The sequence below is a fragment of the Escherichia sp. MOD1-EC5433 genome, assembly GCF_002966005.1.
GTDB lineage: Bacteria > Pseudomonadota > Gammaproteobacteria > Enterobacterales > Enterobacteriaceae > Escherichia > Escherichia ruysiae.
The window spans coordinates 461,372-576,714 of the sequence record NZ_PTRL01000001.1 but is presented as its reverse complement, the minus strand read 5'-3'; the positions used below and the strand labels follow the sequence as shown (position 1 = coordinate 576,714).

Here is a 115,343-nt window from a genome sequence, read left to right as displayed (position 1 = left end):
CCGGGCGTGATTACCCGTGAACCTGCCGGTACTGGTGGCTTTGGTTATGATCCGATTTTCTTTGTGCCTTCCGAAGGTAAAACCGCTGCCGAACTAACCCGCGAAGAAAAGAGCGCCATTTCCCATCGTGGTCAGGCATTGAAACTGCTGCTGGACGCTTTACGTAATGGTTAAATTACCGCCGCTGAGTCTCTACATTCACATCCCGTGGTGCGTGCAGAAATGCCCGTACTGCGATTTCAACTCTCACGCGTTGAAAGGGGAAGTGCCGCACGACGATTATGTTCAGCATCTGCTTAGCGATCTGGACAACGATGTCGCTTACGCACAGAACCGTGAAGTAAAGACAATCTTTATTGGCGGTGGTACGCCGAGCCTGCTTTCCGGCCCGGCGATGCAAACGCTGCTGGACGGTGTGCGCGCACGTTTGCCGCTGGCAGCGGATGCAGAAATTACCATGGAAGCGAATCCCGGTACGGTAGAAGCCGATCGCTTTGTCGATTACCAGCGTGCTGGCGTGAACCGCATTTCCATTGGAGTGCAAAGTTTTAGCGGAGAAAAGCTGAAACGGCTGGGACGTATTCATGGCCCGCAAGAAGCGAAGCGTGCTGCAAAACTGGCAAGCGAGCTGGGGCTACGTAGCTTTAACCTTGATTTAATGCATGGGCTGCCGGATCAATCGCTGGAAGAGGCGCTTGGCGATCTGCGCCAGGCTATTGAACTGAATCCGCCGCATCTTTCCTGGTATCAACTGACCATCGAACCTAATACGCTGTTTGGTTCACGCCCGCCGGTACTGCCGGACGACGACGCGCTGTGGGATATTTTCGAACAGGGGCATCAGTTATTAACCGCAGCGGGTTATCAGCAATATGAAACCTCCGCTTATGCCAAACCGGGTTATCAGTGCCAGCACAATCTTAACTACTGGCGATTTGGCGATTACATCGGCATCGGCTGCGGCGCGCACGGCAAAGTGACCTTCCCGGATGGGCGCATTCTGCGTACCACCAAAACGCGTCATCCGCGTGGTTTTATGCAGGGAAGGTATCTGGAAAGCCAGCGCGATGTTGAAACCGCAGATAAGCCATTCGAGTTCTTTATGAATCGCTTCCGTTTGCTGGAAGCCGCACCGCGCATGGAGTTTAGCCAGTACACGGGGCTTTGCGAAGAAGTTATTCGCCCACAGTTAGACGAGGCTATCGCTCAGGGTTATCTCACTGAGTGTGCGGATTACTGGCAGATAACGAAACATGGGAAGTTATTTTTAAATTCGCTGCTGGAGCTTTTTCTGGCGGAGTAAACTTGTATTGCCGGATGCGGCGTGAATGCAGCATCCGGCTACAAGTCATGCGTCATCGCAGAAATTACTTAATCACCCCATTACGCCGTAATTCTTCGGTATCTTTTTTCCAGCGATCGCTCGCCTGATTGATATCGTCAATCTTCATTAATATCGCGACTTTTTTACTGTTTATTTCTGAAACCTTCATCGTTAACGGATATTGCCCTTTCTCGAGCGTTATCCAGTCATCCTGCAATTTACGGCTAAGTTTTTGTGATTGCAGAAAGGTCTGTCGCCGCTGTTCGTTGATATCGAAATCCCGTTTCTGCTGAATCGGCACTTCATAACACTCTTCGCTTTGTTTATGACATGCCGCAATCGCCGGTTGATAAACCTCTTTGTCATATTTAACCGCGAACGCCTCGCTATCATTCTGTTTATTAAACTCATCCCGTTGCTGGTGTATTTTTTTGAAGGCGTCTTCGCGGGTCATTTGCTTGCCGTTTGCATCTTTTCCCCAATATGCATCCGCTGCTTTCTGCGCCGCCGCCATTTGCTTATCAAGCTCTTTCACTTCCTTTTCCAGCGCAGGAATCGAGTTCTTCTGGGTATTCAACACTGACTCAAGCTGACTAAAGCGATAATTGAAATCTTCGCTATTCACGATCAGATATTTATTATTCGTTTTGATATCGTCGACCACCCGTCCACGATCGCTGGCTGCTGCCTGAAAAGAGTAAAAGTTCACCGTCCAGCCAGACGCAGGTGTTCCTTTACTGGTTAACATCGCCGAAAATTTTACCGGTTTATCTTTCGTCCAGGTCTGTTCCAGTAGTTGGTAGTCTGCCAGTTGACCAACCCAGGTATAGAGATCATCACTGGAAGAAACATCGCCTTCCGCTGACCAGGTGGCCTGATTACCTTTTGCATCAAGGTTTTTTAAGCTGATGGCATCAAGCTTGAGTATGCCGTGATACTGCTTGTTGAATTGATCTTTTAAGACATTTTCAGTTGGCGGTTCGCCATCGGCCCAGCCATTACCAGACATCAACACAAACAGCGCCGTGCCTACAATCCATTGCTTTTTCACCAGAAAACCCTCGCGAGGAATAATTTATTCCAGTGATTATCATCATGGTAATAACAATTGGCAATGGACGTGAGTCTGAAGTGAAAAAGCCCCGGCACGATACCGGGGCGAGGCGATTAGTACTGATTGAAAATCTGCTGGATCTGCTGTGGATCTTTAGTTTGCGTCAGTGCCAGTTGCAGCAGAACGCGCGCTTTTTGCGGGTTCAGCGTGCCAGAAGCGACGAAACCGTATTTTGCATCATCCACTTCGGCATCCTGAGTGGTTGCGCCCGTCGGTACGCGGGAAGAACGTACTACCGCAGTGCCGTTTTTCGCAGCGGTCGCCAGGGTGTCGAACACGGTTTTATACAGATTGCCGTTACCCACACCGGCGCTAACGATACCGTCGTAGCCTGCATCTACCAGTGCTTTTGCCGGAAGATCGGATGCGTTGGCGTAGTTATAAACGATGCCGACTTTCGGCAGTTCATTTAGCTTAGAGACATCGAACGGCGTGTCGCTGGTGTGCTTACGTGCCGGGGTACGCTGGTAGTCAATCTTACCGTTGTGAATGTAACCCAACGGACCGTAGTTAACAGACTTGAAGGTCGCTACATCGGTGGTATTAGTTTTGGTGACGTCACGACCATCAAGCACGGTGTCGTTCATCACCACCAGCACACCACGGTTGGCGGAGGCTTTATCGGCTGCGGTCACTACCGCGTTATACAGATTGAATGGACCGTCTGCGCTCATGGAAGTGGATGGGCGCATTGCGCCTACCATCACCACTGGCTTGTCACATTTCACCGTCAGGTCGAGGAAGTAAGCGGTTTCTTCCATCGTGTCAGTACCGTGGGTAATAACGAAGCCATCAGTTTTATCGCAGTCGGTGTTAATTTTTTTCGCCAGCGTCAGCCAGACATTGTCATTCATGTCCTGGGAGCCGATGTTAACTACCTGCTCGCCTTTAACGTTCGCAATGTCCTTCAGTTGCGGCACCGCATTAACCAGATTTTCTACGCCAACTTTACCCGCTGTGTAGTTAGATTTGGTTGCGGAGTCACCACCGCCGGCAATCGTCCCGCCGGTCGCTAGAATGGTGATATTCGGTAATGCTAATGCTGCACCACTAAAACCCATAACCAGTGCGGCAAGTGCCGTCTTTTTGAAAAACTCCATTTCATTCCTCCAGTTACGTGAACGCTACGTATTATCCCTTAGCTTTGTATGGGAAATTTGACGTTAAACAATTTACAACGTGAATGAATTTTGGAGATCTATAAAGTTAGAGGCAGGTAACAAAACGAAGAATTAAACGGCATAAAAAAGTATTATGCCGTCTTAGAATAGAGGATTATTTCAAATTCCCGACCAGGGCTTTGCGGCTGTCTTCCAGTGTCACGACACGGATACAGACATCTTTGCCAAACTGCTGGAAATCTTTTTCCTGCTTTTTCCACTCGGTTTGGATTGAGGATTGCAGCCCCCCCAGGCTTCCCAGCACGTTCTGTAGTGGGTTACCGCCGCTTTTCAGCACCGCTTTCGCGCCCATTTCATTAATGCTGTCCTGCAAAATACCGCCCATTGCCTGATTCACTAACTGCTGGCCTTCGGCGCGAACCTGATCGATAGCTTTATAGTGGAACGTCAGGCCATCGCTGCGCGTTTCGATAATGCGGTTCATCTGCTCTTTTAATTGCGCATCCAGTTTGGTCAGACGGCTGCGCATTTTGCTGCTTTCGCCCATCTCCTGAACGATAATTTTATCCAGCGCGATACGGGCTTTCTCGACGCGACTTTTCGCGCCTTCATCAATCCACGGTAACGTACTGCGCAATTCTGCCTGATAATCCTTCGCCTGCTCGCGTTGGGCAGCGTTCAGAGAATATTGTTTGCCGTTGTACATCACGTTGCCGTCTGGCGTGATCACCAGATTGCCGTTTTCGCCCTTCACCTGCACGGTTTGCGGGCTGACAATCACATCGTCACGCGGCGTGACGCTGCACTGGTAGTCGGCGTGAGCGGTCATTGCCGTCACTGAAAGTGCTGCCGCCAGCAGCATTTTGCGCATCATAATCTTCCCTCAAGAACAAATCAGGCCAGCATTTGCTGGCCCAGATTGATAACAAAGTGCGCGCTGTCCATGCCGGATGCGGCGTAAACGCCTTATCCGGCCTACTCGATCGTGCATCTTTTGTAGACCTGATAAGCGTAGCGCATCAGGCAGTTTTGCATTTGTCATCGCCCGTATGTTTTCTTAGTCCCACCAAACGTCGAAAAGTTCGCTGGTGCGTACCTCATCCAGTTTGCGCTCTTCCAGCCACTTACGCACAATCGCCTGATGTTCTTCGGTGCATTTGCCGATTTCCTGCATACAGATCAGACCTTCCCAGGCCAGATAGCCGCTGCCGTCAAAGGCCAGTTTATTCGGTTCGATAACCTCGTTAATAAAGTCATCAACGGTTTTATCAATTTGTTCTTCCGATGTACCTTCCGGGAATCGCCATGCCACCGAAAATCCTAATTCCTGGAATTCGTCGATGTGCATTTTTTTACGCAGACGACGGCTACGGTTCTTTGCCATTATTTCACCCTCTCGAACATTAAGTCCCATACTCCGTGACCAAGACGATGACCACGTTGTTCAAATTTCGTCACCGGACGTGATGCCGGACGCGGTACGTAATCGTTGCTCTCTGACAGGTTTTTATAACCGTCAATGGAAGACATCACTTCAAGCATATGTTCCGCATAAGGTTCCCAGTCGGTCGCCATATGGAATACGCCCCCCAGTTTCAGTTTGCTTTTTACTAGCTCAGCAAACGGCACCTGAACGATACGGCGTTTATTATGGCGCGCTTTGTGCCACGGGTCAGGGAAAAAGAGCTGAACCATGCTCAATGAATTGTCAGGAATCATTTTATGCAGCACTTCGACTGCGTCATGGCACATCACACGCAGGTTATCTAACCCTTCTTCATGCGCAGAAGCCAGACAAGCGCCAACGCCCGGCGAATGCACTTCAATGCCGAGGAAGTCCTGCTCCGGGCGCTCTTTAGCCATTGCTACCAGCGAAGCGCCCATACCGAAACCAATCTCAAGCGTCACTGGCGCTTCACGGCCAAAAAGCGCAGGGAAATCCAGCATATCTTCGCTGAACTCAACGCCCATCACCGGCCAGTAGTTTTCCAGCGCATGTTCCTGGCCTTTGGTCAGTCGCCCCTGGCGGCGCACAAAACTACGGATACGGCGCAGTGGGCGGCCGTTTTCATCAAATTCCGGTGAGATGACGTCGTTTTTCATAAAGATTTAGTCGCTTGTGAAAGTGTTCTGAAAACGGGCATTATCCAAAGTTAGTTGCCGGATGCAAGCATGATAAGGCCGTGGCTGCGGAAAGTTCCGGTTTACACCCTGCCATCGCTGTGCTGCAATCTTGCCCCCAACAACAATGAATTCGGTGACCATGCAAGCGTCGCAATTTTCAGCCCAGGTTCTGGACTGGTACGATAAATACGGGCGAAAAACTCTGCCCTGGCAAATTGACAAGACGCCCTACAAAGTATGGCTCTCAGAAGTGATGTTGCAACAAACTCAGGTTGCGACCGTTATCCCCTATTTTGAACGCTTTATGGCGCGTTTCCCGACGGTGACCGATCTCGCCAAGGCACCGTTGGACGAAGTTCTCCACTTGTGGACCGGGCTTGGCTATTACGCCCGCGCGCGCAATCTGCATAAAGCGGCACAGCAAGTTGCCACCTTACACAGCGGTAAATTCCCGGAAACCTTTGAGGAAGTCGCCGAGCTACCTGGCGTCGGACGCTCCACCGCAGGCGCAATCCTCTCGCTTTCTCTGGGTAAGCACTTTCCGATTCTCGACGGTAACGTCAAACGCGTGCTGGCTCGCTGCTATGCTGTAAGCGGCTGGCCAGGGAAAAAAGAGGTCGAAAATAAACTGTGGAGTTTAAGCGAGCAGGTTACGCCCGCTGTCGGCGTGGAGCGGTTTAATCAGGCGATGATGGATTTAGGCGCGATGATTTGTACGCGCTCGAAGCCGAAGTGTTCGCTCTGCCCGCTACAAAACGGTTGTATTGCCGCCGCCAATAACAGCTGGTCGCTTTATCCGGGCAAAAAACCAAAACAGACACTGCCGGAACGCACAGGTTACTTTCTGCTGTTACAGCACGAAGATGAAGTGTTTCTGGCGCAGCGTCCGCCAAGCGGATTGTGGGGTGGCTTATACTGTTTCCCGCAGTTTGCCGATGAAGAAAGTTTGCGGGAATGGCTGGCGCAACGGCAGATTGCTACTGATAACCTGACGCAACTCACCGCGTTTCGGCATACCTTCAGCCATTTCCATTTAGATATTGTGCCTATGTGGCTTCCCGTGTCGTCATTCACCGGTTGCATGGATGAAGGCAATGCGCTCTGGTATAACTTAGCGCAACCGCCGTCAGTTGGTCTGGCGGCTCCCGTGGAGCGTTTGTTACAGCAGTTACGCACTGGCGCGCCGGTTTAGCGCGTGAGTCGATAAAGAGGATGATTTATGAGCAGAACGATTTTTTGTACTTTCCTGCAGCGTGAAGCAGAAGGTCAGGATTTTCAGCTATACCCCGGCGAACTGGGAAAACGCATCTACAACGAGATTTCCAAAGAAGCCTGGGCGCAGTGGCAGCACAAACAAACCATGCTGATTAATGAAAAGAAACTCAACATGATGAATGCCGAGCACCGCAAGCTGCTGGAACAGGAGATGGTCAACTTCCTGTTCGAGGGTAAAGAAGTGCATATCGAGGGCTATACGCCGGAAGATAAAAAATAAAAACAGAGCCGGAGTACGCCTCCGGCAACTTGCATAAAAACAAACACAACACGCACCCGGAATGATGAAAAAATATCTCGCGCTGGCTTTGATTGCGCCGTTGCTCATCTCCTGTTCGACGACCAAAAAAGGCGATACCTATAATGAAGCCTGGGTCAAAGATACCAACGGCTTTGATATTCTGATGGGGCAGTTTGCCCACAATATTGAGAACATTTGGGGATTCAAAGAGGTGGTGATCGCCGGTCCTAAGGACTACGTGAAATACACCGATCAATATCAGACCCGCAGCCACATCAACTTCGATGACGGTACGATCACTATCGAAACCATCGCCGGGACAGAACCTGCCGCGCATCTGCGTCGGGCAATTATCAAAACGTTGCTGATGGGGGATGATCCAGGTTCGGTCGATCTCTATTCCGACGTTGATGATATTACGATTTCGAAAGAACCTTTTCTTTACGGCCAGGTGGTGGACAACACCGGGCAGCCGATTCGCTGGGAAGGTCGCGCAAGCAACTTCGCGGATTATCTGCTGAAAAACCGTCTGAAAAGCCGCAGCAACGGGCTACGTATCATCTACAGCGTGACCATTAACATGGTGCCGAACCACCTTGATAAACGTGCGCATAAATATCTCGGCATGGTCCGCCAGGCGTCACGGAAATATGGCGTCGATGAGTCGCTGATTCTGGCGATTATGCAGACCGAATCCTCCTTCAACCCATATGCGGTCAGCCGTTCCGACGCGCTGGGATTAATGCAGGTGGTACAACACACCGCCGGGAAAGATGTGTTCCGCTCGCAGGGGAAATCCGGCACGCCGAGCCGAAGTTTCTTGTTTGATCCTGCCAGCAATATTGATACCGGCACTGCGTATCTGGCAATACTGAACAATGTTTATCTTGGCGGCATTGATAACCCAACGTCGCGGCGTTATGCCGTCATCACCGCCTATAACGGCGGCGCAGGCAGCGTATTACGCGTCTTCTCAAATGATAAAATTAAGGCTGCCAACATCATTAATACTATGACGCCGGGCGATGTTTATCAGACACTGACCACACGTCATCCGTCTGCGGAATCTCGCCGCTATCTCTATAAAGTGAACATGGCACAGAAATCTTATCGCCGCCGATAATTGCACTTATCGCCCCTTGACGATGTCTTGGGGCAAAAGTGTTATCTACATCACAATTATGTTTTGCAAAACGATATTATTTGCAATTATTTGCCACGGGTAACAAAAAAACAGTCAGTGAAGTTGATAGAATCGCATCATCTTGCACAGTCAAATGTGCTTTTTGAAACACTCATCCGCATCATGATGTGAGGAAATTAACATGAATCTTAAGCTGCAGCTGAAAATTCTCTCTTTTCTGCAGTTCTGCCTGTGGGGTAGTTGGCTGACGACCCTCGGCTCATATATGTTTGTTACCCTGAAGTTCGACGGTGCTTCTATCGGCGCAGTTTATAGTTCATTGGGTATCGCCGCTGTCTTTATGCCTGCGTTGCTGGGGATTGTGGCCGACAAATGGTTAAGTGCGAAATGGGTTTACGCCATTTGTCACACTATTGGTGCGATCACTCTCTTCATGGCGGCGAAAGTCACCACGCCGGAGGCGATGTTCCTTGTGATATTGATTAACTCGTTTGCTTATATGCCAACGCTTGGGTTAATCAACACTATCTCCTACTATCGTCTGCAAAATGCCGGGCTGGATATTGTGACGGATTTCCCGCCAATCCGTATCTGGGGCACCATCGGCTTTATTATGGCGATGTGGGTGGTGAGCCTGTCTGGCTTCGAATTAAGCCACATGCAGCTGTATATTGGCGCAGCTCTCTCCGCCGTTCTGGTGCTGTTTACCTTTACGCTGCCGCATATTCCGGTTGCTAAACAGCAAGCGAATCAGAGCTGGACGACTTTGCTGGGGCTTGATGCGTTCGCGTTGTTTAAAAACAAGCGTATGGCGATTTTCTTCATCTTCTCGATGTTGCTGGGTGCGGAACTGCAGATTACCAACATGTTCGGTAATACCTTCCTGCACAGCTTCGACAAAGACCCGATGTTTGCCAGCAGCTTCATCGTGCAACATGCGTCAATCATCATGTCGATTTCGCAGATCTCTGAAACCCTGTTCATTCTGACCATCCCGTTCTTCTTAAGCCGCTACGGTATTAAGAACGTAATGATGATCAGTATTGTGGCGTGGATCCTGCGTTTTGCGCTGTTTGCTTATGGCGACCCGACTCCGTTCGGTACTGTACTGCTGGTGCTGTCAATGATTGTCTACGGTTGCGCATTCGACTTCTTCAACATCTCTGGTTCGGTGTTTGTTGAAAAAGAAGTTAGCCCGGCAATTCGTGCCAGTGCGCAGGGGATGTTCCTGATGATGACCAACGGCTTCGGCTGTATCCTCGGCGGTATTGTGAGCGGTAAAGTGGTTGAGATGTACACCCAAAACGGCATTACCGACTGGCAGACCGTATGGCTGATTTTCGCAGGTTACTCTGTGGTTCTGGCCTTCGCATTCATGGCGATGTTTAAATACAAACACGTTCGTGTCCCTGCGGGCACACAGACTGTTAGCCACTAATTACGCAAAGAGAAACGGGTCGCCAGAAGGTGACCCGTTTTTTTATTCTCACTTCAATACATAACCGTACAACCGTTTCATGCCGTCCGCATCAGTTTCGCTATAGACACCTTGTAGCTCCGGCGAAAACCCCGGCAGCAAATTCACGCCTTCTTCCAGTGCGAGGAAATAACGCTGAACCGCGCCTCCCCAGACTTCCCCCGGCACTACGCAAAGTACCCCCGGCGGATACGGCAGCGCCCCTTCAGCCGCAATTCGCCCTTCGGCATCACGTATCCGCACCAACTCTACTTCGCCGCGAATATAAGCGCTATGCGCATCCTGTGGATTCATCACCACTGACGGGAAGCTCTGCTGGCGGAACATCGCTTTTTGCAGGTCTTTGACGTCGAAGCTGACATACAAATCGTGCATCTCCTGACACAACTGGCGCAAAGTGTAGTCGCGGTAGCGCACCGGATATTTGTTATAAACACTCGGCAGCACCTCAGCCAGCGGCGAATCATCCTCAATATGCTGTTCAAACTGCGCCAGCATCGACACCAGTTGTGCCAGCTTCTCGTGACTTTCCGCCGGTGTTAATAAGAACAAAATGGAGTTGAGGTCGCACTTTTCCGGTACGATGCCGTTCTCACGCAGATAATGCGCCAGAATCGTCGCCGGTACGCCAAAATCGCTATATTCAGCGGTTTCGGCATCGATACCTGGCGTGGTCAGTAACAGCTTGCACGGATCAACAAAATACTGGTCTGCGGCATATCCCTCAAAGCCATGCCACTTTGCTCCTGGTTCAAAGCTGAAGAAACGGCGGTCACTGGCCAACGCTGACGTCGGATACTCCTGCCACAATTTGCCATCGACAACGGGTGGGATAAACGGACGGAACAGCTTACAGCGTGCAAGAATCGCCTTGCGCGCTTCAATTCCCGTCTCAACGCACTCAGCCCACAGCCGACGACCACTCTCCCCTTCATGGATTTTGGCATTGACGTCCAGCGCGGCAAATAGCGGATAGAACGGGCTGGTGGAAGCATGGAGCATAAAGGCATTATTCAACCGCTTATGCGGGCAAAAACGCGCCTGCCCGCGAATATGGTTATCTTTTTTATGGATCTGCGACGTCTGCGAGAATCCCGCCTGTTGTTTATGCACCGACTGGGTAACAAAGATCCCCGGATCGTTTTCGTTAAGTTCCAACAGCAGCGGCGAGCTATCCGCCATCATCGGGATAAACTGCTCGTACCCGACCCATGCAGAATCAAACAGAATGTAATCACACAGATGCCCAATGGTATCGATCACCTGGCGGGCGTTGTAGATAGTGCCGTCATAGGTTCCCAGCTGAATAATCGCCAGGCGAAACGGGCGGGGCAGCTCGGCTTTTTTTGGCGCAACGTCGCGAATTTGCTGGCGCAGATACTCTTCATTAAAACAGTGCGCATCAATACCGCCAATGAAACCAAACGGGTTACGTGAAGCTTCCAGATAGACCGGCGTCGCCCCCGCCTGAATCAGCGCGCCGTGATGATTCGACTTATGGTTGTTACGGTCGAAGAGCACCAGATCGCCACGCGTTAACAGCGCATTCGTCACCACTTTATTCGCTGCCGATGTGCCGTTCAGGACAAAATAGGTTTTATCGGCATGAAAGACTTTGGCTGCGAATTTCTGCGCATCCTTCGCCGATCCTTCATGAATAAGCAGATCGCCCAATTTTACGTCAGCATTACACATATCGGCGCGAAAGACGTTCTCACCAAAGAAATCGTAAAAATGGCGTCCGGCAGGATGCTTTTTAAAGAACGCACCATGTTGATGCCCAGGGCAAGCAAAAGTGCTGTTGCCCATCTCAACGTACTGCGTCAACGTGTCATAAAACGGTGGCAGCAAATTCTCTTCATACTGACAGGCTGCGGATTCCAGCTCCAGCCACTGCTGCTCGTTGCCGTTGATTACCGCCGTAACGCCCGCAGGTAATTCAACAACATGTTCGGAATACAAAAACACCGGTAGATGAAAACCGGTGCGCTTAAGCAACGCAAGAATGCCACTGCGACTATCCGCAGCGGTAATGACGACTGCCGCGACGTCCGTAAAATCAGTATCTTCCAGCGCCACCACGCGACGATGGGTAGAAAGTCGGGAAACCAGTTCATAACTGGCGGCAATACTCATTGATTTCATAAGCGCAAACCCGTTTCGGGGAGGTAAGAATATCGGACAAGATGAAAAACCTTGCCCCATGAGATGTGGGTCAAACTGGTCACCAGCTCCGACCGCCAGACATCAGTAAAAGCAGAAACGCTCTGATTTTACTGTTGTCCTGCAGTAAGCGTGCGTTAACTTCACCGCATGAGCAGTAACATGGAAAGGGAAGATTTTCGCGCAAAACGGCGAGAAGCGAGAGAATGTAAGGAGGTGGCATGCATCAGGCAAACTCCGTACAGAGAGGAGAAAATTCGCGCAATAATGGCACCTTTCGCTAAAGCGTGCAAGCCAGGACTTTGCGGCCAGACAAGCCATAAACAGGGCAAAAAGTTCATAATAAAAAAATCAAACAATACAGTTAACAGGAACTCTCGTGGTCATCGGCCCTTTTATCAACGCTAGTGCAGTATTACTGGGTGGCGTTCTCGGCGCACTGCTTAGCCAACGTTTACCGGAACGTATCCGCGTCTCAATGACATCGATTTTTGGTCTGGCATCGCTGGGGATTGGTATTTTACTGGTGGTGAAATGCGCCAACCTTCCGGCGATGGTTTTAGCTACGCTACTTGGCGCTCTAATCGGCGAAATATGTTTGCTGGAGAAAGGAGTCAATACAGCGGTTGCCAGAGCGCAGAATCTGTTTCGCCACTCGCGCAAGAAGCCAGCGCATGAATCTTTTATTCAAAATTTTGTCGCGATTATTGTCCTGTTTTGTGCCAGCGGTACAGGGATCTTCGGCGCGATGAATGAAGGAATGACTGGCGATCCGAGTATTTTAATCGCCAAGTCATTTCTTGATTTCTTTACGGCGATGATCTTCGCCTGCTCTCTGGGGATTGCGGTATCAGTAATTAGCATTCCATTGCTCATCATCCAGTTAACGCTGGCCTGGGGAGCCGCGCTGATATTACCGCTAACTACGCCGGCGATGATGGCGGACTTTAGCGCCGTGGGAGGATTATTGCTTCTGGCGACCGGTTTGCGCATCTGTGGCATTAAAATGTTCCCGGTGGTCAACATGCTTCCAGCACTGCTTCTGGCAATGCCACTTTCCGCCGCCTGGACCGCCTGGTTTTCCTGAAATGTGTGCAATAGCGGCAAAGTGATGATAGATTGTGCAGTCTGCAGTAATTTGAAGAAATTTGATTGACGAGACGAGGCGAATCAGGTTTAATGCGCCCCGTTGCCCGGATAGCTCAGTCGGTAGAGCAGGGGATTGAAAATCCCCGTGTCCTTGGTTCGATTCCGAGTCCGGGCACCACTATTCATAAGGCCTCGCTGAAAAGCGGGGCTTTTTCTTTTTCTGGCTACGATAAATTTCTGGTCGTTGTTACAGATCATTCATAACCATTCACACCTTTTAGCTTCGAAGCATTCTGTTTAATGTCGGCATACCTGGCGATAAGTTGTTTCAGGCGCATCTCTGCCTGAGCCCCTGCGGCAGGAGGGAGTGGCTGCCCTACCGGCGATTGCGCCAGTATCCGCAGTTGTTCTTCAGCCGGTATGGATTGGTTAAATAGCTGCATAGCGGAATACACCACAGATTTCAGTTCACTGACCGTCATATATTTCCCTTTATGCTCATCCAGTCCGTTCAGTCGTTCACTCAGTTTCTGTAGCGTCATCATTCCCTGATGCCAGCCATTCAGGTTTCCTGTCGGCAATGTGGCAACATTAAGTTGTTGCTGCCACCGTTGCATCAGAGGTTTTGCCCGCTCCGGCCAAATCGACTGGGCTTGTTCGACAAGCTGCCGTTCTCGGGTAATGAGCCAGTCCGGTGGTAGCTTGTCCAGAAGTGCAAGCTGCTGCTGTGTTTGCGTTATTAACGTTTGTGGCAAGGAAGATTGCTGCCGCAATATATCCAGTTGTTCAGGCGTGAGTATTGCGGGTAATGGAGTTAAAGAGGCAGTAAGCTGGGCTTGTAATGGATCCGACCGGTGAAAATATTGCCAGCCCCATACCATTGCTGCACTTATCATCAGCATGGAACACATCCCAGCAACAAAAGATTTCCACCTTTTTACTGGCGCGGGTATTGCCGGAAGTACCTCTACGTTCGGTTGTGTAACATACACCCACTTCACCGTACCGCCTGGCCTTCGGGGATCTTCAAACAGACTTTCAGCATGGGAACCTATTGATATATCGGTTCTATTTATTACTGTGGCAGGTGACACGATACCAGACTGAATTGTCGTCCCTGTGCTGGTTGTACCGTCGCTGCTTTCCAGGCTGACAGCGTTGTTGTGTATCAGGGCACGCAAAGTATCCAGTTGGCTGAGATGCCTAAGCTCCAGACGCTGTAATACTTCCCCCAGACGGGTAAGCAGTTGTTCTGCCCGATACAATTGACCAAGATCGCTGTATATCAGCGGCAGCGAGCGTATACGTTGCTGCAAACGCTGACTCAGATTACTCAGGATCTCCATTCGAACGTGAACAGGCTGCGGCCAGAGCACACCCCACTCATGACTTATCAGAGCCTCCAGTATTGCCAGACCTTCATTAAGACCGAATAATCCAGCCAGTTGCGTACGAGCCAGCGTATACCAGGCTGCCGTCTGCAGCTCTACACCATTTTGATCAAACAGTGAGAGACAAAGTTTCTCGACATAATGCCAGTTCACATCCGGACGCGCCGGATGTGTAAGCTTATTCAGTTCATCGCGCAGGGCGGCATAATCCGGTAGCGTGCGCGGGTCACCGCCGGTTTTGATTTTACGTGGGGTAATGTCATTCATGACCAGTTGTCCATCTGACGTGCTTGCGGTTATAGAAGACTATCGTTTCTGCGGCATATTCAGAGCGTTGCCGAATTAAGGAAGAAACATTACATACGAGTTGTCGTGTCGAGATACTGTTGTTGCTTCAAATGCCTCAACAGAACCCGACCTTCGGGTACAAATTCGGTGCTATAACGCACCAGGCCAATACCTTTAAGTTCAGCATCAATGGCATAGCGCAGCTCACCGGGAACCTCTTGTTCCAGCAAAACAACGGTTATTTTTTGCAGGCGTGGCTCATATTTGAGCAGTACAGCAGATAATGCCCCCATAAGTTCATGCGCCATACCCGGCATCCCCTGAAGGATTTTGGTCATATCCGGCAGACCGTAGTCAGGTAAATGCGCCAGCGTACCGGCACGACAGTTAAGAATGCGCTGCATATTGTCCAGCACTGAGAGGATCGTCTGGTTCTGCTCGCTAACCTGATGCAGATCCAGCCCTCCGGTAAAATTCCCAAACAGGATCTCATACAATGACGGATGGGGAGTGTCATTCATCTTTCAGCGCCTTCAGAGTCAGTCGGTTGCTTCCTGCTTCAATGATTCGGGCTTTATCCGGGTCAAGATCGTCACGGCTTAACACCACCCGCCAGGTGTTACTCACCTGATCCGGCGACATAAACATGCCCGCCACCGCCACATACTGCGCACTTTCCTCCATCGGCATATCAACCATCACTGCCCCACCCGGCTTCAGGCGGATATCTTTCTCCGCCACCAGGTCAGCCTTAACAGCCTGACTGTCAGACTTAAACAGCGAAGGATAATCCGTGCTATCGAAGGTTTTGCGATCCTTGAGCTGATAAATGCGCACCACTATAGACAGCGCCACTTCACTGGCATTGAGGTTCAGCGCCTCGCGTGCCCGAATATCCAGATGCAGGGTTTTCACCTGTTTATAAAAAATCGCTTTTGTCACGGCGACAGTGCCGTCCGTAATGCTCTGGGTCAGGCCACACCCAGCCAGCATCAGTGTGATGCCCGTAGTCAGCGTAACCAGGGGAAATTTACCAGCGATAATCGCCATCTTCATCGGTCTCCCTGCGGTGAATATTTTCCTGTACCCGCTCATAGCGGCCAAGATTGATGGTTATTGTTTTGCTGTATGTAGCTGTGTCCGCCACACTCAGTGGACGCATTACGGCTGTACGCCCTAATTGCACTGCACCGACTGTAGGATTGCTGTTCATTGTGGCATCCGGTAGCAGGCTACGGTCGACACACAACTGCAGGCGGACATCAAGGCGTGAGCCAAGATAGACATGCAACAGAGCCATTAAATCTGTATGAAGCTCACTACCGGGTAACCAGCCCTGCACTTCAGCCGGGTCCGTCGTGGTAAGGCGCATCAACACCCGGCTGTTAACGTCAGTGGCATAGTTGCCCATCACTGGGCGATTTATCAGAGTGGAGGGATTACTCACGCTCATGGTCAGCGTTTTTTTCAGTGGCACCCGGTGTTTGTCGTGATGCCAGATTTTCGCCTGTGTATTGGGTGCCAACAAACGCACCAGAGAGGCCATACCTTCCGCAGTACGCCCCGGCAGCAACATGACTGGCAGTAGCGCCAGAAAGCGTGAGGCGGGAGCGGCGATACTGTCGGTGCAGCCGTCAATCCCAAGCCCAGCCAACCCCAGCAGATACTGCGAGATTTTGTCCTTACCACCTTCTTCAAACGTGGCCGGGTACGAGTATTTACGCCAGATGCGGTAGTATTGGGCAATCAGCCGATGGTTGAAGATATCGAGGAAATCGCTGGTGGCTTCGTACCCTTCGCGGCGCTGGGTGATGTCATCGATATAGTGCGTCGGCAATGGAGATTCCACGCCGTAGAGCCCCATAAATGTAATGCGTACCGTTGGGGGTAAGTGCGGATACTCAGGTAATTCCACGCCTTTGATTTCAGAGGCCGGAAACCCCATCCCCGGATGCGGGCGAAAGCGCACCGGTTCATGCCGTACCTGCCAGGTACTACCGGTGACCGGTTGATCCGGTTGGCTTTGCTCCAGCAACTGGCAGAAGCGGTAAAAATTCATATACGGCAGCCGGTCACCCCACTGTGCGATTAACCGGGCAGGCGCGGGCTGTGGTTCTCTTTCCACCGGATGCATTTTCCTTCTGGCTGGATAATGAGGGTAAGCTGGTTAAATTGGTTCATATCGGCATAGAGCGCAAAGAAACGGTTAAGCATCTCACCAAACAAATGAATATCGCCCTCGCCCGTAAACCCGTTGTTGTCGAGCGTCACTTCAATATCCAGCCCTCGTAACAGGAAGCCCTGTTCGAACCGCTGCAGACGATGATGAGCCACATGCTGAATCGCCTCCAGACGCCGGATGTTCAGTTCATCGTCTTGCCAGTTGTACAGCGCAAGCGTTCCACGCAGCACTTCTGCGGTACTCATCATGTTGAGGAACCCGGCTCCCAGGTGGCTCAGTACTCGCCAGTGGAAACGGTCTTCAGCGGGCGGGTAAACCGGCAGCGTTGGCTTGCAAAGGTTGCGCACTGAAAGCTGCGTATCCACGACCTGCTCACAGCGGTCAAGCAGTGTACTCTGCAGCGCCCGGCGCGGCAGTTGACCGTTCGTGCCGGTGATTTGCAGCGACACAACTTCACGCTCGACAAGTCGATCATCTTCCCACTGATGCCCCCCAAGAATTAACCAGGTGTCATACAGTCCGCTCACGCTGCGCTTAACGCGCGTATGGTAATAGCGCGGAGGTGCATGGCGACGCATCATCCCCCCTTTGTGGCGGAAGCTGCTGAACGGAACATACTCTGCGTCATTGGTTCGGTTTGAACCGGTAACCGAATCCACAGCATAAATCTCGGTATGCCCGTCCTGCAGCCGTTTAGGACGCAGCAGATATTCACTTTCAAGTCCGGTGATGATGAGCGGATCAGCCTCCAGGGTGAACAGGTTAATCACCGGTACGCAGTGAAGGCGAATGGCATCATCGGTGACTGGCAGATCAGGCGGCCACGGTGTACTGAGCACCACTTCAATGTCGAAATACTCCGCCCCGGCAGGAGGTGTGATCCCCTCCAGGCCGTTGAGATGGACGAACATAAACTTGTCCCGGAAGGTAAAGTATTCCAGTAGCAACTGATAGCCGCTGAAAGCACTATCGCCTTTCGGCCACAGGCGGTCTTCTTCGGCAAACCCGCCCGGCGAGAAATACCCGTCAAGACGGATGCGATCAGTCTGACCGGGCAGGCGCATATACAACGCCGCCTGGCGTTTCGTTAGCATCAGATGCAACTGGCTACTGACTGAAGCATCAGCCCCAAGATACAGGCTCAGGCAACTAAGATCAGCATTCGACCAGTCCGCCTGACTGCTACAGGCAAAGCGTATCCGTAGCAGCGAGCGACCGTCAGATTCGGTGGTCATAGTGATGCCCGAAACACTGAGGGGATTGAGCATCACATCCTGCGTGGTACGGTAACGACAAACGGTGTTCCTCGGTCCTATTGGTCGGGAATACACTTCAAGCCCTGCAGGCACCACTTCCGCCATTTTCATGGCGTGTAGCGCCGGGGTAAGTGCCACTACTGAAAGTGAAGGAATAGTGCGCAGATAGTGTGGCCAGAGCATACTGACCAGCCCTTCGGTAAGCTCCGGCAGGTCGTCGTCAATTTTTTCACGCAGCCGCCCCATCGAAAAGGCAAAGCCTTCAAACAGGCGTTCGACATACGGGTCTGGTGTACCGGCTTTATCCATGTCCAACATCGCGGCACGATCTGGATGGGTTTGGGCGAACTCTTTCGCCGCCTCACGAAGGTAGCGCATTTCCGCATCGAAATAGCGTAGTGTTAGATCTTTCATAAAAGAATTACTCAAAATATAGTAAAGAATGTTCTTTTTCCTAAAAGGGAAAGCTATCTCACTACGTCGAGGGGAGTGAGATAAATGGGGTTTACCTTCTCATTTGAAATTTCAAATCCGGCAGATATTTTTCTGAACATAATTCCCCCCATTACCTTGAAGTCAGATAAAAATATATATTTCCGCCGACTACCTGGCATATTCATGGGATAAATAGCGATATCTGACAATCGATAACCTTCAGTATTGAGAGCACAAAAACAGACAATTCCATCAGATGAACTAACCTTAACCTCCTCTTCTGGCATGATTCCATCTCCAGAAACAGGACACCCCGTAAGGATGAATAAACAGATATCAATAAAAGATGTATAAGCCAGAAATTTTTATTCGCCCTGTAAATTAAAGGGAAGACAACTGCCGCAATGAACTCATATTTTGTTATATGGGGTGATTGACATAAATATTGCACTGGCCAGTGAAATTTTCACCCAAAATTAACATCCCTAATGTTTCTTATTTTTTATGAGCCATTCCTGTTCATCCTCCTGATAAATAAATTTTTATCCAGTTAATAACATTCTCTAACCACACAACACTGCGGCCCGCGCCGGATCGAGCTGAATCAGCCCGCCGAGCAATTTTTCCATGGCAGGCCCGAGCCGAACCTTGTCTGCCTCACTGCGACCGGCTTTAAGCCGCAGGAGTTTCAGATGGCGCGCCTGAACTTCAAACAACAATTCAGGCTCCCAGTCGCTAAGAACCACTTCTCTGGCACGCTCACCCAGCTCGGCAAACAGGTGCGCCGCCAGATCATTTTTACCGTACTGTTCAGCAATGCGCCCCATCAGCAGGCGCAACAGCCACTTCTGGCGAACTGTCGTTATGCCGGGCTGGGTCTGTAGCCATCCCAATGCAGCATCCGGGCCTTCATTATCAGCCAGTGCCACAGCTTCAGGCTCCAACGCAAGAATGTCATCGTTACTGGCTATTAGCGGGGCAGATGATGTGTCATTGCTCCATCCGCTCGTCGTATCCAGCACACTCTGTTGGAGCCAGTTCAGCGTTACTTCATCGGCAAACGGCGTTCCGTCACTGAACGCCAGCGTCTCCAGCCCGGATAGCCGCTTCAGCAGCCCTTTCAGGTCAGCGGCGATGATGGCAGCCAGAGTGTCTTTACCGGACTTCGTCAGTGCCTGATGGATATACCACTGCAGATCCAGCCACAAATGATTGGCACCTCGGGAAAAAGTGCTGTCTGCCGTTTCCAGCATTTCCGCCCAGTTTTGTTGCAGGTAAAGGCGCTTGAGCAGTGCTCGCTGGTCAGCCCTGGGAGGCTCGATACGTGTGCGTCCCTGCGCATCCGGAGCCGGAATGGCCCGCAGGGTGTCGTGACGCAGACTTTTCATCAGATGGTGCGCTGACAACCAACCGTCAGGCTGTTCTCGCAGGTATTCACTGAGTGTGCGTGCCTGCGCCAGCAAATCCTGACCAGAAGTGATCCGCCCGATAGCCGGAGCATCGCTGTGGCTCGCCGTGGACGGTATCTCAGTGGCGCTGGCGTTCTGTGGTACAACCGCATCCACACCACCCGCTTTCTGCAGGCGGTTTTCCAGTGCGCCGTACAGCGCATTCAGTTCAGGACGGGTTTCATCCGATTCGTTTTCGGTTAGCTGAGCTATCAGAAGCAGCGCGCCGGTGGTACGCAACGCATCTTCCCTGACCACTTCCGGATACAGTGAAAGGGAATCAGTCATACGTGAACCAGCCAGCCACTCCAGTGCTGCCTTACGGCTGCGGTCACGCTGCGGATGCAGCTGCGTGCCGAAGCGGTCTATCAGACCGGCCAGCAGCTCAAGACCTTCTGCCAGCCCCTGCTCGCCTTCACGATGCAGCCTGGCCCAGCAGTAATACGTCGCCACACGGATATCTTTGGCGGTGGTGGTGAGCAACTTCTCCGCCAGTCGGCAAATGAGTTCGGTATCTGCCCCGGAGAGTTTATTGACCTCCTCGCGCATTTGCTGGAAGTCATCGTCATACCCCGGGTCTTCCCCTACAGATGATGTCCCTGATAACGGCAGCAACCAGTTGTTCCACTGCGCCACGCGCTCACCGGTAGCGCCAAGCAGTATCGCCTGCTCTGTCTGGCAAGCTCTAAGTAAAGTATCCAGCGTACTCATCAGTAAACCGCCTCTGCATTACTGGTCGCGCTGGCAAGCTGGTTTGACGCTGCCACTCTGACCGTGTTGAAGATGGTTCCCGGCAGACGGAAGTTACGCAGTTTCAACAGTGCCAGCGGCCCCTCTCCCACCTCGGAACGCAAGGTATAATTGAGCAGGCGTCCATCCTGAGCTTTCCAGCTCAGTGTGTAGCTACTGCCGACGCCGGGATAAGCACTGATCTCAGCCTTATCAAGCAGGCGTATCCAGCCCCACGTTCCGGGAATATCCGCATACTGACGGGTGCCAGCCTGGGTACTTATCCAGCTCAGGCTCACGCCAGGCGCTTCTGTGTCCGCAGGCCAGGTGAAGCTCCTCCACGCCGGCATCTGATTCACATAGGTCAGTTTTTGGCTGTCGATAATCATGTCGGTTTGCATCACGCCATCAGAAGTGCCTGGGCGCAGTTCGAACTTCATCCCGGCATTACCTTCAGTAAAGGCGACATCCGAGATATAGCTCAATGTGTTGATAGCGTTGAGAAACGCCGGGTTAAAGGTCAGCCCTTGCGAATTGATACTGTCCGGCACCCAGTTATTCCCATTCTTGTGCAGTACGCCTTTCAGGCGTGTCTGCAAAAACTGCGAAATACGACCGGAATCGACATTGAGGTATTTGGCAAGCAGCGGCAAAGATACATCGCTGCTGGCGTTGTTGAACGGATAACGCCCGCCAAAGGCGGAGTTCCACTCGGCAACCACCGCCTGCTGCCACTGGGAATTAAGACTGTCCGCCGCAGGGGTCAGAACCAACTGCCAGGCCTGCTCCATCGGATTTACAAACACCGCGCGCCCAAAGCCACTCCACTCCTGGCCAAGCCCGGCGGCAATCAGGCTGCCGTAGTCACGAGTTTCAGTTAGATCTACAGCTTTGCCCTGGAATACCGTCTGAGCAATCGTTTGGGTCATCGCCTGCGGATCGGCGGCATTGGTCACCTGTTGCAGGCGCAGGCGCACCTGAGTCACACGAGTCAGGTACGACTGCAGACTCTGCTCCTGTGCCCCCGTGCGGCTCTTGTCCATCAACTCCAGCACCGGGCCGAAAGTTGCATCCAGCGGTCCATGTACACCTACGCTCTGGTCAATAGCATCCTTGTTGGCATCGCCCAGCAGATTTTTGGCTGATTTCACCAATGAATCTGAAATTGCTTCACCGGTCTGCCCGGTGCGCCCCTGCACGTTCAGGGTGTTCATCAACGCCACCAGAGGTGACTGACGCACGTCAGCCATCAGGGTCAACTGGTCAATGGAGTCCGACAGCGTAGCGGCCTGGTTCCAGCTCAGGCTATTAAGGAACTCCAACCAGGCTCCGCCAAAGTCTGCGAAATAGCGATCCGTCAGGCGATTTTTCAGCGCCTCAGGGGAGGTCTCGTCCGATTTATTCGCCTGACGCTTACTGTCCGTGAGTACCCAATCGAGCTCGTCCCGCCGCGACTTCACTACTTTCTCGATGGCAGGCTGCACCGCCTGCTCCCATGCCTGACGGGTGAACATCCCCGGCACAATTTCGGTAGTACTGAACAGGCGGGCAGCATCGGTATCACCGGTCATATCCTCCAGGCGCATATCGACATACAAGTGCGCCACCTGCGAAAGCATCTTCTGATAGAGGCTCGACTCACTGTTACGTACCCCCATCAACCGAACCAACAGCGAGCGAGCCTGGCTGACCATGCTTTCATCAGCATGGATCTTCCACTCAGGATGCGTGATCAACTGCGCAGCATAGAACGACAACAATGATGGAGCCATTCCTTGCCAGACACCGTCTTTCACACCGTGACGTTTCCGCCAGTTGTTCAGCAAAGCAGATCTGAACCAGGCGGCGTCCATATGCTCAGGACGCGCCAGCATCAGGTAGAGTTTGAGCTGTTCCCAGGTGCTTTTTGCCCTTTGCTCCCTCAGCGGGCTACCTGGCGGCAGCGCATTAAAGGCACTGACCTGCTTTTGTAGGTGATCTGCAGCCGCATCCCGCAGCAGCGGCAGTGCACTTTCCTGATAACGAGGCCAGAGTGTCGTCAGCAACGCATTGTTCTGACTTAATCCCGCCTTTTCATACCAGGGCACACCATGCTCAGAGCGATACTGCAGACGAGCCAACGTTTTTTGCAGCTCAAACAGTGCGTACAAGCGTTGCTCCAGTGGCTGGTTTTGTCGGGAAGCCATCGCTGCCTGGGTATTTGCAGTATTAATCTGACCACGATTAGTCCTCCAGGAGACGCCCATCCAGCCCCCCCACCCCACCATCACCAGGGCAATAACAGACGCTATAACCTTCTGCCATGGAATGCCCGGCCTGACGGGACGCAGTGCGGCAGGAAGCATCCGAACAGATTCAGGCAGAGCATCCCAGCATTTGTCCATTCCCCATTGATGCGGCACGGCACGTTCACCGCTGGCAGAGGGTTGACTGAACACCAGCCCAGCCAGAGGCAGCGGACGGTATGGATTAAGCATCGCCGACAGCGGTGCGGTCACGCTCTCCGGTTTACGGATAAGCTGGTCGGCAAGCCTCAGCAAAAAGTTATGTTTCACCTCACCGCAGGTCTGTTGTAGTCCCTGTAAAGTCAGTTCCGGCGTCAGGATAGCCAATTGTTTAGCTAACCCTTCGGTACAACACCCGGCGGGCAGTTGGCAGCCAGCAGCCTGCACAACACGTCCTTCAGGCTTACCCGCTCGCGGATGCAATGACCAGATATACAGGGGAATCTTCCAGCCCAGCGCCTCCATGCGGCTGCTTATGGCATGAGAAAGAGAGTCCATTGCGCTTTCAGAAGGCACGGGCAACGGCTGTTCCAGACCAGGAACAGACAACTGGTCGAAAGCCGAGGTGACCCACACCAGACCATCCACCGGGCGGCGGCGCAGTTTGCGTAGAGCAGTCAACCAGATATTGTCGGCTGGCGTATTGAGATCACCGCCCCACAAAAGCAGAGTGCCACGATCTTCTTGCCAGAATTGAGCGGTCAGTTTAGGGGTCAGCAGCTCAACATCTGAGGGTGTACCGGTTATCAACAGGATGCGGGTTTTACGTCCCCAGCGACGACCGTAGAGATTACGCATGGCGAGACGGATGGTGTCGACGGTGACGTTATGGGGTGGCGTCCTGGCAACTCTCTGTTCATCAAAAGGCAACACATTATTCTTCTGTTCCTGCCAGCGGTGATATTTTTCTCGCATAAATCGGAACACAAACGGCGTGTAACGAATAATCAGCAGGACAAGCCACACAGATACAAATGCCATCGCCTCTTTCAGGCGTGTATCGAGACCATACTGAGGGCCGAAATGCAGTATCAAACTCAGTATGGCAAGAGAAATTAGGGCAACGATGCCAACAAGCCCTCCTCTGCTCCATAAACTAGCCGACATCATTATTATTGCTCCCTGAAGTAACTGTACTGACAAAATGATCAGTTCCAGAAGTAAACAGACCTAAAACGGATGTCTGGCTAACAGATGTAATATCGGAGAGTAATGCGGCCAAAAACCATGCACTACCTGCCCCCGGAATACCGTTATATTTTTCCAGTACATCAATATCCTGGGGCGCCCACGATGTTTGATGTAATTGAGAAGCCATCATTAATTCAGCAAACCAGTCATTCCAGTGCCCATAGTCGCAATAAACTTTTGATGTCTGAGATGCGATCGTTTGTGTTTCCAGAAACAATCCCACATCAGCTTTGAAATGAGCCATATCCAGCGGCATCGGTCGCAAAATGCGGGCAGAATGAGGAAATTGATATTTTTCAGCTACATCATCGCTGGTAAGAAGCACACTCGCCAGTGCATCGGAATATTGTTCAGCCCCATGCTTCTGCAATATGAGGAGCAAATCGATATCCATAGCTGGGCTCTTAAGGCGTTCTTCAATCCAGGAAAAAGAAAGGGGTTCGCAAAAGGAAATAGAACCAGAGATAGCGCGCTCTGGATATATGCTTTCCCAGATTTTTCGAAATTGGGAATCGGAATCGGCAGAAATTTCATCACTTACAACAGTAATATTAAGTTGCACTGTATCTGGCAGCATCGCGATTGCGTTCTGCACACTGGCAAGCCCCAGCTCTAATAAAGAACCAGACATTACGGATTGAGCGTCAAAATGGCTGGTCAGTGAAAAAAGGGACGGCACATCTGATGCCTCTGATTTCGAGATGGCCCTGGCGGTTACACCTGAAGGTAACAGAATACTGCTACCAAGCACCGCCAGATAACGCCCCGCCCAGGATTCCCACTGATGTTGCCCATATTCAGCTTCCTTCTGCAAAAACTGGTGCTCATCAAATGTTCTGCCCCAAAGCCAGCCCCGCAAGCAAAAAAGGAAAAACCAGCAAAGCACTGGGCTTGATGCCAGCCACCAAATGTTGAATCCAGACAATGGTTTAACCATGCCTGACGCATGAAGAATAAACAGCAACACACCCACAACCACGGTAGTACCACCTGCTAAAAGCCACCCCATGAAAGAGGGTTCAGAAGGTAACTCCATCGTTGTTGCTTTCGATCTTTCCCAGCCCATTTATTGTCCTACCGTACTATTCTTAGCACTCGAAATAACCTTACAACCGCACAGGCATTTGCAACCATCGACGACAACAGCACGACCGTTAAAGGTACGGTGTGGCGATCCTTCCACGATGGGATTCGTTCCATGCCCTATAATCGGACAGCTAACAAAATCACCAACTAAAGCAACCTTTTTTCCATCAACAGTAATATTGGAGGAGGCCGAATTAACTTTGCCACCATGCGTTGTTTTATCTCCAAGTAATACCAGACCGTTAGCCACAATGAATTTATCCTGTTAAGGTTTAAAGAATTCTGTCACTAATAAAGAGTTAAAAACGAAATTGAACTATTTTGTATCTACTGATAGAAATAATGTCTTGTTAACAGTTCTACTTATGGTGCAGCCTGCCGATGAAAACAATACTAAGGAAAGCAGAATAATTTTTGATTGGTTATGTATTTTCAATCCCTTCTTCTCCGTATTAAGTCAATCGTAAAAGTATGTTACAGGCCTGCACTTACAATAATTAATCTGCCTCATGCATTTAACAAAAAACCTGTCATTTTTATTTTTTAACTTTCATTTTATCAACCTTATCAAAATCAGGAAAAAGCGATCTTTCTGGTGCATAACTTCCATCCGGATAAATTATCCGGGAGTACACTCCATCAACTTTTCTTTCCGGTTCTATATATCTAACAACTTTCACTTCATCAACTTCAGGGTGAAAATAAATACTGTTAAAATTAGATACTCTGTAAGAAAGAAAACTCTCTTTTCCTAACAGAGAAAGCGATTTTGTCTTCTCTGTTATTTTTCTTTCTCGAATATATGGGTAATATTTAGGCGAAATATGTAAGTCACCCGTAGAGAAGGTAAATTGGCCATTACGCGAAGCATCATTATCAAATGCCAGCATTACCCCTACCGCCGTGCCGGGCACAAGATCCTTACCAAGGTGAGTGGCATCAATATATTCAATGCCAAGTGTTACGGCGCTAAGCGTCCATTTGCATGAGCCGCCGCCTGTCATAGCGACTTTCCCTTTCCAGATGTCCCCACTCTCCTGCTGCACGGGGATCCCGATAACATTGTAGCTGGGCTCGGTGATAACAGAACCATCAAATCCACTGATTCTTTTTTTCATACATTCATACGAGATGTATCTGACCTCAAGCGGGAAAGGTTTCGTATACTGAGAAGGATTTTTTACTTCAACATTGACCCATTTTGTATCTGGCGGTGGAGATAAAGTCTTGTTAACAGTTCTATTGATGCTGCATCCTGATGATGAAAACAAAGCTAAAGAAAGCAGAATAATTTTTGATTGGTTATGTATTTTCAATCCCTTCTTCTCCGTATTAAGTCAATCGTAAAAATATGTTGCAGACCTGCACTTATAATAATTAACCATCCTGATATATTTAACAAAAAAACTCTGTCATTTTTATTTTTTAACTTTCATTTTATCAACTTTATCAAAATCAGGAAACACAGTCCCATCGGATATAATGCTGCCATCTGGATACTCTATTTTTGAATGCGCTCCTTTAATTTTCTTTTCTATCCCGATATATTTCACAATTTTGCTTTCATCTATTACAGGTGCAAATTTAATTTGATTTACATTATAAACACTTAAGGACAGGAAGCTTTCCTTACCTAAAAGGGACAATTCTTTCTTTTTTTCGCCTAGATTCCATTCAGATATATAGGGATAATATTTTGGTGATAAATTTAAATCGCCCTCAGTTGCAGTATATTGTCCGTTTCTGGAAGCATCATTATCAAAAGCGAGCGAAATCCCTACCGCTGTTCCGGGTACAAGATCTTTGCCAAGATGTGTAGCATCTATATATTCGATACCTAAATTGACCGCACTCAACGTCCATTTGCATGAGCCGCCGCCTGTCATAGCGACTTTCCCTTTCCAGATGTCCCCACTCTCCTGCTGCATGGGAATCCCGATAACATTGTAGCTGGGCTCGGTGATAACAGAACCATCAAATCCACTGATTCTTTTTTTCATACATTCATACGAGATGTATCTGACCTCAAGCGGGAAAGGTTTCGTATACTGAGATGGATTTTTTACTTCAACATTGACCCATTTTGTATCTGGCGGTGGAGATAAAGTCTTGTTAACAGTTCTACTTATGCTGCAACCTGCCGATGAAAACAATACTAAGGAAAGCAGAATAATTTTTGATTGGTTATACATTTTCCATTACCTCTTCTCCATATTGAGCAAACCGCAAAAGCGTATCGTTGCCAGATGGCATGAACAACGTTGGGGAAAGCGATGCGTCAAGCAGTCCTTCTATATTCAGAAAAATGTTATTTCTTACTAATTCACTCTCCGGTATGTCATTTTTATTTTCTGCCATCTGCTCTCTGAATGAATCAACGTTATACTGATGCTCAGTAAAAGTACGCTTTTCCACTATTCCAGCGTTATCAATCAGCTCTAATACTTTGTTATACATATAGGGCATATAGGAGGTCATAAAGTGGTCAAAAAGATTTACATTTACGCCTCTGTCCGGATTACAACCTTTAGGGAAAAAGTCAGTTAGATCTGCTTGCGTCAGTGATGCTTTAAATTCTTTCTGCTTCTGACCTGCCTGCTGCATCTCCTGCTCCGCCAACGCAGGAACCAGGTAAAGTTTAGCTTTAAGAGGAAGTAATTTTCTGATGGTAATACACCCTGCCGGCGTTGGCAGATCTCTTTTGCACTCTTTCCATTCCCGACTCTGAGTGACCGTGAGAAAGGCTACCGTATTGCCGTGATGCCAGAAGCAGTCCCCCCAGGTTACCATCTGGTAAGCCAGAAGTTCACCCAACGACCAGAAAAAGCCCAGTGTCCCCCCCAACCATCCCCATAATTTATATAACCCGTTATCCAGGTTGGCTTCTACGGGTACGGCTGGAATTGGATCATTATCGTTAACATGACGGAAATGGGTAATCTCCGACAATTGCATCACAGCATCGCGGGTAAAAGTTCTCGGCATACCATAGGTGTAAAGTATCGGATAATAGTCCTTCAGTTTTGCTGCATGAATTAATGCTAATGCACCACCTAAACTATGCCCACAGATAAATAGCATTCTACTTTCAATGGTTTTCAATAACTCTAGTATTTCTTTATTAAATTTCTTTTCAACCCGACTATATCCACTCCAAAATCCCGTGTGTACTTTTCCAGCAGAAAGTAACGTACTACATCCCGTTTTATTTATATCGCATAGTTCTGGACTTACTGGTCTGAACTCAATATCCGTTCCTACATCAAACAAGCTAGCCGTCCCACGCCAGGCAACGATTATCTTATCCACGTTATAAACATAATAAAGCTGCGTATCACCGTCTGCCTTTGTCACAGCAGTATTTTCCTTTGCCTGTGCTGTTCCATGCGAATTCTTACTGTCTACCTTAGGCGAAGTATCTCGCGAGGTATCCATAAACACTGGAGGATAATATCGATTACTGTAGGGAACATCCTGTACTAATGTATTCCATGCGGAACCATCTTTATAAAGTTGGGGTAAGCGAGAAAGATCCTGGCACTGGTTAATAAAAAAACGTGTAATTGACACCGTATCCAGAGTACTGCCATTTGCATAGGCAAGCGTCGCTGCCGCCCCAAGGTTAATTCCATTCGCAATGGAATAGTCCTTTTGATGGTGTAGAACAAGCTCCCACGATCTGAAGGGGCATATTTCTATTACATGACGTTTTTCAAGTTCATTCGTTCGGAATTTAAAGCCCTTAAATGCCGTATTTGCAGGAAAGTGATATGCGGGTAACATTTCCCCTGGTCTTAATTCAAGGTTTGGTGAACTCTGACAAAGTTCACCGATAACGGCATAATGCCAGATATACCCTTTTTCTTCAGCTTCAGGACGCACAACAGAATCATTTTCTGCATCGCGGCTAACACGTAAGGCACGTTTTTCCATTTCCGTAGCCAGTTGATTGCCATCTAACGCCAGCCTTAATTCAAGCCCATGCGGCATATCAATGCGAATAAGCCCATCTGCCTCACTTTGACCCGTATACGTAAGGTTATCAACTGGTCCGGATACTGGATGCGAACTTTCAGCACGCCATGGTATATTCGCTACGGGATCTCCCTGCTCATCAACCAACTGAATTTCAACCCAGTAAGGTTTCTGTTTTCCAGCCGTAGCTTTTTCCTCTGTATACGTCACAGATGTTACTAATGTATTTCCTACCATAAACATCCCTCTTTATGCAGGTTAAAAAATTTATGAGCTCTTTTCTCTTGTAAGATAAAATGTCCCAACCTTAATTATCTCCGATAAGAATACAGCAGCAAGAAATATCACCCCTACTTTGATTGACATAGTTTTAAACATCCATGGTAATATCGAAATAGAAGGGATCATGAAGAACAATCTGAATGGTGTTTGAATATAGACAACCCAATTCACATACTTCCACTTTTTTAAGAACATTACAGCAGAAAAAACAATCGAGACATTAAGCAATAACGAAAAAGAAAAAAGGACTTGCGAATACGCCCCTTGCTGAGGATAAATATGGCTAAAAGACAATATATCATCAATTAAAGGAATTCGTCCCTGAGAGATATTCAGCCAGATAAATCTGACGATGAAAAAGAGATCAAACACCGCCCAACAATACAATATATGTTTCTGTTTTAAGCTAAGTTTCATTTAATTCCCTCATAGACATCATCAGCGGTCGTTGGTTGCCAGTGCCACGACTGACCTGTAACAGCCCAGGCATCATCACCTTCCAAAAAAGTTTGCGTTACCTTTCTCTGTTCTCCGTAACGATATACTGCTGATTGCTGCTCTATCTCGGCTGTAGTATCAGATGGCAAAGGCTGCCATTCCTGGATTTTATCTCTTTTCGTATTCATATAGTCCTTCCCTTCAGAACCAAAAATACGGCCCTCATCTCCCATAGAAGTTAAACGGTTGATTGCCATAATTGCAGTATTCTTCAACCCGTAATAATCATGATCAACAGTAACCCAATGCCCAGGACCTTCATCTTTTATCTCACGTGGAAACTCAATTTTTACATTACCTGGTGTCGATGAGTAAAACGGTGCAGTCTTCCCTGACGAGTCAGATATTCCTTCAAGTACCTCGCCATCTGGAGGGGTTACTCTATAACTAGTGAATGGTTTGATATCCCCTGATTCAGGATCGGTAACAGTAAACGTTCCGCTATACCCCTTAGGGAAAGTAAGAGGTTGAGAATCAAGTGTCGCAGCTCCCGTCTGATTAACATTGGCCGCTTTCAGCAGAATATTCCCTGAACAGCCCAGTTCAATATTCCCACCACTGAGCTTTATATAAGCACCACCACAACTTAAAATCAGTTCCTTGCTGGCATTCACCTTCACGCTTCCCTCACCACTGGTGAGAGTAATGTCCTGTAATGCTGAAACATTCATGGCATCAGATTGTGCCTGAATATCAACCTTCCCTGCCCCAGCATACATTTTCATTCCTGCTGCTTGTGCAAACAAACTTACAGACTTGCTTGCCGCTACAGTGAATGATTGCCCGGCGCTAATATCGGTGTTTTTACCTGACATGAGGCCAATACTTGCCCCACCTGAAGCAAGTCGGACAGTCTCAGGACTTAGAATGCCTATTCCAGCCGGTGCAACAGCCAGCATTCCTGGCATTTTCAAATATTTCAGTGAGCTGTTAAGCGTCTTTTGACTGTCGATATCAGATACCGTTGCCTTCGCCCCTTTCGCGGCTGACTGAAGGCTTCTTGCCAGCGTAAGTGCCTGCTCCAGTTGTTCTACAGCCCGGTCCATTTCAAGCATTTTACTGCCGACGTCAGGCTGAGCATCTGCAGTAAGCAGAACTCCCTTACCACCACGAACGCTGACCCAGTCATTTGTGCGCAGCTCTGCCCCTTCCCCGCGCAGTTCGCGGGAGGCATCCACGTTATGCCCCAGATTCAGCTGCGTCTTTCCCCCGTACTCCGTACTGAGCTTGATATGCTCCTCACCGCGCCTGTCCTCCATCCGCAGTTTGTTCAGGCCAGCTGTGCGGATTACATTACGCGTGTTGTTGGCTTCGGTGACGGGGTCTGCGTGGCGGGAGTCGTGCAGCGCATGGGCGATATACGGCCGGTCCGGGTCGCCTTCATGGAACGCGATGGCAACCTCCGTCCCCTGTATCAGCGGGAAGTGAAAACCGTATTTATCCCCGCCGTACGGTCTGGCAAAGCGCACCGGCATACTTTCCATGCCCTGACCTTTGTCGTCACGGTCGGCATCGAACTTCACCCGGTACATCCCCGACGCATCCTGCCACGCGTGGATATCGTTGTCCCTGGCGCTGGTCACCCGCGCCGTCATTGTCCCGCTCACCACCGGCCGTTTTTTAGCTGCCGGACGCCAGCAGCGGTTTTCGTAATACGGCATCCCTTCCCATGTCACGGTCAGGGCATCCTTACGGCTCGCACTGTAGACCGTGCGGGTAATCACAATACCGTTGTCCGTTTCTGACGGCAGGGTCGGCGGAACAGCCCGTTCACTGATGGTCAGCACCTGAGCCGGGGAAAGCCGGGCATCATTACTGCTGCCGCTGACCATTGTCTGTCCTGACAGGAAGCGTTCATGCTCAAGCCGCGCCCAGAAATTGCCGGTTTCCGCCGCCGGGGTGATTTTGTCGCCCCGTTCAAGATGACGCGGCAGGTAATGGTACACATCGCCGTAGGTGTTCCCTTCCCCGTCGCCACGGGTCATGTCCGCCGGCACCGACGTCAGGATGTTCTGCGCTTCACGGTGATTGTAATCATCCGCCGTCACTGAACGCGCCACCACATGATGCCGGACGTGAATCCCCCACACCGAATCCGCGCCATTGTCACTCATCCCCGACGGACTGCTGAGCGCCAGCGTTTTACCGAAAGTCCAGGCGCTCTGCCTGTCGGCAAAGTGCACCACTTCCGTCAGGGTGTCCGGCTGCAGGGTGAAAAAATAAAATATCCCCGCTTCAGCCAGCAGGCGCTCAATAAACGCCAGGTCACTTTCCCGGTACTGGTTTATCTGCTCACGCTTCGGATAACCGGCTTTAAGAGTGAACTCATACTCCCAGCCTCTGAGACCATGCTCCTGCAGGACTTCCGTGACCACTTCCGGTACAGATTTATTGACGAAAAAACGGTGGGTGCGGTACTGCCTGCCCAGCAGGGACAGAAACGGCTCAATAATTATCCGGTACGTCGCCTGGTCACGTGAACCGCTGACACGACTGAAATCTGTCATCACCCCGTGCACCACTTTCTGCCCGCTCAGCCCCGTCAGTGGCCCTGTTCCCATGGTCAGCGTCGCCGGTTTACTCAGTAACTGCGATGCACTGATGTTCAGGTCACTGCTGGTAAACAGAACGGTGTAATGATACAGCCCGCTCATGCACTCCTCACCCCTGAAGGCCTCCACATCCGGCGATGCGGTACAGGACGGAATATCCAGACGGTAGCGGTTCAGCCCGCCTTCAGTTAATGCAGACAGAGCGTTATTCAGCGTATCTGTCAGACTCATAATATTGACTCCATGGGATAACCCGTTGTCCATGACGCTGTTACCGGCGGGCAGGTTGCGGGATTAAATAAGGGATTCAGTCGGTAAGAAAAAGAGTGATTATGGCTCCAGCCCAACGGCACTAATAATGACCTTTAATAACAACAGTCTCATTTCAAAATACCCAAATTTTTGCAGTACAAAATTATCAGCAATAATCTGTGCCTGCTGTTCCATCGGATAATCACTTAGCTCCTTTAGCCAGGTTTAAACTCCAGTCCAATCCCTTCATCATCATTCCAGCCCAGCGTCAGCGAAACCGGCTTTTGTTTCGCCGCCATATGAACCAGCAGTTGCTGACTCAGTACCGGCAAAATTTGCTGGTTGAGCAGGTTGTCGATATTGCGCGCACCGGTGTCCGGTAGCAGGCAGGCACTGGTCAAAGCGTCATACAGACTCTCGTCAACATATGTGGTCAGGCCATAGTGACGATGCAAGCGCGTGCTGACCTGCAAGAGTTTCATTGCCACAATGGCACGCATCGCCGCTTCCGTTAGCGGGCGATAAATCACTGTCTGGAAGCGGGCAAGCAGCGCAGGCTGGAAGTGTTCGCGCAGGATCGGGCGCAGCAGTTCGTGCAGGTCGCCTTCACTGGCATCAGGCTGTTCATCAAGCAACTGCATCACATAGTCGCTGCCAAGGTTTGAGGTCATCAGAATGACCGTATTGCGAAAATCGATTTCACGGCCTTCGCCATCGCGCATAAAGCCCCGATCAAAAACCTGATAGAACAGATTCATCACGTCACGATGCGCTTTTTCGACTTCATCGAGCAGCACCACGCTGTACGGGCGCTTGCGCACCGCTTCGGTGAGGATGCCCCCCTGCCCGTAGCCGACGTAGCCTGGAGGAGAGCCTTTCAGTTGGGAGACGGTGTGCGGCTCCTGATACTCGGACAGGTTGATAGTAATCAGTGATTTTTCACCGCCGTACATGACGTCAGCCAGCGCCAGCGCCGTTTCGGTCTTCCCTACACCACTTGGGCCAACCAGCAGGAACACACCCTGTGGGCCATTCTCAGATGTGAGGCCTGTTTTCGCGGCACGCAGGCGCCGGGAGACGGCTTCAAGCGCCGCATTCTGCCCGACTACGCGTTTGCCGATTTCGTTTTCCAGCGTCAGCAGTTCGGTCTGCTCGTTTTTCATCAGCGACGACAGCGGGACGCCCGTCCAGTCAGCAATCACGGTAGCAACGGTACGCACATCCACATCGACTGAAAGTAACGGGTTGCTGTGCTGCATACCGTTGAACTCCTGTTGCAGGGAGTACGTTTTACTCTGACGGGAAATGTCCTGACGGCTTTCCAGCAGTTGTTCGGTAAGTTTCAGCTCCTGACCGTACCGGGTTTCCAGTTCGTTGAGTTCAACGCTGAAAGTGTTCTTTTCCTGTTCTATTGCCGTCAGGCGTTCACCGTAGTTTTGACTACCGACAGCCATGTCTTCCTGTAGTGCCTGCCTCTCCATTTCAAGAGCGGTGATCCGGGAGCGGATACGGATCAGTTGTTCAGGCACGGTGTCGAGACTCATGCGCACACGGGCGCTTGCGGTGTCGAGCAGGTCAACGGCTTTGTCCGGTAGTTGGCGACCGGTGAGATAACGTCGGGAAAGCGTAACGGCAGCGCGAACCGCATCGTCGGTGATATGCACATTATGGTGTCCGGCGTAGCGAGATTTCAGGCCACGCAGCATCAGGCAGGCGGTGTCATCGTCGGGCTCGTCCACTTTCACCATCTGAAAGCGGCGCTCAAGTGCGGCATCGCGTTCGAAAAATTGTTTGTATTCAGACCAGGTTGTAGCGGCGATGGTTCGTAATTCACCACGCGCCAGTGCCGGTTTCAACAGGTTGGCGGCATCCGCACCACCAGCCTGGTTACCCGCGCCGATGATGGTGTGCGCTTCATCGATAAACAGCAAAACTGGTACTGGTGACTGCTGCACTGCATCAATCACGTTTTTCAGACGCTGTTCAAATTCCCCCTTCACACCCGCTCCTGCCTGCAGCAGACCAAGATCAAGAGTGCGTAGCACGACAGGTTTGAGCGACTCCGGCACATTGCCTTCAGCGATTCTGAGCGCCAGCCCTTCTACCAGTGCCGTTTTACCGACACCCGGCTCACCGACCAGAATCGGGTTGTTTTTTCGGCGGCGAGAAAGAATATCCACCATCTGGCGAATTTCAGTATCACGCCCAAACACCGGGTCGATTTTGCCTTCGCGGGCTTTAGCAGTGACGTCTAGGGTAAACTTATCCAGCACGTTTTGCAGTGCCGGGCTGAGTTCTCCCTCTTTTATCTCCGCGACAACGGGATTTCCAACAAACGCCAGCTCCGCTTCCTGTTGCATTTCAGGACGCTCGTCTGACTGAGCATCCAGTAACGGGCGCAGGCGTTCCAACTGACTCAGGCCCAGGGTCAATAACGGCCACAGACCATCGCAACGCACCAGGTTCTGTTTATCAACCAGAGCCATCATCAGATGATGACTTCGGATCTGCGCCTCACCCGCCAGTGAGGCAATCAGCCAGGCTTCTTGCATCAGCGTCTGGATGTTTTCTGAAAGCTGCGGACGACTGCGCACTGAGCGCGGTTGTTTGTCGAGCCAGCCAAGCAAATCCTGCCAGAGGCTGTCCATGTCCCACTCGTAGCGACGAGCCAGCACAGTGAGATCGCCCTCGCCCTGCTCCAGTAATTTCAGCAGCCAGTGCTCCGGCAGAATTTCCGTATGCGCACGGGTCTGGCAGAGCGAAGCCGCCCCTTCCATCGCACGGGCACAGTAAGGGTTCAAACGTCGCAGCAGGATGGCTGGATTTTCCATGAATTTCTCTCTTTGTCGGTTCCTGGACACGCTACCGCCCCTCGCTGTTTCCCAGGAAGGAGACCAAAGCGCATACGGTCAGGCTGGCAGATTGTGGGTTCTTTGCTGAAAGCCCGTTGACTTCAGACGTTCAGCAAAAACGAAAAAGCGGACAGAGAAGCTCTGCCCGCTCGTGACTTACGCGGTCGCGCGTTCGTTCCATGAATCGGAATGAATGATGTTGCCGTCTTTGTAGGTCCAGGTGATTTTTTCGTAGCGCAGTTCGATCTGCTCAAGGTGGTTGTGCTTCTCGAAAGAAGGATCTTTGATGTCGTGCATTACAGGGTTCACCTTCACCACTTTCACGTTCTCAAGTTTGGTGTTGAAGTACTCGACCTCCTGACCCGCATCGTTAATTTTGTACCACTTGAATTCTGCAGACTTGAGGGTCTGTCCGGTGGTCACCGCCTTGTACAGGTATGGGCTGGAGGAATCGATTTCCTTGGTAAACAGGAACGGTGTGTGGATTCGGGTGCCGGTCAGCTTGCCTGTGTTGTTATCGGTCGGGATGTACAGATTATGTTCCTGAGCCACCACTTCGATGCTGCCTTCACGATCCTGAACGTCCACAGACCCTTTGATGTCCGCGCCGCCATCGTCCTTCAGCCAAAGATAAACAGGAATTGCCATGGAATTACTCTCTATTATGTTGTGATGCGCCATCATCCTGCGATGACGCCAGGGTGTGACCCGGTATCTGACAGGCATTAGCCTGCGATACCAGACTGATTTCGACACGGCGGTTTAGCGCACGGCCTTCCGGGGTGTCATTGGTTGCGAGCGGGCGACTTGCACCATAGCCCTGCACCGCAAAACAGCTTTCCGGCACGTCACCGGTGTCATGCATCCAGTCGCGCACCGCTTCGGCACGTTTCTGAGAAAGCGTCTGATTTCGTTGTGCGTTGCCGGTGTTATCTGTGTGACCGGCGACCACAATCAGCCAGCCAGGCCTTGCCTTGACGCCCACCAGCGAATTAATCAGCATTTTGGTGGACCCGGCTTTCAGCGCCGATTTGCCGGAATCGAACAGCGACATGCTGTCAAGGCGGATAGTCTTCGGCTCCTGTACGATTTTTTTGATAACCGTCTGCGGTGACGGTGATAGTGATGGTGGTAGCGGCAGGTCATTCACGGCGGCTTCAACAGCAGGTATCAGACGCGACCCCTGATATAACCCGAGGCGATAACGCAGAGGTTCACCGCGTCGCTGCCAGTCCTCCAGCAGTGCGCCATCAGCGCGCAGACGCTGCTGTGCCTGGAGTTTAGGCGTGAGAGGGGTGGCGGAGAGACGGTGGTATAAGGCAAGATGGCCGCCGACATTGCGGATCAGACGCTGGTTGTTAACCCAGGAGGCCAGCATCGCCAGTGCAAGAAAAATGCCCCCCAGCAGCCCGGCATAGCGCCAGAACACCATCCGACGACTGACGCCACGACGACGCGGCAGCGCCGACAGCAGCTGTTCAGGCAACGGCAAAAGCTCACCGCTCTCCACCGTATCAGGCGGCAGCGCAGTAACAGAGGCAATGTGTTGTTGCCAGAGGTTCCCGGCGAGACCGCTCACGGGAGCCATGCACAGCCCTTGTATACAGGACTTCAGAGCTGGCAGTTCTCCCTGACGCTCCGACAGCAGACTGTTAACTGCGGTATTCAGCCAGGCAAGTCCACTGTCCAGCCATAGCACCTGGCTCAGGCGGGACAGCCACTCACCCGAAGTTGTTTCTTGAGCCCAGTCGGTCAGTGACAAATTCCCCTGACCGGGTTGATATACCTGGAGTCCTGCCCGTTGGCTGACAGTGGTAAACCAGACCGGCTCAGCATCAACACAAGCGACTGGCGGTGACAGCCAGATAACGATCCACTGCGGCGGGAGTTGACCAAGTGAGATATGGCATTGCGCAACAGCACGCTGCCAGCCACGCAGACTCTGGGTTAACTCCGCATCCGAGGTGTGGCGTTCGGGTAAGATAGCCAACAATATCGAGATCTGTGACACCAGAGCCGGACGAATCTGACTCAGGTGTTGAGCCAACAATGGCAACTGCTCTGCATCTTTTACCCACAGATACCAGCCCTGACGGGTTTCACGATGCCGTGTCCCCTCAGCAAATAATGCGCTGTTATCGCCACACACCAGAATGACTGCCCCCTGAAAATCTTCCGGTGGCAGAGACTCACCCACAATATCCCTGAGCGCCGGTGCCCGTATCAGTGATGTCCGATACTGACGCCAGAGCATTCCCCCACAGACCAAAATAATCAGCAGGCTGAATGCCACACGGCTCCCGACCGACGGTGACCAGAATCCCAGGATAAGCCACAGTGCCAGTACGCCCGCCAGGACGGTTAACAGACTCCGGTAAACATCACGCATCCTTTACCCCGGCTTGACCGTCTGACTCACCAGTTCGGTGAGTGAGGAAGAGAAGAAGTACCACAGCGCAGCCAGTACTGCCGCCCCGATAATCCAGGAAAGCCAGTACAGTCGGCGGCCGCTGCGCAGACTGGATACCCTGGCGACAATCGGCGCATCCTGAGCAAGCGTAAAAGCGGGCACTCGTTCCCCCAGCGCACGCACCACGTCTTCACGACGTTCGTCGTTCTGCGCCCGGTACTGTCCGACAAATCCCAGTTGTAAAGTACGATACATACAGGTCAGCACGGCCATGTCCGGTGCGGACTCTTTCAGCAGGTTACGGATACGCTCCCATAACACCTCACCTGCGTTCAAAGTACCGAAGAAATGCGCCTGCAACGGATCACGGCGCCAGGCCAGATAACCATCGTCAGAAGTGCCGCGATTGAGAACGCTTTCATCCAGCAAGGCGCACAGCGCGTATACCATGTGCTCCTGGCTGCTATCACTGTAGCCCGCATCCGAAAGCGATTTGCGCGCTTCCTGAACCAGACGACAGGCCCGACGATAAAGCCCTTCCCCGTCCCGAACTTCTTGCCCGCCGCGTAGCTGGCTGGCCATCAACCAGCCTGGATAGAAAATCTGTTCAATCTGACTGAGACTGGAATTATTCATGCGCGTAACACCGCAAACAGTTCAAGTTTCACCTCCCCCAGTGAGCACGGGGTGTAAAAGGTACAGCTACCCGCCTCCAGCATCGCCCGCGCCGCATCGGTACTCAGATCCAGAGAGAAGAATTGGTTTTCAAGGCGCAGAGGGATCGCCGCAGGCACATGGCTGAGTGGTTTTATAACCATGCCACTCAGCGCCACGTTCACGACATCTGAAACGTCATCGAGACTGCCTGCCTTACAAAGCTGCGGGAATTTCACTTGCAGTTCGTGATTCGGCATGGAGGAGCGAACGGAAAGATAGAAATCAGCCCCTTCACGCAAGCGGGCATCATGCAGCGATCCTTTCCAGAACTGATCGGCATGATCCAGTTGAATACTGATAACCCGGGAGGGCAGACTGGCTTCCAGCAATTTATCGAGCAGAGCCAGCAACGGCGGGAACACTCGTTCAGGCGTATCATGCTGATAAACAGGAATATCACTGGCATCGTGCTCCAGTGAAAACGTCAGCAGGCTGCCTGCCAGGCGGGTCAATTCACGGTAGAGCAACTCCGGGTGGCGTCCCGGAGTCTGCATCAGTTCGGTCAGCACGGGCTCGGCGCTATTCAGGGCATTGAGTAGCCAGAACAGAGAAACATCAGCCACCGCAAAATCGGCCAGACGCTCGTTGCTTTCGCGACGCATCGCCATCAGACGCTTACGTCGTGCCTGCAGACGAACCAACAGATCGCTCAGTTCAGCCACAAGCAAAGGGCTTGCCGCAATCGAGAGCATCGGTGGGATAAAAGACGGATCACGATTCCACTGTCCCTGCGCATTACGTGCCAGACGAGCCACCGGACAGGTCAGGTAAGCGGTATTTTCCTGCGTAGATAAACGAAGCGTGACGGCATTACGCAAAATGGCCAGTTCACCACTTTCATGCCCGGCAAGCTCCTGAACCACTACGCGTTCAGATTTCCAGCGACGCGGGCGCTCACTGTCCTGACCATTATCCAGATTGCCACCACTGGCACTCAGCAACGGCAGCGCCACAACGACTTCAACAACCTCAGAGCCGTTTGCGACGGATAAATCACAGACCGGTGGAAGATTATCCGCCAGGTCAGTATCAACCATCGTGCCGTCCTGAAAACGTACCACCAGACGGGTAGCATTCAGGCGTGACAATACAAGGGCTGCGGTATCGAATTCAGCATTCACCACGCCCCAGGGATGGGAAATTCCCATTCCTGCAACAGTGTCAGCAATATGTTCGTCCCAGCGAGCTTGCTGCTGGAACTGTTGTGGGGCCAGCGCGGCCCCATCCTCCCAAAGTGGGCGAAAAATTTTCATCCCTGATTTCCCCTCGCCTTACGACTTGGCTTTCGGCATCTGGGAAACCAGTGAGAGATTGATATCCATCCCTTCCACCTGAAAGTGCGGTACGGCGTAGAGTTTCACGCGGAAGAAGCCCGGATTATCATCAATGTCTTCCACCACAACTTTCGCATCACGCAGCGGGTGAGATGCCTGCAACTCATCGCCCGGGTCGGTCATTTCAGTCACAAGACCACGAACCCAGGTGTTAAGCTCCAGTTCCAGCAACCGGCGATCCTTGGTGGTGCCAATGTTTTCACGTTGAATCAGCTTCAGATAATGAGCGATGCGCGACAGCAGGAAGATGTAAGGCAGACGCGCATTGATGCGGCTGTTGGCAGTAGCATCCGCAGTATCGTAGAGAGCGGGTTTTTGCGTGGAGTTCGCCGAGAAGAAACACGCATAATCGCGGTTTTTGTAGTACGACAGGGGAATGAAACCAAGATTCGCGAACTCGAACTCGCGGGTTTCCGGGATCATCACCTCTGAGGGGATTTTTACCTGGTTGCCGGTGCCAAGATCATACAGGTGAATTGGCAGATCCTGCACCGCACCACCCGCCTGTGGACCACGGATTTGTACACACCAACCGTTATTGATGAAGCTTTTCACCATGTTGGCCGCAAAAGCAAAGGTGGCATTGGTCCACAGGTATTTATCGTGATCCGGGCCTTTCACCTCTTCAACATAATTAAAACTACGCACCGGTACAGTGTCCGGGCCATACGGCAGGCGACCCAGCACGCGTGGCATAACCAGCCCCAGATAACGGGAATCGTCCGTATCCCTGAAACTTTTCCATTTAATGTACTCGGCGCGGTCAAAGTAGTTACCGATATCTTTGATGGCCGCAACGTCTTCCATTGACTCTTTCAGGAAAAATTTCGGACCTGCAGAACCGATAAATGGCATATGAGCCGCTGCGGACACTTTTGATAAATTACGCATCAGCGCCACGTCTTGCGCAGATGCATCAAACTCATAAGCGGAAATCAGCGCGGCAATCGGCTCGCCTCCCGGCGTGTCGTACTCATCAATGTAGGTATGTTTGTACAAACCACTCTGGATAATTTCCGGGCTATCTTCAAAGTCCTGACGCAGGTCTTCTTTAGATATATCCAGCAGTTCAATTTTCACGTTCTGGCGGAAATCGGTTTTATCGACCAGCGATTTCACACCGCGCCACAGACTTTCTACCGCCTGAAAGTCCTCATGATGCATAACGGCATCAAGCTGACGGCTGATCTGGAAATCCAGTTCAGCGATATGGTGGTCAATCAGATTTTTGTCGAGCTTTTCGACTTTCGATCCCGATTTTGTCAGACACTCCAGGAATACCTGCATCCCGGCCGTTAAACGTTCATCCGCAGTGGCATCCGACATCGCCTGTGCGTCCTGCCAGATATCCAGAGAACTCAGCTCAGAGACCGGACTGAGATTAATTTTTTCAAACAGGGAAGCATAAACTCCAGCAGCAGCAGGACGTTCAAGCACCACACTCTCGCCACCAGCAGCATTCTCATTTTTTACAGACATCAACATTTTCCTTATTAATCCGTTAAATCATCGTGACCGTTACGGCTGTTTAGGTGCCAGAGCTGATAGTTCTGCTCTGAGTTCTGCACTTAATGCCGGGTCCAGCAAAATGTTTTCCAGTTCTTTACGGAAAGTCTGGTTATCCAGAAGGTTCGCTTTTAAATCACGAAGTAAATTACGCATGGAAAGCATGGCTTTTAGCTGTGGTATTTGTCGGGAGACCTGTTCCGGGGAGAAATCCTTTATGCTCTGGAATGTCAACCTGATGCTGTCTTCACTACCGTCATCAGCAAGTGTGTTATTAACGATAAGATTTACTTTTGGGGAATATTCAGAAAGAACCGCATCAAAATTATTTTTGTTAAGATTAACTTTTTTACGTTCAGATAATGGCGCGGATTCCTGACCATTACTAAAATCACCCGCAACCAGTAACTTCAGGGGTAATTCTGTTTTCTTACTTGCTCCCCCGGTGTGCAGATCTAATTTCAGATTAATACGGGCCTTCGGTATCTCCCGCTGGAAGCTGTCACTCATAGTTCCCTCTCGTAATTCAATTAAAGTCAAATTAATCACAATACTTCATTAACTCGATGCTAAGGCAATGTGGAAATGAAAAAAGCAATGCAGATCAACATATTGAGAATAAAAAATAATGGGAAAATTGCCTGACAATAAAAATAATCGCAGCCATATCAATTGATTAAAAACGTCTTTATAAATATTCCTAATTATATTTTTATTATGTTATTTTGTTTTTTATTTACCACAGCATCTGTTAATGGACAGGCCATATATAGCGCAAAACACTGACTTACCCGCGCCTATGCCACAGATACTGTTATCTGATAGTTATGCCCATGTTGCCTAAGTAATTCATAAGTATTCGCCGTGTTCTGACATTAAATTCTTGTCCGGCAATCAGGTCATACCCGTATCCACAGGTCTCAATATTGGAAAAGAGATTTTATTTTAGGCAAGCTGAAATTTGCATTACAGCATATTCAGGCCTACACCCGAATGACCTGATTAACCATAAAAAATTGATGCAGCGCAGCATGTTAATTATTCCTGGATCTTACATTGTCATTGCACAGTAAATGTAGAAACTTATGCGTAACGGAGTATTTATGAGTTTTAAACGTTTGGTTATAATTACCGCAATATCCTGTATGTATACCGGATTTGCATTTGCAGCGAACGTCACGTTGAACCCTGCCCAGGTAGAACATCTGAATAACGTCATTAATCACGAGGTAAAAGGGAAAGATGACCATAATTTTGTCTATACCAACTGGACAGAAGCTCAACGTGTGGCCGAATTTATTTGCCGACCACTCGCTCTGAAAGAGCTACAGAAGCGGTACACCGACGTAGATAAGGTTATTTTCGATCAGGGAAAACATAATATGCAGCGTCTGGTCTCACCTGCATTGCTGACAGGTAATGGCCAGTACCGTAGAGGGATTAACTGGACGACTTTTCACTTCGCCTGTGAACTGTCAGTGAAAACCGGAGAGGCGATGGGATTCAGGCTGTTGAGAAATAAAACCCTGACCATGGCTCCGGGGCCCGTTATTCGTTCCGGGGAGATCGGCCAGTGAAAAATATTCTTACCGCATTTCTCATCATCACTCTCCCTGCTTTCTCCGCCACGGCAGCCAGTTTTGACTGCCGCCAGTCCCGCAGTGCGGATGAAAAAGCAATTTGTTCATCACATAGCCTGAACGATTTGGATGTGGAGATGAGCGTTAAGTATCAATTTCTTCATGGGCTTTACGCGATGGGAGCCGCCGGGGAACTGCATGACTCACAGGTACTATGGCTGGCTGAACGTCGCCAGTGTGGTGGCGATACCACCTGCCTGACAAAAGCATACAAGCAGCGCCTGAAAACGTTGAACCATCTTTATGACGCGATTAATAAACCACTCTGAATCTAAACTGGACTGCTGGTTGTCGGAAACGCCTTCATACAAGGCATCTCCTTACCGGCACGTATAACTCAAAAAGAGCCTGATGATTGTTCTTCCATCGGCTCTTTCTCTGAAGTTAAGGAAGGCTCCGGACGGAAGTACTCGCTGGCATATGCGGCTCCAGCTCAATCAATGATAATCACCATCGTTATTTTTTATTTAATAATAATCTCCTGAAAAATAGATATAGCCAAAATTCAATCCTGCCTGGCTTAATTCCGCATCCATCACCAGAAATAATCAATGCCATAACTATCATGTCATTTAATAGTCACCGCTAAAATTTTATTATTTTCTTCTGCTTTACAGGGAAATTGTCAATCTGTTTATTATGTCCGGTTTAAATAGTTAATCACAAAACATCATCGCCATTGCTGACGTGTTTTATTCATTGATAACAGTGCCATACGTTCTTTTTTTACAAAGAAACAATCAATTACTAAATTGTTTTTTAACTTAATAGTTAAGCGCGAAACATTTTAATAAATGATAAAAATCCTAAATTCCTTGTTCATAATGTAGGGGTGTGTTAAATAGGTGGGCAAAATTTGGTTCCCCCTTCTCGCCTGTAATATTGCAGCATCTTCGCACTCCCATGAGACATTGCGACTTAATAAGAAGGTGATAAGCCCTGCATAAGCGCATGGGCTGACCATGGTTTTATATTCATAAAAATATTTCGTTATAACCCATTGATTTAATATCAATAATTTATTGTGGGTTCGGGTTTGTTGTGACTGTGGCATTATTTCCGTGCAAAGGAGCTGATATGTCTGAAAGACATTTACCTGATGACCAGAGCAGTACTATCGATCCATATTTAATTACCTCTGTTCGCCAGACCCTGGCAGAACAAGGCGCAGCATTACAAAACTTGTCTAAACAACTGGATTCCGGGCAGTACCAGCGTGTCCTTAATTTGATAATGAACTGTAAAGGGCACGTTATTCTTTCGGGAATGGGTAAATCAGGGCATGTTGGTCGTAAAATGTCAGCGACGCTGGCCTCTACCGGTACACCGAGTTTCTTTATTCATCCGGCAGAAGCATTCCATGGCGATCTGGGTATGATTACGCCCTACGATCTCCTGATCCTTATTTCCGCCAGCGGCGAAACGGATGAAATCCTCAAGCTGGTTCCTTCACTGAAAAATTTCGGCAACCGAATTATCGCCATTACCAATAATGGAAATTCCACGCTGGCAAAAAATGCTGATGCCGTGCTGGAACTCCACATGGCGAATGAAACCTGCCCGAATAATCTTGCACCAACAACGTCCACCACGCTGACCATGGCGATCGGCGATGCGCTGGCTATTGCCATGATCCATCAGCGCAAATTTATGCCAAATGATTTTGCACGTTATCACCCGGGTGGTTCATTAGGTCGTCGCCTGCTGACCCGCGTTGCGGATGTCATGCAGCATGATGTTCCTGCGGTGCAACTGGATGCGTCATTTAAAACCGTGATTCAACGTATCACCAGCGGATGCCAGGGAATGGTGATGGTAGAAGACGCAGAAGGCGGGCTGGCGGGCATTATCACCGACGGTGACCTGCGTCGCTTTATGGAAAAAGAGGATTCTCTGACATCCGCCACGGCGGCTCAGATGATGACGCGTGAACCGCTGACGCTACCGGAAGACACCATGATCATTGAAGCGGAAGAAAAAATGCAAAAGCACCGCGTCTCAACGTTATTGGTGACCAACAAGGCAAATAAAGTCACTGGCCTTGTGCGCATTTTCGACTAATTAAGCAACGGGGTGCGAGAGGTTAGTCTCTCATTGAGTTTGCGCCCCACTGAAACTTTGATAATCGTTACATGTTGATAAAAGTGAAGTCTGCCGTATCCTGGATGCGTGCTCGTCTGTCTGCCATCTCACTGGCAGATATCCAAAAACACCTGGCGAAAATCATCATTCTGGCACCGATGGCGGTGCTGCTGATCTATCTGGCTATCTTCAGCCAGCCTCGCTATATGAGCGAGTCGAAAGTCGCCATTAAACGCTCAGATGATTTAAACAGCGGCAGCCTGAATTTTGGTCTGCTTCTGGGTGCCTCTAACCCCAGTTCCGCTGAAGATGCGTTGTATCTGAAAGAGTACATCAACTCACCGGATATGCTGGCGGCGCTGGATAAGCAACTGAATTTTCGTGAAGCGTTTAGCCACAGCGGGCTCGATTTTCTTAATCATCTTAGCAAGGATGAAACCGCAGAAGGCTTCCTCAAGTACTACAAGGATCGTATCAACGTTTCGTATGACGATAAGACCGGATTGCTGAATATTCAGACGCAGGGCTTTAGCCCGGAGTTTGCGCTTAAATTTAACCAGACCGTGTTGAAAGAGTCAGAACGCTTTATCAATGAGATGTCGCATCGCATTGCGCGTGACCAGCTTGCCTTTGCAGAAAGCGAGATGGAAAAAGCACGCCAGCGTCTGGATGCCAGCAAAGCGGAACTGCTCTCTTATCAGGACAGCAACAACGTCCTGGATCCACAAGCCCAGGCGGAGGCCGCGAGCACGTTAGTCAATACGCTGATGGGTCAGAAGATCCAGATGGAAGCAGACCTGCGTAACTTACTGACATATCTGCGTGAAGATGCACCACAAGTGGTAAGTGCGCGTAATGCGATTCAGTCATTGCAGGCACAAATCGACGAAGAAAAAAGCAAAATCACGGCGCCACAAGGTGACAAATTAAACCGCATGGCAGTGGATTTTGAAGAAATCAAATCAAAAGTAGAGTTCAACAGCGAGCTGTACAAACTGACCCTGACCTCCATTGAAAAGACCCGTGTAGAAGCGGCTCGTAAGCTCAAGGTGCTGTCTGTGATCAGTTCGCCACAGTTGCCGCAGGAATCGTCTTTTCCAAACATCCCTTATTTGATCGCCTGTTGGTTACTGGTGTGCTGCCTGCTGTTCGGCACCCTGAAACTGTTGCTGGCTGTTATTGAAGATCACCGAGATTAACGCTGTCGCTGAATGAGTTTGTGATGAAATTATTTAAATCAATTTTACTGATTGCCGCCTGTCACGCGGCGCAGGCCAGCGCGGCCATTGATATTAACGCTGACCCAAACCTGACAGGAGCAGCGCCACTCCCCGGTATTCTGAGCGGACAGAAGTCGGATACGCAAAACATGAGCGGCTTCGACAATACCCCACCGCCAGCGCCGCCGGTGGTGATGAGCCGTATGTTTGGTGCCCAACTTTTCAACGGCACCAGCGCGGATAGCGGTGCGACAGTGGGATTCAACCCTGACTATATTCTGAATCCGGGCGATAGCATTCAGGTTCGTTTATGGGGTGCGTTCACCTTTGATGGTGCATTACAGATTGATCCTAAAGGCAATATTTTTCTGCCAAACGTTGGCCCAGTGAAAGTTGCCGGGGTTAGCAATAGCCAGTTGAACACTCTGGTTACATCAAAAGTAAAGGAAGTGTACCAGTCCAACGTCAACGTCTACGCCTCCTTATTACAGGCGCAGCCAGTAAAAGTGTACGTGACCGGCTTTGTGCGTAATCCCGGTCTGTACGGCGGCGTGACGTCTGATTCGTTACTCAATTATCTGATCAAGGCTGGCGGCGTTGATCCAGAGCGCGGGAGCTACGTTGATATTGTGGTCAAGCGCGGCAACCGCGTGCGCTCTAACGTCAACCTGTATGACTTCCTGCTGAACGGTAAACTGGGGCTTTCGCAGTTCGCCGATGGTGACACTATCATCGTTGGGCCTCGTCAACATACGTTCAGCGTTCAGGGCGATGTCTTTAACAGCTACGACTTTGAGTTCCGCGAAAGCAGCATTCCCGTAACGGAAGCATTGAGCTGGGCGCGCCCTAAACCTGGTGCGACGCACATTACGATTATGCGTAAACAGGGGCTGCAAAAACGTAGCGAATACTATCCGATCAGTTCTGCGCCAGGCCGTATGTTGCAGAACGGCGATACATTAATTGTGAGCACTGACCGCTATGCCGGCACCATTCAGGTGCGGGTTGAAGGCGCGCACTCCGGTGAACACGCCATGGTGCTGCCTTATGGTTCCACCATGCGTGCGGTTCTGGAAAAAGTCCGCCCGAACAGCATGTCGCAGATGAACGCGGTTCAGCTTTATCGCCCATCAGTGGCCCAGCGTCAGAAAGAGATGCTGAATCTCTCGCTGCAAAAGCTGGAGGAAGCGTCACTTTCTGCCCAGTCCTCCACCAAAGAAGAAGCCAGCCTGCGAATGCAGGAAGCGCAACTGATCAGCCGCTTCGTGGCGAAAGCTCGCACCGTGGTTCCGAAAGGTGAAGTGATCCTCAACGAATCCAATATTGATTCTGTTCTGCTGGAAGATGGCGACGTCATCAATATTCCGGAGAAAACATCGCTGGTTATGGTTCATGGCGAGGTACTTTTCCCGAACGCGGTGAGCTGGCAGAAGGGAATGACCACCGAGGATTACATCGAGAAATGCGGTGGCCTGACGCAGAAATCGGGTAACGCCAGAATTATCGTCATTCGTCAGAATGGTGCAGCCGTCAACGCGGAAGATGTGGATTCACTCAAGCCGGGCGATGAGATTATGGTTCTGCCGAAATATGAATCGAAAAACATTGAAGTTACCCGTGGTATTTCCACCATCCTCTATCAGCTGGCGGTGGGTGCAAAAGTGATTCTGTCGTTGTAAGGAGTTGAAATGAGCAAAGCAGTTATTGTCATTCCGGCTCGTTATGGCTCATCACGCCTGCCGGGTAAGCCGCTACTCGATATTGTTGGTAAACCGATGATCCAGCATGTTTACGAGCGTGCGTTACAGGTGGCGGGCGTCGCAGAAGTTTGGGTGGCAACTGACGATCAGCGTGTTGAACAGGCCGTGCAGGCGTTTGGCGGGAAAGCCATCATGACGCGTACCGATCATGAATCCGGCACCGATCGGCTGGTCGAAGTGATGCATAAAGTCGAGGCAGATATCTACATTAACCTGCAGGGCGACGAACCCATGATTCGCCCGCAGGATGTAGAAACGCTGCTGCAAGGAATGCGTGACGATCCCGCGTTGCCGATGGCAACGCTATGCCACGCGATTTCTGCCGAAGAAGCGACGGAGCCCAGCACAGTAAAAGTGGTGGTGAATACCCGCCATGATGCACTTTATTTCAGCCGTTCGCCGATTCCGTATCCGCGTAATGCTGAAAAAGCGCGCTATCTGAAACACGTCGGTATTTACGCTTATCGTCGCGATGTGCTGAAAAACTACAGCCAGTTACCGGAGTCCATGCCGGAGCAGGCGGAATCACTGGAGCAGCTACGGTTAATGAACGCGGGAATCAACATTCGAACGTTTGAGGTTGCCGCAACCGGTCCGGGCGTTGACACCCCTGCATGTCTTGAAAAAGTGCGCGCCCTGATGGCACAGGAACTGGCTGAAAACGCATGATTGGCATTTTCTCGTCCGGCATCTGGCGTATTCCACATCTGGAGAAATTTCTGGCGCAACCGTGCCAGAAACTTTCTCTGCTGCGCCCTGTTCCGCAAGAAGTTGATGCTATCGCCGTGTGGGGACATCGCCCCAGCGCGGCGAAACCAGTCGCCATCGCCAAAGCAGCGGGAAAACCGGTCATCCGTCTGGAAGATGGATTTGTGCGTTCACTGGATCTTGGCGTCAATGGTGCGCCGCCGCTTTCTCTGGTGGTGGATGATTGCGGCATTTACTACGATGCCAGCAAGCCTTCGGCGCTGGAGAAACTGGTACAGGATAAAGCCGGAAATGCAGCATTGGCAGATCAGGCCAGAGAAGCGATGCACACCATCGTGACCGAAGATTTGTCGAAATATAATCTGGCGCCTGCGTTTGTGGCTGATGAGTCAAAACATTCAGACATCGTTCTGGTTGTCGATCAGACATTTAATGATATGTCAGTGACGTATGGTAATGCGGGTCAGAATGAGTTCGCCGCCATGCTGGAAGCCGCGATGGCGGAAAATCCTCAAGCGACAATCTGGGTGAAGGTGCACCCAGATGTACTAGAAGGAAAGAAAACAGGTTATTTCGCCGATCTGCGCGCCACGCAACGAGTACGTTTGATTGCGGAGAATGTCAGTCCGCAGTCGCTGTTGCGACACGTTTCCAGGGTTTACGTCGTGACCTCCCAGTACGGCTTTGAAGCCTTGCTGGCAGGAAAACCGGTGACATGCTTCGGTCAGCCCTGGTATGCAGGCTGGGGGTTAACGGACGATCGTCATCCGCAGTCCGCTTTGTTATCTGCCCGACGCGGTTCTGCCACGCTGGAAGAACTGTTTGCCGCTGCATACCTGCGTTACTGTTGCTATATCGATCCGCAAACGGGAGCAGTAAGCGATCTGTTTACCGTGCTGCAATGGCTGCAATTACAACGTCGACATCTGCAACAGCGTAATGGCAATTTATGGGCGCCAGGCTTAACCCTGTGGAAGTCGGCGATCCTGAAACCTTTCTTGCGAACGGCAACAAACCGGCTGAGTTTTTCACGTCGCTGTACTGCGGCGAGCGCCTGCGTGGTATGGGGTGTAAAGGGAGAACAGCAATGGCGAGCCGAAGCGCAGCGAAAATCACTGCCATTATGGCGAATGGAAGATGGTTTTCTGCGTTCATCCGGACTTGGCTCTGACCTGCTGCCACCGCTATCGCTGGTGCTGGATAAACGCGGTATTTACTATGACGCCACACGCCCCAGCGATCTGGAAGTGCTGCTGAATCATAGCCAGCTAACGCTGGCGCAGAAGATGCGAGCGGAAAAATTACGCCAGCGACTGGTTGAAAGCAAACTGAGTAAGTACAACCTGGGAGCCGATTTCTCTCTACCAGCCGAAGCCAAAGGTAAAACAGTTATCCTGGTGCCGGGTCAGGTAGAGGACGATGCCTCTATTAAAACAGGCACTGTCTCGATTAAGAGCAATCTTGAGTTATTACGCACAGTACGCGAGCATAATCCGCACGCCTACATTATTTATAAACCGCACCCGGATGTACTGGTGGGGAATCGCAAGGGCGATATTCCGGCAGAACTGACTGCTGAACTTGCTGATTATCAGGCACTGGACGCAGATATTATTCAATGCATCCAACGCGCAGATGAAGTGCATACCATGACGTCGTTGTCGGGGTTTGAAGCGTTATTACATGGCAAGCACGTACATTGTTACGGCCTGCCCTTCTATGCCGGTTGGGGTTTAACCGTCGATGAACATCGCTGCCCGCGTCGCGAGCGAAAATTAACGTTAGCGGATCTGCTATATCAGGCGCTGATTGTTTATCCAACCTATATCCACCCAACACGGCTACAACCTATTACGGTTGAAGAGGCGGCGGAATTTTTGATCCAGACGCCGCGCAAGCCGATGTTTATTACCAGAAAAAAAGCGGGGCGAGTAATACGCTATTACCGCAAATTAATTATGTTCTGCAAAGTCAGATTTGGCTAAACAATTTCATAGTTGACTATTAAACAAATTATTTATGCAAGGTAATGCACTAACCGTTTTATTATCCGGTAAAAAATATCTGCTATTGCAGGGGCCGATGGGACCCTTTTTCAGTGATGTTGCCGAGTGGCTAGAGTCATTAGGCCGTAACGCTGTGAATGTTGTATTCAACGGTGGGGATCGTTTTTACTGCCGCCATCGACATTATCTGGCTTACTACCAGACACCGAAAGAGTTTCCCGGATGGTTGCGAGATCTCCACCGGCAATATGACTTTGACACTATCCTCTGCTTTGGCGATTGCCGCCCATTGCATAAAGAAGCAAAACGCTGGGCAAAGTCGAAAGGTATCCGCTTCCTGGCATTTGAAGAAGGATATTTACGCCCGCAATTTATTACTGTTGAAGAAGGCGGAGTGAACGCATATTCATCGCTACCGCGCGATCCGGATTTTTATCGTAAGTTACCAGATATGCCTGCGCCGCATGTTGAGAACTTAACACCTTCAACAATGAAACGTATTGGCCATGCGATGTGGTATTACCTGATGGGCTGGCATTACCGTCATGAGTTCCCTCGCTACCGCCACCACAAATCGTTTTCCCCCTGGTATGAGGCACGTTGCTGGGTTCGCGCATACTGGCGCAAGCAACTTTACAAGGTAACACAGCGTAAGGTATTGCCGAGGTTAATGAACGAGCTGGATCAGCGTTATTATCTTGCCGTTTTGCAGGTATATAACGATAGCCAGATTCGTAACCACAGCAATTATAACGATGTGCGTGACTATATTAATGAAGTCATGTACTCATTTTCGCGTAAAGCGCCGAAAGAAAGTTATTTGGTGATCAAACATCATCCGATGGATCGTGGTCACAGACTCTATCGACCATTAATTAAACGGTTGAGTAAGGAATATGGCTTAGGTGAGCGAGTCATTTATGTGCACGATCTCCCGATGCCGGAATTATTACGCCACGCAAAAGCAGTAGTAACGATTAACAGTACGGCGGGGATCTCTGCGCTGATTCATAACAAACCACTCAAAGTGATGGGCAATGCCCTGTACGACATCAAAGGCTTGACGTATCAAGGGCATTTGCACCAGTTCTGGCAGGCCGATTTTAAACCGGATATGAAACTGTTTAAGAAGTTTCGGTGGTATTTATTGGTGAGGACGCAGGTTAATGGGGTTTATTATGGGGAATCACATTTACACTGTGATACGATTACATTAGAAATCAGCCCCATATTGAACAATAAATAAAAGTTGATATAAAATAACCAAAAATAGATTTTATACAAGTGATAAAGCATTAGCTTCTTACAAGCTACCTCGCTTTTTATGAGTGTGTGGTTACATATTAAACACTGGAGTTATCTGTAAGTCTGAATGATAGAATTCACAAATCAATACAATTCAATTAATAGAATTAAATGAAACAATCAACCTCAGGTTATTACAAAAATGTTTCACTAACATTACATTAATTGGACTATTTCAAACTAAAAAATTTATTGCAAAATCTATAAGTGTATCTGTAAAGAAAAGACAAACTAATACCAGACGAAGTATTTATCTGTCCACTCTGGTTTGTCTCATATAGTACGTCTGAGCGAGCATACTGGTAGCTAGAGCCAGGGGCGGTAGCGTACCAAAATATATTAAGGTTATATCTCAAATGGCGAGAAGAAGTGGTTTTGAAGTTCAAATAGCGGCGGTGAAAGCTTTGTTTCTTCGTGAAATTAAGACTCGCTTTGGTAAATATCGGCTGGGGTATTTATGGGCACTCCTCGAACCAACAGCACATTTGATGATCTTGATTGGTATATTTGGATATATTATGCATAGAACCATGCCAGATATCTCATTTCCAGTTTTTCTCCTAAACGGTCTTATCCCTTATTTTCTTTTTAGCAATATCGCAGTTCGCTCTATTGGAGCAATAAATTCCAATCAGGGCTTATTTAATTACAGACCAGTAAAGCCTATTGACACAATAATTTCACGAACTCTTCTAGAAACATTAATATATAGTGGTGTTTACATAATCCTAATGTCAATTGTAGGTTTACTTGGGGAAGAGTTTTCATTTTTAAACATCATTATGCTCGCTGCAACTTGGGGATTACTTATTATATTTTCTCTTGGCGTAGGTTTAATTTTTATGGTGTTAGGTAAAACTTTCCCAGAAACGGAAAAGTTTTTACCTATAATGATTAAACCTCTTTATTTCATATCTTGTGTAATGTTTCCTCTTCATTCTATCCCTAAAATATACTGGGGATATTTATTATGGAATCCTTTAGTACATGTTGTAGAGTTAAGTCGTCAATCTGTTGTACCTGGATATATAAGCGAAGGTGTTAGTGTTAATTATCTGGCTTTTTTTTCTTTAGTAGTGTTTTTCGTAGGACTTTGCCTGTATCGCTTCAAAGAGGAGGCTATGTTAACCTCATGATACGTATTGAGAATCTCACAAAATCATACCGTACACCTAAAGGAAGACATTATGTTTTTAAAGATTTAAATATTGAATTGCCCACAGGAAAAAGTGTTGCTTTAGTTGGACGTAATGGTGCAGGTAAATCAACATTGCTTCGAATGATAGGTGGTATAGATCGACCAGATAGGGGGAGAATACTTACTGATCAAACCATTTCATGGCCAGTAGGTTTAGCTGGTGGGTTTCAAGGCAGTCTGACAGGGCGTGAAAATGTTAAATTTGTTGCAAGACTTTATGCTAAAAAAGATGAGCTACAAGATAAGGTTTCATTTGTAGAGGAATTTTCCGAACTTGGGAAATACTTTGACATGCCAATAAAAACATATTCTTCTGGCATGCGTTCTCGATTAGGGTTTGGCCTCAGTATGGCATTTGATTTTGATTATTATCTTGTTGATGAGGTTATGGCTGTGGGAGACGCCAGATTTAAAGAGAAATGTTTTTCATTATTCAGTGAGAAACATAAAACATCAAACTTTTTAATAGTATCTCATAGCCTTAATCTATTAAAAGAATATTGTGATGTAGCAATATATCTTGGGAAAAATAATAGCTCTGTCTATTATGAGGATGTATCTATTGCTATAGAACAATACATGCATGACGAAAAAGCGTGTTAAAAACATCATAAATATATTGATTAATCATTGATAACTATCCTTTGTGAGGAAATATTATGAAAGCATTGATATGGAATTCTCCGTGGTTTGCACAAGGTGATTTATTATTTTATAAGAATTGCTTTGTGAAACATTTACTACCTCAAGCAAATCTTTTAAATAGTATTGGTTATGATGTTGATGTAATAACACATGATTTGATTTCAGATACAACATCTAACTTAAATAGAGATATAAACGTTATCAACCTTAAATTAGAAAACATCATAGATATTGTAGGTGTTTTATCTGACCCTTCAAAAGAGCTTTATGATAATCCCAACGGCCCATTATCAATAAAAATTGCTAATAAACTCAAAGAAGTACTCTCAGCTTATTACGATGTAATATTTTTATGGGAGACCCCCGTACCATTTCTTGAAAATTTATTCCCAGAAGCTTTAATCATTCATCAAATGCCTGGGGCTTTTTGCCGTGCACCTTATCCTCATATGGTGACATTTGATCCCGTAGGGCTATATAAACATGGATCATTATATAAATATTTTGAATCAATTATTACTGATGATACAGCTCATAATTCAGAATCTGTAAACAACTTCAGCGAAGCTGTAAAAAATGCAATTAATGCTATTACCCCTTTTAATTATAGTGACCTAGATCACAGAGAAGAATATAACGAGTTAATATTATTACCTCTACAGACTAGCGGACATTATGCTTTTTTGTCTGATACTCCATATATATCACAATCAGATTTTTTAGTAGACGTATTAAATAACACCCCGTCTAAATCCGGCATTGTTGTTACTCAATACGTAACACCAAAAGTAAAAGATACAATATTAACCCCTGAAGCACTTAGCGTTATTAAAAAAAAGTGGCCAAATATAATATTCAATGAGAAATTTGATAAAATAAATAGCGTATCCCAGTATCTGCTACCGTTTGTAGATAAAATAGTAAGTTGCTCTTCCTCCTTAGCAATACAAGCTTTAGTATGGCAGAAAGATATTTCTGTCCCTCATGATACATTTATTAAAAAATTAAGCAGCGATTATTTAAAAAGATATGACATTGAACAAAAAAAAATTTATTCCTCTGTACTTAATTTTATTATTAATAAACAACAACCGCTTGCAAGTAAAATTTTAAAAGATGGCGATTTCCTGAGAGCATTATTAGATGAAATGATCAAAAGAAAGAAATCGGGAAAAAAAGGAATAGATCTATTTGTAGACTTTAATACTATCGATCCAAACTATTCATCTAATTTACTTAACCAATTCAATATTTCTCGTGCAGAAAAAGATGTAAGAAAAACTGATGAATTAATAGCACTACAAAATGCAGACGCCTTAAAACTTGAAAGGATTGTTAAGCGAGAAGAATTAGAGCATATTACTTTCGATGTTTTTGACACATTAATAAATCGACCTGTTGAAACACCTGCAGACGTTTATAAATTCCTTGAAACCATTGCATTAAAAATAAGCAATGGTCTAACTGAGGATTTTTACAGAGCTCGTCTTACAGCAGAAGTCGAAACAAGAAACAATAGTCAAAAAGGCGAGATAACCCTTGATGATATCTATTCAGCGTTGCAAGAGCACTATCAATTAACGGATGATATCAAAGATAAAATCATGCATGCTGAGATTGAATTGGAAATTTCTTTAATCGAAGCAAGACCTGCAGGTAAGCGTCTTTGGGAAGCTGCGAAAAGAACTGGTAGGCCAATATCGATTATCTCAGATATGTATTTGCCTGAGTTTGCAATAGAACGAATGTTAACTAAAGCTGGCTATTCTGGTTATGATAAATTATTTGTCTCAAGCACATATGGTGTTCGTAAAAAAGAAGGAGGGTTATTTGATGTAGTACTTGATGAACTAGGCATTCCTCCAGAAAAAATTATACATATTGGTGATAATGTAGCAGCTGATATCAAAATGCCAAGATCAAAAGGAATGCTTTCATTTCGCATTGTTCGAGCATTAGATAGAATGCGAAATAACAAGCATTATTACAATATATTTTCTCCTAAAAAAGGAGTCGGTGAAAAACCCCGAAGTATAATAGCTGGGTTAATTGCTGCAAAACTTTTTGATAATCCTCTTGGAGACTTAGGAGAAAATACACTTTTCTTAGGTAAACCTTATAATTTAGGGTATGCTGCATTAGGTCCAATGCTATCATCTTTTGTTCAATGGATTATTCGACAATCAAAAAATGATGGATTACAACGTATCTATTTTTTATCTAGAGAGGGTTGGATACTTAAACAATTATATGATATTTATACTAAAGATGATAATGAAAGCATACCTAGTGTTTATTTATATTGTTCACGCAGGACCGTAAGAGTTGCCTCTATAAGAAGCATTAATGACATATTAAATGTTGCATCTCAACCTTTTTCATCTGGAGTAACTATCTCTCAACTTCTAAATTATCGTTTTGGTCTTGAGGAAAAATACATTACAGAAGAAAAACTAATTTCGGCTGGATTTAATACAGCTAATGATATTCTTGAATCAGATAATATTACAAAAATTAAGTTTTCAAAACTTTGCCAGTCATTATCTCAGGAAATTATCGATCAAGCAACTTCAGAGCGAAATACCTACATCGAATACTTAAATCAGGTTGGTATATTTGATCATTATAATAGTGGTATTGTTGATATTGGTTGGAAAGCCAATATGCAAGGTTCATTAGGTGAACTCATCGACAAAAAATTTATAGGTTACTATTATGCCACTTTACAGGGTGCAGAAAAATGGTTAGACCAAGGTCACACCATTAAATCTTTTATTGGTGATTTTCTTTCTGTTGAATCAAAAAGTTGCGCTGTCAACAATAGACATCTAATTGAATTTCTGACCTGCCATACTGATCGAAGTCTCGTATGTATGACAAAAGATATCTCGGGAAAAATTATTAAGCATTTCCGTGATGAACCTATGCATAGCAATAGAGTTAAATTAATTGACGAAATTCATGCAGGCATCACTAATTTCGCCCACGATATGAAAAATCGCTTTGGTGATATGGCTAACCAATCATATTGTGATTGGTCGCTAGGAGAAAAAGTTCTTGATAATTTCATTAAATCACCAACAAAAGAAGATGTTCTGTTTTTAGTTGGACAAGCATTTGAAGATTCATTTGGTGGTGTCAGCAAAAAATACGTAATAGCAAACAAACCAAACCAAATTTCAGTTTTTAATAAAGGTGCCGACATCTATTTTTTAGCAGAAAAAAAGAAAGCCGTTAAAAAAGATAAGAGCGTTCCCCATATAGAAAAAACTACCATTGCAAACAATCCAACTAAAACCCCTACACATACAAATAGCACAAAGAATATTGAAAATGTAATTACTTCTGTGCCAAAAATTTACTTAAATATAGAGAAAGCAACTTTAAAATTATTCTCAACCCCTAAGAAATACAATAAATACACGAAAGATAGAGATGCATTTTTCTTAGATTCAAGAAAAAAACTCCTTACTAAATGGTATAAGTTAACAACAAGACAGATAAATATGTAAAGAGGGTTTACATATGCAACTTCATGATAATGGTAAGAACAATGTAATACGTTTTGGGGAAGGAGATGCCCCATTAGTTAGGGGGAAATTCAGTATTACGATTAATGGTTCAAACAATAAAATTATTTTTTCTACTGGATTAACAATAAAGAAATTAATCATCGATATAAATGGCAATAATAATACCATTTTAATTGGTAAAAACTGTGTCCTCTCATGTAGCATTTCAGCAAAATCTAACCAAAATAAAATTAATATCGGAAAATTCACAACAATTGGGGGGGCTAGAATTGAATGTGAATATGGTACAGAAATTACGATAGGTGAGGATTGCATGTTTTCACGTGATATTGTAATTCGCTCTGGGGATAGCCATTCAATAATTGATTTAGCTACAGGAGAAAGAATAAATAAAGCCAAAAGTGTAATCATTGAAAAGCATGTCTGGATGGGGTATGGAGTGAATATTGGAAAGGGAGCTGTTATAAAGCAGAATACAATTGTCGGCATGGGATCATATGTAAATAAAGAATTTACGAGAGGAAATGTAATATTAGCTGGCACACCTGCAAAAATAGTTAAAGAGAATGTTATTTGGGATAGACGCAGCCTTGGCAATGATATACCAAAGAGCCACATTGATGCGTTGAAAAGTAACTATATGTTTACTAGTGACTGATTGGAAATAATATTTTACCTTGAGCGGTGCAATATAATTATTATGGTATGATAAAACGTTTCATCATTATTGTTTTTATCTCACGACTATGAGGTGACATTAATTATTCTAAAAACACTTGTATCTTTTATTGTGTTTTAAAGTTATCAAGATGATAGCTGCCATGTACTTTTTAAAAGTACTTATTTATTTCGACTAGACTACTAAAAACGCTCACTTTATATGGTTTATAAAGTGAGCGTTACATTTCTAGTTCCTAATTTTATATTATCAATAATCATCATCCATATCCTGCATACGAGACCTGACCACTAAGACAGCAAATATAACAACGATAATCAGGAGGCCGATAATCCACCACAAAACACACACCACACAACTGTAACCAAAGTGACTTATTACAACCTGAATATCACGCCATGTAAATACTTTCCCTTATATATGTTCAAAAAAATGCACTTTAACAAAAAATCCCCCTTCGTTGTATGTACTGTCACATAGAATTCTTCGCCTACGCAAGACCTCTCTAAAGAGGCCTTGAATAAGAAAACATACCTTTTTCTGATATGATTGTTTGTTGATTATTTTTTGACACATGCCCCCATCCAATCATTGTAATATCAATCAGTTATATAACTCTTGTTTATTAATCGCCTCAATAAAATTTTATGCTGTAGTTCCATACTTCGTTTATATATGCAATTTCATCTGACTTTAATTTAATAATAAAAATATCAATTCTAATATAATAGCTAATGAATCTTGATAATACTTTTAATATCATCAATGTTCATATTTTTTAATACCTACCTCCGCCCAAACTCCAGTCGCTGCACATTTACCATCCCTGGCTTCTCACCTGCGCTGACATCAATTTGTGTCACCCGCAGCGCATACTTTTCATCCAGCGCGTTTAACCAGTTCAGCAGGTCATTAAACACCACAGGATCTATCCAGACCTGAATATTCTCCCCGCGCTCAGCTATCCGCTTGATGACCACAGAATGCGCGGAAGCACTGTCACTAATGACCCGCGATACCTGCGCAGGCGTTGTTGTGGCGGATTTTCGCGCTGCGATAATATCCGGCGCGGCGCTCTTCAGTCGGGTGTTCATCGCCACCAGCTGCTGCAACATCGTCTCCTGTTGCTCTACCCGTTCGCTCAAAGGCTGCCAGATGAGGACGTAATATCCGGCGCTAAACAGAAACACCGCCGCTGCCAGTAACATGCCTTTTTCGCGCGGCGAACGCCCCGCCAAGTGTTGTGCCAGCCAGTGTTCGCCACGGCTTAACTGGCGTTCACGCCATTGCTGAAAATAGTGAATAAATTTATCGCGTAACATGTTATTTCCTCCGCAACGTTACGCCGCCGGAAACCGCATCACCCTCTTTCTGTAATGCGTCCTGTTGCACAACATAATCTGCCGCCAGTGCGCTACGCAGTTTGTCGAAACTGGCAAAGCTCGCTGCCCGCAACTGAAGGTGGAGCGTCTGGCGTTTTTGATCAAAGGTGAAGCCACGCATCTCGATGTCGGAAAGTGACGCCGTTTTCAGGGTGCTGGCAATCGCTGACAACTCTGCGAGCAGCCTGGTATCGTCGGCCTGCGGGCGATATTTTTTCAGCGCCATCGTCACCTGAGAGCGTAAATTCACAATCCGCTTCTGCTCCGGGAACAACGTTAAGAACTGTTTTTCCGCCTGGGCGCGGCTTTGCGCCACCTGTTCACTGACGCTCCATAACGTCACACCCCGTTCCACTGCCAGCGCAACCAGAATCAGCAATACCGGCAGAGCCATCACCCGCCAGCGCGCCCACTGTTTTCGGTAGCTGACGCGAGGCTGCCACGGCCCTGTTAGCAGGTTCCCTTCCGGTTCGCCATAAGTGGTAATGGCTGGCAGAGCCGTAACGGTCAGGCGTTCAGCGTCTACGCCAGCCCATGTCGATAGCTCTTCCGGCGCAATGCCGACCACGGTTAGCGAAAGCGGTAAATCCTGCTCATTGAGCTGTGCGCGGAACATAACCGGAGCCAGCGCACGCCCGGCGCTCCATCCCCGACATTCATCGATGCGGCAGATAACCCGTTGCGCATCGCCAGCCATAAATCCACAAGGAATGGACATCCAGTCCGGCGCGACGGTAGCGCGGGTGATGCCGTTTTCCTGCAACCACTGCGCAATGTTGCGCATATGCTGCTGGTGAATCACTGCCACGGTTGCCAGTTGCTGGTCGATTTTCAACGGGGCGAAATGCAGTTCATCGATATCCTGGTTCAGCTCTTCTTCCAGTAAGGCGGGCAGAATAGTCGGTATCTGCTTGCGGGCGACATCAGGCAGTTCAACCTGCCAGACGCTGATCCATTCGCCGGGAATGTAGAGTCGAATCGCATCGGTTTGCAGCCATTGCTGAAGCTGTTCGTTGTCGACGTCAGGCCAGATACCGCACTCCACGTCGGCGGTACGGCGCTGCCAGCGGATGGGGTCGGTGGCGCAAAGCGGGAAAAAAATCTCAAGCATGGAACTCACTCACTTTCTCCTGTCTGATGCCAGAGAACCGAAAAGTGTTGTGGCCCCATGCGGACAATTAACGAGTTCATCGTCAGTTCAATCTCATTCACGGTGATATCCGAACGCAGCCAGAAGTAATTGCTGTCCACGCTCAGGACGGTTTTTAGCTGTTTTTTAGTACGCTCATCGACGTCAGCAAGTAGCGGCTGTGCAAGAAACTGCTCGACATCTTCCCAGCCCTTCGCCGGACGTTGTTGTAATAACGCCCGCGCCTGAACAGGGCTTAACCACGGGTCAAACAGCGCCTCAAGAATTACGCTTTGCGTGACGTCTAATGTGTTGATGTTGATTTGCTGGCGGGTCATCGGCAGCGCACAAACCAGCGGTTTCAGTTTTTGATAAAGTCCGGCGTCCATTCCCTGCACCACGCGCATTTCGCTGATATCAGCCAGCGGTTGATTCGCGGCATAGAACGGCACCGAGCGGGCGAGATACTCGCTGTCTTCACGCCCCAGACGCGTCTGCACGCTGCGATCCTCGTCAATAAACTCCCACAGGCTTTCGGCTATCAGTTCAGCTCGATAAGCTGGCACATCCAGGCGCGAGATCAGGGCAATCAACTGTTGTACCGCGAGCGGACGCGATGCCGTCGTCGGCTGAGCTAGAACATTCAGGTTAAAGCAGGCCTGTGCGTCGCGCAGGGTGACGGCAATTTGCCCCTGCGGCAGTGGGAAAAAACGAGGGCCAGAAGCCCACGGTTGTGCCAGATGCACGCGCTTTTCATTTTTCAGGCTCAGACTGAGTGCGCTCAACGCCAGGCTTTCCGCACTGGCGCTGTACCACAGCGCCTGCTGGTACTCCTGCTGGCTGCGCGTTCGCCCAAGTTGTTGCTGCATCCGCCCGGAAAGCGTGATGGTTACCAGCATTATGACCGCCAGCAATATCAGCACCACGACCAGTGCCATTCCGCGTTTTGGTGGTGAGGTGATCATGATAATTGCGGCCCGCGTAACAACCAGATGCGTTCAATCTCGCCCCATTGTGGCGAATGCAGGGTCATGCGCACCGCCACAGGGATCGCCTGCCCTGACGACCAACTCTCCTGCCAGCGCGTGCCGTCGTAGAACTGCAAACGGAGCGAATCCGCCGGGATTAATTTTTGCGTTGTTGGCTTCACACTGCCTGCTGCATCGGTCAGCGGCCAGGCTAACCGTTCGAGATAACCGTCATGAATGCGGTAACCGACGGTGAGCAGATTACTGCGCGGCAGGCGCATCAACGGATTAACCACACCGCCACGCACAAAGCGTATCCCTTCACTCTCAGACGCCAGCACGCCAGCGCCAGCCAGTAACGCCGGTTCCCGCTGCCCCTGCTCGCCTCTTACCGGACGCGGCATCATTTGTGTCAGATCGTGGGTCAGAAAACTCATCGTTTGCTGCATGAGGTTTAGTTTTTGATCGTGTTCGGCGACGGCGCTATTCACGCGCGTAACGCCGTTTGTCACCTGCTGCGCCATCAGTGCCAGTGAGGCAAAAATGGCGATTGCCACCAGCATTTCCAGTAACGTGAAACCAGCGCGAGTCCTTCTCACTGTTGGCCTCCCACGGCGCTAAACCAGGCGCGTCGTGACTGGATCACCGACGAAAAGTCTTCATGACGGCTGACTTCAATATCCACCGCCTGGAGCAGCGCGTTACCGGTATTCAGCGGTGTAGTTCGCCAGTACCAGCGGCTTCCTGCCATATCGCTCTCGCCCTGATACCTGACCGCCCGTTGTTCGCGGGTCATCAGGTAGAGCAGTGCGGTCTGGTTTTCAGCTACCCAGCCCGCTACCGTTTTCTCCTCAAGAACCTGCTGATTACTCAGCGCACCGCTGGCAATCTGTAGTACCGCCGTGGCAGCTAGCGCAAAAATCGCCAGCGCGAGCATCACTTCCAGCAACGTAAATCCGCGCTTCATGGCATCCTCTCATCACATTGATTGAGGGATAACGCGCCATCGTGCGCCAGCTTTACCGCCCAACATGCGTTTTGCGCCGCCGAGTAGAAGCGCAGCGTAAACGGCGTGGCGGGTTCAAAAGGCGAGAAGCGGATCTGCGGCGTCTTCTTTTTCGCCTCTTTTTGCAGTTCCAGTTCAATATCATGCAGCGTCAGGCGACGACGTTGCAGCTCCAGCGCATACTCTTTCTGCCAGATATCACTTCCGGGTTGTAACAGCATCTGCACCTGTTTCGGCACCGTAACCTGTGCCGATAACCGGGTCGCAGAAACGGGCAACCACTGCCCCTGACGACGCTGCATAAACTGATAGCCTGGCGGGTCGATTAACACACCGAGTGTTTTCCCTTCGATCACTGCCCTGTCCTTAAACTGCGCAAAGCGAGTCAGAAAATCCTGCGCCGCTTTTTTCGCAGGCGATTCAGAATCGGTCGCAAACGTCTGTACCACGCCCACACAGGCAAGGCCGATAAGGAAAATCACCAGCATGATTTCCAGAAGAGTGAATCCGCGTTCAGGCACTGATTACTGAAACTCCTGCAAATTCCAGTTACCGATATCTGCGCCAGCGCCTTCCCCGTTTTCCTGACCATCCGCCCCTAAGGTGTAAACATCAAACATCCCTTTTTCACCGGGGCTGAGATACTGATAATCATTGCCCCACGGATCTTTTGGCAGTCGTTTAATGTATCCACCTGGACGGTAGTTGCGGGAATCCGCCATATTGGCCGGTTGCTGGATCAGCGCCTCAAGCCCCTGCTCGGTGGTCGGATAACGCCCGTTATCCAGTCGGTACATATCCAGCGCGTTTTCCAGCGCCACGATATCGCTGATGGCTTTTTGCCTGTCCGCTTTTTCTTTGTTGCCCAGCAGGTTAGGCACCACCAGGCTTGCCAGAACGCCAAGAATAACAATCACCACCATCACTTCCAGCAGGGTAAAACCTGCCCGTGGTTTTTGTGTGCGGGATAACGAATTCATGTGATAACTCCGTAAATTACATTCCAACCATATTGTTCAGTTGCAGCATTGGTTCGAGGATGGCGATGACGATAAACAGCACCACGCCCGCCATCATCACCACCAGCGCCGGTTCAAACAGCCCTAATGCCAGCCCCACCTGGGTATCAAATTCCCGCTCCTGGTTGACTGCGGCCTGTTCAAGCATGGTTTCCAGCTCGCCGCTCTGTTCACCGGAGGCGATCATGTACAACATCATCGGCGGGAACAGGCGAAGCTCCGCCAGCGCGGCGCGCAGACTGCTTCCTTCGCGGACGCGATCTGCCGCCAGCAGCAGTTGTTGCTCGACATAACGATTTGCCGACACGGCGGCAGCGGTCTGAATGCCTTCCAGCAGCGGAACACTGCTGGCGGTGAGGATGCTTAACGTGCGGGAAAAACGCGCCGTATTCAGCCCGCGCGCAACACGCCCCGTCACGGGCAAACGCAGCAAGGTTTTATCCCAGCGCAAGCGCATGGCAGGATTTTTGAGTAACCGTTGCCCCAGCACCAGAAGCCCCAGCAAACCTGCCAGCCAGTAAACGCCGCTGGCCTGTAACGCGTCGCTCATGGCGATAAGCGCGCGGGTGGAAGCGGGCAACGCGTGTCCGAGATGATCAAACTGTTCGATAATTTTCGGCACTACCGCCGTCAGCAAAATAGTAACCACGCCCGTTGCCACCACCAGCAATACCAACGGGTAGAGCATGGCCTGCAGCAGGCGTGATTTCAGGCGCTGGCGCTGTTCGGTGTAATCCGCCAGGCGATTAAGCACCACGTCGAGATGCCCGGATTTTTCTCCGGCAGCCACCATCGAACAAAACAGGGAATCAAAGACGCGGGGATGTTCACGCAGGCTGTCCGACAGGGTATAACCTTCCTGAATCCGGCTGCGCAGCGCCATTCCGAGACTTTTCACATGCAGTTTTTCACTTTGCTCACTGACCGCCTGTAAGCAGGTTTCCAGCGGCATTGCTGCCTGTACTAACGTTGCCAGTTGGCGAGTGAACAGCGCCAGATCTGCCGCCGCCACGCGACGATGTGCGTGCCGCCGACGCTGCAACATTCCCCCTGACGAAGCATTCAGCCGGGCTTCAATGTGCACGGGAATGAGCTCTTTACCGCGCAACAACTGGCGGGCATGACGCGCGGAATCCGCCTCAATCATGCCTTTGGTTTTGCGACCATTACGCTCCAGCGCCTGATAGTAAAACAGTGCCATTACGCCTCCATGGTTACCCGCAGAACTTCATCGAGAGAGGTTTCTCCGGCGAGCACTTTCTCAATGCCGTTGCTGCGGATACCCGCAGAGTGTTGCCGGACATAACGTTCCAGCTCCAGTTCCCCGGCCTGACGGTGGATCAAATCACGCAATGTGGCATCCACCACGATCAGCTCATGGATGGCAGTACGTCCGCGAAAGCCTTTGTGATTACAGGCGGGACAGCCCTGCGGATGGTACAGAGTGACGGTTCGCGCATCGGTAATCCCCAGCAGGCGTTTTTCTTCGTCGGTGGCAGGCGCGGGCTGGCGGCAGTCGGTACACAGCGTGCGAACCAGTCGCTGCGCCATCACGCCCGTCAGACTGGAAGAGAGCAGGAAAGGCTCCACGCCCATATCCTGCAAACGCGTAATCGCCCCCACCGCCGTGTTGGTATGCAGCGTGGAAAGTACCAGGTGCCCAGTGAGCGACGCCTGAACGGCGATTTCTGCGGTTTCGGTATCGCGGATTTCACCGACCATCACCACATCCGGGTCCTGACGCAAAATCGCGCGCAGGCCACGGGCGAAGGTCATGCCGACGCGGGTGTTGACCTGCGTCTGACCGATCCCTTCAATCATGTATTCGATGGGGTCTTCAACCGTGAGAATGTTACGCGAGTGGTTGTTCAGCTCCTGCAATCCGGCGTACAGCGTAGTGCTTTTGCCGGAACCTGTCGGCCCCGTCACCAGAAAGATACCGTGCGGTTTGTGTAACAGCTGGCGCAACTGCGCGGTCAGTTCATGGCTCAACCCCAGACGCTCCAGCGTCAGGCGGGCCTGGTTTTTGTCCAGCAGTCGCAGCACCACGCGCTCGCCCCAAGCGGATGGCATGGTGGAGACACGCACGTCAATCGCCCGACCGCCCAGCAGCAGCGCAATACGTCCATCCTGCGGTACGCGCTTTTCGGCAATATCCAGCCGCGCCATCACCTTGATACGCGATACCAGCAGCGAGGCCAGTTTGCGCCCCGGGCGCAGCATTTCATGTAATGTGCCGTCAACACGAAAACGGATCACCAGACTCTTTTCAAACGTCTCGATGTGGATATCCGAAGCGCCTTCTTTAATCGCCTCTGCCAGCATGGCGTTGATCAGTTTGATGATTGGCGCATCGTCGTCACTTTCCAGCAGATCTTCCGTTTCCGGCAGTTCTTCGGCGAGGGTAAAAAAGTCCTCAGCAGAGCCGATATCTTCCATCAGCTGGCGAGCCTCGGAAGAGTCCCGCTGCCAGACCGCATTCAGCCGCTGTTCAAATTCGGCCCCGTCGATTTGCCGCAGCGTAAAGGGCGCGTTCAGCCCCCGTTGCAGCTCCTGCAAAACAGAGAGCGATAGCGGATGAACGTGGAGGATCTCCAGCGACGCTTCGCACCACGCCACCAGGCTAAACCGACGGCTGAAACTGTAGGGCAGACGCACGGTGTTAGCGGTGGTTTCCTGTGCTACAGGCACCATTAACGCGTTCTCCCGGCATTGAGGAATGCGCGTACTTCCGGCGGTAAGGCCTGGTTTTGCGCTGGCAGTACCGGCTGCGCGGTGTGCGGCATCAGGCTTAAGCCTTGCTCATCGCGATAGATCTGTTCGGCGCGCATATAGTTATATTTGCGCTGCGATACGCCGTCTGCCGCCATACCGTCACGCAGAATCGTCGGGCGGATAAACACCATCAAGTTACGTTTTTCTTTTTTATCCGCCGTTGATTTAAACAGGTTACCAATCAATGGGATATCGCCAAGCAACGGCACTTTCGCCACGCTTTCTCCCGCCTGGTCGTCCATCAGACCGCCAAGCACGATCAGCTCACCATCGTTAGCCAGCACGGTGGTTTTCAGTTTGCGCTCGCCAAACACCACGTCGAGGCTGGTCTGTCCTTCCACCTTCGAGACTTCCTGCTCAATCACCATCTGTACCGCGTTACCTTCGTTAATCTGCGGTGTGACTTTCAGCATGATGCCGACTTTTTTCCTCTCTACCGTGTTGAAAGGATTGCTGTTATTGGAGCCAACGGTAGATCCAGTTAATACCGGAACGTCCTGGCCCACCATGAAGAAGGCTTCCTGGTTGTCCAGCGTGGTGATGCTCGGCGTAGAAAGGACGTTAGAGCTGGAGTCGTTTTTAACCGCCTGCACCAGCGCCATCCAGTCGCCTTTCACCACGCCAACCGCCGTACCGCTGAATCCAGAAAGAAGCTGGGCGAGTGTGGAGAGATCGCCGTTGGTATCCGGATTAATGGTGGTAGCGCCGTTTTCACTGATCACCGTGGAGCCTTTCTGCGGTTTCGCCTGAGAAATGGCTGCCCCCAGCGTGCCAATAGGGATCTGCGTACCGTTAGCAAACTGCATTAATCCGGCATCTTTCGACGCCCACTGCACGCCGAAGTTGATATTACTGCCTTCGGCAACTTCCACGATCAACGCCTCGACATGCACCTGAGCACGGCGAATATCCAGTTGTTCAATCACGCTTTGCAGCGACTGCATGATGTCCTGCGGCGCGGTAACAATCAGGGCATTACTGTGTTTGCTGGCGGCGATGGAGACAACCTCACGCCCGCTACCGACCGTGCCTTCCGCCTCTTCTTTAGCGGCGGTGAGCGTGCCGCTGACCTGTTTCAGAACATCGACCAGATCTTCGGCTTTGCTGTATTTGAGATAGAACACCTGGCTGTTGCCGCTGCGCTCCATTTCTGAGTCCAGACGACGGATCAGGCGGCGCATTTTATCCCGCGTGGCGGGATCGCCGCTGATAATCACGCTGTTGGTGCGTTCATCGGCGACAATCTGTGATTTCAGCGTCGCTGGCTGGTTCTCGCCGCTATTTTTGGTCAGGCTTTCCAGCACGCGGGCAATTTCCGAAGCCGAGGCGTTATCCAGCGGGATCACCTCTTCAGTGCGATTTCCCGCGTGATCCACGCGCTGGATCACTTCCGTCAGCCGTTCCACAACCGAGGCGCGTCCGGTAAGCATAATCACGTTGGAGGGATCGTAATTAACAACGTTGCCTGAGCCTGCGCTGTCGATCATCTGGCGCAAAATCGGTGCCAGTTCGCGGACCGACACATTACGTACCGGCACTACTTTGGTGACCATTTCATCGCCCGCGTAGTTGTCGCTGCCTTCACCGACCAGCGGCAGCGGCTCGACTTTCGCGGCGCTGGATTTCACCACCTTCAGCACGTCGTTTTCCATCGGTACGACGGCATACCCCTGTGCTTCCAGCAGGTTAAGGAATAGCTGGTAATACTGGCGTTCATTGAGCGGGGTCATGGTGCGAATACTCACTTTCCCCTGTACGCCTGGTCCCATGATGATGGTTTTATTAAGGTTAGCGCCGACGGTTTCGATGAACGATTTCAGGTCTGTATCTTTAAAATTGGCGGTGAAGGTGGCTTCTTCCGCCCAGACCGGTGAACTACATAATGCCGCTGCCAGCACCAGCGGCAGTAAACGCTTTTTTGTTTTGAGGCCAGTTGTCTTCTTACGCCAGACCGACAACGTAATATCACGCCAAAACACGATGAATGATTCTCCTGGATTAAATGCGGTTAGCGCAGCGCGATGGAAATGTCGTAGCGCGCACCCTTGCGTAAAACCGTAAGTTGAATGGAATCCATTGAAGGTAACTGCCGCATCAGAGCAATCATTGCTCGTGGATCAGTAAAATCCTGCTGATTTAACGCAATGGCGATATCGCCTTCCTTGAAACCGCTGGCATCGAACAGAGAACGATCTGCCCCCGGTTTCACTGCATAACCGACAATCCCCTCCTTACGCACGGGCGTAAGCTGGATATAGTTAAAAATTTTCTGCGGATCTTTCGCCAGCGCCTGACGCACGGCAGCCGGGATCTCAACTGGCGCACTGGCAGCAGGCTCAGCAACAGCTTGCTTTACTTCGTCACTGACGGCTTTTTTGTTGGTCACAGCAACAGTAGAACGCACCTCTTCTGCCAGACTGAGGCGCTCCATTTTTCCCTGATAGCACAGCATCACATGGTCGCGATTGATTTCCTCAATCACCGCGTTGTGAGAGCCAAGCCGTTCCCCCTGTAAATAGACCTGCTGTTTGCCGCCTTCTTCAATGACCGCACCGGGTCTGGCACCAAAGGCAATCCCGCGCAGCACCACGTTAAGACGCGTTTCTGCCACAGGCGCTGGTTCGGGTTGTTTTACCGGCGCGGCAACGGGCTGATATTTGCCAAACCAGTTTTGCTGGCTGATTAATTGCACGTCTTTTTTATCGAACGTTTTTGCATCCGCACGTGCCGGTTTATTCGCCGATGGGGAAACCGCCGTATATTCCGCAGAAAAGGAGATATAGCGCCAGAGTGAATACGCCATTTTTGCAGAAATAATAAGCAGCATCAGCCAGAACATCGCGCGTACAATTTTTCGCAGATGCTCTTTGTCTGTATTAAGAGATTGTCTCTGGCTAAGAGTGTGACGAATTTTAGTCAGCCACTGAATGAGATAAATTCGTGCGTCACGAAAAACAACCCGCGCCAATTTATATACCCGACGTTATGCTTTGACTATTCCACAGGTGGTACGATCCAGTTTCCGCTGATACTGGTTACCTGTACGTGTATCATTAATCGTTATGCTGTAATTAATTCCCTCGGTAATCATTAATTTCACCGTCGGGTCAGCGCACATTTGTCGTTGATAGCTGGTTAAAAAGGCGTCAGGCGTCTGCGTGGTCTGGGCACCCGCTTCGCTGATAATGGTCATTTTTACCGTCGTGCCGCTACTTTGCGCCAGCACTAAGGTATATCCCGCAGATTTAATTGGCAGGTTTTGACTGATATTTTGCGCCTGTTTTTTCGCCAGTAAACTGGCGTTTTCATTATGGCTGGCGCAGCCACTTAATAATCCTGTAACGCTCAACAATAGCGATATTAATACCCTCCCTGGCATCTTTTTTATCGACATGGTTAATAATCTCTAAGGTTATTAATAAGAGTAAAAATGTCACTTCGATAATGACGTTGTTATCATTAAAGCAATGCCTGTAGATAAAGTGTTGCTATACCGCCCAGACTTAAACACGGTCCAAAAGGCAGTGTGGTTGATCCTTTTTTTGTAATAACGGCATATATCAGGCCGCAGCATGAGGCGATTAAAGCAACATTGGGCAGCGACAACACCCCCACCCAGCCACCTAAAGCGGCGAAAAGTAATACATCGCCCATGCCTAATGCTTCTTTACGCAGAACTATTCCGGCTATCCAGCGCAGCGAGTAAAAAGAGATAAACCCCACCAGTACGCCAGTGACTGCGTCTTGTAGCGTTAACGGACTCTGCTGAGCCCATGCTGCAATCAGCCCCGTCCACAATACGCCCTGAGTAAAGACATCGGGCAGCCATTGGTTATCGAGGTCGATGACACTCGCGGCAATCAGCCAGGCGGATAATATCATCACCGCCAGCCCCCATCCACTTTCCGGCCAGACCAGACTCGCCAGCAAAAAAGCGAGTGCCGTCAATAACTCCACCAGCGGATAACGCTTGCTGATTTTCGCCTGACAGTCACGGCAGCGCCCTTTGAGCATCAGCCAGGAGAGCAGCGGAATATTGTCACGAACGCGGATGGTCTGCTGGCAATGCGGACAGTGCGAGCGTGGCAGCGCCAGGCTTATTTTTGACTGCGCACTCGGCGTTTCACCGTGAAACTCCGCCATTTGTTGGCGAAGCATGATGGGGTAACGCCAAATCACCACATTCAAAAAACTGCCGATGATTAATCCACCAACGGTTGCCAGGATGGGCATCACCGCTGGATATTGCTGAAAAACATCAAAATGCATGGTTAAAGGTTATGTGTTGTAACTTGCCGGATGCGGCGTAAACGCCTTATCCGGCCTACAGGAGTCTGCCAACGCAAGTAATCGCGGCTTTCCCTGTAGCTCCGATAAGTTGGCGCATCGGGCACATGTGTTAACCCGATGCGCCTTATTTCATGCCGGATGCGGCGTAAACGCCTTATCCGGCCTACAGGCTTACTCGGCTGACATCTTATGCTCGGTAACCTTGTTAATGGTTTCCGGCCCTTGCTGCGGTTTCGGCAGACCAAGCGCCGCGAGCGTGTTGTAAGCCGACTGGCTCACGCCGCCCTCGAAGCTCATCTCGCTCGCCCCCGGAAGCTGGTAAGCATTCGCGCCCGGATTCCATTTCTTAAAGAACTCCGAAAGATCCGTCTGAGCTACCCAGGAGGCACACAGCATCAGCGTGTCGGCAGCGTTACCGTTGGATTCGGCACAGTAATTCTTGCCGCCGAAGGTGCTATCGCCAACCTCATCGCCGCGCGCTTTACGGTGCATCAACTGGAACAGGTTCCAGCCTTTCATCCCTTCACGATCGCTGTAGAACGCTGGCAGGTTGCCCTGCGGATACCACTTCGTGATATCAAAGTTTTTCTCTGCCCATTCCTTCAACTGTGCGTACATCAGCAGACGGTCACCCGCACCGCCGCGTGCCCATGCCTGACCGTTGCTCTCCTCCAGATATTCCGGCGCAACGGTAATATCGTCAGCGACACGGTTCATCTTGCCGAGATAGCGATCCTGCATGTACAGCGCCAGCACGTTGTTCGCTACTTCAGTTGCGCCCGGTACAGTCAGCGGCGTTTCTGCAGCGTTGTGTCCTACTTCGTGCCAGATCAGCCAGTCGTTCAGCGGCGTCGTCGGCAGCGTGGTGCTGTTCGTCGAGAAGCTGCTGTTCATTACCGGATAACCAGAGTGCGCATCACCGATGGAGATCTGCACATCGTTGGCGAAACGATGTTTATGCCCCGTCAATGCTTTATAGGTAAACATCCGGTGCTTACCGCTTTCGCCATCACGACCGTAGAAGTCATTCATCGAGCTGGCAAAAGTATCCAGATCTTTAGCGAATTCTGCTACGCCACCAGTGAAATTGCTGGCCTCAAGGTTCTTCTTCGGCGTGGTATAAACGAAAGCGTCTGACTCCAGCTCGCCCAACGGCGCAGGGGATTTCAGATCGTTTTTCCATTTACCGTCTTTATAGAACGGCGCTTTTACCACACCAGTAAAGGTGAAGCTGGCAGATTTATTATTCTCCTTGCTGTCGCCCTTGATATAAATCAGACCACCGTAAGGAACCGTAAACTTCACCGTACCATTAGCCTCCAGAGTATACGTTTTAGTCACTCTTGGCGGACGGTTCAGAGCAACTTCATGCTTCTCACGTCCGGTCAGGTCGTCAGCCAGCGCCACGGTGACAGTCACAGGAACGTCCGCATTGGACTTAATGGTGACCTCTTTTTGAGCCGGAGCCCACAGACCAGTAGACTGCATGTTACCCGCAAACCATTTGGTCGGATTCGAGTACAGGCTGATGGTTTCTGTAACCTCCTGCCCATCTGCCGATACCGCTCCCGGATACTTCTCGACATCAACTTTGATGTTCAGATCCCACCAGGAACGCCCCAGCATCAGGCGCGTCAGCGGTTTTTCCATATAGTTGAGCGGATAGCTCGGGTTCATCATCCCTGCTTTGGCAGTATTATCTCCGTAGATCATGTTGTTATCGACAAGCGATTTTTTCAGATCTGCGGAGCACTGCGTGCCTTTGGTGTAAGCATTGTTGGCGTAGCAGTTCAGGAACTCGGTGAACGTTTTAAAGCCCAGCTCGTCATCCTTGTCGTTTTCATAGCGGTATTCTGTATCGTTCCACAGCCAGACCGACATGTTCTGGTACAGACGTTCCAGATCGACGCTGTTCAGACGCTCACCTTTGCGACCATTGGTACGGAAGTAAAGCTCGTGCTGATACAGGCGCTGAATGTTGGTTCCCAAATCCGCTGCCTGTAGCATCGCTTTCGCGGTGTCGGCGCTGAGATTCAGTTGCGTATAGCGCGGAACAAACATGCCAGTATTATTCTCTGGCGTTACAGGAACTCCCGTGCCAGGACGGTATTCCAGACAGTTGACCTCATAGTGATATGCCGGGTCCTTACATTCCTTTAATCCAGGAAACGCCTCAAAGATTTTTGCCTTTGCCGCCTCCAGAGACTCTTTTGTTTTAAACTCCGCCTCATCGATAAAGGCATAGCGTTTGACCTGTTTGCCATCGACATCTTCCTGCCAGCTGGCAACTTCCAGTTTCGGTTTCTTATCAGGTTTGTTATCAATCTGATATTTCCAGGTAACTTTTCCTGTTTGGGAATCAATGGTGTACGGCAGTTCACCTTCCACAACCGGATAACGTTCATAAACCCAAATGCCAGTCGCTCGACGCTGGCGCACGCGGTCTGGATAACCCTGCGGATCGGTATTCACCACCGATTTGTTAAGCGCCATCGACAGACCTGCGGCATCAAGCAGACGTACAAAGCCTGATGCGCTCTCTTCCTTAAGATTGCTCATCACATTTTCCATGATCAGCACCGATCCGCCTTTGTTCAGATAGGCGATCAGATCCGTCACATCCTGCTGGGTCAGCTTCGGTTTGCTGGTATCTGCACGCAGAGGCACTGCATAGGGATCGCCAGACCACTGAGTCACATACTCAAAGCCATTGAGGATCAGCAGAGGAACTTCATCTGGATTCAGATTGCCATAACTGGTCAACGGTTTAACCGTGATACCTGCGAAATCCTTATGGAAAGCAAACGGAGCACTATTTCCTAATACCTGACCCGCTTTTTTGAAATAAACCGTATCCAGGTTGGTGCCCACGGTCATGCTGGTTTTCGCGTCCGGCAGCCAGCGTTCATTTGACAGATAGCGCAACACGTTTTCCATGAAATTCTTCATGTCGTCCGGATCGCTGTCGAGCGTACACTGTCCGTCGCTATTAACCCCCCCGTTCCAGCTGTAACCGTTCGGGCAACGCAGGATGCTGTTGTAGTGCGGGTTACCGATAACCATCAGTTTGCCCTCACCGACTTGCCCCAGCGAAATAAACGGCAGGTTGAAGGTCGCGGTATCGCGCGTGACGTTTTCTGGCACCACAAGAGAAGGTGCTTCTGTAATGTACGCCAGCTCGTTTTTATCCCAGGCACGTTTTTCGCCAAACGCCAGCCAGTAGTTTTTATCATTACGCGCCATCAGAATCGGGAATGCCGCGTTGGAGATATTCACCACCGCCTGACCACGCGCATTACCCGTGCTGCCATAGAAGTTGGTAGAGTCATGGAAGACATGGAACTTGCTGACAGATTTGTAGCTCTGATCCACGCCCCACAGCTTGTTGATAACGCCCTGAATCTGACCTTCATTAATGCTGCGCGCGGTCAGCGAGAACCAGCGCGGAGAGTTACAACCGTCGGTTTTCGCACAGATTGCAGTATCGATCTCTTTGGCCTGACCCGTTTCAAACTGTTCGATAAATTCGTTAGGCAGCGTAACAACTTGATCACCTTCACCCAGCGTCGCACCGTTGGATAAAGAGAGATTGATAATCTCGTTGATCACGTTGGGATATTCAGCAAAGACCTTGCGCACATCGTCCGGAACGACACGGGTATTATTTTGTCCGGCTTTCGAATAGCGGTGGATCAGCTGATCGATATTTGCCCCGCGAACTTCATCGCCCAGTTCCGTCAGTGCAATAGTCGACTTGTTACCGCGCACTGAGCCAAGTTCAAAGGTGTCGATGCCAAAGGAGATGGTTTCCCCCCAGCTAAAGGAAAACTCGCCGTTTTCTCCGGTTACACCACGGCCAGAATTGGTGTAGTAGTTGACGCCAACCACGCCATTCCCCTGGCTATCTACCAGTCGACCTTCAGAAAGAATGATTTCCGTAGGTTGATACTGATAAAACTGTTCCGCGTTAGCCGACACGAAGGAAGCGTTCAGATCCGGCTTTGTTCCCGGCGTCGTGACGGGCACTACCGGTGAAGTATGAGTGGATGGCGCCTTATCGGTCGCGGCATTGTTTTCCACCTCTTCATTGACCAGCTTTTTGAACTCTTCCGGAGTCAGATCGATTTGCTTATACAGCGAGTCGAAGCGTTTACTCTCGATCACCGAGGAGAACGTCAGGCAAACCTGTTCTGTATCCGCCGGACAACTGTTCATGGAGGTTACCAGCGAGAGCGCATTGCTTTTCTTGTCGTCGGACTCCGCCAGTTCTTGCGAGTCCTCAAGGCTAAACGACACTTTTTCAACCGCACGCAGGCTACGCGCAGCTTCTGACTGAGTGTTGAAGGTGGCAATTGTCGTGTTACCCGCTACGCAAGTAACGTCCTCGCCAGGTGTAAAAGTAAAGCCGTCGCTGGATTCACCATTACATTTAGCACCGATTACCCGCTGGCTTCCGCCCAGGGTCAGATAACCCGTTTTCGTAGGAACAGGTTCTGGCTCCGGTTCTGGCGTTGGCTCTGGATCAGGTGTCGGGTCCGGAGTAGGTTCAGGCTCCGGCGTCGGCTCCGGGTTTGGTGTTGGATCAGGTTTCACTTCCGGCAAAGACCCTGTTCCAGAATCTACAGGCGGAGTATCGGAGGACGATCCTGAACCACCGCCATCACAACCGGCTAACAGGGTTGCGCTTAAAATAGCCGCTAAAAGCGATTTCTTATATTTAAATTTCTTATTCATTAATAACGCAAGTGACAAAATAAAGTTAAAAGATTCGTAACTGGGGAAATAGTTTTATGCTTTATCTTCTCTAATAATTTCCTCCATTCTTAAGAAAACTGCATTATTGATAACGAAACAGGTAAAATTTATAAGAATATCCCCTATACGATGTCAGTCGGGGTATTTATCAAAAGATTTAACAAACAAAAAAGTAACAATTATTCACAATGTGACTATCTCAAGTTGTTGATAGTTTTAACGATTGCGATTGCAAAAGCAACAGATAGCACGGTGTTTACTCATCAAGCGAACATAATTAATACAGACTTGTTTTGCGGGACAAAAAAATAGATATTCTCACGCGCTTAATTATTTAGCGGGTTATCTGAACACAAAACATTATTGCCGCATAGATAATAAATCGGGAAATGATTTTTTAATTAATAAGACAGAATAATGTAACCAGAAAAGAATGAAGCCGGATGATATTGACGATCATCCGGCTTTGTTGACTTACGAGACTAACATTCCGGTAAACACATACGCCTGCAACAGCGTGATAATGCCAATAACGCTGGCAAAGATCAGACTGTGTTTCACAGTGTAGCGGAACAGTTCAGATTCTCGGCCCACCATGCCCGTCGCGGCGCAGGCCACGGCGATAGATTGCGGGGAGATCATCTTGCCAGTTACGCCGCCGCTGGTGTTTGCTGCCACCAGCAGAGTGTCAGAGACGTTGATTTGCTGCGCCGTGGTTGATTGCAGTGAACCAAACAGGGCGTTCGAGGATGTGTCCGAGCCGGTAAGGAATACCCCCAGCCAGCCAAGGAACGGTGAGAAGAACGGGAACATCACGCCAGTGCCCGCCAGTACCAGCGCCAGCGTGGTAGACATGCCGGAATAGTTGGTCACGAAAGCAAATGCCAGCACCATGCCAATCGACAATATCGGCCACTTCAGGCTAATTAGCGTTTCGGCAAAGACGCCAATGCCTTTCTTGATCCCCACGCCGAGAATGAAGATAGAGATAATCGCCGCAATAAAAATAGCGGTGCCGCCAGCGGACAGCGGGTCGAATTTAAACACCGCATCCATCGGTGTCGGCTGGGCGACAATGGGTGCCGCTTTCAGTACCTGCTGATGCAAATGAGGGATCTGGAAATTAATCACCAGCGAATAAAACGCACCGCCCGGCGCAAATAACGCTTTAAATGGCTTCATCGTCCAGATGGTGACCAGCACCGTTAAGATTAAAAAGGGTGACCAGGCGCGAATGATTTGCCCCAGACTATATTCTGAAGGCACGGGACCGCCAGAAGACGGTTTATTCACCACCATCGCACCTGCGGATTGCCCCATGCTGATTGCCGTTTCGGTATTTTTCGGTCGCCAGACTTTAAGGAATAAAGAAAGTGAGACGATACTCACCAGCGCCGAAGTAATATCCGGCAGTTCAGGACCAATGTAGTTAGAGGTAAAGAACTGGGTAACCGCAAAGCTACCCCCCGCAACCAGCGCCGCTGGCCACGTCTCTTTCACCCCTTTCCAGCCGTCCATCATCGCCACCAGCCAGAACGGTACAAGAACTGACAGGAACGGTAACTGACGTCCCGCCATTGCACCGATGTCGAACGGATCGATTCCCGTTACCTGACCGGCGACCAGAATCGGCACGCCCAACGCTCCAAACGCCACCGGCGCAGTGTTGGCAATCAGGCACAGCCCCGCCGCATATAACGGTTTGAAGCCCAGCCCCACCAGTAACGCCCCCGTAATCGCCACCGGTGCACCAAAGCCAGCCGCCCCCTCCAGCAGCGCGCCAAAGGAGAAACCAATCAGTAGCACCTGCAAACGTTGATCGTCGGTGATGGAGATAACCGAGCTGCGGATAATATCAAACTGCCCGCTGGCAACGGTTAATTTATAGAGGAATACCGCTGCGACAATAATCCACGCAATCGGCCATAAGCCATAAATAAAGCCATATCCCGCAGCAGCAAATGCCATATCAATCGGCATTTTAAAGGCGAATATCGCAATCAATATCGATAATATAAGGGTTATTGCTCCGGCGACATGTCCTTTCAGACGTAATACCGCGAGTGCAACGAAGAAGAATATTATCGGAATCAAGGCGACCAGAGCGGATAGCCCCAGTCCTCCCATCGGCATATACATTTGGGTCCAGGTAACCATATTGTTCAGTCTCTTATTATCTTTATATGCTTGATATACTTAAGGTTGTAATAAGCAAAAGAGGACTGAACTGTAAAATATAGGGGTTATACTTTACAGCAACAGCACGCCGCTAACGCAATTGCTACCTCTGGCATAACAAGTATATCGGGTAAGGGTTTCTGTTCCGCACACGCAGGCGCAGAGTATCGTTAAGATGTCCATATTGTTGTTTTAATCCCGCTAGTGATGCGCTACGGGTATTTAATATTGTTAAACCCTGATAATCGCTCCGGTTATTTCCGGGATAAATGTACTACCGCAGTAACTATAATAGCCCCGACAATAAAACTTGCCGGGGCTTTTGCTATTGCTATTAATGACTTTCTTTTTCGCGTAAACGCCAGGCGTGTAATAACGGTTCGGTATAACCGTTTGGCTGTTTCACGCCGAGGAAGATTAAATCGCTGGCAGCTTTAAACGCACACGAATTAGCGAAATTCCCCACCATCGGACGATACGCCGGATCGCCAGCGTTTTGCTGATCCACCACTTTCGCCATATTCTCCAGCGACGCCTGCACCTGTTCTTTAGTCAGAATACCGTGACGTAACCAGTTGGCGATATGCTGGCTGGAGATGCGCAGCGTTGCACGGTCTTCCATCAGCGCCACGTTGTGAATATCCGGCACTTTTGAACAACCAATCCCCTGCTCCACCCAGCGCACCACATACCCCAGAATACCCTGTACGTTGTTGTCCAGCTCTTGTTGGATCTCTTGCGCCGACCAGTTAGCGTTTTCAGCAACCGGGATGGTCAGCAGATCGTCCAGCAGCGGTTCAAATTCAGCATTGAACTCTGTGTTGGCAATGTTGGCTTGCACGCTCTGTACGTTGGTTTGATGGTAGTGTAGCGCATGGAGCGTAGCGGCGGTCGGCGACGGAACCCAGGCCGTGTTTGCCCCGGCACGTAACTGGTCGCCCTTCTGGCTGTACATGTCAGCCATCAGATCCGGCATTGCCCACATGCCTTTACCGATTTGCGCTTTACCGCGCAGCCCACAGAACAAACCAGACAGCACGTTATTGCGCTCGTAGGCTTTGATCCACGGCGTCGATTTCATCTGGTTTTTACGCAACATCGGCCCCGCTTCCATCACCGAATGCATCTCATCGCCGGTACGGTCGAGGAAGCCGGTGTTGATGAACGCCACGCGGTTGCGCGCCTGGGCGATACAGCTACGTAAGTTCAGCGAGGTTCGGCGTTCTTCATCCATAATGCCCATTTTCAGGGTATTCGGTGCCATGCCGAGCATCGTCTCAATGCGGGTAAACAGTTTGTTGGCGAACGCCACTTCCTGCGGACCGTGCATTTTCGGTTTCACAATATAGACGCTGCCGGTACGCGAGTTTTTCTGCACTTTTAAATCGTAGAGGGCAATCGCGCCAGTCATGACGCCATCAAGAATACCTTCCGGAATTTCATTGCCTTCGCTGTCCCAAATCACGGGAATGGTCATCAAATGACCCACATTACGGATAAACAGCAGCGAGCGCCCGTGCAGAGAAATTTCAGAGCCGTCGGCAGCGGTGTACTGACGATCGTCATTCAGTTTACGCACGATTTGCCGACCGTTTTTCTCCATCTTCTCTTGCAGAGTGCCCTGCATCAGCCCCAGCAGGTTGCGGTACAGCAGGATTTTATCTTCCGCATCAACCGCAGCGACCGAATCTTCGCAGTCGAGAATGGTACTGATGGCAGCTTCGACGATAACATCGTTGATGTGCGCCGGATCGTCTTTGCCAATCCGCCCGTCGGCATCGATTTGCAGCTCGATATGCAAACCGTTATTTTTCAGCAAAATGCAGCCCGGCGCAGCGGCATCACCACGATAACCGACAAACTGCGCCGGGGTACGTAACGTGGTTTCCGTGCCATTTTTCAACTGGATACGTAATTGTTTATCGACCACGCTAAACGCCACCGCATCCTGATAGCTGCCATTTTCCAGCGGCAGTGATTCGTCGAGAAAACGCCGAACCCAGGCGATAACCTGCTCGCCGCGCTGCGGATCGTAGCCGCTGACCATCGCCCCTTCCTGCGGGATGATGTCGCTGCCGTACAGCGCGTCGTACAGTGAACCCCAGCGGGCGTTCGCCGCGTTCAGCGCATAGCGGGCGTTCATTGCCGGAACCACCAGCTGTGGCCCCGCCTGACTGGTGATTTCACAGTCGATGCCCGTGGTTTCCACCGTCACGTGCTCCGGTTGCGGCACCAGGTAGCCCAGTTCACGCAGGAAAGATTTATAGGCCGCTTTATCTTTTACCGGCCCTGGATTGCTGCGATGCCACTCGTCGAGCGCCGCCTGGATGCGATCGCGTTCTGCCAGCAACTGACGATTTTCTGGCGCCAGATCGTGAACGATCTCATCAAAATTGCGCCAGAACGCGGCAGCATCCAGTTCCACGCCCGGTAAAACATCTTCATCCACAAAACGTTTAAAATTGGCGTCAATGCGTAAACGGCCCTGGGTTATGGTCTCACTCATTATTTATCTCCTCGTTTTCGCTTATTTCGCCAACACCGCTGCTGCCGCTTTCGCGACCTGCGCATCCTGTGCTCCGGTTAAACCAGAAACGCCCACGGCACCAATAATTTGCCCATCAACAACAACCGGTACGCCGCCTTCCAGCGACGTCAGTAACGGTGCCGTCACAAACGCGGTACGTCCGTTGTTCACCATCTCTTCATAGCCCTTAGTTTCACGACGCCCCAGCGCGGCGGTACGCGCTTTCTCCTGGGAGATGTAAGCCGCAATTGGCGCGCAATCATCCATGCGGCTTAACGCCAGCAGATGACCGCCGTCATCTGCAACAGCAATGGAAACAGACCAGTTATTTTTCTGCGCCTCTTCCTGACCTGCGGCAATAATTGCACTCGCCATTTGCTGGCTAAGAATGACTTTAGTTTTCATTTTGTTATTCCTTTTCAAGGGCTTGTTCTACAATTTCAATCCAGTGACGCACAGAGGTTCGACCGGCGCTCGCCAGATGCGTCTGGCAACCAATGTTGGCGGTGACGATCATTTCCGGTTTGCCGCTTTCCAGCGCATTCATTTTGTTATCCCGCAGCTGGCGCGCCAGATCGGGATGCGTTAATGCATACGTTCCTGCCGACCCGCAGCACAGATGGCTGTCAGGAACGTCGGTTATGGTAAATCCCAGGCGCAGTAATACTTTTTCCACTTCGCCGTTCAGCTTTTGCGCATGTTGCAGAGTACACGGGCAGTGGAAGGCCAGTTTTTTATCGCCGCGAATTGCCAGTTTTTCCAGCGGTTCCTCGCGCAACAGTTCGACTAAATCGACCGCCAGTTCACTGACCTGACGCGCTTTATCGGCATACAGCGCATCGTTTTTCAGCATCTGCCCGTACTCTTTGACGAACGCGCCACAGCCGCTGGCAGTCTGCAAAATAGCCTCGGCACCTGCTTCAATCGCAGGCCACCAGGCATCAATGTTATTTCGCGCGCGCGCTAAGCCCTTTTCCTGCGCATTAAGATGATAGTCCACTGCGCCACAACAGCCTGCTTCGTTAGCTGGCATGACGCTGATCCCCAGACGATCCAGCACCCGCGCGGTTGCCGCGTTGGTGTTGGGTGAAAGCGTAGGCTGGGCGCAACCTTCCAGCATTAAAACCCGACGCTTATGGCGCAGCGGTGGACGTGGTTTGGCCTTCACGGTTTCGGCGGGCAGTTTTGCTCTGAGCTGCTCTGGCAAAAACGGTCGTAGCACCAGGCCTACCTGCGTCAGCGCACGGAAGACCGCCGGGCGCGGCACCACCTGGCGTAGCCCTTCTCGCAGCATTCGCTCCGGCAGTGGGCGTTTCACTTTCTGCTCGACAATATCACGCCCGATATCCAGTAAATTGTGATAGCGCACACCAGAAGGACAGGTGGTTTCACAGTTGCGACAAGTGAGACAGCGATCGAGATGCTCCTGTGTTTTAAGCGTAACTTCGTTGCCTTCCAGCACCTGTTTAATCAGATAGATGCGCCCGCGCGGCCCGTCCAGTTCATCCCCCAGAAGCTGATAGGTTGGGCAGGTTGCGGTACAAAATCCGCAGTGAACACAGGCACGCAGGATGCTGTCGGCTTCCAGCGCCCGCGCGTTCTGACGCATCTCTTCGGTTAATCGGGTTTGCATAGCCTGCTCCTCAAAGTTCCGCGTACATGCGACCGGGGTTAAACACGCCGCAAGGGTCGAGCTGCTGTTTAAGCTGCTGGTGATAGCGGAATAAAGGAGCCGGTAGCGGAGCAAAGCCGCCATCTCCGGCACTAAAGCGAGTCGCATGACCGCCAGCGTTGCGGGCGATGCGGTGGATTTGATTGTCATCGGCTGTCGATTTCAGCCAGCGTAACGCCCCGCCCCAGTCGATCAGTTGCTCGCCGGGTAAATCCATCATCGGCGCATCGGTAGGTAAGGAAATGCGCCATAAAGTGCCCGGTAATGAGAAGAACGGCAGTTGTTGTTCACGCAATTGCTGCCAGAACTGACCCGCAACCTCTTCGCCCCCCAGCAGTTCACGCGCTGCTTTTACCGATCCTTCACCGCCTTCAAGACGGATCCACAACGCATTGTCGAAGTAACATAAGCCACTAATGGGTAATGGCTGAAGTTGCCACTGGGCGATTTCACTCATGGCTTCTTGCAGGCTGATTTCCCGACGCAGGCTCAAGGTGGCGCGCGGTCGCGGTAACACTTTCATTGAGATTTCAGTGAGCACGCCAAGACAACCGTAGCTTCCGGCCATTAATCGCGAGAGATCGTATCCGGCAACGTTTTTCATCACTTCGCCGCCAAAACGTAGATGTTTTCCTGTGCCGGTAATGATGCGCGTGCCGAGGACAAAATCGCGTACCGATCCGCTCCACGGGCGACGCGGCCCCGCCAGTCCGCAGGCAACCATCCCGCCCCAGGTGGCTTCTTCACCATAATGCGGCGGCTCGCAGGGGAGCATTTGCCCGGCGCTCTCCAGCGCCGCTTCAATCGCCACCAGCGGCGTTCCGGCGCGAGCGGTGATCACCAGTTCGGTCGGGTCGTAATTAACAATGCCGCGATGGCAACGCACATCCAGCGTTTGCCCGGCGACAGGGCGACCTAAAAAGGCTTTGCTATTGCTTCCCTGAATTACCAGCGGCGTTTTATCGCTAATCGCCTGATTCACCTGCTCCAGTAACACCTGGCTGTAATCACACTCGCGTAGCATCAGAAACGCTCCAGTTCAGGGAAAGGTAAATGACCGTGATGCACGTGCATGGCACCAAATTCAGCGCAGCGGTGCAGTGTGGGAATGTTTTTCCCTGGGTTCAGCAAACCATCAGGGTCAAACGCCGCCTTGACCGCATGGAAGGTCGTGATTTCATCGCTGTTGAACTGGGCGCACATTTGATTGATTTTTTCGCGCCCGATGCCATGTTCCCCACTGATGCTGCCGCCCACTTCGACGCAGAGTTCGAGGATCTTCCCACCCAACTCTTCCGCACGGGCAAATTCACCGGGTTCGTTGGCATCGAAAAGGATTAACGGGTGCATGTTGCCGTCTCCCGCGTGAAAGACGTTGGCAACGCGTAAATCATATTGCTGTGATAAACGGGCAATGCCTTCCAGTACGCCAGGCAGCGCACGGCGCGGAATGGTGCCGTCCATACAGTAGTAATCCGGCGAGATACGCCCCACCGCCGGGAAGGCGTTTTTGCGACCGGCCCAGAAACGTACGCGCTCTGCTTCGTCCTGTGCCAGACGGACGTCAGTCGCGCCCGCTTTCAGTAAGATGTCGTTAACACGCTCGCAGTCTTCCTGAACGTCAGACTCCACGCCGTCCAGCTCGCACAACAAAATCGCTTCGGCATCGACGGGATAACCAGCATGAATAAAATCTTCCGCCGCGCGGATCGACAGGTTATCCATCATCTCCAGCCCGCCGGGGATAATGCCATTGGCGATGATGTCACCAACCGCAAGTCCGGCTTTTTCTACCGAGTCAAAGCTGGCTAACAGAACCCGCGCCACGGGCGGCTTCGGCAGCAGTTTTACCGTCACTTCGGTGGTCACGCCGAGCATACCTTCCGATCCGGTGAACAGCGCCAGCAGGTCAAAACCAGGCGAATCCAGCGCGTCCGATCCCAACGTCAGCGCCTCGCCGTCCAGCGTTTGCACTTCGATTTTCAGCAGGTTATGTACGGTCAGACCATATTTCAGGCAGTGGACGCCTCCGGCGTTTTCCGCCACGTTGCCGCCAATAGAACAGGCGATTTGCGAGGAGGGATCCGGTGCGTAATAGAGATTATGCGGCGCAACGGCCTGGGAGATCGCCAGGTTACGCACGCCCGGCTGCACGCGCGCGCGGCGACCGACGGGGTTAATGTCGAGGATTTCTTTAAAGCGCGCCATCACCAACAACACACCTTTTTCCAGCGGCAACGCGCCGCCAGAAAGCCCGGTGCCTGCGCCACGGGTCACTACCGGTACACGCAGACGGTGGCAGACAGCCAGAATCGCTGCCACCTGTTCCATCTGCTTAGGCAGAACAACCAGTAATGGACGCGTGCGATACGCGCTCAACCCGTCACACTCGTAAGGAATGATCTCCTCATCGGTATGCAGGATCTCCAGTCCAGGGACATGCTCACGCAGTGCCATCAGTACCGATGTGCGGTCGACATCGGGTAAAGCGCCATCAAGACGCTCTTCGTACAAGATGCTCATGAGTAGGCTTCGCTTTGTTGTGTTGTGTGGCAGCTGATTTTTGCGCGCTGCTTCTGTGAACAGTTATTAAGCGGGCTTTTTGTTTTCGTCTATCTCTTTAGCTACCGGTCAGACCATTTTTTTTCCAGCTCTGTGACCTTGCCTTGGTTAACTTAATGTTAAATTGATGTAACATAATCACTTGCGTGATGTACGTGTTTTGCAAATTAAGAACAGAAAAATTGGTCCTACCTGTGCACGAGGTCCGGCAATGAAAGATGAGCGTCGCCCTATTTGCGAAGTGGTTGCAGAGAGTATCGAACGGTTAATTATCGACGGCGTGCTGAAGGTCGGACAGCCGCTTCCCTCGGAACGTCGACTGTGTGAAAAGCTCGGCTTCTCACGCTCCGCACTGCGTGAAGGGCTGACCGTGCTGCGCGGGCGCGGGATTATTGAAACGGCGCAGGGGCGTGATTCCCGTGTGGCTCGTCTTGATCGGGTGCAGGACACCAGCCCGCTAATCCATCTGTTCAGTACGCAGCCGCGAACGCTGTACGATCTGCTCGACGTTCGCGCACTGCTGGAAGGTGAATCGGCAAGGCTGGCGGCAACGCTGGGAACCCAGGCTGATTTTGTCTTGATTACCCGCTGTTATGAAAAAATGCTCGCCGCCAGTGAGAACAACAAAGAGATTTCGCTGATCGAACATGCGCAGTTGGATCACGCTTTTCATCGAGCGATTTGCCAGGCTTCCCACAATCAGGTGCTGGTGTTTACTCTGCAATCATTGACCGACCTGATGTTTAATTCGGTGTTTGCCAGCGTGAATAATCTCTACCATCGACCACGGCAGAAGAAACAGATCGATCGCCAACATGCGCGGATCTATAACGCGGTTTTGCAGCGGCTGCCGCATGTCGCCCAGCGCGCCGCCCGCGATCACGTGATGACCGTAAAAAAGAATCTCCACGATATCGAGCTGGAAGGCCACCACTTGATTCGCTCGGCGGTGCCGCTGGAGATGAATCCGGGGGGAATGTGAGCAGGGTTTCCCCCCTCATCCTCTTCCCCTGGGGCGAGGGGACCGCCCCTGCGCTTAATGGGATCTGGTATTAAATGTGCTTTTCATACAACCGGTAACGTTTATACGGCTCCGCCCCAATGCGTTCCAGCATATTATTCATGCCTGTATTGGTTTCGAGGATCCATGACATCTCCAGCGCATCAATCTTCCTGCGAGCAAACGGATCGCGTAATGCTTCAATCAGCAGCAGCGCGATCACCGGGCCAATGCGGCTAAACTGATACTCGTCACGTACCCCCATCAGCGGCACTCGCGCAGTTCGCACACCGCTGACTTTTAAGCGCCACAGCAATTTTGCCCAGCCGAAGGGAAAGAGCGATCCATTCAGATCGGCAATCGCTTCGTTGATGTTCGGTAAGCCGACAATAAACGCACAGGGTGCAGAATCAATCTCGGCGATGTAGATCATATCGTCCGGCACCAGGTACTTAAGCTGATCGCCCATGGTCGCGAACTCATGTTCGGTAAACGGCACAAATCCCCAGTTGTGCTGCCAGCCAGAGTTGAAAATCTCACGCAGAACCTGCATTTCTTCGGCAAACCGCTGGCGATTGATGCAGCGAATGGTCACCTTTTTGCGTACCTGATCCATCAGTTTTTTTAGCGCCGGAGAGAAAGTAAGATCGGTTCGCTGCATCCACCACGCCAGTAGATCAATGCCTTTGCGATAACCCAATTGTTCAATATGCGCGGCATACCACGGTTTACCGTGCGGCATCATCGCGCATGGCGGTGTATCGAAACCTTCAATCAGTAATCCGCTTTCCTGATTGATATTCAGGCTGAAAGGTCCGCTGATGTTGCGCGCGCCTTGTGACTTCAACCACGCTTCCGCTGCGCCAAATAAAGCGGCAAAAACCTGCGGATCATCAATGGCGTCAATCATACCGAAATGACCAGTATCTTCACCGTAACGCTCACGGTGCAAAGTATCGATTTGCGCGGTAATGCGCCCGACTATCTGCCCCGCTTTTTTTGCCACCCACGCCTGCCAGATAATATGCTCCGTCCCCGGATTCTTCCTGGACAAATGCTCGCTGCGTTCAATGAACAAAGGGGGGATCCAGTTTGGATCATCGGGATAAAGTGATGACGGAAAAGCGATAAATGCCTTAAGGTCATTTTTATTAATTACTTTTTCAATTTTAATCATCAGCAGACCGCATTCCCTGGCTCAGTGGCTAACAAATAATTAACGGAGGGAATACGGGCATAAACCGAGACATTCGGCACCTTAATAATCCATCCGATGAATATAAAATACTGTTTTTAATTATTGCGATAATACCATCACCTACATTATCTGAAAAAATATTAATCGTTAGTGCTTAATGCGACCAGACAGGCCACTTACTTAATATATTCACAAATCAAATATTATTCACAATAAAAAACAAAAAAGTTAAAACCATTATTTAAATCAATGTTCAATATCGCACCCGTGAAAATACTATCTCATTTATCTTTTATGCATATATAATCTACCGCATTATTGTCATTTTATTTTTGATATCCAATTTTCTCGTGGTGTATATGTCTAATAAAATTTTTACGTATTCCCTGCCTATGCGCTATGCCGATTTTCCAACGCTGGTTGATGCTTTGGATTATGCCGCTCTGGGCCGCGCCGGAATGAACTTTTATGACAGACGTTGCCAGCTTGAAGATGAACTGGAATATCACAATTTAAAAGCACATGCCGAAGCAGGCGCAAAGCGGTTGTTATCGCTGAACCTGAAAAAAGGCGATCGCGTGGCGCTGATTGCCGAAACCAGTAGCGGGTTTGTCGAAGCATTTTTTGCCTGCCAGTATGCCGGGTTAGTCGCCGTCCCGTTGGCGATTCCGATGGGGGTCGGTCAACGAGATTCCTGGAGCGCCAAATTGCAGGGCTTACTGGCAAGCTGTCAGCCAGCCGCGATTATCACCGGCGATGAGTGGTTACCGCTGGTCAATGCCGCGACGCATGACAACCCCGAGTTGCATGTGTTAAGCCATGCCTGGTTTAAATCCTTGCCGGAAGCCGACGTTACGCTCCAGCATCCCGTTCCAGACGATATCGCCTACCTCCAGTACACCTCCGGCAGCACCCGTTTTCCCCGTGGCGTCATCATTACTCATCGCGAAGTGATGGCCAATCTACGTGCCATCAGCCACGATGGCATTAAATTACGTCCGGGCGATCGCTGCGTCTCCTGGCTGCCTTTCTATCATGATATGGGGCTGGTCGGTTTTCTCCTGACACCTGTCGCCACGCAGCTTTCAGTGGATTACTTGCGCACTCAGGATTTCGCCATGCGCCCGCTGCAATGGCTTAAATTGATAAGCAAAAATCGCGGCACCGTTTCCGTTGCGCCACCGTTTGGCTATGAACTGTGCCAGCGCCGGGTGAATGAAAAAGATCTCGCTGAACTGGATCTCTCCTGCTGGCGCGTCGCCGGTATTGGCGCTGAGCCAATCTCCGCAGAGCAACTCCATCAATTTGCTGAATGTTTCCGTCAGGCTAACTTTGACGATAAAACTTTCATGCCATGCTACGGGCTGGCAGAGAACGCACTTGCCGTCAGTTTTTCTGACGAAGCCTCCGGCGTTGTAGTTAACGAAGTGGATCGCGACATCCTCGAATATCAGGGTAAAGCCATCGCGCCGAACGCAGAAACGCGCGCTGTATCGACTTTCGTCAACTGCGGTAAAGCATTGCCGGAACATGGTATTGAAATCCGTAATGAAGCAGGTATTCCAGTCACGGAACGTGTGGTAGGTCATATTTGCATCTCCGGCCCCAGCCTGATGAGTGGTTACTTTGGCGACCAGGCTTCGCAAGACGAGATTGCTGCGACGGGTTGGTTAGATACTGGCGATCTCGGCTATCTGCTGGACGGTTATCTGTATGTCACCGGACGCATTAAAGATCTGATTATTATCCGCAATATCTGGCCGCAGGATATTGAGTACCTGGCGGAGCAGGAGCCGGAAATTCACTCCGGCGATGCCATTGCTTTCGTTACCGCCCAGGAAAAAATCATTTTGCAGATCCAGTGTCGGATTAGTGACGAAGAACGTCGCAGGCAGCTTATCCACTCGCTGGCGGCGCGGATACAAAGCGAGTTTGGCGTGACAGCGGCTATCGATCTGTTACCGCCCCACAGTATTCCCCGCACCTCTTCCGGCAAGCCCGCCCGTGCGGAAGCGAAAAAACGTTATCAGAAGGCCGTCGCCGCTAATCCCGCTGTGCAGGAATCTCTCGTATGAGCCAAATAGTCGCGGTGACGGGTGCTACCGGATTTATTGGTAAATATATTATCGATAACCTGCTCATTCGCGGCTTTCATGTTCGCGCGTTGACGCGTACTGCCCGCGCTCACGTCAGCGATAATCTCATCTGGGTGCGCGGTTCGCTGGAAGATACGCATTCGCTTAGCGAGCTGGTTGCCGGTGCCAGTGCGGTGGTTCATTGTGCCGGGCAAGTGCGCGGGCACAAAGAAGATGTCTTTACCCGCTGTAACGTTGACGGCAGTCTGCGTCTGATGCAGGCAGCAAAAGAGAGCGGCTTTTGCCAACGTTTTCTGTTTATCTCTTCACTGGCGGCACGCCATCCTGAACTCTCCTGGTATGCAAACTCCAAACACGTCGCCGAACAACGGCTGGCTGCGATGGCTGACGAAATTACGCTGGGCGTTTTTCGCCCGACGGCAGTCTATGGCCCCGGCGATAAAGAGCTAAAACCACTGTTTGACTGGATGCTGCGCGGTTTGCTGCCACGGCTTGGCGCACCAGAAACACGACTCTCTTTTCTGCACGTTACCGATTTCGCGCAAGCTGTGAGTCTGTGGTTAAGCGCCGAAACTGTACCAACGCAAACATATGAATTATGCGATGGCGTCTCCGGAGGCTATGACTGGCAGCGCGTACAACAGCTTGCTGCTGCCGCCCGTCGTGGTTCCGTGCGAATGGTCGGCATTCCTCTGCCGCTACTCACCTGTCTTGCGGATATTAGTACCGCGTTGAGTCGCCTGGCAGGAAAAGAACCTATGCTGACCCGCTCGAAAATTCGTGAATTAACCCATGCCAACTGGTCGGCAAGTAATAACCGTATTTCTGAAGATATTAACTGGTTTCCCGGGATTAGCCTGGAACACGCATTACGCAACGGGCTATTTTGATTGTCTTGTTTAAAGGTGTGTTAACGTTTCTATGGTAAATCGTGAAATAGTAATGGATTACATCCTTTCCTGTTTACAGGATTTGGTCGAAAACGGTGTGGAAATTAAGCCTGACAGCGCGCTCGTCAACGATCTTGGTCTGGAATCGATCAAAGTGATGGATCTCTTAATGATGCTGGAAGACAGATTCGATATTTCCATTCCGATTAATATTCTGCTGGATGTCAAAACCCCTGCGCAATTAATGGAAACACTACTTCCATGGCTGGAGAATAAATAATGGGGCTATACGATAAATATGTGCGTCTTGCTGGCGAGCGACTGCAATTTAGTGATAACGGTTTAACACCGTTTGGCACCTGTATTGATGAAGTGTATTCCGCCACCGAAGGGCGTATCGGCAATAAAAAAGTGATCCTGGCCGGAACCAATAATTATCTCGGTTTAACCTTCAATAACGAGGCCATCGCCGAAGGTCAGGCTGCGTTAGCGACACAAGGCACCGGCACCACCGGTTCTCGTATGGCTAATGGCAGCTATGCGCCGCATCTGGCGTTAGAGAAAGAGATCGCCGAGTTTTTCAATCGCCCTACTGCTATTGTTTTTTCAACTGGTTATACCGCGAATTTAGGCGTCATCAGCGCACTTGCCGACCATAACGCCGTGGTGTTGCTGGATGCCGATAGCCACGCCAGTATTTATGATGCCTGCTCTCTCGGCGGCGCGGAAATTATTCGTTTTCGCCATAACGACGCCAACGATCTGGAACGTCGCATGATTCGCCTCGGCGAACGGGCGAAAGAGGCGATTATCATCGTTGAGGGCATCTACAGTATGCTCGGCGACGTTGCGCCGCTGGCGGAAATTATTGATATCAAACGTCGTCTCGGCGGTTATTTGATTGTCGATGAAGCTCATTCGTTTGGCGTGTTAGGCGCAACGGGGCGTGGGCTGGTTGAAGCCGTTGGCGTTGAGGACGATGTTGATATTATCGTTGGTACCTTCAGTAAGAGTCTGGCCTCTATCGGCGGTTTTGCTGTCGGCTCGGAAGCGATGGAAGTGCTGCGCTACGGCAGCCGCCCGTATATTTTCACCGCCTCCCCTTCTCCTTCCTGCATTGCGACCGTGCGCTCGTCGTTAAGAACCATTGCCACACAACCAGAGTTGCGGCAAAAGTTGATGGATAACGCCAACCATCTGTATGACGGTCTGCAAAAATTGGGTTACGAGCTAAGCTCGCATATTAGCCCGGTAGTGCCAGTGATAATCGGTTCGAAAGAGGAAGGGTTACGCATCTGGCGCGAGCTTATCTCTCTAGGTGTTTATGTGAATCTTATCCTGCCACCTGCTGCGCCTGCGGGCATTACGCTGCTGCGCTGTAGCGTTAACGCTGCGCACAGCCGCGAACAAATCGATGCCATCATTCAGGCATTTGCCACGCTGAAACAGTAATGTTAACCCGTCGTGGTATTACGCCACGGCGGGTTTAGTGTTGCCTGTCATACCAATACACCAGACTCAACGCCACCAGCACAAACGCTACCGGTAAACCGAGCGCAGTCGCTGGGGCGCTCAACGCAAATAGCAATCCCAGATTGACCATGATTTGATAGCTGATCCAGGTAAGCAAGCCAACGATCACGCCCACAGCAAGACGGCTGCCCATCCCCGGTGAGCGCGGGGCGCTAAAGGTAAACGGCACAGCCAGTAAAATCATCGCCAGAGTTAAGATGGGGTGTCCCAGCTTTTCCCACAGTGCCAGACGATATTCACTGCTCGGTTGCCCGGTTTCCTGCAAATAATGAATGTAATGGTTGAGCTGGCGGACAGAAAAGCTATTACCCGGCATCGATAACTCTTCGAGATTTATACTGGTGAACGTCGATTGCCACGGCAGATTATCTAATGTTTCCAGCGTTTCTTTGCCATTAAGCCATTTTTTATGATTCACACCGTGCAGGAGCCACGTTTTATCGTCTTCGATGGTGGCGCTGCGCGCGTAAATGTAGGATTCGAGTGACAGATCGTCGCGGTAATGAAATATCTCCACGCCTACCGGCTGGCCCTGTTCATTCAGCGATTTCACCGTCACAAATTCATTGTCACGTCTGGCCCACAACATGTTGCCGGTGATGTCATCGTCCCCCCCTAACGCGGTGGCGGTCGATTTGATTTGCATCGCCTGTTGCTGCAATGGCGACGCTACCCACTCATCAATCGCGCCTAACGAGACTGTCCACAGCATTCCGGCGACCAGCACCACCAGCGCGATACGGAAAATGGAAAATCCCGTGCTGCGAATAGCGGTAAGTTCACTGTTTTTCGATAACTGCCCAAGACCGACAATCCCCCCTAATAACGCGATAAACGGCGCAAGATCGACCAGTGTGCGTGGCAGGGTCATCACCACCACCAGAACAGCCTGAGTCCAGCGATAACCGCCAGGGCTGACATCATCCAGCTCGTTAATCAGGTTGAAGGTGGTAAAAAGCGGCAGCAGTAGTCCTGCGGCAGCGGCAAAACCGAGAAACAGGTGACGGATTAAATAGCGACTGAAGACATTCATCGGGAAAATTTCTGCAGCAAAGAGAAGTCGCGAGCAACCAGCACCAACAAACCAGTCAACATCAGTCCAGGCACTAACCACAAACCAGGGATAACAGGAATTGCACCGTTCGCCACCAGAGTGCGGCAAACGTCTCCGCCATAAAAAATGGCAATAAACAGTAACGTTAAAGGCAATAAGGTAGAAAATCGCCCCTGCCGTGGTTTTACCCGACTTAAAGAGATAGCCATCAGTGCCATTAACAACGCAGTCACGCCACGGCTTTGTCGCCATTGCAATTCGGCGTGATCGGCAGGAAAGACAGAATGCGCCAGCTCCGTGAGCGATTTCGCTTTGCGTTTGACGTTAGGGCTTTGATCCAGCGGATTCAGATGTAATTGCAGATTGCGATAGATCTGTTCGTTGTCGTCACTGCCCTGATGATCGAGAAGATAGGCTGTGCCGTTATGCAACATGACGGTCGGTTTGTCCGGAGAGGGATCGATAACATCAACGGAGCGGGCACGAAAAATGCGGGTTCGATTGGCCGTAGAAGTGTATATCAGCGCGTCAGTCAGGCGATTATTGTCTTGATCAACCGTCTGCGAGAGGATCATCCGCCCATTATCGTTAGTATTAAATTTTTTCGCCCGTAGCTGGCGGACATCCAGCTCCGACTGCGACTGTTGCTCCAGTTGATAAATCTGCGCATAAGCCCACGGCCGACCATACATCGACAAAACGGTGACAAAAATACTTAACGGTATAGCAAGGTAAAGAACAGCTTTATACAAACGCGCCGGGCTGCCTCCCGCCGCAGAAATTGCGGTAATTTCTGAGTCGGTATACATCTGCCCAAGCGTCACGCCAACTGACACATACAGGCCAACCGGTAACAACATCTCCAGTGCAATCAGCACTTTGTAAAAAACGATATCCAGCACAACGTTGAGAGCTAAAGTGCCATTTGCCGCTTCGGTCAGATAACGCTGTGCGGAATAGCTGGCGAAAATAAAGATCAGAAAACCGACGATAATCAGCACCAGACGGCGCGTACCGCGCATGATGTAATGTTCAACCAGCTTCATCTCACTAACGCCCTCAATCCTTTGAGTTTTTTATTCATTGATCAGCTTCTGCGCCAGCGCAATAACATGATCTACCTCTTCCGGCGTCAGGCTGCCGTCCTTTGCCCACTGAATTTGCCCGTTTTTATTCAGCACCAGAATGGTTGAACTCTGTTCCGGCAGTTGCCAAGCGGTGCGCCCCAGACCGTTACCATCGATAACGAATTGCGCCCACGGATAGCGGCGTTTATTTTTCTCGATTTTACCGCTCACAAAATAGCCTGTGCCAAAGATGGCATCATCGGTATTCACAATAGTGGTGGGCTGAAAACGATCCTGCGGAAAGTTTGCTGCTTCTACTGCTTTGATTAACAGTGAGTTCTTTTTCTTTGCCGACTTGCGCCCGGCGATATACTGGATAATGCGGACTTTTCCCGCCAGTTGCGTACTGTTCCACTTTTGGTAGTGAATTTCGTCGTTATTAAGCAGTAGCTCGCCGCCTTCCTGGATATAAACAGGAGTTACCCGTTTTCCAGTGACAAAATTATGCGCCGCCACGACTGGCGCTAAGAGCGCAATGATCAGCGCGACAATCCGACGAAATGGCATTATTGCTCCGGATATAGCGGAAAACGCGAGATAAGCAGCTCTAAACGCTGGCGAATATCGCTATCCAGCGCCACCGGTGCGTCATATGACCGGCGGTTTTCCATATCATCTGCCACCATGTCGTCGTGCTTATCCCCCATCAGACCATTAATGGCAGCGAGGAAGCGGGAAATCTGTAACGCCTCTTTATTTTCAGGATCAAGCGATCTTAGGGTGTCGTAATAAGAAACCTGCTGACTGATGATTTTTCGCACATCATGAAATTCCCTGCCGGTTAGTCGCGGTTTGGCAATAATCTCTTTCAGGATATGCATTTGCTTTTGCCGATAGGCAATAAAACCGTTCACGCTTTCTAACTGGCTATGGCGTAATGACCAGTTCACTAACGACCAGACCGGGGAGCTTAAATAAATCCGTAACAGGTTACCGTAATACGACACGATATTTTTCTTACCGTTACGAAAACCATCCTGAAAATGGCCCAGACATACCGTCGTTTTGCCGAATAAAAATCCGGCCTGATGCTTCTTTAAATACAACCGTTGAGCAAAACGTAAATGCTTATAGCGCGCTCGCATGTATTTAAATTGTTTGCGCTCTTCAGCCGAAAGCTCATCGCCTTTGGTTTGTTTATGGATTAAACGCAGCAACTCCTTATGATCAACGCCATTTAGCCAGAATTGCAGACATAACGCGTAATTATCATGGATGATTTCGGCGGTACAACCCAGGGCGATTGTCGGCGGCAAACTGACCTGCGCGTCAACAACATCATCTTCCTCAATCGCAACAAATAAACGCTCGCTCGCCTCAAGCGGAAAATATTTTCTCATCATCAGGATTTCTCTCCGGCTGCGTTATAAAGCAATGAATGGCGCTGAAAGAACGCCTTTAAGGTCGGAATTAGTGAGAGCGCCACGTCCAGACATTGACCGCCGAAATAAGCAAACGCTGCTCCCAGCACGCCAAACAGATGACAAAACATGAACAGCAAAACGATGTAGCCGATTGAAGCGATGGTTTGCGCTACGAGGAAGGCGCGCTGTTTACCCGCCATCAATAGCAATGACTCCTGCGGGAAGCCCAGCATCGAAATAACAATCGCGCCAAGCATCACCTGGATCAGGTCATATGCTTCGAGATATTTAACGCCAAATACCAGCGAAATGAGCGGCTTGCCGACGATTAGCACCGCGAGCGCCACCAGAATACCGATTCCGCCAGCCAGTAAACCTGACTTCACGCCTAACAACCACGGTCTGGTAGTGCGCGGATCTAATCGCATTACCTCTGGATAAAAACTTTTACCCAGCAAACCCGCTGGCGTACCGGCGGCATCGAAGAATGTCATGGCGATTTTAAATAACCCAGCGGCGGCTGGCCCCAACACAATCCCCACCAGCACGGTGCTGCACGAGTTACGCGCCGACCAGATGGAGTGAGCAATGTTGGTTGACCAGACAAAACTCCACGCGCCTTTGATATGACGGGCAGACTCGAACAGATTCAATTTGAAGGCGTTATGGATATTTCTGCGGCGTAATTCACGCGCAGCAAACCACCAGTACATCGTGCCGCCAACCAGATTCGAGGCGTACCAGGCAATAACAAAGCCCGCAAAACCAAAGTCAAAATACCAGGCGATTACGCTACCCGCCGCTCGCAGAAAGGGTTTTGTAGCCTGCTGCACCGCAATTAAATCGAAGCGATCGACAGCGCGCAGAATGCCGGTCGGCGTGGAAGAAGCCATTGAGGGGATCAGCGTGCAATAGAGCGCCGCCAGCCAAAAGCTTTGCTCATCCAGACCTAATGAATGGGAAAGAAATGGCAGTAAGGCAATGCCGCCGACAATCGCCACCGCGCCGCTGATGATATCCAGCGAAAAGGAAAACGAGACGACATTACGAAATTGTTGGGGGTTATTGTTGGTTAAGGCTGGCGTTCCGTACTGCACTACCAACTGCCATGTCTGAAACTTAATAAAATCGCTGATCGACTTAGCATACGATTGCACAATCACCAGTACGCCAAACATCGCTGGCGTCATCCCTTTACCAGCGCACGAGAGCGCCAGTAAGCCCAGCAAGGCGCTCACGACATTGCTGGAGCCTAACCAGGCGCTATTGCGAATAATGGTGCGAAAGGCTCCATCTGCAAACCAATGTTTGATGTTAAAACCCGCCAATTCAGCCTGACCTTATCGTTGATAGTAAAAAGTATCCCGCCAGCCTTAAGTTAAACTTCGGCGGTCAGAAACGATGGCAACCAGAGAAACCGCTTTCTGCGCCTGTTCCAGCACGTCGTGGTAGGGCGCTCTGGAATCAATCTCAAGAATTTTTGTGCCGTTATAGCCAATCTTCGACATAACTCCGATTTTGTCCTGCAGCTCGGCATAGTCGTGATCTGGCTTGCGGGAGATGGCGGTATCAATATCAATGCCCAGACGAATAATTAATTCAAGACGATATTGCGCCATTTGTTGATATAAGCGCCGCTCGCGCTGTGCCAGAAACATGTTGATTTTGCCGCTGGCGCGTTCGACGCCAATCCCCGGTCCGTCATAATAAAAACCGGAAATTTCCGCCTGCGGGAAGCGATCGCTGACCACCAGAACACCACTTTTCGCCAGTCGCTGAACCTTGCGCAGATTCGCCATTCTTCGCAGAGAAAAGCAGTACATAATCACCGCCGCCCATAGCGCCGGAGATTTAGTTTTCATACTTTGAGTTTTCGAGGATTTGGCCGCCAGACGCCGTTCCAGCCAGACGCCAACGAGCGGCAAGCGTTTAATTTTGTCGCCGTCTTCGCCGGATAGCAGCCCCAGATAACGACGCTCAGTTTGCCAGTGTTGTTGCAGCGATTTAACCAAATCGGTGGTCAATGTGGATTTACCGGTGCCATCGCACCCAACCACCGCAATCAGCCCTGGAATGTAGTTGGGTTGCGGCGCGGTTGTACTGTTAACAGTTTGCGTTTGTAGTGCATCCATTCGTAAATCATCCCCTATCCATTTTGGTGATCAGGAAAGTGCGGCGTGAATCGCGCGTAATGAGGCTTGCAGGATTTCATCAGCAGGTTGTCGCCCGTCCAGTTCCAGTATCTTTGCGCTATTGAACGTCAGTTGTGGCGTAACAGCGATTTTTTCCTGTAACGCCGCCAGTTGATGATCGGGCTTGCGGGAAAATGCCGTCTGTTCATCAATAGCAAGACGAATCAATAACACAGGCAAATAAGACGCCATCCACTGGTATAGTTTCAGCTCGCGTTGCCTTAACATTTTTATCCAGCCGTTACCGCCAGTAGTTTTTGCCAGTTGCGGGCCATCAAAGCGAAAACCAGGCACTTCGACCTGTGGGTAACGGTCGGTAATCAACAGATAGCCTTGCTGGCTTTTACGCAACATTTTGCGAAACTTGTACGCCCGCCAGCAGGAAAGCAAATAAATAACCAGCGCGGTAATATTGCCGGGCGGCGTTGACGGCTTTTCATGCACATGTGCCGCTTTCCCCCGCAGATAACGCCCAAAAGGCGCGCCAATTACTGGAAGATGTGATATCCATTCGCCAATTCTCCCGGAAGATTGCCCGAGATAAATGTGTTCTGTTGGCATTTTTGTTGCCAGTTCATTTACCAGACTTGCTGTGAGAGTCGATTTACCTGAACCATCACACCCCACAATGGCAATAACACGCACTGGCGTGGAATTAATTATTGACATATTACGTTGATTCACGAAAAACCCGGCAGCAAATAATGTATTGAATATTACGTGGTCGGTGCTCAGAATATCTGTTCAACCTTATTGTGACAATGGTTAATTGTGACATTGACCTGAATTACACTTTCATAAAAACATATTAATTAAATAAATATTTTGGGCAGGTATTTAAATTTAAGGATATATTCATGCAGTCAATAACCCCTCCATTAATTGCTGTCATTGGTAGCGATGGTTCAGGCAAGTCAACGGTGTGTGAACATCTCATTAACGTTGTTGGAAAATATGGTGCCGCCGAAAGAGTTCATTTAGGAAAGCAGGCAGGAAATGTCGGACGTGCGGTGACAAAATTACCGTTGATGGGAAAATCCCTGCATAAAACCATTGAAAAAAATGAAGTGAAAACGGCAAAAAAATTACCGGGGCCGGTTCCGGCGCTGGTGATTACGGCATTTGTCGCCCGTCGCTTACTGCGTTTTCGCCATATGCTCGCCTGTCGTCGTCGCGGGTTGATTGTCTTAACCGACCGTTATCCGCAGGACCAAATTCCTGGCGCTTACGATGGTACGGTGTTCCCACCCAACGTTGAAGGTGGCTGGTTTGTCTCATGGCTGGCAAGCCAGGAACGTAAAGCGTTTCACTGGATGGCGAGCTATAAACCTGATTTGGTCATCAAACTCAATGTTGACCTTGAAGTTGCCTGCGCGCGTAAACCCGACCATAAACGGGAATCGCTGGCGAGAAAGATTGCCATAACGCCACAGTTAACCTTTGGTGGTGCACAACTGGTTGATATCGACGCCAATCAGCCACTGGAAAAGGTGCTGGTTGATGCAGAAAAAGCGATTACGGATTTTATGACGGCGCGTGGTTATCACTAGTCAAAAATGGAAATGCCCGATCGCCAGAACCGGGCATTTTCAGGAAGGTTAAATCAACTGCAATGCTATCCAGTACAGACTACCAGACAGAAAAATCGCCGCCGGTAAGGTAAACACCCACGCCATCAGGATGCTGGTTACCGTTTTACGCTGTAAGCCTCCGCCATCCACGACCATCGTCCCTGCCACCGCCGAAGAAAGTACGTGTGTTGTGGAAACTGGCATACCGATGTAGCTGGCAAGGCCGATAGATACCGCCGCTGTCATTTGCGCCGCCATCCCTTGCGCATACGTCATGCCACGCTTACCAATCTTCTCACCGATGGTCATCGCTACACGACGCCAGCCAATCATGGTGCCGATACCGAGCGCCAGCGCCACTGCCATAATGATCCACACCGGAGCGTATTCAATGGTGCTTAACATATCGCTACGCAGTTTTTTCAGCAGGTTCTGGTCTTCTTTACTGACGTCTGGCAGTTTCGCCAGCTTCGCGGAGGTATCAGAAATGCACAGCATAATGCGGCGCAGCTGGCTGCGCTGACTCACGCTTAACGACTCGTAGCTTTCCATATTGCCTGGCAGCATCGTTTTAACGCGCGCAATCGCATCAAAGGTATTTGCCGGATGACAATGGAACTCCGTTACTTGTGTGCCATCCGTCGGAGTCGCAGGCAGCGGGGGTTCCATCGTAATCAATTTCTGCGGCAATTCAGGATGCTGTTGCAGATAGTGTTCAAAGTTAGTCACTGCATCGCGGGTACGGGTAATTTCATAGCCGGACGCGTTCATATTGACGACAAACCCGGCGGGCGCAATTCCCACCAGCACCAGCATCACAAGACCGATCCCTTTTTGTCCATCGTTCGCACCATGCGAAAACGCCACGCCCGCAGCGGAAACAATCAGTGCAATACGCGTCCAGAATGGCGGCTTACGTTTGCCTTTTTTCTTTTTGCGATCTTCAGGAATGCGGTGAATACGGTCACGCTTTTTCGTCCCGCTCCAGAAGCGACGCAGCAGGAAAATCAGTCCTCCCGCAATCACCAGCCCCACAATTGGGGAGACAATCAGTGAGGAGAAAATCTTGGTCACTTCACGCAGATTTAACGCGTCCATCACCGATGAGCCGGTTAACATCGCATTAGTTAAACCGATGCCGATAATCGCACCAATCAAAGTATGTGAACTGGAGGCCGGTAAACCAAAAAACCACGTTCCCAGGTTCCAGATAATCGCCGCCAGCAGCATGGAAAAGACCATCGCCAGACCGTGGGTTGACCCCATATTCAGCAGCAAATCGGTTGGCAACATATGGACGATGGCATAAGCGACGCTAAGTCCGCCAAGCAATACGCCAAAAAAGTTAAAAAACGCCGCCATTACCACAGCAAGTTGTGGTTGCATGGCGCGGGTATAAATAACGGTTGCCACCGCATTTGCCGTGTCATGAAAACCATTGATTGCTTCGTAGAACAACACAAATGCCAGAGCAAGTAATAACAAAAGCCCCGTATATATATCAAGGCCAACAAATAAATTTAGCATATATTAGATTACGCCATTTTGAATTTACGAACGGAGGCATTATCAGTGACTTTCGCGGCGCGGGCAAAGTGAAATATCATTTTTTAACGATAAAAAGAGTGTTATTTCTTGTGTATCAGACAATAAGCATTAATTCAAAATTATCAGGAATAATTAACACACAGGCATTTTGCCAGTTTATATATTCACAAATGAAATGAGCAAATAATAAAATATATGAATATTAAATACTTTGATTAATCCCCGTACTGATTACTCTTTATAATCAGTACGGGGTTGCTACTACATGTATTACTCTTTCACCACAATTAACGGTTCAATATCACTCTCTTTTTTGATGACCAGTGATTCATCGCCGCGCAAGCAAGTCCCGCCATAGTTGCCACCAACGGTGAAGGTACATACCTGGATGTATTTACCGTCCACTTTCGGCAAGCACCACAACTGTTGATAGATGTTTTTCTGCTCGGCAAATTTACCGCTGGTCTGATCCAGCACCTCTTCATGATGGCTGACCAGGTCGATATTGCTGCCACAGCGACCGGCAATCGGCTTCACGGCATAACCGGTTTTCACCAGTTCATCATTAACAGTGAAATCAGTATCCAGCAGATAGCGATGGTGCGGGAACAGCGACCAGAGGATCGGCAGAATCGCTTTGTTACCGGGGATCACCGTCCACAGCGGCTCAAAGACCAGTACTTCCGGGCGCAGCAGAACGTCGATCAGACGTACTTCATTTTGCGGATGGCCGGTACGAATCGGCACTGCGGCAAACTCACGGTCACTGACTTCACGAATCTGATCAAACGCGGTTTCCCACGCCCAGGTTTTCCATACGCAGTTAACCAGTCGCCCTTCCCCATCAATCAGTTGCCCGGCAGCATCCCAGCCCAGTTCATCCAGCCCGCGCAAAATACGCGTTTCAAAGCCAGCCTGTTGCAGCGCCTGCTCCATAAACTGGGCGTGATAATTCTCCTCGATATCTTTGTCCTGCATGATATGGACAAATGGACGTGCACGACTGTGTTTCCATGCGCCTGCCAGTTCGTTAATCAGCCCTTCTGCCGGATTGAAGCCGTTGCCTTTATAGCCTTGCTCCGTCCAACGTTCGAGGATTAAGCCCGCTTCAGTATGACAGGAGGCGGAATCGGCATTGTATTCGTAGACCTTCAGGCCACGCTCATCCATACAGAAATCCATACGACCAGTGATCATATGGTGACGGCGACGCTGCCAGGAGAGACGCAAACGCGGCCAGAGGATTTTTGGAATGTCGAACAATGCCAGCAGGTTGTCATCTTTCAGCACCTTGTCGGTAGCATGAAGATACATCAGGTGCAACTCGTTGGTGGCTTTAATCAGCTCCTGCTCGGCACTCTCGGTGATGGTGTAATAATGATACGGATCCTGATTAATCACCTGACCGTTGGCCTGCACGTAGGCATTTTGCAGCGGGTCTTTTTCATCCAGCCATTTACCGTCAAACTGGCCTTTGTTTTCCAGTCGCGCTCCGCTGATTTTCAACAAATCGCCTTCAATTTGCGGCTGTGGCAAGCTGTATTCGGTATCTTCCGTCTGGATCATCCAGCCCAGAATGGTGGTGTCATCAAACGTGTCTTTGAGGGTATAGCAGCCGTTTTCTACCACCATCTCCAACTCGCGCGTCCACTGCTGCCCTTGCGGTAACGGGGAATGAATCACGTTCTGTTCCGCAATACGGACTTTGTTGCCGTGCAATTGGGTAATGATGGCGACATGGCCGGTATCTTTAAATTCTCCGCCTTTATCCCAGATAAGCAGCGCACCCGCGACTGGCGCACGCGGCGAGCCGTTAGGAAATGCCTGCAATGGCAGGATGTTGTCGTTAACCACTTCACGCAGGAAGCGCAGCGAGAAAATCTCCCACGCCATGCCTACATCAGTGAAGACCACACCGTAATTCAGAAAGAGAAAACGGCGAGCAAATTCAACGCATTGCCATTTGTGGCCCATATATTCATCGTCGATATAGCTACGAAATACGGCGTCATCTTCGTATTCCTGCGGATCGAGAGAACTGTAATCTGAAGAGTAGATTGCTACACCACCGGGGGCGTAGCCCAATAATGTCCCGAACGGGGCATCCTGGCTGGTCGTTCCTTTGCTCATCACTTTACCTTTAACAATACAACCTAAGCAGTTGGCGTAATTGTTGTGCTCTGATTACCTGCTCAGCGACATTAACCGGACAGAGGTCTGACTTATCATACACCTCAACGCAGCGGCTGGCGCAAAGGGTTAAAAAATTCACAATCTGTACAGCAATCGAACTGCTACACTGCTTCAACACTACCACTCAGAAGGCAACTCAGTATGACAGACAATACTTATCAGCCCGCGAAAGTCTGGACGTGGGATAAATCCGCTGGCGGCGCGTTCGCCAATATTAATCGCCCGGTTTCTGGTTCGACGCATGAAAAAACGTTGCCGGTTGGCAAGCACCCGTTACAGCTCTATTCGCTGGGCACGCCGAACGGTCAGAAAGTAACGATTATGCTTGAGGAGCTGCTGGCGCTGGGCGTTACTGGTGCAGAGTACGACGCGTGGCTGATTCGCATTGGCGATGGCGATCAATTCTCCAGCGGCTTTGTGGAAGTGAACCCGAACTCGAAGATCCCGGCGCTGCGCGATCATACGCATAATCCGCCGATCCGCGTGTTTGAGTCAGGATCGATTCTGCTTTATCTGGCAGAGAAATTTGGCTACTTCTTGCCGCATGATCTGGCAAAACGGACTGAAACGCTGAACTGGTTGTTCTGGTTACAGGGCGCTGCGCCGTTCCTCGGCGGTGGTTTTGGTCACTTTTACCATTACGCGCCAGTGAAAATTGAGTACGCCATCAACCGTTTTACCATGGAAGCCAAACGCCTGCTCGACGTACTGGATAAACAACTGGCGCAGTATAAGTTTGTTGCGGGCGATGAGTACACCATTGCTGATATGGCAATCTGGCCGTGGTTTGGCAACGTGGTATTAGGCGGCGTGTATGATGCCGCAGAGTTTCTTGATGCGGGCAGTTATAAGCACGTGCAACGCTGGGCGAAAGAAGTGGGTGAACGTCCGGCTGTGAAGCGTGGACGAATTGTTAACCGCACCAACGGGTCGCTGAACGAGCAGTTGCATGAGCGCCATGACGCCAGTGATTTCGAGACGAATACGGAAGATAAGCGTCAGGGGTAAGGGTTGGTGTTCGTCGCAGCAAGCCATAAAGGCCGATGTAGACCGGATAAAGCGTTTACGCCGCATCCGGCAATCGAGCACAATGCCTGATGCGACGCTGCCGCGTCTTATCAGGCCTACGAAAGCTAATTTTCACGCGCTGGTAATGTCGTAATCCATTTGGCGCAGTGCGTCTAATGTGGCTTTGGCTTCGTCTTCGTCGATGATGCTCATGGCAAATCCGACGTGCACCAGTACCCACTGGCCCAGCAGATCGGCAGGGTTACCTTCGCAAATCAGCGCGATATTCACGTCGCGCTTGATACCACATACTTCAACCTGCGCAAGCTGGTGAATATCTTCACCGACAGCCAGCACCTGGCCTGGAACGCCAATACACATTGTTAACTCCGGTTATTTCGATTGCGGACAAACGCGAAAAAGAACCTTTAGCGGGTGTTTCCCCTCACCCTAACCCTCTCCCCGGAGGGGCGAGGGGACCGTCCGTGCGCTTTTCAGGCATTGTCCTCAGTCTTATTCAACTTCAATACTTTTGACGATCAGCGAATCGCCGGTATCGACACGCAACCGCTCGCCATGACAGATCGGACATTGCGCATCGTGCTGATGAATCTCCACCACCTGGCTGCAATCCCAACACCAGGCCTGGGCAGGTTTATAGACGATATGTAAATCGCACCCTTGCGCCACCGTTCCCTGGCAGACAATTTCAAAACTAAAACGGACGGCGCTCTCCTCAACGCAGGAGAGCGCGCCAATTTCCAGCCACACGGCGGTGACGCGCTTAACATCGTGCTGCTCCGCCTGCCGTTGGATAATTTCAACGGCGCTCTGGCAAAGCGACAACTCATGCATTTTCACCACTCCTGCGACCAAACAGCAGGGCGCGACGCCCTGCGTGTGGTACATCCGGATTGGTGACCGGCAGTGAAAGGATCATTCGCGCGCAGTCATCCGTCAGCCGTTGCCCCTCTTCAATCGACATGCTGTGCGAAAGCGGTGACATCAGCGAGCAGGAGAGGTATTGCGAAACACCGTCCAGTTCGCCAACGGTAAAGGTCATGGTGCCATACGGCAGTTGCAGACCGATTTTTTCACTCACTTTGCGCAGCGGCCAGAGTTGATCCGGGCCGGGGAAGATAACTGCACTCAGCATCCACGGGGTGATCACACACCCCGTCCACTGACCTTCGAACAGCGTAAAGTCGGAAACATACACCGGCATTGAAGGGTGCAGAAAAGAGAGATCGTGCATCGAACGCCGGGCAATTTCTTCAAACGCTGCCTGTACTTGCGCCTTCGGGGAGGTCTGGAAACCTGCTATCTCTTCAGTCATGAGTCGCCTCCCGTGGGATGGCTTCCACGCCTGATTCACGCAGCGCAGCCAGAACCTGCTCAAGCGCAGGTTCAATCATCGCTTCGACCGTCGGCGTCAAGCCGATGTGCGGCTCCAGTGATTCCGGGATCACGCCGACCAGGGTCAGCTTTTTCGGAAACTCGCCAGTGAAGCGCAGGGCCGACAATACGTCGGCCAGGCCAAGCTGATGCGGAGAAATTTTATTGGTAAACAACGCCGGAACTTCTTCATCCCGCAGGATCATCATCGTTCCCGGCGCGTTCTTTTTCGACACAATGGCATCCGCAATGATCAGATGATCGCGATTTGCCATGTCGCCAAGCAGCTCCATTCCTGCCGTGCCGCCATCGAGGATTTCAACATAATCCGGCAGAATGTATCGTTGCTCTAACGCTTCGATAATCCGCACACCGATGGCTTCATCGGTCAGCAAAATATTGCCGACCCCTAAGACTAAAATACGCATTACAGAACCTTCACTGAAACCACTTCGTTGCCGTCGGCATCCACTACGTGTACCGCGCAGGCCATGCACGGGTCGAAGGAGTGAATGGTGCGCACCACTTCCAGCGGTTTATTCGGATCGGCAACCGGTGTCCCCACCAGTGACTGCTCGTAAGGACCGACGTCATTATTAAAGTTACGCGGGCCGGAGTTCCAGGTTGATGGGACGACCGCCTGGTAGTTACTGATGATACCGTCTTTAATAACCATCCAGTGAGAGAGCATACCGCGCGGTGCTTCAAGGAAGCCAACGCCTTTGAACTCACCTGTAGCCGGAATGTTCGGCTTCACAAAGGTGGTGTGGTCGCCTTTGCCGATATTGGTGATCAGTGCACTGTATTGATTTTGCAGGATATCCTGCAATTCGCAGCAGTGAACGGTACGACCAATAATACGCCCCAGCGTGGAGTGCAGTTGCGCCACTTCCAGCGTGTTGCCGGTCAGTTTCTGATAAATCGCAACGATTTCATTTAGTTTGTTCTGGGTAGACTCGCGTCCTGCGGCCAGTTTCACCAGCATGTTCGCCAGCGGCCCCACTTCTACCGTTTTGCCGTAGAAAGTCGGTGATTTCACCCAGGAATATTTACCGTCCTCAGACCAGCCGTCATAAGCCGGAATGGTCGTGCCTTCCCACGGTGCCTGCGGCGCTTCGTCTTTATACCAGGAGTGCTTCGCGCTTTCCTGAATCCCTTTGATCAGGTATTCATCGGAATGAGAAGTGATCGGACGATACGAGGACAGATCCGCATTCTCAATGTAGCCGCCCGGGAACAGGAAGCTGCCGTTTTTACTGTCGGTCGGGAATTCTGGCACGCTCAGGTAGTTCACCGCGCCTTTACCGCGTTCCAGCCATTCCGGATAGAACGCGGCAATAACTGCGGTATCAACCTTATAAACCTGCTCAACAAAGTCGCTCAGCTTGTCGATGAAGGACTTGATGTACATCAGGCGCTCAAGGTTCAGCACGCCCAGACCGTCGAGGTTGATCGGGTTCGCAACACCACCTACCGCCAGGTTCTGAATGTGCGGCGTTTTACCGCCAAGCAGCGCCACAACGCGGTTAGCGTCACGCTGGCACTCCAGCGCCTGTAAGTAGTGCGCTACCGCAATCAGGTTCACTTCCGGCGGCAGTTTCATCGCCGGATGTCCCCAGTAGCCGTTGGCGAAAATACCCAACTGACCGCTGGCAACCAGATCTTTGATCTTGTTCTGAACTTTAGTGAACTCTTCCGGGCTGTTCAGGTGCCAGGTCGAAACGCCTTTCAGCATTTCGGAGGCTTTGGTCGGATCGGCTTGCAGCGCAGAAGTGATGTCTACCCAGTCCAGCGCAGAGAGCTGATAGAAATGAACGATATGGTCATGCGTGGTGTGCGCAGCCAGAATGATGTTACGGATGTATTGCGCGTTAACCGGAACGTCGATATTCAGCGCACTCTCTGCCGCACGAACAGAAGAGAGCGCGTGAGTGGTGGTACATACGCCACAGATACGTTGCACAATCATCCATGCATCGCGCGGATCGCGGTTTTTCACGATCTCTTCCATGCCGCGCCACATGGTCCCGGAAGCCCATGCTTTCGAAACGACGCCATTTTCGATTTCGCAATCGATGCGTAAATGCCCTTCAATACGGGTTACCGGATCAATAGTAATTCTCTGGCTCATGCTTTGCTCGCCTCATGACGATTATGATCGTTTTGTTTTAAAGGAGGAAGTATCGGCAGTAGACGAATGAGTACGATATAAGCGCAAATCTCAATAGCCACAAAACCAATAGAAATCAACAGTTCTTCCCAGGTCGGGAAGTAGGCGTATCCGCCGCCTGGGTTGAATGCCACCAGCGAATAGGTCAGACGCCAGGTTGCACAACCTAACAGTGCGCTCAGTGCTGACAGGAACAGCATACGGGAATCATTGCGCAGCTTCGTCACACGCAGAACGACCAGCGGGAAAAGCATCAGCAGGACTTCAATCCAGAACATCACGGAGTAGAAGTCACCGGCAAACGCTAACGACAGCTTGTCGCGATAGATTAGCTCGCCAAAGCGCAGCACAATGAAAATCGCCAGCAGCACGCTGATGGTGTTGGTCAGCTTGACGAACAGGCTCTTCTCATCCGGGCCATTGCCGCGCAGACCCGCCTGCACCAGCGAACCTTCAAAGATGACAATCGAGAAGCCCATGATGAACGCCGTCAGCAGCGAGAACAGCGGCAACATTTCATAGCTCTGCCACAGCGGATGCACTTTATAACCCGCCGAGATCATCAGTGACCCCATGGAAGACTGGTGCATAGTCGGCAGCAGCGCGCCGAGCGCGATGATGAAGAACATCACCTTGTTCAGACGCTTGAGCGACACCTTCCAGCCCAGACGTTCAAACAGTGCCGGAGCAAACTCCAGAGCCATCACGCCGATGTAGATGGTCATACAGACCGCCGTCTCGAACAGTACCGAGTTCACGTTGAAGTGACCCGGAATGTAGAAGTACGGCAGGTTCCAGTAGCGACCCACGTCGATGGTGATCGACAAGCCACCCAGTGAGTAACCAAACAGACTCGCCAACAGCGCCGGACGCACCAGCGGATGGTATTGCCCACGGTTAAAGACGTATACCGCCCACGCCAGCGCCCAGCCGCCACAGGCAAAGCCGGTGCCGATCAGCAGGTCAAACGCGATCCACACGCCCCACGGGAAGCCGCCGTTCAGGTCGGAGACAGAACCCAGACCGAACACCAGACGTTTCACAATCAGGAGCATACAGATGACGATTAACGGTCCAAAAATCATGACCGGTTTACTGATGATTTTGCCGCCCAGCGGTTGTGGATCATGACTCATGATCGTCTCCTCCGTCGTGATGGTCGTTTTTGGTGTTGCGACGAACCAGCACGGTTAAGCCCGCCAGCACAGCCAGTGGTAGCATCATGCCTTTATACAGGGTGTGTTGAATATTTTCGGAACGCGCACCGGTAGAAAGATCGTCCAGTTTCGGCAGGTCGAGATTTTCATAAGGCACACCCGTCAGTACCAGAACCTGAGTACCGCCGCCCTCTTTCTCGCCGTACAGATGCGGATAATATTTCGGCACTGTGTGCAGGTAAGTGTCGCCAGATTTCAGCGTCTGGCGCGGATAGTGGTATTCGCTGCCAGGCTTCAGCGCCAGGCGTTTTTTCGCCTCAGCCATCAGCTCTTCACGCGTACCAAAAATCACCGCGCCCGCCGGGCACACTTCTACGCAGCCAGGCAGACCGCCTTTATCGAGACGTTCCACGCCTTTCTGGTTACACAGCTCACACTTATGCAACGCACCAAACGGGTTGTTGTAGTCGTACTTCGGCACGTTGTACGGACAGGCGACCATGCAGTAACGGCAGCCGGTGCACACATCTTTGTCGTAATGGACAATGCCGGTTTTCGGATCTTTTTTCAGCGCAGAGACCGGGCATACAGAGACACAATTTGGATCGACGCAGTGCATACACTGTTTCTTAATGTACGCATAGCCGTTCTCTTCCTGGTCTTTGTTGACACCCGTGCCGCTGGTCCACACCTGAATGATGTTATTGGTGTATGGCGACAGTTTGTCGTTGTTCGACCAGGTCTGCTCCCCTTGTGGGTTACGTTCAGGGAAGTTGATATCCTGACACTTAGTGACGCAAGCCTGGCAGCCTACGCACAAGGTCGAGTCATACAACATACCCAGCGATCCCGGAATTGGCGGGCGGTTTTCAGCAGCCGCATGGCTGACCGACGGCAGCGCGCCCGTCAGCAATGCCCCGCAGGAGGCTGCTTTAATAAAATTACGTCTGTTCACGGTTATTCTCCCCGTGAGTCAGCGTTATCTTTCTTTTGCTGACGACCCAGTTCACGCACCGCCATCACGCTGACACCGGCAACCAGCCCAACCACGCCGCCGAGCAAACCGATAGCGCCCGCAGAGACGTTGCCGCCTTCTTTAGCATTCACGTCCGGTTTTTGTGAGCGTGGCGTCTGGTTTTCGACGTTAGCAAGCTGATGGATGCCTTTATGGAAGCCGATACCTTCTTCGTTACAGCCGTAGCACGGGTGACCAATCGCCACCGGCCACACGCCGCCAACATCGCAGAATTGCAGCGTTGAGCAGTTGCCGTAAGTTTCAGGGCCTTTACAGCCGAGGTGGTACAGGCACCAGCCTTCGCGGTGGCCTTCATCACCGAACTCTTTGGCAAAACGACCAGCATCGAAGTGCGGGCGACGTTCGCAGTGTTCGTGAATCAGACGGCCATAGGCGAAGGTCGGACGATTTTTGTCATCCAGTTTCGGCGGTTTGCCGTAAGTGATGATGTGCGCAACGGTCGCAAGGAAGTTGTGCGGGTTCGGCGGACAGCCTGGAATGTTGATAACGGTTTTGCCCGGCAGAACTTCTTGCAGGCTGACCGCGCCGGTAGGGTTAACCCCAGCTGCTGCGACACCGCCCCACGCGGAGCAGGAACCGATAGCGATAATGGCTGCTGCGCCTTCCGCCGCTTTGCGGATGTGATCCACAATCGGCTCACCGGCAACCATGCAATAAATACCGTTATCTTTTAATGGGATGGAACCATCCACAACCAACACATACTGCCCTTTATACTTCTCAAGCGCGTTATGTTTGTTCTCTTCAACCTGATGGCCGAATGCGGCGGAAAGGACTTCGTGATACTCCAGAGAGATGGTCTCCAGCACGAGATTTTCTACCGTTGGATGCGTTGCACGAAGCAGAGATTCCGTACAACCGGTGCATTCCTGCGCGCCAATCCAGATAACCGGCGGGCGCTGCGGGTTAGTGACCGATTCGGCCATCTCTGCGGCGGCTTTGCTACTCAGCCCCATGGTGGCGGCTAATGCTGCACAAAGCTTCATGAAATCACGACGATTAATGCCGTGAGAATGGATGAGGGTGTTATCTCCAGTCATTTATAGTTATTCCGTTGCGAAGACCTGGCATATATTTTGCCTCAACCGCAAAATCAATAATGCGATCGATGCGCCATTTACCACACATTTATTATGGTTATCATTGTCATGATACTGCGGCGGGGCGCTAAAACGAAGGGAAGAAGCATTAGTGTAATTAATTAAAGCAAGATAATACGTATGTTTGATCAATTTTCGAGGCGATAACCAGCCATAAAAAATCGTAATGTAGAACAGGAATTATTCTCACGAAAGAAATCCATTACCATCTCTTTATCCAGTCCATAACGGCGCGTCAGAATACCTGCTTCCCAGGCGCTGAGCTGGCGGTCACCGGTCTTTTTATACATCCGATGCGAGTAGCCTAATACAAATCCGCGCTTATAATCGGCACAGAATTTAGTCACATTAACCGCACTGTCGGCATGTGTTGCTTTTAATCCCGCCATTAAGCCTTTACCAAAATGGTTATTCATCGTTTTGCCCTCAAACGTTATATATCAACTTATATAGCGATATTTTAGGCAAAGAACGACTTTTACGCACGCTATTTTTTTCAGCATGTTAAGAATGTTATCCAGGAAGAGATAAACCCATCAGGAGAGATATTTGTCGAACCATTTCAGCGTCCTTTGCCAGGCAAGATCGGCAGCAGATTTGTCATAACGGGGCGTGGAATCATTATGGAATCCGTGATTAACCCCCGGATAAATATACGCTTCATAAACCTTATTATTAGCTTTCAACGCTGCCTCATAAGCGGGCCAACCTTCGTTGATTCGCGTATCCAGTTCAGCGTAGTGAAGCAGTAAAGGCGCGTCGATTTTCGCCACATCGGCGGTGGGCGCCTGGCGGCCATAAAACGGCACCGCGCAGGCCAGTTCCGGGTATGCCACCGCTGCCGCGTTCGAGACACCACCGCCATAGCAAAATCCCGTAATACCCACTTTGCCCGTGGCTTGCGGATAGCGTTGCATAAACTCAATCGCGGCAAAGAAATCATTCATCAGTTTGGTTGGATCAACCTGCTGTTGCAGCTCACGACCTTTATCATCGTTCCCCGGATATCCGCCCACGGAGCTTAAGCCGTCTGGCGCCAGAGCGATGTACCCCGCCTTCGCCACTCGCCGCGCCACATCTTCGATATACGGATTCAGTCCACGATTCTCATGCACTACCACCACGGCTGGCGTTTTGCCGCTCATCTTCGCAGGCTTCACCAGATAACCCCGAACCTCGCCGTGACCATTTGGCGAAGGATACGTGATGTACTCAGCAACAATCTCCGGGTCGGTAAACTCTACCTGAGTCGCCAGAGCATAATTTGGCTTGAGCAAATCAAACAACGCTAATGCCGTCATCCCGCCCACCGTATACTTCGTCGCCAGGTTGAGGAACTCACGTTTCGAGATTTTCCCGTGAGCGTAATAGTCGTAGTAATCCAGTAACTCTTGCGGGAAATCTTTGGCTGTTAAACGCGACATCGTTTCATTCCTCAACTGTTGTTTTTTTAAGCAAAGCATAAGCACGTGTTTTTGCCCAGTTTTTCGTCACTCTGTGAACCAGACTACGGGAGACACGCTGGCAAATTGCTAAACTAGAAACATTGTTTCGAAACTGAACGGTGAAAAGGAGATGTCATGGTCTGGTTAGCGAATCCCGAACGTTACGGGCAGATGCAGTACCGCTATTGCGGAAAAAGCGGTTTACGTCTGCCCGCGTTATCGCTCGGTTTATGGCACAATTTCGGCCACGTTAACGCGCTGGAATCACAGCGTGCGATCCTGCGCAAAGCCTTTGATTTGGGCATTACGCACTTTGATTTAGCCAACAACTACGGGCCGCCTCCAGGAAGCGCAGAAGAGAACTTTGGTCGTCTGCTGCGGGAGGATTTTGCTGCTTATCGCGATGAACTGATTATCTCTACCAAAGCCGGATACGATATGTGGCCCGGCCCGTACGGCTCTGGCGGTTCACGTAAATACCTGCTCGCCAGCCTCGACCAAAGCCTGAAGCGTATGGGTCTGGAATATGTTGATATTTTTTACTCTCATCGCGTCGATGAAAATACGCCGATGGAAGAAACCGCCTCTGCGCTGGCTCATGCTGTGCAAAGCGGCAAGGCGCTGTATGTCGGGATCTCTTCATACTCGCCAGAGCGGACGCAAAAAATGGTCGAGTTGCTGCGCGAATGGAAAATTCCGCTGTTAATTCATCAACCTTCATACAATTTACTGAACCGCTGGGTGGATAAAAGCGGCCTGCTGGACACCCTGGAAAATAACGGCGTGGGCTGTATTGCCTTTACTCCACTGGCTCAGGGATTGCTGACCGGAAAATATCTCAACGGTATTCCGGAGGATTCACGGATGCATCGCGAAGGTCATAAAGTTCGAGGTCTGACGCCGACAATGCTCACCGAAGCCAACCTCAACAGCCTGCGGTTATTGAATAAAATGGCACAGCAGCGCGGTCAGTCGATGGCGCAAATGGCATTAAGCTGGTTGCTGAAAGATGATCGCGTGACGTCGGTATTGATCGGTGCCAGCCGTGCGGAGCAACTGGAGGAGAACGTACAGGCGCTGAATAATCTGGCGTTTAGCACCGAGGAGTTAGCGCAGATTGACCAGCATATCGCCGATGGCGAGCTGAATCTGTGGCAAGCGTCATCCGATAAATAACGTGTTAATAACGGGCGCGAGAACCGCGCCCGAATCAGATCAGTGATTATGGCGAGTCAGTCGGTCAAGATAGCCCATCACAAACGCAGAGAGCACAAACGTCAGATGGATAATGACGTACCACATCAGTTTGTTATCAGGGACATTTTTCGCATCCATAAAGACGCGCAGTAAGTGAATGGAAGAGATCGCCACAATCGACGCTGCCACTTTGTTCTTTAGCGACGTTGCGTCCATTTTCCCCAGCCAGTTCAGCTTCTCTTTGTTCTCGGAGATATCGAGCTGCGAGACGAAATTCTCATAACCGGAAAACATCACCATCACCAGCAAACCGCCAACCAGCGTCATATCCACCAGCGACAGCAGAACGAGGATCAAATCAGATTCCGCCATCGAGAAGATATTCGGCAGTACGTGAATAATCTCCTGGAAGAACTTCAGCGCCAGGGCAACTAACGCCAGCGAAAGGCCAAAGTACACGGGGGCAAGCAGCCAGCGAGAAGCATACATTGCATTTTCAAGAAAACGTTCCATACATTCCTGTCGTGTAGTTAAAACGGGCAACAGTATATCGCAATTGAGTAAACAGCGCGCAACAGCAAATCAACATATACGTTAAACCGTTGTCGCATAAATCCGAGGTTTAGGGATCTTCCTGGTTCCCTGATTAACGCATTGAGAGCGTCTACCCTTATAGGACGTTGAACCTGAAGGGAGAAAAGCGATGTCTCATTTAAAAGACCCGACCACGCAGTATTACACTGGTGAATATCCCAAACAGAAACAACCGACGCCAGGCATCCAGGCGAAGATGACACCGGTGCCGGATTGCGGCGAGAAAACCTATGTTGGTAGCGGTCGCCTGAAAGATCGTAAGGCACTGGTGACAGGGGGCGATTCTGGTATCGGTCGTGCTGCCGCCATCGCTTACGCGCGTGAAGGCGCTGACGTGGCGATCAGTTATCTTCCGGCGGAAGAAGAAGACGCCCAGGATGTGAAAAAGATTATTGAAGAATGCGGACGCAAAGCCGTTCTGCTGCCAGGCGATTTAAGCGATGAGAAATTCGCCCGTTCGCTGGTTCACGAAGCGCACAAGGCGTTAGGCGGGCTGGATATTATGGCGCTGGTCGCCGGGAAACAGGTTGCCATTCCTGATATTGCAGACCTCACCAGCGAACAGTTTCAAAAGACCTTTGCCATTAACATTTTCGCGCTGTTCTGGCTAACCCAGGAAGCGATCCCCCTGCTACCGAAAGGTGCAAGTATTATCACCACTTCGTCAATCCAGGCATACCAGCCAAGCCCGCATTTACTGGACTATGCGGCTACGAAGGCGGCGATTCTGAACTACAGCCGTGGCCTGGCAAAACAGGTCGCGGAGAAAGGTATTCGGGTGAATATTGTCGCACCAGGCCCTATCTGGACGGCACTGCAAATTTCCGGCGGACAAACGCAGGATAAGATCCCGCAGTTTGGTCAGAAAACACCGATGAAACGTGCGGGGCAGCCGGCAGAACTAGCGCCTGTTTATGTTTATCTGGCAAGTCAGGAGTCGAGCTACGTCACCGCAGAAGTGCACGGCGTGTGCGGCGGCGAACATCTAGGCTAAAAAAATGCCCGGTTGTATGAAGCAACCGGGCATCATTTTTATTTCGCTTTAGCGGTTTCTTCGCCGACCAGGCCTATCTTCAGGTAACCCGCCTGATGCAGCGTATCCATAACCTTCATCAACGTCTCGTAATCGACGGTTTTGTCCGCTCGGAAGAAGATGGTGGTGTCTTTCTTGCCTTCGGTTAACGCATTCAACGCCGTAATCATTGTTTCATCGGTGACCGGATCGTTACCGATAAACATCGAGTTGTCTGCCTTCACCGACAGATAAACCGGTTTTTCCGGGCGCGGCTGCGGCGTGCTGGTAGAAGCAGGCAAGTTCACCTTCACATCTACCGTCGCTAACGGCGCCGCCACCATAAAGATAATCAGCAGAACCAACATCACGTCGATAAACGGCGTCACGTTGATATCATGCATTTCGCCGTTATCATCGAGGTTTTCGTTAAGATGCATTGCCATAGCGCATTACCCTGCACGTAATTTTTGTGCGACACGAACCGGATGCGCAGCGGCGCTGGCTTCCAGATCCAGGTCACGGCTTTGCAGCAACAGCACCTGCGCTGCGACATCGCCCAGCATCGCTTTAAAGCCGCCAATCTGGCGCGCGAATACGTTATAGATAACGACCGCCGGAATCGCTGCCACCAGGCCGATTGCCGTTGCTAACAGAGCTTCTGCGATACCCGGTGCTACCAC

99 protein-coding genes and 1 tRNA gene (2 of these 100 running past the window's edge) are annotated in these 115,343 nt (G+C 50.3%); 29 read left to right on the top strand and 71 right to left on the bottom strand.

Annotated features, from left to right (window positions below; genetic code table 11):
• On the top strand, nt 1-174 hold the 3' end of the coding sequence (locus C3D30_RS02915; protein WP_001174760.1) for an XTP/dITP diphosphatase. It extends 420 nt beyond the left edge of the window; the window shows 174 of its 594 coding nt (coding positions 421-594); its start codon lies off the left edge, out of view; it ends in the stop codon at nt 172-174.
• Complete coding sequence (gene hemW, locus C3D30_RS02910; protein WP_000239989.1) at nt 167-1,303, top strand: radical SAM family heme chaperone HemW; 1,137 nt, start codon at nt 167-169, stop codon at nt 1,301-1,303. Before C3D30_RS02915 ends, hemW begins: the two co-directional genes overlap by 8 nt.
• A gap of 64 nt (nt 1,304-1,367) precedes the next feature.
• Here the strand turns inward: hemW and C3D30_RS02905 are convergent, their stop codons facing one another.
• From C3D30_RS02905 to trmB, 5 genes are all read right to left on the bottom strand, one after another.
• On the bottom strand, nt 1,368-2,375 hold the full coding sequence (locus C3D30_RS02905; protein ID WP_000745196.1) for a DUF1202 family protein: 1,008 nt from the start codon (nt 2,373-2,375) through the stop codon (nt 1,368-1,370).
• A gap of 116 nt (nt 2,376-2,491) precedes the next feature.
• Nucleotides 2,492-3,538: an L-asparaginase 2 gene (gene ansB, locus C3D30_RS02900; RefSeq protein ID WP_000394132.1), complete on the bottom strand. Its 1,047-nt coding sequence runs from the start codon at nt 3,536-3,538 to the stop codon at nt 2,492-2,494.
• A gap of 175 nt (nt 3,539-3,713) precedes the next feature.
• Nucleotides 3,714-4,433 (bottom strand): YggN family protein, encoded by a 720-nt coding sequence (locus C3D30_RS02895; protein ID WP_105286443.1) that lies wholly within the window; start codon nt 4,431-4,433, stop codon nt 3,714-3,716.
• Nucleotides 4,434-4,616: 183 nt separating this feature from the next.
• Entirely contained in the window at nt 4,617-4,943 is a 327-nt protein-coding gene (locus C3D30_RS02890; protein ID WP_001107564.1) for a YggL family protein, read from the bottom strand.
• Nucleotides 4,943-5,662, bottom strand: a complete 720-nt coding sequence (trmB, locus tag C3D30_RS02885; protein WP_000786919.1) for a tRNA (guanosine(46)-N7)-methyltransferase TrmB — start codon at nt 5,660-5,662, stop codon at nt 4,943-4,945. The genes C3D30_RS02890 and trmB overlap by 1 nt, the downstream gene beginning before the upstream one ends.
• 160 nt (nt 5,663-5,822) lie before the next feature.
• On the opposite strand from trmB, the gene mutY reads away from it, so the two are divergent.
• The 4 genes from mutY to nupG all read left to right on the top strand — a co-directional run bounded on the left by mutY (nt 5,823) and on the right by nupG (nt 9,781).
• The gene (gene mutY / locus C3D30_RS02875) at nt 5,823-6,875 is read left to right on the top strand and encodes an A/G-specific adenine glycosylase (RefSeq protein ID WP_105286442.1); all 1,053 of its coding nucleotides are present in this window, start codon (nt 5,823-5,825) and stop codon (nt 6,873-6,875) included.
• Nucleotides 6,876-6,902: 27 nt separating this feature from the next.
• Nucleotides 6,903-7,178 carry an oxidative damage protection protein gene (locus C3D30_RS02870; protein WP_000091700.1) on the top strand — a complete coding sequence of 92 codons (276 nt, stop codon included), beginning with the start codon at nt 6,903-6,905 and terminating at the stop codon, nt 7,176-7,178.
• Nucleotides 7,179-7,242: 64 nt separating this feature from the next.
• The gene (mltC, locus tag C3D30_RS02865) at nt 7,243-8,322 is read left to right on the top strand and encodes a membrane-bound lytic murein transglycosylase MltC (protein WP_105286441.1); all 1,080 of its coding nucleotides are present in this window, start codon (nt 7,243-7,245) and stop codon (nt 8,320-8,322) included.
• A gap of 202 nt (nt 8,323-8,524) precedes the next feature.
• Entirely contained in the window at nt 8,525-9,781 is a 1,257-nt protein-coding gene (gene nupG / locus C3D30_RS02860; protein WP_001049785.1) for a nucleoside permease NupG, read from the top strand.
• 48 nt (nt 9,782-9,829) lie between these two features.
• Here the strand turns inward: nupG and speC are convergent, their stop codons facing one another.
• The gene (speC, locus tag C3D30_RS02855; protein WP_105286440.1) at nt 9,830-11,965 is read right to left on the bottom strand and encodes an ornithine decarboxylase; all 2,136 of its coding nucleotides are present in this window, start codon (nt 11,963-11,965) and stop codon (nt 9,830-9,832) included.
• A 161-nt stretch (nt 11,966-12,126) separates the two neighbouring features.
• Nucleotides 12,127-12,210 carry a hypothetical protein gene (locus C3D30_RS20550; RefSeq protein WP_219906480.1) on the bottom strand — a complete coding sequence of 28 codons (84 nt, stop codon included), beginning with the start codon at nt 12,208-12,210 and terminating at the stop codon, nt 12,127-12,129.
• A 152-nt stretch (nt 12,211-12,362) separates the two neighbouring features.
• Between C3D30_RS20550 and C3D30_RS02845 the strand changes: the two genes are divergently transcribed.
• The gene (locus C3D30_RS02845) at nt 12,363-13,070 is read left to right on the top strand and encodes a DUF554 domain-containing protein (RefSeq protein ID WP_000234520.1); all 708 of its coding nucleotides are present in this window, start codon (nt 12,363-12,365) and stop codon (nt 13,068-13,070) included.
• A 104-nt stretch (nt 13,071-13,174) separates the two neighbouring features.
• Nucleotides 13,175-13,250, top strand: a tRNA-Phe gene (locus tag C3D30_RS02840).
• Between the two features lie 76 nt (nt 13,251-13,326).
• Here C3D30_RS02840 and C3D30_RS02835 read toward each other — a convergent pair.
• The 21 genes from C3D30_RS02835 to tssB form a co-directional block, all read right to left on the bottom strand.
• Nucleotides 13,327-14,730 carry a VasL domain-containing protein gene (locus C3D30_RS02835; protein ID WP_105286439.1) on the bottom strand — a complete coding sequence of 468 codons (1,404 nt, stop codon included), beginning with the start codon at nt 14,728-14,730 and terminating at the stop codon, nt 13,327-13,329.
• Between the two features lie 89 nt (nt 14,731-14,819).
• Nucleotides 14,820-15,272 carry a type VI secretion system baseplate subunit TssE gene (gene tssE / locus C3D30_RS02830; RefSeq protein ID WP_001000322.1) on the bottom strand — a complete coding sequence of 151 codons (453 nt, stop codon included), beginning with the start codon at nt 15,270-15,272 and terminating at the stop codon, nt 14,820-14,822.
• Entirely contained in the window at nt 15,265-15,801 is a 537-nt protein-coding gene (gene tssJ, locus C3D30_RS02825; protein ID WP_016231433.1) for a type VI secretion system lipoprotein TssJ, read from the bottom strand. Before tssJ ends, tssE begins: the two co-directional genes overlap by 8 nt.
• Nucleotides 15,782-16,885, bottom strand: a complete 1,104-nt coding sequence (gene tssG / locus C3D30_RS02820) for a type VI secretion system baseplate subunit TssG (protein ID WP_032159876.1) — start codon at nt 16,883-16,885, stop codon at nt 15,782-15,784. The genes tssJ and tssG overlap by 20 nt, the downstream gene beginning before the upstream one ends.
• Entirely contained in the window at nt 16,840-18,603 is a 1,764-nt protein-coding gene (gene tssF / locus C3D30_RS02815) for a type VI secretion system baseplate subunit TssF (RefSeq protein ID WP_105286438.1), read from the bottom strand. The genes tssG and tssF overlap by 46 nt, the downstream gene beginning before the upstream one ends.
• A gap of 53 nt (nt 18,604-18,656) precedes the next feature.
• Nucleotides 18,657-18,911: a hypothetical protein gene (locus C3D30_RS02810; RefSeq protein WP_238145706.1), complete on the bottom strand. Its 255-nt coding sequence runs from the start codon at nt 18,909-18,911 to the stop codon at nt 18,657-18,659.
• A 276-nt stretch (nt 18,912-19,187) separates the two neighbouring features.
• The gene (gene tssA, locus C3D30_RS02805) at nt 19,188-20,783 is read right to left on the bottom strand and encodes a type VI secretion system protein TssA (protein WP_000105381.1); all 1,596 of its coding nucleotides are present in this window, start codon (nt 20,781-20,783) and stop codon (nt 19,188-19,190) included.
• Nucleotides 20,783-24,196, bottom strand: a complete 3,414-nt coding sequence (locus C3D30_RS02800; protein ID WP_105286437.1) for an ImcF-related family protein — start codon at nt 24,194-24,196, stop codon at nt 20,783-20,785. Before C3D30_RS02800 ends, tssA begins: the two co-directional genes overlap by 1 nt.
• Nucleotides 24,183-25,343, bottom strand: a complete 1,161-nt coding sequence (locus C3D30_RS02795) for a KPHS_23130 family T6SS system protein (RefSeq protein WP_105286436.1) — start codon at nt 25,341-25,343, stop codon at nt 24,183-24,185. The genes C3D30_RS02800 and C3D30_RS02795 overlap by 14 nt, the downstream gene beginning before the upstream one ends.
• The gene (locus C3D30_RS02790; protein WP_016158925.1) at nt 25,344-25,613 is read right to left on the bottom strand and encodes a PAAR domain-containing protein; all 270 of its coding nucleotides are present in this window, start codon (nt 25,611-25,613) and stop codon (nt 25,344-25,346) included. It lies immediately after the preceding gene.
• Between the two features lie 286 nt (nt 25,614-25,899).
• The gene (locus C3D30_RS02785) at nt 25,900-26,679 is read right to left on the bottom strand and encodes a hypothetical protein (RefSeq protein ID WP_105286435.1); all 780 of its coding nucleotides are present in this window, start codon (nt 26,677-26,679) and stop codon (nt 25,900-25,902) included.
• A gap of 102 nt (nt 26,680-26,781) precedes the next feature.
• Entirely contained in the window at nt 26,782-27,555 is a 774-nt protein-coding gene (locus C3D30_RS02780; RefSeq protein WP_105286434.1) for a hypothetical protein, read from the bottom strand.
• On the bottom strand, nt 27,548-29,575 hold the full coding sequence (locus C3D30_RS02775; protein WP_105286433.1) for a lipase family protein: 2,028 nt from the start codon (nt 29,573-29,575) through the stop codon (nt 27,548-27,550). The genes C3D30_RS02780 and C3D30_RS02775 overlap by 8 nt, the downstream gene beginning before the upstream one ends.
• A 458-nt stretch (nt 29,576-30,033) precedes the next feature.
• Nucleotides 30,034-32,901 carry a type VI secretion system Vgr family protein gene (locus C3D30_RS02765; protein ID WP_238145705.1) on the bottom strand — a complete coding sequence of 956 codons (2,868 nt, stop codon included), beginning with the start codon at nt 32,899-32,901 and terminating at the stop codon, nt 30,034-30,036.
• A 236-nt stretch (nt 32,902-33,137) separates the two neighbouring features.
• Entirely contained in the window at nt 33,138-35,753 is a 2,616-nt protein-coding gene (gene tssH / locus C3D30_RS02760) for a type VI secretion system ATPase TssH (RefSeq protein WP_105286431.1), read from the bottom strand.
• Nucleotides 35,754-35,930: 177 nt separating this feature from the next.
• Nucleotides 35,931-36,422 (bottom strand): type VI secretion system effector Hcp, encoded by a 492-nt coding sequence (gene hcp, locus C3D30_RS02755; RefSeq protein WP_001007319.1) that lies wholly within the window; start codon nt 36,420-36,422, stop codon nt 35,931-35,933.
• Between the two features lie 4 nt (nt 36,423-36,426).
• A complete protein-coding gene (locus C3D30_RS02750; RefSeq protein ID WP_176242698.1) occupies nt 36,427-38,163 on the bottom strand; it encodes an OmpA family protein in 1,737 nt (578 codons plus the stop codon).
• 3 nt (nt 38,164-38,166) lie between these two features.
• Nucleotides 38,167-38,820 (bottom strand): type VI secretion system protein TssL, short form, encoded by a 654-nt coding sequence (gene tssL / locus C3D30_RS02745; RefSeq protein ID WP_021551379.1) that lies wholly within the window; start codon nt 38,818-38,820, stop codon nt 38,167-38,169.
• The gene (gene tssK / locus C3D30_RS02740) at nt 38,817-40,154 is read right to left on the bottom strand and encodes a type VI secretion system baseplate subunit TssK (protein ID WP_000689244.1); all 1,338 of its coding nucleotides are present in this window, start codon (nt 40,152-40,154) and stop codon (nt 38,817-38,819) included. Before tssK ends, tssL begins: the two co-directional genes overlap by 4 nt.
• 18 nt (nt 40,155-40,172) lie before the next feature.
• The gene (gene tssC, locus C3D30_RS02735) at nt 40,173-41,720 is read right to left on the bottom strand and encodes a type VI secretion system contractile sheath large subunit (protein ID WP_024191167.1); all 1,548 of its coding nucleotides are present in this window, start codon (nt 41,718-41,720) and stop codon (nt 40,173-40,175) included.
• Between the two features lie 33 nt (nt 41,721-41,753).
• Nucleotides 41,754-42,251, bottom strand: a complete 498-nt coding sequence (tssB, locus tag C3D30_RS02730) for a type VI secretion system contractile sheath small subunit (RefSeq protein WP_001283990.1) — start codon at nt 42,249-42,251, stop codon at nt 41,754-41,756.
• A gap of 593 nt (nt 42,252-42,844) precedes the next feature.
• Here tssB and C3D30_RS02725 point away from each other — a divergent pair.
• The 12 genes from C3D30_RS02725 to C3D30_RS02670 all read left to right on the top strand — a co-directional run bounded on the left by C3D30_RS02725 (nt 42,845) and on the right by C3D30_RS02670 (nt 58,496).
• The gene (locus tag C3D30_RS02725) at nt 42,845-43,318 is read left to right on the top strand and encodes a hypothetical protein (RefSeq protein WP_000008714.1); all 474 of its coding nucleotides are present in this window, start codon (nt 42,845-42,847) and stop codon (nt 43,316-43,318) included.
• Nucleotides 43,315-43,650, top strand: coding sequence for a lysozyme inhibitor LprI family protein (locus tag C3D30_RS02720; RefSeq protein WP_000789901.1), 336 nt, complete (start codon nt 43,315-43,317; stop codon nt 43,648-43,650). Before C3D30_RS02725 ends, C3D30_RS02720 begins: the two co-directional genes overlap by 4 nt.
• An 808-nt stretch (nt 43,651-44,458) precedes the next feature.
• Nucleotides 44,459-45,442: a KpsF/GutQ family sugar-phosphate isomerase gene (locus C3D30_RS02715; RefSeq protein WP_001298261.1), complete on the top strand. Its 984-nt coding sequence runs from the start codon at nt 44,459-44,461 to the stop codon at nt 45,440-45,442.
• A gap of 71 nt (nt 45,443-45,513) precedes the next feature.
• Complete coding sequence (locus tag C3D30_RS02710) at nt 45,514-46,662, top strand: capsule polysaccharide export inner-membrane protein kpsE (protein WP_000905918.1); 1,149 nt, start codon at nt 45,514-45,516, stop codon at nt 46,660-46,662.
• A gap of 23 nt (nt 46,663-46,685) precedes the next feature.
• On the top strand, nt 46,686-48,362 hold the full coding sequence (locus tag C3D30_RS02705; RefSeq protein ID WP_010348153.1) for a polysaccharide biosynthesis/export family protein: 1,677 nt from the start codon (nt 46,686-46,688) through the stop codon (nt 48,360-48,362).
• Nucleotides 48,363-48,371: 9 nt separating this feature from the next.
• Nucleotides 48,372-49,112: a 3-deoxy-manno-octulosonate cytidylyltransferase gene (gene kdsB, locus C3D30_RS02700; protein ID WP_105286430.1), complete on the top strand. Its 741-nt coding sequence runs from the start codon at nt 48,372-48,374 to the stop codon at nt 49,110-49,112.
• Nucleotides 49,109-51,136 (top strand): capsule polysaccharide biogenesis protein, encoded by a 2,028-nt coding sequence (locus C3D30_RS02695; protein ID WP_105286429.1) that lies wholly within the window; start codon nt 49,109-49,111, stop codon nt 51,134-51,136. Before kdsB ends, C3D30_RS02695 begins: the two co-directional genes overlap by 4 nt.
• 34 nt (nt 51,137-51,170) lie before the next feature.
• Nucleotides 51,171-52,403 (top strand): capsule polysaccharide biogenesis protein, encoded by a 1,233-nt coding sequence (locus tag C3D30_RS02690; protein ID WP_105286428.1) that lies wholly within the window; start codon nt 51,171-51,173, stop codon nt 52,401-52,403.
• Between the two features lie 415 nt (nt 52,404-52,818).
• Nucleotides 52,819-53,598: an ABC transporter permease gene (locus C3D30_RS02685; RefSeq protein WP_105286427.1), complete on the top strand. Its 780-nt coding sequence runs from the start codon at nt 52,819-52,821 to the stop codon at nt 53,596-53,598.
• A complete protein-coding gene (locus C3D30_RS02680; RefSeq protein WP_105286426.1) occupies nt 53,595-54,263 on the top strand; it encodes an ABC transporter ATP-binding protein in 669 nt (222 codons plus the stop codon). The genes C3D30_RS02685 and C3D30_RS02680 overlap by 4 nt, the downstream gene beginning before the upstream one ends.
• Nucleotides 54,264-54,319: 56 nt before the next feature.
• Nucleotides 54,320-57,817, top strand: coding sequence for an HAD family hydrolase (locus tag C3D30_RS02675; RefSeq protein WP_105286425.1), 3,498 nt, complete (start codon nt 54,320-54,322; stop codon nt 57,815-57,817).
• Between the two features lie 13 nt (nt 57,818-57,830).
• Nucleotides 57,831-58,496 (top strand): acyltransferase, encoded by a 666-nt coding sequence (locus C3D30_RS02670; RefSeq protein ID WP_105286424.1) that lies wholly within the window; start codon nt 57,831-57,833, stop codon nt 58,494-58,496.
• An 806-nt stretch (nt 58,497-59,302) separates the two neighbouring features.
• Here C3D30_RS02670 and yghD read toward each other — a convergent pair.
• The 20 genes from yghD to glcD all read right to left on the bottom strand — a co-directional run bounded on the left by yghD (nt 59,303) and on the right by glcD (nt 84,741).
• Nucleotides 59,303-59,839 carry a GspM family type II secretion system protein YghD gene (gene yghD, locus C3D30_RS02665; protein ID WP_105286423.1) on the bottom strand — a complete coding sequence of 179 codons (537 nt, stop codon included), beginning with the start codon at nt 59,837-59,839 and terminating at the stop codon, nt 59,303-59,305.
• A gap of 1 nt (nt 59,840) precedes the next feature.
• Nucleotides 59,841-61,019: a type II secretion system protein GspL gene (gspL, locus tag C3D30_RS02660; protein WP_105286422.1), complete on the bottom strand. Its 1,179-nt coding sequence runs from the start codon at nt 61,017-61,019 to the stop codon at nt 59,841-59,843.
• Nucleotides 61,016-61,993 carry a type II secretion system minor pseudopilin GspK gene (gene gspK / locus C3D30_RS02655; protein WP_105286421.1) on the bottom strand — a complete coding sequence of 326 codons (978 nt, stop codon included), beginning with the start codon at nt 61,991-61,993 and terminating at the stop codon, nt 61,016-61,018. The genes gspL and gspK overlap by 4 nt, the downstream gene beginning before the upstream one ends.
• Complete coding sequence (gene gspJ / locus C3D30_RS02650) at nt 61,990-62,595, bottom strand: type II secretion system minor pseudopilin GspJ (protein ID WP_001546119.1); 606 nt, start codon at nt 62,593-62,595, stop codon at nt 61,990-61,992. Before gspJ ends, gspK begins: the two co-directional genes overlap by 4 nt.
• Nucleotides 62,592-62,963, bottom strand: a complete 372-nt coding sequence (gene gspI / locus C3D30_RS02645; RefSeq protein ID WP_105286420.1) for a type II secretion system minor pseudopilin GspI — start codon at nt 62,961-62,963, stop codon at nt 62,592-62,594. Before gspI ends, gspJ begins: the two co-directional genes overlap by 4 nt.
• Nucleotides 62,960-63,523, bottom strand: coding sequence for a type II secretion system minor pseudopilin GspH (gene gspH, locus C3D30_RS02640; protein WP_105286419.1), 564 nt, complete (start codon nt 63,521-63,523; stop codon nt 62,960-62,962). The genes gspI and gspH overlap by 4 nt, the downstream gene beginning before the upstream one ends.
• 3 nt (nt 63,524-63,526) lie before the next feature.
• On the bottom strand, nt 63,527-63,982 hold the full coding sequence (gspG, locus tag C3D30_RS02635; protein ID WP_001087292.1) for a type II secretion system major pseudopilin GspG: 456 nt from the start codon (nt 63,980-63,982) through the stop codon (nt 63,527-63,529).
• Nucleotides 63,983-63,998: 16 nt separating this feature from the next.
• Nucleotides 63,999-65,222, bottom strand: a complete 1,224-nt coding sequence (gene gspF, locus C3D30_RS02630; RefSeq protein WP_001173424.1) for a type II secretion system inner membrane protein GspF — start codon at nt 65,220-65,222, stop codon at nt 63,999-64,001.
• Entirely contained in the window at nt 65,222-66,715 is a 1,494-nt protein-coding gene (gene gspE / locus C3D30_RS02625; RefSeq protein WP_000249363.1) for a type II secretion system ATPase GspE, read from the bottom strand. The genes gspF and gspE overlap by 1 nt, the downstream gene beginning before the upstream one ends.
• Entirely contained in the window at nt 66,715-68,775 is a 2,061-nt protein-coding gene (gspD, locus tag C3D30_RS02620) for a type II secretion system secretin GspD (protein WP_000498820.1), read from the bottom strand. Before gspD ends, gspE begins: the two co-directional genes overlap by 1 nt.
• Before the next feature lie 29 nt (nt 68,776-68,804).
• Nucleotides 68,805-69,764: a type II secretion system protein GspC gene (gene gspC, locus C3D30_RS02615; protein ID WP_105286418.1), complete on the bottom strand. Its 960-nt coding sequence runs from the start codon at nt 69,762-69,764 to the stop codon at nt 68,805-68,807.
• 15 nt (nt 69,765-69,779) lie between these two features.
• Nucleotides 69,780-70,190, bottom strand: a complete 411-nt coding sequence (gspS2, locus tag C3D30_RS02610; RefSeq protein ID WP_105286417.1) for a type II secretion system pilot lipoprotein GspS-beta — start codon at nt 70,188-70,190, stop codon at nt 69,780-69,782.
• Between the two features lie 65 nt (nt 70,191-70,255).
• On the bottom strand, nt 70,256-71,065 hold the full coding sequence (pppA, locus tag C3D30_RS02605) for a prepilin peptidase PppA (RefSeq protein WP_105286416.1): 810 nt from the start codon (nt 71,063-71,065) through the stop codon (nt 70,256-70,258).
• Between the two features lie 192 nt (nt 71,066-71,257).
• Nucleotides 71,258-75,820 carry a lipoprotein metalloprotease SslE gene (sslE, locus tag C3D30_RS02595; protein WP_105286415.1) on the bottom strand — a complete coding sequence of 1,521 codons (4,563 nt, stop codon included), beginning with the start codon at nt 75,818-75,820 and terminating at the stop codon, nt 71,258-71,260.
• Nucleotides 75,821-76,315: 495 nt separating this feature from the next.
• On the bottom strand, nt 76,316-77,998 hold the full coding sequence (glcA, locus tag C3D30_RS02585) for a glycolate permease GlcA (protein WP_000259282.1): 1,683 nt from the start codon (nt 77,996-77,998) through the stop codon (nt 76,316-76,318).
• A gap of 355 nt (nt 77,999-78,353) precedes the next feature.
• Nucleotides 78,354-80,525, bottom strand: a complete 2,172-nt coding sequence (gene glcB / locus C3D30_RS02580) for a malate synthase G (RefSeq protein WP_105286414.1) — start codon at nt 80,523-80,525, stop codon at nt 78,354-78,356.
• A 21-nt stretch (nt 80,526-80,546) separates the two neighbouring features.
• Nucleotides 80,547-80,951 (bottom strand): GlcG family protein, encoded by a 405-nt coding sequence (locus C3D30_RS02575; RefSeq protein ID WP_000853256.1) that lies wholly within the window; start codon nt 80,949-80,951, stop codon nt 80,547-80,549.
• A gap of 4 nt (nt 80,952-80,955) precedes the next feature.
• On the bottom strand, nt 80,956-82,179 hold the full coding sequence (gene glcF / locus C3D30_RS02570; protein WP_105286413.1) for a glycolate oxidase subunit GlcF: 1,224 nt from the start codon (nt 82,177-82,179) through the stop codon (nt 80,956-80,958).
• A gap of 10 nt (nt 82,180-82,189) precedes the next feature.
• The gene (gene glcE, locus C3D30_RS02565; RefSeq protein WP_105286412.1) at nt 82,190-83,242 is read right to left on the bottom strand and encodes a glycolate oxidase subunit GlcE; all 1,053 of its coding nucleotides are present in this window, start codon (nt 83,240-83,242) and stop codon (nt 82,190-82,192) included.
• Complete coding sequence (gene glcD, locus C3D30_RS02560; RefSeq protein WP_000026094.1) at nt 83,242-84,741, bottom strand: glycolate oxidase subunit GlcD; 1,500 nt, start codon at nt 84,739-84,741, stop codon at nt 83,242-83,244. Before glcD ends, glcE begins: the two co-directional genes overlap by 1 nt.
• A 250-nt stretch (nt 84,742-84,991) precedes the next feature.
• Here glcD and glcC point away from each other — a divergent pair, with 250 nt between their 5' ends.
• A complete protein-coding gene (gene glcC / locus C3D30_RS02555; RefSeq protein ID WP_105286411.1) occupies nt 84,992-85,762 on the top strand; it encodes a transcriptional regulator GlcC in 771 nt (256 codons plus the stop codon).
• A gap of 70 nt (nt 85,763-85,832) precedes the next feature.
• On the opposite strand, the gene yghO is transcribed toward glcC, so the two are convergent.
• Nucleotides 85,833-86,957, bottom strand: coding sequence for a protein YghO (gene yghO / locus C3D30_RS02550; protein WP_105286410.1), 1,125 nt, complete (start codon nt 86,955-86,957; stop codon nt 85,833-85,835).
• A gap of 380 nt (nt 86,958-87,337) precedes the next feature.
• On the opposite strand from yghO, the gene C3D30_RS02545 reads away from it, so the two are divergent.
• The 4 genes from C3D30_RS02545 to spt are packed head-to-tail and all read left to right on the top strand — an operon-like array spanning nt 87,338 to nt 91,416.
• Nucleotides 87,338-89,053 (top strand): fatty acyl-AMP ligase, encoded by a 1,716-nt coding sequence (locus tag C3D30_RS02545; RefSeq protein ID WP_207106059.1) that lies wholly within the window; start codon nt 87,338-87,340, stop codon nt 89,051-89,053.
• Nucleotides 89,050-89,964 carry an NAD-dependent epimerase/dehydratase family protein gene (locus tag C3D30_RS02540; protein WP_105286408.1) on the top strand — a complete coding sequence of 305 codons (915 nt, stop codon included), beginning with the start codon at nt 89,050-89,052 and terminating at the stop codon, nt 89,962-89,964. The genes C3D30_RS02545 and C3D30_RS02540 overlap by 4 nt, the downstream gene beginning before the upstream one ends.
• Nucleotides 89,965-89,995: 31 nt before the next feature.
• Nucleotides 89,996-90,244, top strand: coding sequence for an acyl carrier protein (locus C3D30_RS02535; RefSeq protein WP_000248094.1), 249 nt, complete (start codon nt 89,996-89,998; stop codon nt 90,242-90,244).
• On the top strand, nt 90,244-91,416 hold the full coding sequence (gene spt, locus C3D30_RS02530; protein ID WP_105285772.1) for a serine palmitoyltransferase: 1,173 nt from the start codon (nt 90,244-90,246) through the stop codon (nt 91,414-91,416). The genes C3D30_RS02535 and spt overlap by 1 nt, the downstream gene beginning before the upstream one ends.
• A 34-nt stretch (nt 91,417-91,450) precedes the next feature.
• Here spt and lptG read toward each other — a convergent pair whose 3' ends face one another.
• Genes lptG through C3D30_RS02495 form a run of 7 tightly spaced genes read right to left on the bottom strand, consistent with a single transcriptional unit; the run spans nt 91,451 to nt 97,918 of the window.
• Nucleotides 91,451-92,530: an LPS export ABC transporter permease LptG gene (gene lptG, locus C3D30_RS02525; protein WP_105286407.1), complete on the bottom strand. Its 1,080-nt coding sequence runs from the start codon at nt 92,528-92,530 to the stop codon at nt 91,451-91,453.
• A complete protein-coding gene (gene lptF, locus C3D30_RS02520; protein WP_000779664.1) occupies nt 92,527-93,597 on the bottom strand; it encodes an LPS export ABC transporter permease LptF in 1,071 nt (356 codons plus the stop codon). Before lptF ends, lptG begins: the two co-directional genes overlap by 4 nt.
• A gap of 30 nt (nt 93,598-93,627) precedes the next feature.
• Complete coding sequence (locus C3D30_RS02515) at nt 93,628-94,185, bottom strand: YtfJ family protein (protein ID WP_001116541.1); 558 nt, start codon at nt 94,183-94,185, stop codon at nt 93,628-93,630.
• The gene (locus C3D30_RS02510) at nt 94,185-95,021 is read right to left on the bottom strand and encodes a hypothetical protein (RefSeq protein WP_000984960.1); all 837 of its coding nucleotides are present in this window, start codon (nt 95,019-95,021) and stop codon (nt 94,185-94,187) included. The genes C3D30_RS02515 and C3D30_RS02510 overlap by 1 nt, the downstream gene beginning before the upstream one ends.
• Nucleotides 95,021-96,370 carry a lipopolysaccharide biosynthesis protein gene (locus C3D30_RS02505; RefSeq protein ID WP_105286406.1) on the bottom strand — a complete coding sequence of 450 codons (1,350 nt, stop codon included), beginning with the start codon at nt 96,368-96,370 and terminating at the stop codon, nt 95,021-95,023. The genes C3D30_RS02510 and C3D30_RS02505 overlap by 1 nt, the downstream gene beginning before the upstream one ends.
• A gap of 45 nt (nt 96,371-96,415) precedes the next feature.
• A complete protein-coding gene (locus C3D30_RS02500) occupies nt 96,416-97,174 on the bottom strand; it encodes a nucleoside/nucleotide kinase family protein (protein ID WP_105286405.1) in 759 nt (252 codons plus the stop codon).
• Nucleotides 97,175-97,204: 30 nt separating this feature from the next.
• Nucleotides 97,205-97,918, bottom strand: coding sequence for a dTMP kinase (locus C3D30_RS02495; RefSeq protein WP_001076283.1), 714 nt, complete (start codon nt 97,916-97,918; stop codon nt 97,205-97,207).
• Nucleotides 97,919-98,091: 173 nt separating this feature from the next.
• On the opposite strand from C3D30_RS02495, the gene C3D30_RS02490 reads away from it, so the two are divergent.
• The gene (locus tag C3D30_RS02490; RefSeq protein ID WP_105286404.1) at nt 98,092-98,784 is read left to right on the top strand and encodes a dTMP kinase; all 693 of its coding nucleotides are present in this window, start codon (nt 98,092-98,094) and stop codon (nt 98,782-98,784) included.
• 48 nt (nt 98,785-98,832) lie between these two features.
• Here the strand turns inward: C3D30_RS02490 and pitB are convergent, their stop codons facing one another.
• A complete protein-coding gene (pitB, locus tag C3D30_RS02485) occupies nt 98,833-100,332 on the bottom strand; it encodes an inorganic phosphate transporter PitB (RefSeq protein WP_016159790.1) in 1,500 nt (499 codons plus the stop codon).
• A 291-nt stretch (nt 100,333-100,623) separates the two neighbouring features.
• Nucleotides 100,624-102,483: a bifunctional glutathionylspermidine amidase/synthase gene (gss, locus tag C3D30_RS02480; RefSeq protein ID WP_010348713.1), complete on the bottom strand. Its 1,860-nt coding sequence runs from the start codon at nt 102,481-102,483 to the stop codon at nt 100,624-100,626.
• A gap of 204 nt (nt 102,484-102,687) precedes the next feature.
• On the opposite strand from gss, the gene yghU reads away from it, so the two are divergent.
• The gene (gene yghU, locus C3D30_RS02475; protein WP_105286403.1) at nt 102,688-103,554 is read left to right on the top strand and encodes a glutathione-dependent disulfide-bond oxidoreductase; all 867 of its coding nucleotides are present in this window, start codon (nt 102,688-102,690) and stop codon (nt 103,552-103,554) included.
• Nucleotides 103,555-103,686: 132 nt separating this feature from the next.
• Here yghU and hybG read toward each other — a convergent pair whose 3' ends face one another.
• The 10 genes from hybG to yghX all read right to left on the bottom strand — a co-directional run bounded on the left by hybG (nt 103,687) and on the right by yghX (nt 111,836).
• The gene (hybG, locus tag C3D30_RS02470) at nt 103,687-103,935 is read right to left on the bottom strand and encodes a hydrogenase maturation factor HybG (protein ID WP_000334896.1); all 249 of its coding nucleotides are present in this window, start codon (nt 103,933-103,935) and stop codon (nt 103,687-103,689) included.
• A gap of 132 nt (nt 103,936-104,067) precedes the next feature.
• Nucleotides 104,068-104,409 (bottom strand): hydrogenase maturation nickel metallochaperone HypA, encoded by a 342-nt coding sequence (gene hypA, locus C3D30_RS02465; protein WP_000544956.1) that lies wholly within the window; start codon nt 104,407-104,409, stop codon nt 104,068-104,070.
• Nucleotides 104,402-104,890 (bottom strand): hydrogenase-2 assembly chaperone, encoded by a 489-nt coding sequence (gene hybE, locus C3D30_RS02460; RefSeq protein WP_000134014.1) that lies wholly within the window; start codon nt 104,888-104,890, stop codon nt 104,402-104,404. The genes hypA and hybE overlap by 8 nt, the downstream gene beginning before the upstream one ends.
• Nucleotides 104,883-105,377, bottom strand: a complete 495-nt coding sequence (locus tag C3D30_RS02455; RefSeq protein ID WP_001221935.1) for a HyaD/HybD family hydrogenase maturation endopeptidase — start codon at nt 105,375-105,377, stop codon at nt 104,883-104,885. The genes hybE and C3D30_RS02455 overlap by 8 nt, the downstream gene beginning before the upstream one ends.
• Nucleotides 105,377-107,080, bottom strand: coding sequence for a hydrogenase 2 large subunit (hybC, locus tag C3D30_RS02450; protein WP_000083058.1), 1,704 nt, complete (start codon nt 107,078-107,080; stop codon nt 105,377-105,379). Before hybC ends, C3D30_RS02455 begins: the two co-directional genes overlap by 1 nt.
• Nucleotides 107,077-108,255 (bottom strand): Ni/Fe-hydrogenase cytochrome b subunit, encoded by a 1,179-nt coding sequence (gene hybB / locus C3D30_RS02445; protein ID WP_000017695.1) that lies wholly within the window; start codon nt 108,253-108,255, stop codon nt 107,077-107,079. Before hybB ends, hybC begins: the two co-directional genes overlap by 4 nt.
• On the bottom strand, nt 108,245-109,231 hold the full coding sequence (gene hybA / locus C3D30_RS02440; RefSeq protein WP_001081870.1) for a hydrogenase 2 operon protein HybA: 987 nt from the start codon (nt 109,229-109,231) through the stop codon (nt 108,245-108,247). Before hybA ends, hybB begins: the two co-directional genes overlap by 11 nt.
• Before the next feature lie 2 nt (nt 109,232-109,233).
• Nucleotides 109,234-110,352: a hydrogenase 2 small subunit gene (hybO, locus tag C3D30_RS02435; RefSeq protein WP_000145410.1), complete on the bottom strand. Its 1,119-nt coding sequence runs from the start codon at nt 110,350-110,352 to the stop codon at nt 109,234-109,236.
• Nucleotides 110,353-110,540: 188 nt separating this feature from the next.
• Nucleotides 110,541-110,828, bottom strand: coding sequence for a DUF2623 family protein YghW (gene yghW, locus C3D30_RS02425; RefSeq protein WP_001059138.1), 288 nt, complete (start codon nt 110,826-110,828; stop codon nt 110,541-110,543).
• A gap of 120 nt (nt 110,829-110,948) precedes the next feature.
• Nucleotides 110,949-111,836, bottom strand: a complete 888-nt coding sequence (yghX, locus tag C3D30_RS02420; protein ID WP_010348720.1) for a YghX family hydrolase — start codon at nt 111,834-111,836, stop codon at nt 110,949-110,951.
• 156 nt (nt 111,837-111,992) lie between these two features.
• Between yghX and gpr the strand changes: the two genes are divergently transcribed.
• Complete coding sequence (gene gpr / locus C3D30_RS02415; RefSeq protein WP_105286402.1) at nt 111,993-113,033, top strand: L-glyceraldehyde 3-phosphate reductase; 1,041 nt, start codon at nt 111,993-111,995, stop codon at nt 113,031-113,033.
• 39 nt (nt 113,034-113,072) lie between these two features.
• Here gpr and C3D30_RS02410 read toward each other — a convergent pair whose 3' ends face one another.
• Nucleotides 113,073-113,567, bottom strand: a complete 495-nt coding sequence (locus tag C3D30_RS02410; protein ID WP_000439331.1) for a TIGR00645 family protein — start codon at nt 113,565-113,567, stop codon at nt 113,073-113,075.
• A 190-nt stretch (nt 113,568-113,757) separates the two neighbouring features.
• Here C3D30_RS02410 and yghA point away from each other — a divergent pair, with 190 nt between their 5' ends.
• Complete coding sequence (gene yghA, locus C3D30_RS02405; protein WP_105286401.1) at nt 113,758-114,642, top strand: NADP(+)-dependent aldehyde reductase; 885 nt, start codon at nt 113,758-113,760, stop codon at nt 114,640-114,642.
• 38 nt (nt 114,643-114,680) lie between these two features.
• Here the strand turns inward: yghA and exbD are convergent, their stop codons facing one another.
• Entirely contained in the window at nt 114,681-115,106 is a 426-nt protein-coding gene (exbD, locus tag C3D30_RS02400; protein WP_001240712.1) for a TonB system transport protein ExbD, read from the bottom strand.
• 6 nt (nt 115,107-115,112) lie between these two features.
• Nucleotides 115,113-115,343: the end of a tol-pal system-associated acyl-CoA thioesterase gene (exbB, locus tag C3D30_RS02395; RefSeq protein ID WP_000527844.1), read on the bottom strand. It continues 504 nt past the right edge of the window; 231 of the gene's 735 nt are visible here — the last part of the coding sequence; the start codon falls outside the window, past its right edge — the gene reads right to left on this strand; its stop codon occupies nt 115,113-115,115.

What these genes read in the sequence shown, in the direction of transcription:
- kdsB (WP_105286430.1), top strand. Translation starts at nt 48,372, where the DNA reads ATGAGCAAAGCAGTTATTGTCATTCCGGCTCGTTATGGCTCATCACGC.
- C3D30_RS02750 (WP_176242698.1), bottom strand. Translation starts at nt 38,163, where the DNA reads ATGCGTGATGTTTACCGGAGTCTGTTAACCGTCCTGGCGGGCGTACTG.
- glcF (WP_105286413.1), bottom strand. Translation starts at nt 82,179, where the DNA reads ATGCAAACCCGATTAACCGAAGAGATGCGTCAGAACGCGCGGGCGCTG.
- gspG (WP_001087292.1), bottom strand. Translation starts at nt 63,982, where the DNA reads ATGAATTCGTTATCCCGCACACAAAAACCACGGGCAGGTTTTACCCTG.
- C3D30_RS02515 (WP_001116541.1), bottom strand. Translation starts at nt 94,185, where the DNA reads ATGCCATTTCGTCGGATTGTCGCGCTGATCATTGCGCTCTTAGCGCCA.
- hcp (WP_001007319.1), bottom strand. Translation starts at nt 36,422, where the DNA reads ATGGCAATTCCTGTTTATCTTTGGCTGAAGGACGATGGCGGCGCGGAC.
- C3D30_RS02510 (WP_000984960.1), bottom strand. Translation starts at nt 95,021, where the DNA reads ATGATGAGAAAATATTTTCCGCTTGAGGCGAGCGAGCGTTTATTTGTT.
- pitB (WP_016159790.1), bottom strand. Translation starts at nt 100,332, where the DNA reads ATGCTAAATTTATTTGTTGGCCTTGATATATATACGGGGCTTTTGTTA.
- gspF (WP_001173424.1), bottom strand. Translation starts at nt 65,222, where the DNA reads ATGGCACTGTTTTACTATCAGGCGCTGGAGCGTAATGGTCGCAAAACC.
- exbD (WP_001240712.1), bottom strand. Translation starts at nt 115,106, where the DNA reads ATGGCAATGCATCTTAACGAAAACCTCGATGATAACGGCGAAATGCAT.
- glcC (WP_105286411.1), top strand. Translation starts at nt 84,992, where the DNA reads ATGAAAGATGAGCGTCGCCCTATTTGCGAAGTGGTTGCAGAGAGTATC.
- spt (WP_105285772.1), top strand. Translation starts at nt 90,244, where the DNA reads ATGGGGCTATACGATAAATATGTGCGTCTTGCTGGCGAGCGACTGCAA.
- C3D30_RS02455 (WP_001221935.1), bottom strand. Translation starts at nt 105,377, where the DNA reads ATGCGTATTTTAGTCTTAGGGGTCGGCAATATTTTGCTGACCGATGAA.
- C3D30_RS02500 (WP_105286405.1), bottom strand. Translation starts at nt 97,174, where the DNA reads ATGGATGCACTACAAACGCAAACTGTTAACAGTACAACCGCGCCGCAA.
- lptG (WP_105286407.1), bottom strand. Translation starts at nt 92,530, where the DNA reads ATGAATGTCTTCAGTCGCTATTTAATCCGTCACCTGTTTCTCGGTTTT.
- trmB (WP_000786919.1), bottom strand. Translation starts at nt 5,662, where the DNA reads ATGAAAAACGACGTCATCTCACCGGAATTTGATGAAAACGGCCGCCCA.
- hemW (WP_000239989.1), top strand. Translation starts at nt 167, where the DNA reads ATGGTTAAATTACCGCCGCTGAGTCTCTACATTCACATCCCGTGGTGC.
- tssB (WP_001283990.1), bottom strand. Translation starts at nt 42,251, where the DNA reads ATGAGTGACAGCTTCCAGCGGGAGATACCGAAGGCCCGTATTAATCTG.
- tssC (WP_024191167.1), bottom strand. Translation starts at nt 41,720, where the DNA reads ATGTTGATGTCTGTAAAAAATGAGAATGCTGCTGGTGGCGAGAGTGTG.
- tssE (WP_001000322.1), bottom strand. Translation starts at nt 15,272, where the DNA reads ATGAATGACACTCCCCATCCGTCATTGTATGAGATCCTGTTTGGGAAT.
- gpr (WP_105286402.1), top strand. Translation starts at nt 111,993, where the DNA reads ATGGTCTGGTTAGCGAATCCCGAACGTTACGGGCAGATGCAGTACCGC.
- glcA (WP_000259282.1), bottom strand. Translation starts at nt 77,998, where the DNA reads ATGGTTACCTGGACCCAAATGTATATGCCGATGGGAGGACTGGGGCTA.
- C3D30_RS02795 (WP_105286436.1), bottom strand. Translation starts at nt 25,343, where the DNA reads ATGGGCTGGGAAAGATCGAAAGCAACAACGATGGAGTTACCTTCTGAA.
- C3D30_RS02705 (WP_010348153.1), top strand. Translation starts at nt 46,686, where the DNA reads ATGAAATTATTTAAATCAATTTTACTGATTGCCGCCTGTCACGCGGCG.
- gss (WP_010348713.1), bottom strand. Translation starts at nt 102,483, where the DNA reads ATGAGCAAAGGAACGACCAGCCAGGATGCCCCGTTCGGGACATTATTG.
- tssF (WP_105286438.1), bottom strand. Translation starts at nt 18,603, where the DNA reads ATGAAAGATCTAACACTACGCTATTTCGATGCGGAAATGCGCTACCTT.
- glcD (WP_000026094.1), bottom strand. Translation starts at nt 84,741, where the DNA reads ATGAGCATCTTGTACGAAGAGCGTCTTGATGGCGCTTTACCCGATGTC.
- C3D30_RS02810 (WP_238145706.1), bottom strand. Translation starts at nt 18,911, where the DNA reads ATGCCAGAAGAGGAGGTTAAGGTTAGTTCATCTGATGGAATTGTCTGT.
- C3D30_RS02725 (WP_000008714.1), top strand. Translation starts at nt 42,845, where the DNA reads ATGAGTTTTAAACGTTTGGTTATAATTACCGCAATATCCTGTATGTAT.
- yghO (WP_105286410.1), bottom strand. Translation starts at nt 86,957, where the DNA reads ATGATTAAAATTGAAAAAGTAATTAATAAAAATGACCTTAAGGCATTT.
- nupG (WP_001049785.1), top strand. Translation starts at nt 8,525, where the DNA reads ATGAATCTTAAGCTGCAGCTGAAAATTCTCTCTTTTCTGCAGTTCTGC.
- C3D30_RS20550 (WP_219906480.1), bottom strand. Translation starts at nt 12,210, where the DNA reads ATGCATGCCACCTCCTTACATTCTCTCGCTTCTCGCCGTTTTGCGCGA.
- hybE (WP_000134014.1), bottom strand. Translation starts at nt 104,890, where the DNA reads ATGACTGAAGAGATAGCAGGTTTCCAGACCTCCCCGAAGGCGCAAGTA.
- C3D30_RS02780 (WP_105286434.1), bottom strand. Translation starts at nt 27,555, where the DNA reads ATGTATAACCAATCAAAAATTATTCTGCTTTCCTTAGTATTGTTTTCA.
- sslE (WP_105286415.1), bottom strand. Translation starts at nt 75,820, where the DNA reads ATGAATAAGAAATTTAAATATAAGAAATCGCTTTTAGCGGCTATTTTA.
- C3D30_RS02695 (WP_105286429.1), top strand. Translation starts at nt 49,109, where the DNA reads ATGATTGGCATTTTCTCGTCCGGCATCTGGCGTATTCCACATCTGGAG.
- hybC (WP_000083058.1), bottom strand. Translation starts at nt 107,080, where the DNA reads ATGAGCCAGAGAATTACTATTGATCCGGTAACCCGTATTGAAGGGCAT.
- tssK (WP_000689244.1), bottom strand. Translation starts at nt 40,154, where the DNA reads ATGAAAATTTTTCGCCCACTTTGGGAGGATGGGGCCGCGCTGGCCCCA.
- yghA (WP_105286401.1), top strand. Translation starts at nt 113,758, where the DNA reads ATGTCTCATTTAAAAGACCCGACCACGCAGTATTACACTGGTGAATAT.
- C3D30_RS02680 (WP_105286426.1), top strand. Translation starts at nt 53,595, where the DNA reads ATGATACGTATTGAGAATCTCACAAAATCATACCGTACACCTAAAGGA.
- pppA (WP_105286416.1), bottom strand. Translation starts at nt 71,065, where the DNA reads ATGCATTTTGATGTTTTTCAGCAATATCCAGCGGTGATGCCCATCCTG.
- C3D30_RS02685 (WP_105286427.1), top strand. Translation starts at nt 52,819, where the DNA reads ATGGCGAGAAGAAGTGGTTTTGAAGTTCAAATAGCGGCGGTGAAAGCT.
- C3D30_RS02545 (WP_207106059.1), top strand. Translation starts at nt 87,338, where the DNA reads ATGTCTAATAAAATTTTTACGTATTCCCTGCCTATGCGCTATGCCGAT.
- C3D30_RS02765 (WP_238145705.1), bottom strand. Translation starts at nt 32,901, where the DNA reads ATGAGTCTGACAGATACGCTGAATAACGCTCTGTCTGCATTAACTGAA.
- hypA (WP_000544956.1), bottom strand. Translation starts at nt 104,409, where the DNA reads ATGCATGAGTTGTCGCTTTGCCAGAGCGCCGTTGAAATTATCCAACGG.
- mltC (WP_105286441.1), top strand. Translation starts at nt 7,243, where the DNA reads ATGAAAAAATATCTCGCGCTGGCTTTGATTGCGCCGTTGCTCATCTCC.
- C3D30_RS02800 (WP_105286437.1), bottom strand. Translation starts at nt 24,196, where the DNA reads ATGATGTCGGCTAGTTTATGGAGCAGAGGAGGGCTTGTTGGCATCGTT.
- C3D30_RS02690 (WP_105286428.1), top strand. Translation starts at nt 51,171, where the DNA reads ATGCAAGGTAATGCACTAACCGTTTTATTATCCGGTAAAAAATATCTG.
- C3D30_RS02410 (WP_000439331.1), bottom strand. Translation starts at nt 113,567, where the DNA reads ATGGAACGTTTTCTTGAAAATGCAATGTATGCTTCTCGCTGGCTGCTT.
- yghX (WP_010348720.1), bottom strand. Translation starts at nt 111,836, where the DNA reads ATGTCGCGTTTAACAGCCAAAGATTTCCCGCAAGAGTTACTGGATTAC.
- hybB (WP_000017695.1), bottom strand. Translation starts at nt 108,255, where the DNA reads ATGAGTCATGATCCACAACCGCTGGGCGGCAAAATCATCAGTAAACCG.
- C3D30_RS02675 (WP_105286425.1), top strand. Translation starts at nt 54,320, where the DNA reads ATGAAAGCATTGATATGGAATTCTCCGTGGTTTGCACAAGGTGATTTA.
- hybG (WP_000334896.1), bottom strand. Translation starts at nt 103,935, where the DNA reads ATGTGTATTGGCGTTCCAGGCCAGGTGCTGGCTGTCGGTGAAGATATT.
- lptF (WP_000779664.1), bottom strand. Translation starts at nt 93,597, where the DNA reads ATGAAGCTGGTTGAACATTACATCATGCGCGGTACGCGCCGTCTGGTG.
- C3D30_RS02490 (WP_105286404.1), top strand. Translation starts at nt 98,092, where the DNA reads ATGCAGTCAATAACCCCTCCATTAATTGCTGTCATTGGTAGCGATGGT.
- gspI (WP_105286420.1), bottom strand. Translation starts at nt 62,963, where the DNA reads ATGAAGCGCGGATTTACGTTGCTGGAAGTGATGCTCGCGCTGGCGATT.
- yghD (WP_105286423.1), bottom strand. Translation starts at nt 59,839, where the DNA reads ATGTTACGCGATAAATTTATTCACTATTTTCAGCAATGGCGTGAACGC.
- ansB (WP_000394132.1), bottom strand. Translation starts at nt 3,538, where the DNA reads ATGGAGTTTTTCAAAAAGACGGCACTTGCCGCACTGGTTATGGGTTTT.
- C3D30_RS02575 (WP_000853256.1), bottom strand. Translation starts at nt 80,951, where the DNA reads ATGAAAACTAAAGTCATTCTTAGCCAGCAAATGGCGAGTGCAATTATT.
- C3D30_RS02670 (WP_105286424.1), top strand. Translation starts at nt 57,831, where the DNA reads ATGCAACTTCATGATAATGGTAAGAACAATGTAATACGTTTTGGGGAA.
- C3D30_RS02540 (WP_105286408.1), top strand. Translation starts at nt 89,050, where the DNA reads ATGAGCCAAATAGTCGCGGTGACGGGTGCTACCGGATTTATTGGTAAA.
- tssH (WP_105286431.1), bottom strand. Translation starts at nt 35,753, where the DNA reads ATGGAAAATCCAGCCATCCTGCTGCGACGTTTGAACCCTTACTGTGCC.
- glcE (WP_105286412.1), bottom strand. Translation starts at nt 83,242, where the DNA reads ATGCTACGCGAGTGTGATTACAGCCAGGTGTTACTGGAGCAGGTGAAT.
- yghW (WP_001059138.1), bottom strand. Translation starts at nt 110,828, where the DNA reads ATGAATAACCATTTTGGTAAAGGCTTAATGGCGGGATTAAAAGCAACA.
- tssG (WP_032159876.1), bottom strand. Translation starts at nt 16,885, where the DNA reads ATGCATCCGGTGGAAAGAGAACCACAGCCCGCGCCTGCCCGGTTAATC.
- C3D30_RS02715 (WP_001298261.1), top strand. Translation starts at nt 44,459, where the DNA reads ATGTCTGAAAGACATTTACCTGATGACCAGAGCAGTACTATCGATCCA.
- speC (WP_105286440.1), bottom strand. Translation starts at nt 11,965, where the DNA reads ATGAAATCAATGAGTATTGCCGCCAGTTATGAACTGGTTTCCCGACTT.
- gspK (WP_105286421.1), bottom strand. Translation starts at nt 61,993, where the DNA reads ATGATCACCTCACCACCAAAACGCGGAATGGCACTGGTCGTGGTGCTG.
- glcB (WP_105286414.1), bottom strand. Translation starts at nt 80,525, where the DNA reads ATGAGTGAGACCATAACCCAGGGCCGTTTACGCATTGACGCCAATTTT.
- yghU (WP_105286403.1), top strand. Translation starts at nt 102,688, where the DNA reads ATGACAGACAATACTTATCAGCCCGCGAAAGTCTGGACGTGGGATAAA.
- C3D30_RS02835 (WP_105286439.1), bottom strand. Translation starts at nt 14,730, where the DNA reads ATGAATGACATTACCCCACGTAAAATCAAAACCGGCGGTGACCCGCGC.
- mutY (WP_105286442.1), top strand. Translation starts at nt 5,823, where the DNA reads ATGCAAGCGTCGCAATTTTCAGCCCAGGTTCTGGACTGGTACGATAAA.
- C3D30_RS02870 (WP_000091700.1), top strand. Translation starts at nt 6,903, where the DNA reads ATGAGCAGAACGATTTTTTGTACTTTCCTGCAGCGTGAAGCAGAAGGT.
- C3D30_RS02775 (WP_105286433.1), bottom strand. Translation starts at nt 29,575, where the DNA reads ATGGTAGGAAATACATTAGTAACATCTGTGACGTATACAGAGGAAAAA.
- tssA (WP_000105381.1), bottom strand. Translation starts at nt 20,783, where the DNA reads ATGAGTACGCTGGATACTTTACTTAGAGCTTGCCAGACAGAGCAGGCG.
- C3D30_RS02890 (WP_001107564.1), bottom strand. Translation starts at nt 4,943, where the DNA reads ATGGCAAAGAACCGTAGCCGTCGTCTGCGTAAAAAAATGCACATCGAC.
- C3D30_RS02895 (WP_105286443.1), bottom strand. Translation starts at nt 4,433, where the DNA reads ATGATGCGCAAAATGCTGCTGGCGGCAGCACTTTCAGTGACGGCAATG.
- gspS2 (WP_105286417.1), bottom strand. Translation starts at nt 70,190, where the DNA reads ATGTCGATAAAAAAGATGCCAGGGAGGGTATTAATATCGCTATTGTTG.
- tssJ (WP_016231433.1), bottom strand. Translation starts at nt 15,801, where the DNA reads ATGGCGATTATCGCTGGTAAATTTCCCCTGGTTACGCTGACTACGGGC.
- C3D30_RS02710 (WP_000905918.1), top strand. Translation starts at nt 45,514, where the DNA reads ATGTTGATAAAAGTGAAGTCTGCCGTATCCTGGATGCGTGCTCGTCTG.
- tssL (WP_021551379.1), bottom strand. Translation starts at nt 38,820, where the DNA reads ATGAATAATTCCAGTCTCAGTCAGATTGAACAGATTTTCTATCCAGGC.
- hybO (WP_000145410.1), bottom strand. Translation starts at nt 110,352, where the DNA reads ATGACTGGAGATAACACCCTCATCCATTCTCACGGCATTAATCGTCGT.
- gspE (WP_000249363.1), bottom strand. Translation starts at nt 66,715, where the DNA reads ATGGTGCCTGTAGCACAGGAAACCACCGCTAACACCGTGCGTCTGCCC.
- C3D30_RS02535 (WP_000248094.1), top strand. Translation starts at nt 89,996, where the DNA reads ATGGTAAATCGTGAAATAGTAATGGATTACATCCTTTCCTGTTTACAG.